The 95242-nt window shown below is 69.9% G+C and carries 82 protein-coding genes (1 of these 82 only partly in view); 52 read left to right on the forward strand and 30 right to left on the reverse strand.

All coding sequences use genetic code 11. The annotated features are described in order from the left end of the window. Positions 1–376: the 5' portion of a TetR/AcrR family transcriptional regulator gene (locus AB0I43_RS10030; RefSeq protein ID WP_357431695.1), read on the reverse strand. The gene continues 227 nt to the left of window position 1, outside the view; the window shows 376 of its 603 coding nt (coding positions 1–376); the start codon lies at positions 374–376; its stop codon lies beyond the left edge, outside the window. Between the two features lie 120 nt (positions 377–496). Between AB0I43_RS10030 and AB0I43_RS10035 the strand changes: the two genes are divergently transcribed. After that, complete coding sequence (locus AB0I43_RS10035; RefSeq protein WP_357431967.1) at positions 497–2071, forward strand: FAD-binding oxidoreductase; 1575 nt, start codon at positions 497–499, stop codon at positions 2069–2071. Then, positions 2071–3018, forward strand: a complete 948-nt coding sequence (locus tag AB0I43_RS10040; protein ID WP_356971068.1) for a YegS/Rv2252/BmrU family lipid kinase — start codon at positions 2071–2073, stop codon at positions 3016–3018. Before AB0I43_RS10035 ends, AB0I43_RS10040 begins: the two co-directional genes overlap by 1 nt. A 106-nt stretch (positions 3019–3124) precedes the next feature. Here AB0I43_RS10040 and AB0I43_RS10045 read toward each other — a convergent pair whose 3' ends face one another. Then, positions 3125–3835 carry an AAA family ATPase gene (locus AB0I43_RS10045; protein ID WP_357431697.1) on the reverse strand — a complete coding sequence of 237 codons (711 nt, stop codon included), beginning with the start codon at positions 3833–3835 and terminating at the stop codon, positions 3125–3127. 129 nt (positions 3836–3964) lie between these two features. Then, the gene (locus AB0I43_RS10050; protein WP_356971064.1) at positions 3965–4558 is read right to left on the reverse strand and encodes an XRE family transcriptional regulator; all 594 of its coding nucleotides are present in this window, start codon (positions 4556–4558) and stop codon (positions 3965–3967) included. A 313-nt stretch (positions 4559–4871) separates the two neighbouring features. Here AB0I43_RS10050 and AB0I43_RS10055 point away from each other — a divergent pair, with 313 nt between their 5' ends. From AB0I43_RS10055 to proB, 9 genes are all read left to right on the forward strand, one after another. Further along, complete coding sequence (locus AB0I43_RS10055; RefSeq protein WP_357431699.1) at positions 4872–7544, forward strand: valine--tRNA ligase; 2673 nt, start codon at positions 4872–4874, stop codon at positions 7542–7544. A 101-nt stretch (positions 7545–7645) separates the two neighbouring features. Further along, complete coding sequence (locus AB0I43_RS10060; protein WP_357431969.1) at positions 7646–9019, forward strand: folylpolyglutamate synthase/dihydrofolate synthase family protein; 1374 nt, start codon at positions 7646–7648, stop codon at positions 9017–9019. A 77-nt stretch (positions 9020–9096) separates the two neighbouring features. Beyond that, positions 9097–9441, forward strand: coding sequence for a DUF4233 domain-containing protein (locus AB0I43_RS10065; RefSeq protein ID WP_356971435.1), 345 nt, complete (start codon positions 9097–9099; stop codon positions 9439–9441). 70 nt (positions 9442–9511) lie between these two features. After that, the gene (gene ndk / locus AB0I43_RS10070; RefSeq protein ID WP_356971060.1) at positions 9512–9928 is read left to right on the forward strand and encodes a nucleoside-diphosphate kinase; all 417 of its coding nucleotides are present in this window, start codon (positions 9512–9514) and stop codon (positions 9926–9928) included. 449 nt (positions 9929–10377) lie between these two features. Further along, positions 10378–13677 carry a translation initiation factor IF-2 N-terminal domain-containing protein gene (locus tag AB0I43_RS10075; protein WP_357431701.1) on the forward strand — a complete coding sequence of 1100 codons (3300 nt, stop codon included), beginning with the start codon at positions 10378–10380 and terminating at the stop codon, positions 13675–13677. 210 nt (positions 13678–13887) lie between these two features. Then, on the forward strand, positions 13888–14199 hold the full coding sequence (gene rplU / locus AB0I43_RS10080; RefSeq protein WP_209897296.1) for a 50S ribosomal protein L21: 312 nt from the start codon (positions 13888–13890) through the stop codon (positions 14197–14199). A gap of 23 nt (positions 14200–14222) precedes the next feature. Further along, positions 14223–14489, forward strand: a complete 267-nt coding sequence (gene rpmA / locus AB0I43_RS10085; RefSeq protein WP_356971056.1) for a 50S ribosomal protein L27 — start codon at positions 14223–14225, stop codon at positions 14487–14489. 158 nt (positions 14490–14647) lie between these two features. Further along, positions 14648–16123 (forward strand): GTPase ObgE, encoded by a 1476-nt coding sequence (gene obgE, locus AB0I43_RS10090; RefSeq protein ID WP_356971054.1) that lies wholly within the window; start codon positions 14648–14650, stop codon positions 16121–16123. Between the two features lie 108 nt (positions 16124–16231). Further along, a complete protein-coding gene (proB, locus tag AB0I43_RS10095) occupies positions 16232–17332 on the forward strand; it encodes a glutamate 5-kinase (RefSeq protein ID WP_356971433.1) in 1101 nt (366 codons plus the stop codon). A 6-nt stretch (positions 17333–17338) separates the two neighbouring features. On the opposite strand, the gene AB0I43_RS10100 is transcribed toward proB, so the two are convergent. From AB0I43_RS10100 to AB0I43_RS10125, 6 genes are all read right to left on the reverse strand, one after another. Next, on the reverse strand, positions 17339–17659 hold the full coding sequence (locus tag AB0I43_RS10100; RefSeq protein ID WP_357431703.1) for a hypothetical protein: 321 nt from the start codon (positions 17657–17659) through the stop codon (positions 17339–17341). Beyond that, complete coding sequence (locus AB0I43_RS10105) at positions 17656–18063, reverse strand: type II toxin-antitoxin system VapC family toxin (RefSeq protein WP_356971050.1); 408 nt, start codon at positions 18061–18063, stop codon at positions 17656–17658. The genes AB0I43_RS10100 and AB0I43_RS10105 overlap by 4 nt, the downstream gene beginning before the upstream one ends. Then, positions 18060–18314, reverse strand: coding sequence for a type II toxin-antitoxin system VapB family antitoxin (locus tag AB0I43_RS10110; protein ID WP_356971048.1), 255 nt, complete (start codon positions 18312–18314; stop codon positions 18060–18062). The genes AB0I43_RS10105 and AB0I43_RS10110 overlap by 4 nt, the downstream gene beginning before the upstream one ends. Before the next feature lie 91 nt (positions 18315–18405). Next, on the reverse strand, positions 18406–19686 hold the full coding sequence (locus tag AB0I43_RS10115; RefSeq protein WP_357431705.1) for a hypothetical protein: 1281 nt from the start codon (positions 19684–19686) through the stop codon (positions 18406–18408). Next, the gene (locus AB0I43_RS10120) at positions 19683–20057 is read right to left on the reverse strand and encodes a hypothetical protein (RefSeq protein ID WP_356971044.1); all 375 of its coding nucleotides are present in this window, start codon (positions 20055–20057) and stop codon (positions 19683–19685) included. Before AB0I43_RS10120 ends, AB0I43_RS10115 begins: the two co-directional genes overlap by 4 nt. Before the next feature lie 70 nt (positions 20058–20127). Then, a complete protein-coding gene (locus AB0I43_RS10125) occupies positions 20128–20838 on the reverse strand; it encodes an ESX secretion-associated protein EspG (protein ID WP_356971042.1) in 711 nt (236 codons plus the stop codon). Positions 20839–21040: 202 nt separating this feature from the next. On the opposite strand from AB0I43_RS10125, the gene AB0I43_RS10130 reads away from it, so the two are divergent. From AB0I43_RS10130 to AB0I43_RS10160, 7 genes are read left to right on the forward strand one after another with little or no spacing between them, the layout of a single operon-like run. Continuing rightward, positions 21041–23800, forward strand: coding sequence for a phosphoenolpyruvate synthase (locus AB0I43_RS10130; protein ID WP_357431707.1), 2760 nt, complete (start codon positions 21041–21043; stop codon positions 23798–23800). Beyond that, entirely contained in the window at positions 23790–25532 is a 1743-nt protein-coding gene (locus AB0I43_RS10135) for a nucleotidyltransferase domain-containing protein (protein WP_357431709.1), read from the forward strand. Before AB0I43_RS10130 ends, AB0I43_RS10135 begins: the two co-directional genes overlap by 11 nt. Beyond that, positions 25529–26578: an SDR family oxidoreductase gene (locus AB0I43_RS10140; protein WP_357431711.1), complete on the forward strand. Its 1050-nt coding sequence runs from the start codon at positions 25529–25531 to the stop codon at positions 26576–26578. Before AB0I43_RS10135 ends, AB0I43_RS10140 begins: the two co-directional genes overlap by 4 nt. Then, positions 26575–27477: a nucleoside-diphosphate kinase gene (locus AB0I43_RS10145; RefSeq protein ID WP_357431713.1), complete on the forward strand. Its 903-nt coding sequence runs from the start codon at positions 26575–26577 to the stop codon at positions 27475–27477. Before AB0I43_RS10140 ends, AB0I43_RS10145 begins: the two co-directional genes overlap by 4 nt. Continuing rightward, positions 27474–28448: a ScbA/BarX family gamma-butyrolactone biosynthesis protein gene (locus tag AB0I43_RS10150; protein WP_357431715.1), complete on the forward strand. Its 975-nt coding sequence runs from the start codon at positions 27474–27476 to the stop codon at positions 28446–28448. Before AB0I43_RS10145 ends, AB0I43_RS10150 begins: the two co-directional genes overlap by 4 nt. Beyond that, complete coding sequence (locus AB0I43_RS10155; protein WP_357431717.1) at positions 28448–29056, forward strand: nitroreductase family protein; 609 nt, start codon at positions 28448–28450, stop codon at positions 29054–29056. The genes AB0I43_RS10150 and AB0I43_RS10155 overlap by 1 nt, the downstream gene beginning before the upstream one ends. Further along, the gene (locus AB0I43_RS10160) at positions 29053–29952 is read left to right on the forward strand and encodes a hypothetical protein (protein ID WP_357431719.1); all 900 of its coding nucleotides are present in this window, start codon (positions 29053–29055) and stop codon (positions 29950–29952) included. The genes AB0I43_RS10155 and AB0I43_RS10160 overlap by 4 nt, the downstream gene beginning before the upstream one ends. Before the next feature lie 17 nt (positions 29953–29969). Here the strand turns inward: AB0I43_RS10160 and AB0I43_RS10165 are convergent, their stop codons facing one another. Then, complete coding sequence (locus AB0I43_RS10165) at positions 29970–32519, reverse strand: cytochrome P450 (protein WP_357431721.1); 2550 nt, start codon at positions 32517–32519, stop codon at positions 29970–29972. Positions 32520–32601: 82 nt separating this feature from the next. Here AB0I43_RS10165 and AB0I43_RS10170 point away from each other — a divergent pair, with 82 nt between their 5' ends. Both AB0I43_RS10170 and AB0I43_RS10175 read left to right on the forward strand, forming a co-directional pair. After that, positions 32602–33885 carry a glycosyltransferase gene (locus AB0I43_RS10170; RefSeq protein WP_357431723.1) on the forward strand — a complete coding sequence of 428 codons (1284 nt, stop codon included), beginning with the start codon at positions 32602–32604 and terminating at the stop codon, positions 33883–33885. Continuing rightward, entirely contained in the window at positions 33882–34625 is a 744-nt protein-coding gene (locus AB0I43_RS10175; RefSeq protein ID WP_357431725.1) for an ABC transporter permease, read from the forward strand. Before AB0I43_RS10170 ends, AB0I43_RS10175 begins: the two co-directional genes overlap by 4 nt. Here the strand turns inward: AB0I43_RS10175 and AB0I43_RS10180 are convergent. From AB0I43_RS10180 to AB0I43_RS10220, 9 genes are all read right to left on the reverse strand, one after another. Further along, positions 34622–35377, reverse strand: coding sequence for a MerR family transcriptional regulator (locus AB0I43_RS10180; RefSeq protein ID WP_356971023.1), 756 nt, complete (start codon positions 35375–35377; stop codon positions 34622–34624). The genes AB0I43_RS10175 and AB0I43_RS10180 overlap by 4 nt on opposite strands. A 159-nt stretch (positions 35378–35536) precedes the next feature. After that, positions 35537–37027 (reverse strand): NAD(P)/FAD-dependent oxidoreductase, encoded by a 1491-nt coding sequence (locus AB0I43_RS10185; protein WP_356971021.1) that lies wholly within the window; start codon positions 37025–37027, stop codon positions 35537–35539. After that, positions 37024–37944, reverse strand: coding sequence for a ferritin-like domain-containing protein (locus AB0I43_RS10190; protein WP_356971431.1), 921 nt, complete (start codon positions 37942–37944; stop codon positions 37024–37026). The genes AB0I43_RS10185 and AB0I43_RS10190 overlap by 4 nt, the downstream gene beginning before the upstream one ends. 7 nt (positions 37945–37951) lie before the next feature. Beyond that, on the reverse strand, positions 37952–38863 hold the full coding sequence (locus tag AB0I43_RS10195; protein WP_357431727.1) for an SDR family NAD(P)-dependent oxidoreductase: 912 nt from the start codon (positions 38861–38863) through the stop codon (positions 37952–37954). A 1-nt stretch (position 38864) separates the two neighbouring features. Next, a complete protein-coding gene (locus tag AB0I43_RS10200; protein ID WP_356971018.1) occupies positions 38865–39845 on the reverse strand; it encodes an alpha/beta hydrolase in 981 nt (326 codons plus the stop codon). Between the two features lie 91 nt (positions 39846–39936). Then, entirely contained in the window at positions 39937–40887 is a 951-nt protein-coding gene (locus AB0I43_RS10205) for a D-isomer specific 2-hydroxyacid dehydrogenase family protein (RefSeq protein ID WP_357431729.1), read from the reverse strand. Between the two features lie 63 nt (positions 40888–40950). Next, positions 40951–41913: a non-homologous end-joining DNA ligase gene (gene ligD, locus AB0I43_RS10210; RefSeq protein WP_356971015.1), complete on the reverse strand. Its 963-nt coding sequence runs from the start codon at positions 41911–41913 to the stop codon at positions 40951–40953. Between the two features lie 59 nt (positions 41914–41972). Beyond that, on the reverse strand, positions 41973–42152 hold the full coding sequence (locus AB0I43_RS10215) for a hypothetical protein (protein WP_356971014.1): 180 nt from the start codon (positions 42150–42152) through the stop codon (positions 41973–41975). 95 nt (positions 42153–42247) lie between these two features. Beyond that, positions 42248–44371: an ATP-dependent DNA helicase RecQ gene (locus tag AB0I43_RS10220; protein ID WP_357431731.1), complete on the reverse strand. Its 2124-nt coding sequence runs from the start codon at positions 44369–44371 to the stop codon at positions 42248–42250. 288 nt (positions 44372–44659) lie between these two features. Here AB0I43_RS10220 and AB0I43_RS10225 point away from each other — a divergent pair, with 288 nt between their 5' ends. After that, positions 44660–45142, forward strand: coding sequence for a hypothetical protein (locus AB0I43_RS10225; protein WP_356971010.1), 483 nt, complete (start codon positions 44660–44662; stop codon positions 45140–45142). Between the two features lies 1 nt (position 45143). Here AB0I43_RS10225 and AB0I43_RS10230 read toward each other — a convergent pair whose 3' ends face one another. From AB0I43_RS10230 to AB0I43_RS10250, 5 genes are all read right to left on the reverse strand, one after another. Continuing rightward, positions 45144–45620 (reverse strand): hypothetical protein, encoded by a 477-nt coding sequence (locus AB0I43_RS10230; RefSeq protein WP_356971008.1) that lies wholly within the window; start codon positions 45618–45620, stop codon positions 45144–45146. Positions 45621–45670: 50 nt separating this feature from the next. After that, positions 45671–46894, reverse strand: coding sequence for an RtcB family protein (locus AB0I43_RS10235; RefSeq protein WP_357431733.1), 1224 nt, complete (start codon positions 46892–46894; stop codon positions 45671–45673). A gap of 77 nt (positions 46895–46971) precedes the next feature. Then, complete coding sequence (locus AB0I43_RS10240; protein ID WP_357431735.1) at positions 46972–48171, reverse strand: glutamate ABC transporter substrate-binding protein; 1200 nt, start codon at positions 48169–48171, stop codon at positions 46972–46974. Then, positions 48168–49409 (reverse strand): alpha-hydroxyketone-type quorum-sensing autoinducer synthase, encoded by a 1242-nt coding sequence (gene cqsA, locus AB0I43_RS10245; protein WP_357431737.1) that lies wholly within the window; start codon positions 49407–49409, stop codon positions 48168–48170. Before cqsA ends, AB0I43_RS10240 begins: the two co-directional genes overlap by 4 nt. 234 nt (positions 49410–49643) lie before the next feature. Then, on the reverse strand, positions 49644–50528 hold the full coding sequence (locus AB0I43_RS10250) for a ribokinase (RefSeq protein ID WP_357431739.1): 885 nt from the start codon (positions 50526–50528) through the stop codon (positions 49644–49646). A gap of 71 nt (positions 50529–50599) precedes the next feature. Between AB0I43_RS10250 and AB0I43_RS10255 the strand changes: the two genes are divergently transcribed. The 16 genes from AB0I43_RS10255 to AB0I43_RS10330 all read left to right on the forward strand — a co-directional run bounded on the left by AB0I43_RS10255 (position 50600) and on the right by AB0I43_RS10330 (position 69551). Next, complete coding sequence (locus AB0I43_RS10255; protein WP_357431741.1) at positions 50600–51865, forward strand: glutamate-5-semialdehyde dehydrogenase; 1266 nt, start codon at positions 50600–50602, stop codon at positions 51863–51865. 78 nt (positions 51866–51943) lie between these two features. Beyond that, the gene (locus AB0I43_RS10260) at positions 51944–52825 is read left to right on the forward strand and encodes a MoxR family ATPase (RefSeq protein ID WP_356970999.1); all 882 of its coding nucleotides are present in this window, start codon (positions 51944–51946) and stop codon (positions 52823–52825) included. 46 nt (positions 52826–52871) lie between these two features. After that, positions 52872–54305: a VWA domain-containing protein gene (locus AB0I43_RS10265; protein ID WP_357431971.1), complete on the forward strand. Its 1434-nt coding sequence runs from the start codon at positions 52872–52874 to the stop codon at positions 54303–54305. Positions 54306–54315: 10 nt separating this feature from the next. After that, on the forward strand, positions 54316–54660 hold the full coding sequence (locus AB0I43_RS10270; protein WP_357431743.1) for an MmcQ/YjbR family DNA-binding protein: 345 nt from the start codon (positions 54316–54318) through the stop codon (positions 54658–54660). Positions 54661–54816: 156 nt separating this feature from the next. Next, positions 54817–55641, forward strand: a complete 825-nt coding sequence (locus tag AB0I43_RS10275) for a hypothetical protein (RefSeq protein ID WP_356970995.1) — start codon at positions 54817–54819, stop codon at positions 55639–55641. Positions 55642–55702: 61 nt separating this feature from the next. After that, positions 55703–56341 carry a nicotinate-nucleotide adenylyltransferase gene (gene nadD, locus AB0I43_RS10280; protein ID WP_356970993.1) on the forward strand — a complete coding sequence of 213 codons (639 nt, stop codon included), beginning with the start codon at positions 55703–55705 and terminating at the stop codon, positions 56339–56341. Further along, positions 56338–56754 carry a ribosome silencing factor gene (gene rsfS, locus AB0I43_RS10285; protein WP_356970991.1) on the forward strand — a complete coding sequence of 139 codons (417 nt, stop codon included), beginning with the start codon at positions 56338–56340 and terminating at the stop codon, positions 56752–56754. Before nadD ends, rsfS begins: the two co-directional genes overlap by 4 nt. 23 nt (positions 56755–56777) lie before the next feature. Next, on the forward strand, positions 56778–57419 hold the full coding sequence (locus AB0I43_RS10290) for a histidine phosphatase family protein (RefSeq protein WP_356970989.1): 642 nt from the start codon (positions 56778–56780) through the stop codon (positions 57417–57419). 1390 nt (positions 57420–58809) lie between these two features. Then, the gene (gene octT, locus AB0I43_RS10295; protein WP_356971428.1) at positions 58810–59505 is read left to right on the forward strand and encodes a diglucosylglycerate octanoyltransferase; all 696 of its coding nucleotides are present in this window, start codon (positions 58810–58812) and stop codon (positions 59503–59505) included. A gap of 3 nt (positions 59506–59508) precedes the next feature. After that, positions 59509–60351 carry a DegV family protein gene (locus AB0I43_RS10300; protein ID WP_357431745.1) on the forward strand — a complete coding sequence of 281 codons (843 nt, stop codon included), beginning with the start codon at positions 59509–59511 and terminating at the stop codon, positions 60349–60351. Positions 60352–60457: 106 nt separating this feature from the next. After that, complete coding sequence (lexA, locus tag AB0I43_RS10305) at positions 60458–61120, forward strand: transcriptional repressor LexA (RefSeq protein WP_357431747.1); 663 nt, start codon at positions 60458–60460, stop codon at positions 61118–61120. Positions 61121–62321: 1201 nt separating this feature from the next. Beyond that, positions 62322–63368 (forward strand): ComEA family DNA-binding protein, encoded by a 1047-nt coding sequence (locus AB0I43_RS10310; protein ID WP_357431749.1) that lies wholly within the window; start codon positions 62322–62324, stop codon positions 63366–63368. Positions 63369–63528: 160 nt separating this feature from the next. Beyond that, positions 63529–66438 (forward strand): ComEC/Rec2 family competence protein, encoded by a 2910-nt coding sequence (locus AB0I43_RS10315; RefSeq protein WP_357431751.1) that lies wholly within the window; start codon positions 63529–63531, stop codon positions 66436–66438. Between the two features lie 51 nt (positions 66439–66489). Continuing rightward, positions 66490–66879: a hypothetical protein gene (locus AB0I43_RS10320; RefSeq protein WP_357431753.1), complete on the forward strand. Its 390-nt coding sequence runs from the start codon at positions 66490–66492 to the stop codon at positions 66877–66879. A gap of 68 nt (positions 66880–66947) precedes the next feature. Next, positions 66948–67919, forward strand: coding sequence for a DNA polymerase III subunit delta (gene holA / locus AB0I43_RS10325; RefSeq protein WP_357431755.1), 972 nt, complete (start codon positions 66948–66950; stop codon positions 67917–67919). Positions 67920–68138: 219 nt separating this feature from the next. After that, a complete protein-coding gene (locus AB0I43_RS10330; protein ID WP_357431757.1) occupies positions 68139–69551 on the forward strand; it encodes an LCP family protein in 1413 nt (470 codons plus the stop codon). A gap of 788 nt (positions 69552–70339) precedes the next feature. Here the strand turns inward: AB0I43_RS10330 and AB0I43_RS10335 are convergent. Further along, entirely contained in the window at positions 70340–70591 is a 252-nt protein-coding gene (locus AB0I43_RS10335) for a hypothetical protein (RefSeq protein WP_356970972.1), read from the reverse strand. Between the two features lie 149 nt (positions 70592–70740). Beyond that, on the reverse strand, positions 70741–71001 hold the full coding sequence (rpsT, locus tag AB0I43_RS10340; RefSeq protein ID WP_356970971.1) for a 30S ribosomal protein S20: 261 nt from the start codon (positions 70999–71001) through the stop codon (positions 70741–70743). Between the two features lie 260 nt (positions 71002–71261). Here rpsT and AB0I43_RS10345 point away from each other — a divergent pair, with 260 nt between their 5' ends. Further along, positions 71262–72101 (forward strand): aquaporin, encoded by an 840-nt coding sequence (locus tag AB0I43_RS10345; RefSeq protein WP_356970969.1) that lies wholly within the window; start codon positions 71262–71264, stop codon positions 72099–72101. A gap of 48 nt (positions 72102–72149) precedes the next feature. On the opposite strand, the gene AB0I43_RS10350 is transcribed toward AB0I43_RS10345, so the two are convergent. After that, positions 72150–72662 carry a type II toxin-antitoxin system PemK/MazF family toxin gene (locus AB0I43_RS10350; RefSeq protein ID WP_357431759.1) on the reverse strand — a complete coding sequence of 171 codons (513 nt, stop codon included), beginning with the start codon at positions 72660–72662 and terminating at the stop codon, positions 72150–72152. Positions 72663–72848: 186 nt separating this feature from the next. Here AB0I43_RS10350 and lepA point away from each other — a divergent pair, with 186 nt between their 5' ends. The 3 genes from lepA (at position 72849) to AB0I43_RS10365 (ending at position 78923) form a co-directional block, all read left to right on the forward strand. Next, a complete protein-coding gene (gene lepA / locus AB0I43_RS10355; protein ID WP_357431761.1) occupies positions 72849–74705 on the forward strand; it encodes a translation elongation factor 4 in 1857 nt (618 codons plus the stop codon). 225 nt (positions 74706–74930) lie between these two features. Continuing rightward, positions 74931–77057, forward strand: coding sequence for a hypothetical protein (locus AB0I43_RS10360; RefSeq protein ID WP_357431763.1), 2127 nt, complete (start codon positions 74931–74933; stop codon positions 77055–77057). A 60-nt stretch (positions 77058–77117) separates the two neighbouring features. After that, positions 77118–78923: a GTP-binding protein gene (locus tag AB0I43_RS10365; RefSeq protein WP_356970965.1), complete on the forward strand. Its 1806-nt coding sequence runs from the start codon at positions 77118–77120 to the stop codon at positions 78921–78923. 5 nt (positions 78924–78928) lie between these two features. Here the strand turns inward: AB0I43_RS10365 and AB0I43_RS10370 are convergent, their stop codons facing one another. Next, complete coding sequence (locus AB0I43_RS10370; RefSeq protein WP_356971426.1) at positions 78929–80845, reverse strand: glycoside hydrolase family 15 protein; 1917 nt, start codon at positions 80843–80845, stop codon at positions 78929–78931. Between the two features lie 166 nt (positions 80846–81011). Here AB0I43_RS10370 and AB0I43_RS10375 point away from each other — a divergent pair, with 166 nt between their 5' ends. Then, on the forward strand, positions 81012–81296 hold the full coding sequence (locus AB0I43_RS10375; protein ID WP_356970964.1) for a hypothetical protein: 285 nt from the start codon (positions 81012–81014) through the stop codon (positions 81294–81296). Positions 81297–81362: 66 nt separating this feature from the next. Here AB0I43_RS10375 and AB0I43_RS10380 read toward each other — a convergent pair whose 3' ends face one another. Then, complete coding sequence (locus tag AB0I43_RS10380; RefSeq protein WP_356970962.1) at positions 81363–82427, reverse strand: M48 family metallopeptidase; 1065 nt, start codon at positions 82425–82427, stop codon at positions 81363–81365. A gap of 65 nt (positions 82428–82492) precedes the next feature. On the opposite strand from AB0I43_RS10380, the gene AB0I43_RS10385 reads away from it, so the two are divergent. From AB0I43_RS10385 to AB0I43_RS10425, 9 genes are all read left to right on the forward strand, one after another. Continuing rightward, entirely contained in the window at positions 82493–82582 is a 90-nt protein-coding gene (locus AB0I43_RS10385; RefSeq protein WP_356970960.1) for an Ms4533A family Cys-rich leader peptide, read from the forward strand. A gap of 199 nt (positions 82583–82781) precedes the next feature. Next, positions 82782–83828 (forward strand): sulfate ABC transporter substrate-binding protein, encoded by a 1047-nt coding sequence (locus AB0I43_RS10390; protein WP_357431765.1) that lies wholly within the window; start codon positions 82782–82784, stop codon positions 83826–83828. A gap of 180 nt (positions 83829–84008) precedes the next feature. Then, positions 84009–84818 carry a sulfate ABC transporter permease subunit CysT gene (cysT, locus tag AB0I43_RS10395; RefSeq protein WP_356971425.1) on the forward strand — a complete coding sequence of 270 codons (810 nt, stop codon included), beginning with the start codon at positions 84009–84011 and terminating at the stop codon, positions 84816–84818. Then, on the forward strand, positions 84815–85621 hold the full coding sequence (gene cysW / locus AB0I43_RS10400; RefSeq protein ID WP_356970957.1) for a sulfate ABC transporter permease subunit CysW: 807 nt from the start codon (positions 84815–84817) through the stop codon (positions 85619–85621). The genes cysT and cysW overlap by 4 nt, the downstream gene beginning before the upstream one ends. Then, entirely contained in the window at positions 85618–86613 is a 996-nt protein-coding gene (locus tag AB0I43_RS10405) for a sulfate ABC transporter ATP-binding protein (RefSeq protein WP_356970956.1), read from the forward strand. The genes cysW and AB0I43_RS10405 overlap by 4 nt, the downstream gene beginning before the upstream one ends. Positions 86614–86898: 285 nt before the next feature. Continuing rightward, entirely contained in the window at positions 86899–87396 is a 498-nt protein-coding gene (locus AB0I43_RS10410; RefSeq protein WP_357431767.1) for a hypothetical protein, read from the forward strand. A 364-nt stretch (positions 87397–87760) separates the two neighbouring features. After that, entirely contained in the window at positions 87761–88933 is a 1173-nt protein-coding gene (locus AB0I43_RS10415) for an Hsp70 family protein (RefSeq protein WP_357431769.1), read from the forward strand. A 140-nt stretch (positions 88934–89073) separates the two neighbouring features. Then, a complete protein-coding gene (locus AB0I43_RS10420; protein ID WP_356971424.1) occupies positions 89074–90078 on the forward strand; it encodes a diiron oxygenase in 1005 nt (334 codons plus the stop codon). A 4-nt stretch (positions 90079–90082) separates the two neighbouring features. After that, on the forward strand, positions 90083–91666 hold the full coding sequence (locus tag AB0I43_RS10425) for an FAD-dependent oxidoreductase (RefSeq protein ID WP_357431771.1): 1584 nt from the start codon (positions 90083–90085) through the stop codon (positions 91664–91666). A 136-nt stretch (positions 91667–91802) separates the two neighbouring features. Here the strand turns inward: AB0I43_RS10425 and AB0I43_RS10430 are convergent, their stop codons facing one another. Beyond that, positions 91803–92579: a glucose 1-dehydrogenase gene (locus AB0I43_RS10430; RefSeq protein ID WP_357431773.1), complete on the reverse strand. Its 777-nt coding sequence runs from the start codon at positions 92577–92579 to the stop codon at positions 91803–91805. A gap of 532 nt (positions 92580–93111) precedes the next feature. Between AB0I43_RS10430 and AB0I43_RS10435 the strand changes: the two genes are divergently transcribed. Further along, the gene (locus tag AB0I43_RS10435; protein ID WP_357431775.1) at positions 93112–95133 is read left to right on the forward strand and encodes an Hsp70 family protein; all 2022 of its coding nucleotides are present in this window, start codon (positions 93112–93114) and stop codon (positions 95131–95133) included. Positions 95134–95242: the final 109 nt, after the last annotated feature.

Consider the following 95242-nt stretch of genomic DNA (forward strand, 5'->3'; position numbering starts at 1 on the left):
GGTTGCGGCCCAGGCGGCCGAAGACGTAGGTGAGCATGAGGTCGGTGTCGGTGCGGAAGATCTTGCCGAACAGCGGGTTCGCGCGGATCTGCGCGGCGCCCGCGACGATGCCCTCGACCAGCCGGGCCCGGCCGGACCCGGCGGTGGGCATGGTGGCGGCGAGGATCGTGCGCAGTTCGCGCACCAGGAGCTCGGCGACCAGCGCGCCGGTGTCGGGCCAGCGCCGGTAGACGGTGGGCCGGCTGACCCCGGCGCGGCGCGCCACCTCGGTGAGGGTGGTGCGGCGGACGCCGAACTCCTCGACGCAGGCGCGGGCCGCCTCGAAGATCGCGAGGTCGATGGCGGACAGCTCGGGTTCGGTGACGGGCTCGGACATGTGTCTCCTCGTTACTGCTTGACACTCTATGTCAAACTGTAACGCATGGTCGATACGCAGCGCACCGAAGCGGAATCCGAGTCCGTCCTGCACCCGGGCGGCACGCCGCGAGCGGCGGATATGGTCTGGGACGCCTGGGGCGTCCCGGCCGGGCAGCAGCCACTGTCCGCGCAGATCCGGGGGCTGCTCGCCCAGGTCTTCGGGGTTTCCGGTGATCCGGTGGCGCGGCGCGCCGAGGGCGAGGTCCCCCTCCGCGAGACAGCGCTGACGCCGGCCCAGCGGAGCGGGCTGGCCGCGGTGGTCGGTGCGGCCAACGTCTCCACCGACCATCATGATCGTCTGCTGCGCGCGGGTGGCAAGAGCACCCCGGATCTGCTCCGCCGCCGGGCCGACGGCCCGCAGGACGCCCCCGACGCGATCGTCTTTCCCGCCGACCACGCGCAGGTGCTCGCGGTGCTGGAATACTGCGCCACCCACGAGATGGCGGTGGTGCCCTTCGGCGGCGGCACCAGCGTGGTCGGCGGCGTCGACCCGGTCCGCGGCCGCTTCGCCACCCTGATCGCGCTGGATCTGCGCCGCCTGACCGCGGTCTCCGAGATCGATCCGGTGAGCGGCACGGCCACCCTCGGCGCCGGCCTCACCGGCCCGCAGGCGGAGGAATCGCTCGCCGCACATGGACTTTCGCTCGGTCACTTCCCGCAGAGTTTCGAGTTCGCCAGCATCGGCGGGTTCGCCGCCACCCGGTCCTCCGGGCAGGCGTCCGCCGGCTACGGCCGCTTCGACGATATGGTCCAGCGCCTGAAAGTCGCTACGCCCATGGGGACGTTGACGCTGGGCCGCGCCCCCGCCTCGGCGGCCGGGCCGGACCTGCGCGAGCTGTTCGTCGGCTCCGAAGGCACGCTCGGCGTCATCACCGAGGTCATGCTGCGCGTGCACCCGAAGCCGGAAACCATTGCCTACCAGGCCTGGTCGTTCCCCGACTTCGCCACCGGCGCCGCCGCGCTGCGCACGGTCGTGCAGGCCGGCGCCGCGCCGACGGTGCTGCGCCTGTCCGACGAGGCCGAGACCGGCCTGAACCTCGCCCGCTCCGGCGACATCGGCGGCCAAGCCGTCACCGGCTGCCTGGCGATCACGACCTTCGAGGGCACGGCGGCGCACGTCGCCGCCCGCTCCGCGGAAGCCTCCGCGCTGCTCAGCGCCGCGGGCGGCACCGCGCTCGGCGAGCCCCCCGCCCAGCAGTGGGAGCACGGCCGCTTCCAGGCCCCCTACCTGCGGGACGCGCTGCTCGACGTCGGCGTGCTGTGCGAAACCCTGGAGACCGCGACCACCTGGTCCAACCTGGCCGGGCTCAAGGCGAAGGTGACTGCGGCACTGACGGATTCGCTCACCGCGCAGGGCACCCCGGCGCTGGTGATGTGCCACATCTCGCACACCTACCCGACCGGGGCCTCGCTGTATTTCACCGTCGTGGCCAAGCAACTCGACGACCCGATCGCGCAGTGGGGCATCGCGAAACAGGCGGTGGGTGACGCGATCATGGCCGCCGGCGGCACCATCACCCATCATCACGCGGTCGGCACCGACCACCGGCAGTGGATCCCGAGCGAAGTCGGCGACCTGGGCGTGCGTGTCCTGCGCGCGGTGAAACAGGAATTGGATCCCGCGGGCATCCTGAACCCTGGAAAACTGATCTGATGACATCGGCGTCACCTCTCTCCTCCGCCCTCGTCGTCACCAACCGGCTCTCCGGTCTCGGCAAGGGCCACGATGTCGCGGCCGCGGCCATCGCGCGGCTCGCCGAACGCGGCGTCGAGGTCACCGAGATCCGCGCGCCCTCGGCGGCGGAATCGGTTCGGCTGGTGCGGGATTCGCTCGCCGCCGCGGACCGCCCCGACGCGGTGATCTGCGTCGGCGGCGACGGGCTGATGAACGTGATGCTGGCGGCCGTCGCGCAGACCGGCGTCCCGCTCGGCCTGATCCCCAGCGGCACCGGCAACGACCTCGCCCGGGCGCTCGGCGTACCCACCGACGACCCCCGGGCCGCCGCGGATCTGGCCGTGGCAGGGCGGACCCGGGTGCTGGATCTCGGGCGCATCGAAGCCGCGGGCGCCGCGCCGATGTGGTTCGCCACCATCACCGGCACCGGGTTCGACGCGCGAGTAACGCTGCGCGCCAACCGGATGCGCTGGCCCAAGGGCCCCTCCCGCTACAGCTTCGCGGCGCTGGCCGAGCTGGCCGGCGGCCTCGCGGTGCCGTACCGGATCGAGCTGACCGGCGTCGCCCCCGGCGCGCTGGACAATCCGGCGGGCGACACCGTCGTCGAGACCGAGGCCGTCATGGTCGCCATCGGCAATACCCGCACCTATGGCGGCGGCATGCTGATCTGCCCCGACGCGGAACCGGACGACGGCCTGCTCGACATCACCGTGGTCCGCGCGGTCTCCCGGCTGGAGATGCTCAAGCTGCTCCCGGCGCTGTCGGCGGGCAAGCGGATCGACCATCCGGCGACCGTCCAATACCGGGTCGCGGCGGTCACACTGGACGCGGAGGGCGCGCCGGCCACGGCGGACGGCGAGCCCGCGGGGAGCCTCCCGGTCACGTTGCGTGCGGTTCCCGGGGCGCTCACGGTGCTGGTGCCCTGAGCGGTCGTGCCTGGGCGGCGACGTCGAGGTCGTCGCCACGCTGGACGCCGATGACTGTGCACGGCGGCGAGCCGCGTCGGGGGATGCCGCCTGGCGAGCCTCGTCGTCAGGCAGCTTCGAAAGTCACGCGGTGCATCCGGTTGACCGTGGTCCGGTCGGCGAGCACCACCGACGCGGAACGCACCGGCGCGCGCGGCTTCTCACCTGCCAGGCGCACCATCATCCGCTGCCAGCGGCGGCAGTGCAGCGAGAAGAAGAACCCGTTGGAGCGGCGGCCGCGGGCGTACTGCCCGGCGCGGGCGACGGTCGGCGGCACGTCGAGCATGACCAGGTGCAGTTCGCGGCCGTAGACCGCCGACCAGCGGGCGATCAGGCGGCGCGCCCAGCCGAAGGTGGCGCAGTCGTGGATGACGACAGGCCCGCGCGCATCGCGCAGCGCCGCCCGGATCCCGGCGTAGTGGGCCACGTGCACCACCGGCCGCCACAGCGGGTAGGGCAGCCAGCCGAGCTTGTGCCGCAACCGATTCCGGGTGTGCTGGGAATCGATCACGATGGATCCGGCCGGGCCCCGCGGCGGCGTCTCCAGCTCGGCGGTGGCGCCGAAGAACATGCGTAGCGCGGTGCTCTTGCCCGCGCCCGGCACGCCCGCGAAGATCAGCGCCGAGGTTGCGGGGTAACGCAATTCGCCGATGGTGGCGCCGCGGAGATCATGGATCGCGTCGGGCGCCACGGTGTGCGCGGAGGCCGTGCGATACCGGGGATCCGGGAAATGCGGCTCCGGCGAATGCACCGGTAGGGCGTCGAGCGGGGGGTTCACCCCTCCTAGCGTTCACCAGAGCGCCACGGTTCGGCAACCGGGAAAACCCTGAACTTGCACCTGATTTCGGGTGGTCACCGGGGTTTTACCCGTCCGACCTGCCGGTTTTGCCCGAATTTGTGGAGGGCATCACGATTGCTGCCGACTCTTCGGCCGGGCCCGCACGTGCATGCGCTCGCCCTGACTGCCGAACAGGCTGAGCAATTCCACCGGTGCGCCGCCGGTGCTGCCGAACCAATGCGGTTGACGGGTATCGAATTCCGCGGTTTCGCCGGGCCCGAGGATCAGGTCGTGCTCGGCCAGGATGAGCCGCAACCGCCCGGACAGCACATAGAGCCACTCGTAGCCCTCGTGCACCCGCGGATCGGGCTCGCTGCGATCCGGCGGAATGATCATCTTGTAGGCCTGCAACGGCCCGGGCTGGCGGGTCAGCGGGAGCACCGTGGTGCCGTTGACCTTGCGAGCGGTTGGGTGCACGCGCGGGTCCGCGATCTTGGGCGCGGCCACCAGTTCGTCGAGGGGCACCTGCAACGCCATCGCGACCGGCAGCAGCAGTTCGAGGCTGGCCTTGCGCTGCCCGGACTCCAGGCGGGACAGGGTGCTCTTGGAGATGCCGGTGGTCTCGGCCAGCGCGGTCAGGGTGATGTCACGGTGGGTGCGCAGCGCCTTGAGCCGGGGGCCGATGCCGGCCAGGGCGCCCGCGATGCCTGGTTCGTTCTGCATCTCTCCAGTGCACCTCGGCTTCCCGCATTTGGCAACTATTGTTGCCGAGATCGCACCATGTGGTGACTCACGCTGGTGAGCGCCGGACGGGTGGTGCTGAACGACGCGCTGGTCGACGGGCACACCCGGCTATCGGTCGGCGCGAGAAGCTGAGAATTGCTTATGGATTCGCGGCCGGACCTCGGATCGCCGGTAAGCTCGGCTGTGGAGGCGAAGTCTTCGGTGTCCCTCATCCACCGAAGACTTCGCCTTCCGTATTTCCCCCGTTCGGGGCGCGGGCGATCGGCCCCGCGCCGACAACTAGAATGCCGGGGTGACCAGCGCAGCCTCTGATAAGCCGAATCGTGCCGACGCCCTGCCCAAGAGCTGGGACCCCAGCCAGGTAGAGAGTGCGATGTACGAGCGCTGGGTAGCCGCTGGATATTTCGCCGCCGACCCGTCCAGCGAGAAGCCGCCCTACTCCATCGTGCTGCCGCCGCCCAACGTCACCGGCAGCCTGCACATGGGCCACGCCCTGGACCACACGCTGATGGACACCCTCTCGCGCCGCAAGCGCATGCAGGGCTACGAGGTGCTGTGGCTGCCGGGCATGGACCACGCGGGCATCGCCACCCAGACCGTGGTGGAGAAGCAGCTCGCGGTCGACGGCAAGACGAAGGAAGATTTCGGCCGCGAGCTGTTCATCGACAAGGTCTGGGACTGGAAGCGCGAATCCGGCGGCCAGATCCAGGGCCAGATGCGCCACCTCGGCGACGGCGTGGACTGGAGCCGGGACCGCTTCACCATGGACGAGGGCCTCTCGCGGGCCGTGCAGACCATCTTCAAGCGCCTCTACGACGCGGGCCTGATCTACCGCGCGGAACGCCTGGTGAACTGGTCGCCGGTGCTGAAGACCGGCATCTCCGACCTCGAGGTGGACTACAAGGACGTCGACGGCGAGCTCGTCTCGCTGCGCTACGGCTCGCTCGACGACGCCGAGCCGCATGTGATCGTGGCCACCACCCGGGTGGAGACCATGCTCGGTGACACCGCGGTCGCGGTGCACCCCGACGACGAGCGCTACCGGAGCCTCGTCGGCAGCACCATGTACCACCCGATCACCGGCCGCCAGATCGTGATCGTGGCCGACGACTACGTCGATCCCGAATTCGGCTCGGGTGCGGTCAAGATCACGCCCGCGCACGACCCCAACGACTTCGAGCTCGGCCTGCGCCACAACCTGCCCATGCCGACGATCATGGACGAGACCGGCAAGATCGCCGGGACCGGAACCGAATTCGACGGCATGGACCGCTTCGAGGCGCGCGAGAAGATCCGCCTGCGGCTGGAAGCCGAGGGGCGCGTCGTCGCCCGCAAGTACCCGTACACGCACAGCGTCGGCCACTCCGAGCGCTCCGGCGAGCCGATCGAGCCGCGCCTGTCCATGCAGTGGTGGGTGAAGGTGGAAACCCTCGCCAAGGCCGCCGGCGACGCCGTGCGCAACGGCGACGTCAAGATCCACCCGGCCAGCCAGGAACCGCGCTGGTTCGAATGGGTCGACAACATGCACGACTGGTGCATCTCGCGGCAGCTGTGGTGGGGCCACCGCATCCCGATCTGGTACGGCCCCGAGGGCGAGATCGTCTGCGTCGGCCCGGACGAGCAGGCGCCCGAGGGCTACGTGCAGGACCCGGACGTGCTCGACACCTGGTTCTCCTCGGGCCTGTGGCCGTTCTCCACCATGGGCTGGCCCGACGCCACCCCGGAGCTGGCCAAGTTCTATCCCACCAGCGTGCTCGTCACCGGCTACGACATTCTGTTCTTCTGGGTGGCGCGGATGATGATGTTCGGCATGTTCGTCACCGACGACCCGGCGCTGGCCGCGGGAAAGACGGACAAGCAGGTGCCGTTCCAGGATGTGTTCCTGCACGGCCTGATCCGCGATCAGCACGGCAAGAAGATGTCCAAGTCGCGCGGCAACGGCATCGACCCGCTGGACTGGATCACCGAATACGGCGCGGACGCGACCCGGTTCACCCTGGCGCGCGGCGCGCAGCCCGGCGGCGACCTCTCGGTCGGCACCCCGCACGTGACGGCCTCGCGCAGCTTCGTCACCAAGCTGTTCAACGCCACCAAGTTCGCGCTGATGAACGGCGCCGAACCGGGCGAGCTGCCCGCGCGCGAGATGCTCACCGACGCCGATCGCTGGATCCTGGACCGCCTGGACGAGGTGATCGCCGACACGGACGCGACGCTGGACCGCTACGAGTTCAACAAGGCGTTCGAGGGCTTGTACCACTTCACGTGGGACGAAATGTGCGACTGGTACCTGGAATTGGCCAAGGTGCAGTTCACCGAGTCCGAGGAACGGGCGGCCGGCACCCGCATCGTGCTCGGCAACGTGCTCGACTCGGTGCTGCGCCTGCTGCATCCGGCGATCCCGTTCGTCACCGAATCCCTGTGGCAGGCGCTGACCGGCGGCGAGTCCATCGTGATCGCGTCCTGGCCCACGGTCTCCGGTGTGCCCGCCGACGCGGTCTCCGATCGCCGGATCGCCGACACCCAGCGCCTGATCACCGAGATCCGCCGCTTCCGCAGCGATCAGGGCCTGGCCGACAAGCAGAAGGTGGCCGCCAAGCTGCTCGGCCTGGACGGCGCGGACCTCGTCGCGCAGCAGGCCGCGGTGGCGAACCTGGCCCGCCTCACCGAACCGGGCGCCGATTTCGCGGCCACCGCGTCGCTGGAGGTGCGCCTGAGCACCGGCACCGTCACCGTCGAACTCGACACCTCCGGTTCCATCGATCTCGACGCCGAACGCCGGCGCCTGGAGAAGGATCTCGCCGCGGCCGAGAAGGAGCTGGCGCAGACCACCGCGAAGCTCGGCAACGAGGCCTTCCTGGCCAAGGCGCCGGAGAACGTCGTCGACAAGATCAAGGGCCGGCGCGATGTCGCCGGCGCCGAAGTCGACCGGATCAAGGCCCGCCTGACCGAGTTGGAGGGCAAGTGAGCGACGGGGAAGACCTGGACTACGACGACAACCCGGAACCCGAGCGCCAGTTCGCCGCGGCGGAACTGAGCTCCGGCCCGTCCCCGGTGGACCTGGCCGAAATGGCGCTGGTGGAAGCCGAACTCGACCGGCGCTGGCCGGAAACCAAGATCGAGCCCTCGCTCACCCGCATCGCCACCCTGATGGATCTGCTGGGTTCGCCGCAGCAGAGCTACCCGGCCATCCACATCGCCGGCACCAACGGCAAGACCTCGGTGACCCGGATGATCGACGCCCTGCTCACCGCGCTGCACCGGCGCACCGGCCGCGTCGTCAGCCCGCACCTGCAGCTGGCGACCGAGCGGATCAGCATCGACGACCAGCCGATCACCCCGGGCAAGTATGTCGAGGTCTTCCGGGAGTTGCAGCCCTACATCGAGATGATCGACAAGCGGTCCGCCGACGCCGGCGGCCCGCAGATGAGCAAGTTCGAGGTGCTCACCGGCATGGCGTTCGCGGCCTTCGCCGAGGCGCCCGTCGACGTCGCCGTGGTCGAGACCGGCCTCGGCGGGACCTGGGACGCCACCAACGTCATCGACGGTCAGGTCGCCGTGATCACCCCGATCGGGCTGGACCACACCGATTACCTGGGCCCGGATCTCACCAGCATCGCGGGGGAGAAGGCGGGCATCATCAAGCGCACGCCGGACGACCTGCTGGTCCCGCGCGACACCGTCGCCGTGATCGCCGAGCAGGAGCCCGAGGCGATGGAGGTGCTGCTGCGCCGGGCGGTCGAGGTGGACGCGGCCGTCGCCCGCGAGGGCGCGGAGTTCCGGGTGCTGGCCCGCCAGATCGCCGTCGGCGGCCAGCAACTCGAATTACAGGGCCTGGGCGGCGTCTACGACGAGATCTTCCTGCCGCTGCACGGCGAGCACCAGGCCCGCAACGCGGTGCTCGCGCTCGCCGCGGTCGAGGCGTTCTTCGGGGCGGGCAAGGACCGCCAGCTCGACCTCGAGGCCGTACGCGCCGGCTTCGCGAGCGTCGCCAGTCCGGGCCGGATGGAACGGATGCGCAGCGCGCCCACCATCTTCATCGACGCCGCGCACAACCCGCACGGCGCGAAAGCGCTCGCGGCCACCCTCACCGCGGAATTCGACTTCCGCAAGCTGATCGGCGTCGTGGCGGTGCTGGCCGACAAGGACGCCGCCGGCATCCTGGAAGCATTGGAGCCGGTGTTCGACGAGATCGTCGTCACCACCAACGGCTCGCCGCGCGCCCTGGACGTCGACAGCCTGGCCAACCTCGCGGTGCAGCGTTTCGGCGACGAACGCGTCGTCACCGCCGACACCCTGCCCGACGCGCTGGAAACCGCCATCGCGCTCGCCGAGGAAGCGGGTGAGGCGGGGGAGATGGTCTCCGGCGCGGGCGTCGTGGTGACCGGTTCGGTCGTCACCGCGGGCGCGGCCCGCTCCCTGTTCGGAAAGAACCCAGCGTAAAGGTGTTGGCTGTGACTGAAGCCGAGGAAACCGTCCCCGCCCCCGCGAACGATCCGTGGAAGGGATTCCGCGGAGTGATGGCGGGCACCCTGATCCTCGAGGCCATCGTGGTGCTGCTGGCCCTGCCGGTACTGGGCAGCGTCGGCGGCGGGGTCACCTGGGTCTCGGGCACCTACTGCGTGGTGCTGGCCCTGGTGATGATCCTGGGCGCCGGACTGCAGGGCCGCCCCTGGGCGTTGCGGTTCAACCTCGGGTTGCAGGTGCTGGTGCTGCTCGGGGTGTTCTTCCACCCCTCGATCGGCGTCATCGGCGTGCTGTTCGCGGTGGTGTGGGGATTCATCGTGATCCTGCGCAACGACGTGCGCCGCCGCATGGAGGCGGGGTTGCTGCCGAGCCAGCGGATGCGGCGCTCCGCGGAGTGAGCCGGACGGTTGCCCGGGAGATGCGGGCAGCGGGAGAACAGCGTTCGACGGCGCCCACTATGCTGTCGCCGTGACTGAGCAGACGTTGGTACTCATCAAGCCGGACGGCGTTGCGCGCGGCTTGACCGGCGAGATCCTCGCCCGGATCGAGCGCAAGGGCCTCAAGGTCGTTGCCCTCGAGCAGAAGAACGTGTCGGACGAGGTGGCCAAGGCCCACTACGCCGAACACGCCGAGAAGCCGTTCTTCGGCTCGCTGATCGAGTTCATCACTTCCGGGCCGGTCGTGGCGGCCATTCTGGAGGGTCCGCGCGCCATCGCGGCCTTCCGTCAGATCGCCGGCGGCACCGATCCGGTGGAAAAGGCCGTGCCCGGCAGCATCCGTGGCGACTTCGGCCTGGAAACCCAGTACAACCTGGTGCACGGCTCCGATTCGCCGGAATCCGCCAAGCGGGAGATCGCCCTCTGGTTCCCGGAATTCCCGGCCTGATCCGGTCCGCGCACCGGGTGCGCTGAACGGTCGCCATCGGCGCATCGAGTCTGCGCCGATGGCGAACGAGCGGTGCCCGGTGTGGGATACTGGCAGTGGTTGCCACGGGCGCCGACTATTCGCGCAGGTACGCGAGTTATCGGTGCCGGGTAACCGGATGACACCGCGGTTCGATGCCGATCATCGCTGCCACGGATGTCCGCGCCCACTTGGGGCGGGGGTGTTCGCGTCGGCATGCTGGATGAACGCTCACCCCGCGGAGTTCAGCCAACAGCCAGGCGCCGCGTGACCAGTGAGCCCGACCGACGAGAACCGTTGGCGGTAACCGGGCACGCGGGGCGAGACCACAGGACCTCGCACCACCGGTGTGAGGTGGACGGACAGTGCCCCCGCGTCGGCCGCGTTACTCCATACCGGGAGGGACGCGCCCGGGGGCCCGAGGAGACTTCGTGGCCGATCAAGAGCCGCTGGAAACAACATCACAGGATGCCGATCAATTGCCGGAGCGAATCCGAGTTCATGCACTTGCCAAGCGGCTGGGAGTGACGAGCAAACGCATCCTGGCCAAACTCACCGAGTTGGGTTCCGACGCGCGGAGCGCGCAGTCGAACGTCGACCGGGCGGTCGCGGAGTCCGTGCGCGACGCGCTCGCCGAACCCGAGACCGAAACCCCCGCTCCCGCCGCGGAGCCCGAGGCCGCGCCCGCGCAGCCGGGGCTGCTCTTCTCCGCGCCCGACCCGGTGCACGGCGTGCCGAACCCGGGCAGCGGTTCCACCGAACCCGCCCACCAGCCCTCGGTGCAGCTGTTCACCCACGTGGACCGGGTGGAACCGCAGACCACCGAAGCGGCCGTGTTCGAGGCCGCGAACGTCGCCGCGCCGCTGTTCCTGCCGCCGGACGCCTCGGCGGTCGAGCAGGTCCGCAAGCAGCGCCGCTCGCGCCGCTCCGAAGAGCGCAAGGTCGAAGAGCCGCCCGCCGAGACCGACGAGGTCGAGGAGGATACGGCCGCCGACGCCGAGGACACCGATCAGAACGAGGACGGCGATCAGCCGCGCCGCCGCCGCCGGGGCCGTCGCGGTCGCGGCCGGGGCCGGGGCGAGCAGCACGCCGAGAACGAGGGCGAGGACGGTGACTCCGACGAGGAGAGCGCCGCCGAGTCCGCCGACACGAGCGAGGGCGCCGACAACTCCGACGCCGACAACGACGCTGACAACGACGACGACGAGTCGAACGCCGAGGGTTCGACCCGGCGCCGGCGGCGTCGCCGCCGCCGCAAGGTCGGCGGCGAGGGTGGCGACAGCGAGTCCGCCGCCGACGACGATCCGCCGAACACGGTCGTGCACGAGCGCGAACCCCGGAACAAGAGCCGCAACCGCGGCAACGTCGACGAGGTCCAGGGCATCACCGGGTCCACCCGGCTCGAAGCCAAGCGGCAGCGCCGGCGCGACGGCCGCGAGGCCGGTCGCCGGCGTCCGCCGATCCTGACCGAGTCGGAGTTCCTGGCCCGCCGCGAAGCGGTGGACCGGGTGATGGTGGTGCGCGAGAAGCACTTCGCCGGCGTCGGCGGGGGCGATCACCCGATCACCACCCAGGTGGCCGTCCTCGAGGACGACATCCTGGTCGAGCACTTCGTCACCAACACCGGTTCCGCGTCGATGGTGGGCAACGTCTACCTCGGCAAGGTGCAGAACGTGCTGCCCTCCATGGAGGCGGCGTTCGTCGACATCGGCCGCGGCCGCAACGGCGTGCTCTACGCCGGTGAGGTGAACTGGGAGGCCGCCGGGCTCGGCGGCAAGGAGCGCAAGATCGAGCAGGCGCTCAAGCCCGGCGATCAGGTGCTGGTGCAGGTGTCCAAGGACCCGGTGGGGCACAAGGGCGCCCGACTGACCACCCAGATCAGCCTGGCCGGTCGCTTCCTGGTGTACGTGCCGGGCGGCACCTCGACCGGGATCAGCCGCAAGCTGCCCGACACCGAGCGCAAGCGGCTCAAGGAGATCCTGCGCGACATCGTGCCCGCCGACGCGGGCGTGATCATCCGCACCGCGTCCGAGGGCGTCGCCGAGGACGAGCTGGCTCGCGACGTGGAGCGGCTGCAAGCCGCGTGGCGGACCATCGAGAAGGCGGCCGCCGACAAGGGCAACAGCCCCAAGACCCTGTACGAGGAGCCCGATCTCCTGGTCAAGGTCGTGCGCGACCTGTTCAACGAGGATTTCTCCAAGCTCGTCATCGAGGGCGAACGCTCCTGGAGCACGGTGGAGAATTACGTCCGCACCGTCGCCCCGGACATGCTCGACCGCGTGCAGCGCCACGAGAACAACGGCGTGGACGTCTTCGAGACGTACCGCATCGACGAGCAGCTGGCCAAGGCTCTGGATCGCAAGGTGTGGCTGCCCTCCGGCGGCACCCTGGTGATCGATCGCACCGAGGCGATGACGGTCGTCGACGTCAACACCGGCAAGTTCACCGGCGCGGGCGGCTCCAACCTGGAGGAGACGGTCACCCGCAACAATCTGGAGGCGGCCGAGGAGATCGTGCGCCAGATGCGGTTGCGCGATATCGGCGGCATGATCGTCGTCGACTTCATCGACATGGTGCTCGAATCCAACCGGGATCTGGTGCTGCGCCGCCTCACCGAGGCGCTGGGCCGCGACCGCACCCGGCACCAGGTGTCGGAGGTGACCTCGCTCGGCCTGGTCCAGATGACGCGCAAGAAGCTGGGCACCGGCCTGGTGGAGGCGTTCTCCACGACCTGTGAGCATTGCCACGGCCGCGGCATCCTGGTGCACAACTACCCGGTGGAGCCGTCGTCGTCGTCCGGTTCGGACGACGGTGCGAACCGCAAGGAGTCGGGTTCGCGCCGGCGTCGCGGGCGGGACAAGAACACCGCGAGCGCCGCACCGGCCGCCGCCCCCGCGACCACCCCGGTCGACGAGGACGCGGAGACCGACGAGCAGATCGCGGTCAAGCGGGCGCACCCCGTGGCGCTGGCCATGGCCGCGCACCACGAACACGACGAGGACGACGCGGTCACGGCCGTGCCCGAGGAGGACGCCGCCGACGAGGTGGTGGCCGTGTCCGAGGAGGCCGTGGCAACGGTCGCCGAGGAGGTCGGGGAGCCCGGGGTCGAGGCGGTCGCGGCGCGGGCGCCCGAGCAGCCGGAAGCCGGGAACGTGCCGGCGCCGGCTGAGCAGGCCCCGGCCGCGGGGGACCGGCAGGCGCCGGCTGAGCAGGCCCCGGCGGAGAGCGGTCGACAGCGCTCGGCGCAGGGTGCCGAGCAGACGTCGGGCAGGGGTCGCCGGCGATCGGCGGCCAGGGCGACCGGGCAGGCGTCGGTTGATACAGCTGCCGAGTCGGCCGCAGCTGCGGCGGCCGCTGTACCGGTCCAGGATGCGGCCGTCGAGTCGGCGAAGGCCGATGAGCCGGTGGCGGACAATTCCACTGCGCCCGCAGCCGGCGCAGCTCCGGAGCCGGTGGCCGACGAAGCAGCCGGCAAGGCCGCGGACCGCGCGGTTGCCAACGGTGTGCCGGAGGCTCCCGAAGCTCGCCCGGCTCGCCGCAGGCGGGTGGCCCGCTCGGCCGCCGCTCCGGCGGCCGACAGCGCGGGCGCGGTGTTCGTGCTGTCCAGCACGGACGAGCCCGCGACGCCGGTGGTCGACTTCGCGGCCGAACCGGTGCCGAGCGAGCTGCTGCAGCGCAAGCCGCGGCGGCGGGCGGTCGGTCGCCCGGCGGGTCCGCCCGTCGACGAGTAAGCCGGGGTTGCCAGATCGGTGCGGGACCCGCGAATTGGGTCCCGCACCCCAGGTCTGGTAGCCTTGGTCGGTCGCTGCCTGGCGATGCGCGCTGTGAAGTACTGACAGATTCCGCGCCCCGTGCAGCAACCAGCCAAGAAAGTGTGTGCGTCGCACCCTGCGACGTGAACAAGCACGAGCAGACATCATTCGAGTGGAGGAAGCCGACCGATGGCAACGTACGCAATCGTCAAGACCGGCGGAAAGCAGTACAAGGTCGCGGTCGGTGACCTGGTGAAGGTCGAGAAGATCGAAGGCAAGCCCGGCTCCGCCGTGGCGCTGTCCCCGGTTCTCGTGGTCGACGGATCCGACCTGACCACCGACGCCGACAAGCTGGCCAAGGTCTCCGTGGCCGCTGAGGTCGTCGAGCACACCAAGGGCCCGAAGATCCGCATCCACAAGTTCAAGAACAAGACCGGCTACCACAAGCGCCAGGGTCACCGTCAGCCGCTGACGGTCATCAAGGTCACCGGCATCAAGTAAGACTTACCGAGGAGAATTCAGCTATGGCACACAAGAAGGGCGCGTCCAGCTCGCGGAACGGGCGCGATTCCAACGCCCAGCGACTCGGCGTCAAGCGTTTCGGCGGCCAGAAGGTCAACGCCGGCGAGATCCTGGTCCGCCAGCGCGGCACCCACTTCCACCCCGGCGTGAACGTCGGCCGTGGCGGCGACGACACCCTGTTCGCGCTTGCCGCGGGCGCGGTCGAGTTCGGCACCAAGCGTGGCCGCAAGACCGTCAACATCGTTACCCCGGAGCCGGCTCAGGCCTGAAGCTCCACTCGTGGGTGAGGGGCTTCGCTCCTGACCTACACAGACGCGACAGCGGGTCAGGGTGTAAGCCCTGGCCCGCTTTGCTGTTCACAAGTTGGTTGTGTCCGCAGTGCCTGTCCCTCAGGGGACGTTGAGCCAGAAGGAGGATGATTCGGCTCATGTCCAAATTCATCGACCGCGTCGTGCTTCATGTGAGCGCAGGCAAGGGCGGACACGGTTGCTCGTCCGTGCGCCGGGAGAAGTTCATGCCGCTCGGCGGCCCGGACGGCGGCAACGGCGGCAACGGCGGGGATGTGATCCTCGAGGTCGACTCCAACGTGCACACGCTGCTGGACTTCCACTTCCACCCGCACGCCAAGGCCGGCAACGGCAAGCCGGGCGAGGGCAGCAACCGCGAGGGCAAGCGCGGCGAACCGCTGGTGCTGAAGGTTCCCGACGGCACCATGGTGCTGGGCCGGGACGGCGAGGTGCTCGCGGACCTGGTCGGCGCGGGCAACCAGTACATCGCCGCGCGCGGTGGCCGCGGCGGTCTGGGCAACGCGGCGCTCGCCTCCAAGGCGCGCAAGGCCCCCGGGTTCGCGCTGCTCGGCGAGGAGGGTGAGGCCGGGGATCTGATCCTCGAACTGAAGTCGCTGGCCGACGTCGGCCTGGTCGGTTTCCCGTCGGCCGGTAAGTCCTCGCTGGTCTCGGTGCTGTCGGCCGCCAAGCCGAAGATCGCGGACTACCCGTTCACCACCCTGGTGCCGAACCTGGGTGTGGTGCAGAGCGGCGACACCACCTTCGTCATCGCCGACGTGCCCGGCCTGATCCCGGGCGCCAGCGAGGGCCGTGGCCTGGGCCTGGACTTCCTGCGCCATCTCGAGCGCTGCGCGGTGCTCGCGCACGTCGTCGACTGCGCCACCCTGGAGCCGGGGCGCGACCCGGTGTCCGACGTGGACGCGCTGGAGGCGGAACTCGCCGCCTACAAATCCGAACTCGCCGTCGATTCCGGTCTCGGTGATCTGGCCGACCGCCCGCGCGTGGTCGTGCTCAACAAGACCGACGTTCCCGACGGCAAAGAGCTGGCCGAAATGGTCACCCCCGAGTTCACGGCGCGCGGCTGGCCGGTCTTCGAGATCTCCGCGGTGACCCGGCAGGGCTTGCGCCCCTTGACCTTCGCGCTCGCCGCCATGGTGCGCGAGTACCGCGAGGCGCACCCGAAGGCCGCGCCCAAGCGCCCGGTGATCCGGCCGATCGCCACCGACGCGCCCGGCTTCACCGTCCTGGTCGATCCCGACGAGGAAGGCGGCTTCATCGTGCGGGGCGTGCAGCCCGAGCGGTGGGTCAAGCAGACCCAGTTCGACAACGACGAGGCCGTGGGCTACCTGGCCGACCGGCTGGCTCGCCTCGGCGTCGAGGAGGCGCTGGTCAAAAAGGGCGCCGAGCCGGGCGCGCCGGTCACCATCGGCGATGTCACCTTCGAGTGGGAGCCGGCGATCTCGGCGGGCGTCGACATGGTGCCCACCGGTCGCGGCACCGATCTGCGGCTGGAGCAGGACGACCGGATCAGCGCCGCCGAACGCAAGCACGCCTCGCGGGTACGGCGCGGTCTGATCGACGAGGACGGCAACGAGATCAAGCGGGACACGAAGTAGTAGTCCGCCGGGTCCGGCGCGCAGCGCCCCGGGGTTCGATCGCGGTAAGGGAGTTCGATTGTGACGCAGGTGAATTCGGAGTTCTCGGCGGCCGTCTCACCGGACGGGCTGAGTGCCGCGCGGCAGGCGATCGCCTCGGCGCGCAGCGTCGTGGTCAAGATCGGTTCCTCGGCGCTGACCAGTCTGCAGGGCGGGCTGGACACCGCGCGCCTGGACCGGCTCGCCGACGCGGTGGAGGCGCGCATGCGCGCGGGCTCCGACGTGGTGGTGGTGTCCTCCGGAGCCATCGGCGCGGGGCTCGCGCCGCTCGGCTTGGCTACTCGCCCCAGGGATCTGGCGACCAAGCAGGCCGCCGCCAGTGTCGGTCAGCTGGCGCTGGCGCACGCCTGGGGCACCTCGTTCGCCCGCTACGGCCGCACCGTCGGCCAGGTGCTGCTGGTCGCCGACGACTTCTCCCGGCGCGAACATCACCGCAACGCGCAGCGCACCCTGGATCGGCTGCGCTCGCTCGGCGCGGTCGCCGTGGTCAACGAGAACGACACCGTCGCCACCGAGGAGATCCGGTTCGGCGACAACGATCGCCTGGCCGCGCTGGTCGCACACCTGGTCGGTGCGGAGGCCCTGGTGCTGCTCTCCGATGTCGAGGGCCTCTACGACGGTGATCCGCGCAAGGGCGGCGCCAACTTCATCCCCGAGGTGCGCGGCAGCGCGGATCTCGACGGTGTGATCGCCGGCAGCGGCGGCGCGCTGGGCACCGGCGGCATGGCCTCCAAGCTCTCCGCCGCCCGCCTCGCCGCCGACGCGGGGGTTCCGGTCCTGCTGGCCGCGGCCGCCGAAGCCGACGTCGCACTGACCTCCGGCACGGTCGGCACCGCGTTCGCCGCCCGGCCGACTCGCCTGTCGGCCCGCAAGTTCTGGGTCCGGCACGCCGCCGACAGTCGCGGTGCGCTGGTCCTGGACGACGGCGCCGTGCAGGCTGTCGCCGAGCGCCGCCGTTCGCTGCTGGCCGCAGGCATCACCGCTGTCCGGGGCCAGTTCTCCGGTGGCGACGTCGTCGATCTGGTCGCCGCGGACGATCGGGTCGTGGCGCGCGGTGTAGTCGAATACGACAGCACCGAGCTATCGACAATGCTCGGCCGTTCCACCACGGACCTTCCGGAAACCATGCGCCGTCCCGTGATTCACGCCGACGACCTCGTCGGAATCTGAGCGCACTCAGGAATCCCCGCGCGCCAGCGGTGCTCGGTACAGCACCTCGACGTACATGATCCGACCGTCCACGACATCGAGAGTGAGCATCCCCGCTGCGGGCGACAGGGCCAAGGTCCGGTGCCCGGCGGGATAGGGCTCGCCCGCGGGATGATCTGCGGTGCGCAGACTTTGGCAGAAATCGTCTTCGCAGCGGCATTCGTCGACGAGCCGTAGATCATGCACGCTGATCGCCAGTTCGGTCTCTCCTTCGGCCGTCAACAGCGTGCTCAATTCCGCCGCGAGATCCGGAAAGACCTCGCGGAGGAGTGGGGCGGATTCGTTCATGCCGCGGGCGGTCGGAGAACCGGGAGGTCTGTTTGAACGAAATCGTTGCCGATGCACAGGATGGGTAGGCCGAGTTCTTCGGCAAGCGCGTAGGTGAAACAGTCACCGAAGTTCAGCGCGGCTTTGTGCCGGCCTTTCCCGTAGCGGAGAAACGCATCGACGGCGCGCTTTGCCAAGGCGTGGTCGAACGGCAGCACGGCGATCTTCGTTTCGCGAAGGAACCTTTCGCTGCTCCCCGGTTTCTGATGTGGCTTCGAATCGATGACGATGCCGAATTCGTGCGCGGTGGGCGCGGCGATCAAACGGCCCGAGGCGTTTTTCAATTGCTGGGCCAGCCAGTCGCAGTCCGGTTCGTCGCGCATGATGGCGACCAAGGCGGAGGTATCGGCGACGAGCGCGCTCATGCGGGCAGGCCGTTCTCGTCGTAGCCGATGATCTCATCGGGCGTTCGAGTATCGGGTTCGCCGACGCTGTTGTATTCGTCGACGAGTCGGCGGATGCGTAGGAGGTAGTCGTCGGGGTTGCGGTAGGAGCGCACCCGATCCAGCCGTTCGCGCAACGCGATCGTGACGGCCTCGGTAATGGTTTCGTGCGTTTCGGCTGCAAGCTCACGCGCCAGCCGATCGGCCTCTTCGGTCTTGATGCTCAACGCCATACTCCAATTCTAGAAGTTTGGGGAGGATCTAGAAACGCTCGAGACCCCAAAGTTACTCGAACTGGTGTTTGGGTCAAGGGCCTTTCGGCCCTTATGGCGTGGGGAAGAGGCCGGGCTGGTTGGCGGTGGGCGTGGGCTGGTTCGGGTCCTCCGGAATCGGCCCGGTCACGCCCGGCTGGCCGCCGGGATCGGGCAGGGCGGGAGCCTGATCGGAGTCCGGAATCTGGTTCGGGGGACCGGGTTCGGGCGCGGGAGCGGCAGGCGGCTGCTCCGCGGTCGGCGCGGGCGTGCTCGGCTCCGGCGCGGCTGGGGGCGGCGCGGGAGTCGTGGGCTCTGGTGTGGCAGGTGGCGGCGCGGGAGTCGTGGGCTCTGGTGTGGCAGGTGGCGGCGCGGGTGTCGTCGGCTCCGGGGTGGCGGGTGGCGGCGCCGGGGTCGTCGGCTCCGGTGTGGCCGGAGGCGCGGGCGTGGTCGGTTCCGGCGTTGCGGGCGGCGTGGTCGGATCCGGTGTGGCAGGGGGTGCGGGCGTGGTCGGATCCGGAGTAGCGGGTGGCGATGGTGTCGTCGGTTCCGGCGTGGTCGGCGGCGCGGGCGTCGTCGGATCCGGCGTCGCCGGAGGCGGTGCCGGTGTGGTCGGCGCGGGGTCGGGCGCGGGCTGCGGATCGGGTGTCGGCTCCGGCGTCGACGGCTCCGGATCAGGCGTGGACGGCGTCGGCTCCGGAGTCTCCGGCACCGGATCCCCCGGATAATCCGGCATCGTGTCCGACGGCGGAAGCTGCTGCGGCGGAGAGTATTCCGGCTCGCTGGGCGGCACCACCGGCTGCTCCCGCAGCCCGGGAATCACCGGCGGCTCCGGCAGCGCGGGCACACCGGACCCGGCCAAGCCGTAGGCCGGCTTGTAGATCATGTTCATCGCCAGCACGGCCTCTTGCCGCATCGCCTCCTGCGCCATCTGCGCGCTGATGACGTTCGCCGCCTCCAGCAGGCGCGCGATGGCGCCGACCGGCCCGGAACTCCCGGGCGGCACGACGGCGATCTTGACCGCCTCCGCGGCCGCGGCGACGCCGCCGAGCCGGGCGCCGACCTGGCCGAGGATGGCGCTGAGCTCGTCGACGGAGGCGGCGAAGCTGCGGGTGCTGGCGTAGGCGGCGTCGGCGGCGGCGCCCTCCCAGGCCATCGAGTTCATGACGCGATCGGTGCTCGCGCGGGTGAGCGGGAAGGAGGTGGCCAGGGTGCCGGCCGCCTCCAGCCAGGTGACCGAGGCGCGCAGGATCTCGGCGGCGTCGATCTGCTGGGTGCCGGCGTAGATCTCCTCGTGGCGCATGGACTCGAAATGTTCCATCGAGGTGATGTAATCCGGATCGTTGCCCGTCATGCCCGCACGCTCGCTTCCAGGGCGCGCATGGCGGCGGCGTTGGCGGCGTCGGCCTCTTCGTAGAGCCCGGCGCTGGTCAGGAAGGCGGCCTGCATCGCGTACGCGGCCTCGATGTAGTTGTCGAGGAGTTCGGCGGCGTCGCGCGCTTTGGCGCCGAACCCGGCCTGCAACTCGCGGGCGGAGCCGAATCCGCCGAAACCTTGCAGGTCGGCTAGGGATTCGAGACGGCGTCGGAGGTGGACGAGCCGATCGGCCTCGTGCTGATACATTTCCGCGCAGCGCCGGGCCGCCGCGGGGTCGAAGTGCACGGAGCCCGCCGCGGCTCGTTCCTGAAACGTGGCGATATCGGCTCGGCTGGTCTCGATCGTCATACGCACCCCTGCTAACTCTCGGTCGGACCAGACTAACCGCAAGTACCGGCGGTTAGCCAAGCATCAGGAATCAGCGGTGCTGGGCCGGAATTCGTTTCTGCAGCTGGCTCGCGAGCTGCTCGGCGGAGGCCGGCACGATGTGCACGGTGTCGCCCGCTTTGATCAGGTAGCGGCCGTCGCCCCGCACGTCGATCCAGGTGTAGTGGATGGGCGGGGTGGGATCGGGCCGGTCCAGCCGGGGCTCGATGCGGATATGGCCCTCGGCGGTATGGGGTTTGAGCAGCAGCCGGCGGATCGGGGTGGCGCCGCGCTGCGGGGTGACCGCCTCGGCGTCGCGCACGGCGTCGGCGGTGGCGGCGCGGGAGGGCTCGCGCCCGGCCGGGGTCTTGGGCAGCAGCGCCGCGATCCGGCTGCCCAGCTTGTCGGCGCGCCCGATCGAGAGCTGCACGCGCCCACCGAAATCCGGCCGATTGCCGGGTTCCTGCACGGCGAGCACCGCGCGGTCGTAGACGACGCACGCGAGCAGGCGTAACTCGCTGCCCGGGGTGTGCGCGCCGCCGATCGACACGATCCGGGTGTGCGGTGCGGCGAGGATGCGCAGGCAGGCCGACAGGTCCGGGTCGCTGCCGTGCGGCAGTCGCTCGGACAGTTCGAGCCGCAGTTTGTGCGCGGCGTCCTCGGTGCGCGGCGTCTCCAGGATGCGCAGCGGGTAGGGGTGCCGGTCGAGTTCGGTTTCCCGCCACAGGTGCGCGAACTCGTCCGGAGTGAATATCCAACCCACGCCCGAATCACTCCTCACAAACCCCACATATTTGGTGGCAGCATAACGGGTACCGGCGGCGAGATCGCGCGCTAACGTCGCGGTCGATTATCGGATATACCAAAACACAACCCCTCGGTTTCGCTCGGCCGTCGTTGAACGCCCGTGTTGTCAGGTCGAGTGCCCTACTCCGCCCCGGTTCGCCGGGGTGACGGGAGACGCTGTGCAGGTATTGGGTCCCTGGAGCGATCAGGCCACGATCACCGCGCTGGCCGGCGGTAAAGCGCGCGGCTTGCACAGCGTGCACAACGGCGGTTTCCGGGTCCCGGAATGGGTGGTGCTGGGCACCGATGTCTTCGAGCGCTTCGCCGCCGACGCCGGGCTGACGCCCGCCGTCGCCGCCTTCGGCGCCCTCGAGGATCTCGACCAGGCGCTGACCGCCGGCGCCGAGCTGCGCGCGCGGCTCGGCTGCGCCGAGCTGTCCGGCCCGGTCCGGGAGCTGATCGCCGACGGCTACCGGCGGCTCGGCGCGGGGTCGATCGCGGTCCGCTCCTCGGTGCTGGCCGAGGACGGCGCCCGGCACTCCTACGCGGGCCAGTTCGACTCGTATCTGAACGTCAACGGCGCCGACGCGGTGCTCGACCGGGTCCGGGACTGCTGGGCCTCGGCGTTCTCCGAGCGGTCCATCCGCTACAGCTTCGCCCAGCGGCAGCCGCGCGCGGGCGCGGCGGCGGTGGTGTTGCAGCGGCTGGTGGCGGCCCGGGCCAGTGGCGTGGTGTGCACGGCGAACCCGATCACCGGCGCGCCGGACGAGGTGGTGGTGAGCGCCGTCTACGGCCTGGGGGAGGGGCTGGTCTCCGGCGCGGTGGACGCCGACTCGGTGATCGTGGAGAAGTCCACGGGCGCGGTGCTGGAGACCGTCCTCGGCGACAAGGAGAGCAGTTTCGCCCCGGCCGCCGATCAGGGCTGCCAAGTGCGGGAGGTGGATCAGGAGGACCGGGAGCGCCCGGTGCTCACCGCCGCCGAGATCGCGGAGCTGACCAAGCTCGCCCGCCGGCTCGAAAGCGACCACGGCGTCCCGCAGGACATCGAGTGGGCGATCGACGACACCGGCATCTGGGTGCTGCAATCGCGGCCCATCACGACGGCGGTGCGCGGCGGCGCGGACGCCCGCTGGGCGGCGGCGGTGATCCAGGGCGCAGGCGAGGCGGTGCCCGAGGGCGAACTGCGGATCTGGGACAACGCCAACATCATCGAGAGTTTCAGCGGTCTCACCTCGCCGCTGACCTACAGCACCGCCGCCGAGATCTACGGCCGGGTGTACCGGGGCTACGCGCGGTCGCTGGGCGTGCGGGGCAGCCAGCTGCGCCAGGCCGAACGGTGGACTTCCGTGCTGCTCGGATCGTTTCACGGCCGGGTGTACTACAACCTGCTGCACTGGTATCGGATGGTCGGCATCGCACCCGGGTACCGGCTCAATCGCAAGGTGCTCGAGGCCGCGCTGGGTGTCGACGAGCCGCTGGCCGACGACATCGCGAAGACGCTGCGCCCCTTCACGTTCCGTACTCCGTTCGGGCGGATCTGGGCGCGCACCGTCACGACCGTGCGCTATCTGCGCCGCCTGTTCGGGATCGATGAGCAGGTCGAGCGATTCCTGGCGGAGTTCTACCGGGTCTACGACGACTACGAGGCGCGCGACTACACCGCGATGACCGGGGAGCAGGCGTATCGGGCCTACCGCGAGGTCGACCGGGATCTGGTGGCGCGCTGGGGCCCGCTGATGGTGCTCGACGCGATCCTGCTGACCTGCACCGGGTTGCTGTTCGGGCTCACCAGGCTGTTCCTGCCGAAGGCGCCGGAGTGGCTGGCGCTGACCGTGGTGGGGCCCGGGGCCGACATCGAATCGGCGGAGCCCGCGCGGGCGATGACGGCGCTGGCCGAGCGGGTCGGCACCGATCCGGCGCTGACCGAACTTCTGAATTCGACACCGCCGCAGGCGCTCTACGCCGAACTCGCCGGCTTTCCGGAGTTCCGGGCCGAGGTCGACGCCTACCTCGAGCACTACGGCTACCGCAGCCTGGACGAGCTGAAGCTGGAAACCCCGGATCTGCGCGAGGATCCGGCGGGCCTGTTCATCATGGTGCGCAGCACGCTCGCGACGTTGCGCCAGCACGGCCGCCCCGGCCCGGACCCGGATCGGCGGGCCGAGGCCGAAGCCTATCTCGACGCTCATCTGCGCGGCCCCCGCCGCCGGATCTATGAACGCTTGCGCGCCAAGGTTTCTCGCTGTGCGGCGCATCGGGAGCGGGTGCGGTTCTGCCGCACCAGAGCGTTCGGAATGGTCAAGCGGATGATCCGGGCGATGGGCCGCGATCTGGTGGCCCGTGACGTGCTGGACGAGTTCGGCGACGTCTTCTACCTGACCGTGCCGGAGTTGCGCGGCTGCTACGAGGGCGCCGACCCGGAGCCGCTGCGCAGGCTGGTCACCGCTCGGAAAGCGCAGCGCGCCAGGGACGCCGAGCTGGTCGCGCCGGCCCGGTTCGTCACCCTCGGCTCCGGTTTCGGCCGGGCCGAGCTGGCCGGGCAGGGCTGGGTACCGCGCACCGACATTCCGGTCGCGACCCCCGGCACGGTGCTGGCGGGTACGCCCTCGGCGGTGGGGGCGGTGACGGGCCGCGCGCTGGTGGCCGACGAGCCCCACGATTTCGCGGGCGCCGATCCGGCGGGCGGATCGAAGGTGCTGGTCGCCTACCGCACCGATCCCGGCTGGGTGGCGGCGTTGCCGTCGGCGGCGGCCCTGGTGATCGAGCGCGGCAGCCCGCTCACCCACGTGGCGATCGTGGCACGCGAGCTGGGTGTGCCGACCGTGGTGCAGATCAAGGACGTGACGAAGAAGGTGCGTACGGGCATGCGGTTGCGCGTCGACGGCTCCGCCGGGACCGTGACCGTGCTGCCCGGGGAAGGTACGGGCGATGGGACCTGAGGACTCGGCGCGGCCGGCTCCGGACTGGGCGCGCAAGCTGCTGGAGCGGACGCTGGAACTCGTGGCGATCCCGGACGATTCGGCGGTCCTGCTGGAGGGGTCGCTGGCCGAGGGCTTCGGCAATTCGGGCTCGGACGTGGATTTCCTGGTCGTCGCGCCGGGCGCCGACGAGCTGCCCACGTTGCCCGCCGTGCTGTTCGTCGAGGGCCGGCGGGTGGAGGTGCGCACCAGGTCGGCGGGCCAACTGCGCGAGCAGCTGTTGCGGCTGGCCGACGGCCCGGACGAGGACCTGCTCAACCGCTGCCAGCGGTTCCTGCGCGCGATCGAGATCCGTTCCGGTGCTGTCGATCTCGTGGACCTGCGCGCGCTGCTGCCGTATTCGCGCTTCACCGGCGTGCTGGCCGACTGGTGGACCGCCCGCGCCGTGCAGGCCCTGCGCTACGCGGTGGCGCTGCGCGCCCTGGGCGCTCGCGCGGAGGCGGGCGGCTGGGCGCGCGACGGGTTGCTCCAGGCCGTCAAGGGCTGGGCGGCGCATCGCGGCGAGACCTACCTGGAAACGAAATGGCTTCCGCACCAGCTCGATCGGCTGCCGCCCGATCCGCTGGTGCAGCGATACCGCGAACTCGCGGATCCCGATTCCTGGCTGCTGGAGGACGCCGAACGCGACTTCGGCGACCTGCGCGGCGCGCTGGGCGACGGCCGGGCCCGGCTGCTCGGTGAGCAGCTGACCTGGGAGCAGGTCTGGGAGCTGGCCGCCGCGTTCGGCGTCACCGGGGTGGCCGACGACCCGCACCAGGTGCTGCTGGCGCGCCTGCCGAAGATCACCACCTGGACCATCGGCGAGCGCGTCCACGTGCTGCGCGCGGACCGCGATGTCTTCGTCTTGTCGGCCCGGGCCGCCCGGGCCTGGCGCTCGGTGGTCTTCCGGCGCTCGATCCGCGAGGTGCTCGACGGCGGGGCTCCGGACAGCCGGGCCGAATTCGCCGCCTTCGTGCGGCTGGGCCTGGTCGGATTGCAGTGGCGCGGAGCCGGTCCCCTCGAACCCGCGCTGGCGATGTGCAAACCGCTGCGGCCGAGTACGCCGGTGCCCGGCGGCCTGACACCCGTGCTCGGCCTGACCGGCGCCGCCCGCGACGACGAGATCGCGACCCTGTGCCCGCTGCCCGCGGACCGGTTCACCGCCTGCGGCATGAACGTGGTGTGGTCGAACATCGTGCTGGAGAACGCCCGCGAGGATCTGGCCGGGGCGGTGGCCGACGAGCAGGGCGCGGTCGCCGACATCGCCGCGCATCGCCTGATCGCCATGGGCGTGCGAATCCTGCTGTCTTCCTTCGGTGTTCATCCGCTGCCGGCCGACGTGGCGCCGCTGGAAACGGTGCGCGCGATGCTGCCCTCCGACGCGCTGCGCCGCACGGATCTGCTCACGGCGCTGGAAGCGGCGCAGCGGGTGCGCTTTTCGCGGATCCTGCGCGCGGGCGCCGATCCGGAGGCCGGGCTGGCGCTGCTCGACGATTTCGCGGGCCTGGTCCGCTGGGTGGCCGGCGGCGGCACCGCGGCCGGGTTCCCGTCCTCGTTCGATTCCCGCGAACAGTGGAGCCGCACCCTGGCGCTCAGTTACGAATGGCTGCGCCTGGCGGCCTACCTCGATACCGAGCTGCCGCTCGACGAAGCCCGCGATCTGCTCACCAGCGGTGGCCGGCAGCCGCACCTACGATCCGGTGGTCCCGCATGAGCACACGAGACACAGTCCTGGTCACCGGGGCGAGCGGCCTGGTCGGCGCCGAGGTCGTCGCCCGGCTGGCCGCGGCGGGGCGGCCGATCACCGCGTTGCTGCACAAGGATTCGAGCATCGTCCGCAACGACGGCACGGTGCTGGAACCCGGCAGCTCGTTCTCGGGGGACATCCGGCTGCCCGGTTTCGGCATGTCCGATCGCGATGCCGTCGACCTGGCCGAGCGCGTGGGGGTCATCGTGCACAGCGCGGCCACGACGGCGTTCAACGCCGCCGCCGCGGACTACGAGGAACTGAACGTCCGCGGCACCGCGCACGCCCTCGACCTGGCCCGGGACTGGGATGTTCCGCTGGTGTACGTGAGCACCGCCTATGTGTGCGGTTCCCGCAACGGCACCATCACCGAGGACGAGCTGGAGGCGGGCCAGAGTTTCGCGAACGGCTACGAGCACAGCAAGTTCCAGGCCGAGCGGCTGGTGCGCGCCGCGGGCCCGGAGGTGGCCTGGGCGATCGTGCGCCCCGGCATCGTGACCGGCGCGCAGGACACCGGCGTGATCCGCGAGTACAAGAACCTCTACTCGGTGGTGAAGCACATCGTCGAGGGCCGGTTGCGGACGCTGCCGGGCCGTTACGACGCGACCCTGGCGCTGGCACCCATCGACCATGTCGCCGACGTGATCGCCGCGGCGGTCCTCGATTTCGATTCGGCGGCCGGGCGGACCCTGCACGCGCTGGGCCGGGACGCGCTCTCGCTGCGCGAGATCTCCGACGTGCTCGCCGAGTACCCGTCCTTCGCGGTGGCCACCTTCGTGCCCGAAACCGCCTTCGCCGAAGCGGAATTGGCCGAGCCGGAGCGCACGGCCTATCACCGGGTCGGATCGCGCTACACCAGTTACTTCCAGCGCCGCCTGGCCTTCGACACCACCCGCGCCGAGATCTTGCTCGGCCGGCCCGCTCCCGCCACCAGTAAGGAGTACCTGCGCGTGCTACTGGACTACTGCCTCGAATCCGGTTATCTCGGTGCGCTGCCCGGAGGCGACCGGTGACCGCGGTGCGGCCGGGGCTGCGGACCCTGCTGGAGCCGCTCACGCCGTCGGCGGCGAAGGCCGAGGTCTACGCCGAGGACACCTACGTGCAGGAGACCGTCGAGCACCTGCGGCGATCGGGCCGGGAACCGGGCGCGTTCGCGCGCGAGCACTCGCTGCTGCTGCTCAAGCCGGACGCCGTCGTGGCGCGGGCGGTCGAGCCGACGCTGGACTGGCTGGCGGCGAACGGCTTCCAGGTCGTCGGCGCGCGGCGCGTCGCGGTGAACCGGCACCTGGTGCGCGCGATCTGGTACTTCGCCTGGAACATCGCCTCGCCGGAGCGGCGGCGGCTGGCCGACCTGCTCGCCGGGATCTCCGACGCGCTCGTCCTGGTCCTGCGTGGCTCCGACGGTGAGCTGCCGGTCCCGGTGCGGTTGACCGAGGCCAAGGGGCCGACCGATCCGCGCCGGCGACAGCCCGGGCACCTGCGCTATGTGCTGGGGCGGCACAACTTCCTGCTGAACCTGGTGCACTCACCGGACGACCCGGCCGACGTGCTGCGCGAGTTCGCGATCCTTTTCGACGAGGACGCCCGGGCGGCGGTGCTGGCGGGCGGTAGCGCGTCGGCGGCCGACCTGGCGGGCGAGCTCTACGCGAGCACGCCGGAGCGCAGTTTCGAGCGCGCCGCGGCGCTGGCGCGGGTGCGGCGGGATCTGCTGGAGGTGGGTGTACCGGTCGCGGCGGAGCTGTCCGACGCCGACTGTGCGCGGTTGTTGCACGAGGCGTGGGACGCCGGTCACGAACTCGACCCGTGGTCGGTGCTCGTGCTCGGGTCCTACGTCCTTCCGATGCGGGCCGGCACCGGGCCGCAGACCCTACCGCCGGTGACGGCGCAGACCTGGTTGGAGGGCCGATCATGACGCAGATCTCGGCCGTGACGGCATCACATCTACGCACCGTGTCGCGGGTGCTGGCGCATCGCTGCGCCGTGTCGGAGGTGCTGGTGACCTCCCTGGATCGAATCGGGCCGGACGATTTCCTGGCCGGCGCGCAGTTGCCGCGCATGCACGCCTACTACGGCGATCACGCCGGGGCGCTCGGCCTGCGCCACGATCCGCTGGTGGTGATGGAGGCGGCGCGGCAGGCCGCGATCGCGGTGACGCACGAATTCTTCGGTGTGCCACTCGAGATGGCGTTCATCGTGCGCACCTTCAACGGGACGGGCAGTGATACCGGCGTCTGGGCGACGGGCATCGCGCCCGCGGATCTGGTGCTGAGCGTGCGGGTCTCGGCGCGGCATCAGCGCGGCGGCGGCCTGCGCGGGCTCGATCTGGTCCTCGACATCGCCTGCGGCGGCGCGCCGATGATGACGGTGGACGGCTCGTTCTCCTGGACCACTCCGCTGCGCTGGGAAGCGCTGCGGCGCGAGTTCCGGGAGAGCCTGGGGCTGGGCGAATTCCGCGGCGCCGCACCGCTGTCCGAGCGGGCACCGGCCGCACTGGTGGGCCGGGCGAACCCGCGCAATGTGGTGGTCGGGCCGCCGCGGACGCGGGGCCGGGTCGCGCGCGCCCCGGTGCTCGCCGACCTCGGGCATCCCTTCCTGTTCGATCATCCGCTCGATCACGTGCCGGGCAGCCTGCTGCTCGAGGCCGCGCGGCAGACCGCGCTCAGCCTGCTGCCCGAGCAGCCCCGGCTGATCGGTGTGGGCAGCACGTTCGAGCGATTCGTGGAACTGGACAGTCCGGTCGAGTGCGTCGCGGAACTGGTCGAGTCCGAGGTCGATCCGATCGTGGTGCGGTGCTCGATCGAGCAGGCCGGGGCGGTGGCGGCCCGCGTCGACCTGGAATTCGGCGCGGACGCGGTGGTGTCCGATCCGGACGGGAAAGCCTGATGGACCTCGACCTGCTGACCACGACGCGGGCGTTCCGCAGGCGGCTGGATCTCACCCGGCCGGTCGCGCGCCGAGAGGTGCTGGACTGCCTGGATATCGCGGTGCACGCCCCGAGCGGGACCAACCGGCAGCCGTGGCGGTTCCTCGTTCTCGACGACCCCGCGACCAAGCAGGCCGTCGCCGAGTACTACCGGAAAGCCTTCGCCGCCTACCTTTCCGCGCGCACGCCGCGCCCGGACCAGCTCCGCGATCTGGGGTCGGGGCAGTACCTGGCCGAGCACCTGCACGAGGTGCCCGCGCTGGTGCTGGTGTGCACGCCCGGCCGGCCGCCGGCGCACCCGCTCCAGCTCGCCAGCTTCTACGGCTCGGTCTATCCGATGGTCTGGAATCTGTTGCTGGCGTTGCACTCTCGCGGGCTCGGCGGCACGCTGACCACCGCGCACCTGGCCTACGAGCGGGATATCGCCGACCTGCTCGGCATCCCGTTCGAGGAGATCAGCCAGGTCGCCCTGCTTCCGGTGGCGTACCTGCGGCCCGGCCCCGCCACACCGGCTGCGCGCACCCCGGCGGCCGAGCTCACCCGGTGGAATCGCTGGGACGGCGCATGACCGGAACCGGCGTCGCGACGGGGCTGTTCACCTCCCTCACCAGGCTGGCCCACTTCACCAGGGTGATGTACAAGCCGCACTACCTGCTCTACGCCATTGTCTGGGTGCTGGCCCTGGAAGCCACGGCCGCCGCTGTGGCGCAACCGGATACGCCCTGGCGCCCGAGCGCCGCGACCGCCGTCCGCATCGCCGTCGTCGCCCTCACTCTGCTCTATCTGCGCATGCTCGACGAGCAGAAGGACCTCGACTACGACCGCGTGCACCACCCCGACCGCCCGCTGGTCACCGGTGCGGTCTCGGCCGCCGAACTACGCGCCGCCATGGCCGTGCTCGCGCTCGCCTGCCTCGCCCTGAGCCTGACCCTCTCCCTCCGCTCGGCCGTCCTGATCGCCGCCGTCCTCGCCTACGGCCTGGCCCTGTGGGCCATGGAGCAGCGCTGGAAACCCCTGCGCACCAGCGTCCTGCTGAACCTCGCCGTCACCTACCCGATCCAATTCCTGGTCATCGCCTACGTGCTGCTCTCCGCCCTCGACACCGGCGACCTCGCCCCGTCCTGGCGGGCCGCCACCGCCGTCACCCTGATCTCCACCGGCGTCTTCCTCAGCTTCGAAATCGCCCGCAAAACCACCCGCACCCCCCACCCCGGCGAACTCCTCTACTCCCACCCCCTCGGCCCCACCGGCAGCGCCCTCACCGCCCTCCTGTGCGCCACCCTGGCCAGCACGGCCTACGCGACCCTCGTAGGCCCAGGCGCCTGGATCCCTTTAGCCCTCTTGGCAATCCCCGCCACCGCCACCTACCAATTCCTCCGCACCCCCCGCCCCGCCCACCCGATCCTCCCCGCCGTCGCCTTCACCCTCCTCCTCTACCTGACTCTCATCGCCCTCGCGATATAGGGACCGCAGGTTCCGAATCACCGGGGCTTGTGGAGGGTGACGGGGAGGTGGTTGGGGGTGGGGACGAAGTCGCGGGTTTTCGGGTGGACGGGTCTGTGGGGGGTGGGGGTCGGTTGCCAGGTGGAGAAGAGGGCGGCGGTGGCGAGGGTGAGGGTCATGAGGGCGAAGGTGTTGCCGGGACAGTGGCGGGGGCCGACGCCGAAGGGGAGGATGGCCTTCTTGTCGATTTCGTCGACGCGGCCGGGGAACCAGCGGTCGGGGTCGAAGGTTTCCGGGGACGGGTAGTAGTGCTCGTCGTGGTGGATCAGGTAGGGGCTGTAGACGAGCATCGCGCCGTCGGGGAGGGTGACGCCGCCGAGGGTGACGGGGCCGTCGGCGGTGTGGGTGCTCACCCACGGGGCCCAGTAGCGCAGGGTTTCCAGGATGATCTGGCGCAGGTAGGGCAGTTCGGCGACGTGCTCGGCGCGGACGGGGCCGGTGCCGACGAAATCGGCCAGCTCCCGGCGCAATTCGGCTTCCACGTCGGGATGCCGCAGGATCTCGTGCCAGACCCAGGCCAGGATGGAGGCGGTGGAGCCGACGCCGGCGGCCAGCATCAGCAGCAGTTCGTCGGTGATCGCGGCGTCGTCCAGCCGGGCCCCGGTTTCGGCGTCGGTGTGCCGGATCAGCGCCGAGAGCACGTCATGGAAGTCCCGGTCGGCGCGCCGATAGGCGGCGATGACCGTGCCGATCTCCGCGCGCAGGCGTGCGGCCTCGGCCGAGAAGCGCCGATCGGCCAGCACCCGCAGGCGGCGCACCGGCGGCGGCAGCGCCGCCCGCACGATGACCTGCTCCAGCAGCCACGGAATGGTTTCGCGCACTTCGCGTTTGGCGGTGCTGGTGAAGTCGGCGGTGAACAGGGTGGCGGAGACGATATCGAGCACCAGCCCGTGCGCTTCGGGGACGAGATCCAGTTCCCGCCCGGTGGGCAGCCGCCCGGCCCAGCCGTTCGCGAGGTCGGCCGCCACCACCGCGTACTCGTTGATCCGGCGCTGCCGCAGCGCCGGAGCGATCATGCGGCGGCGCAGCGCGTGCGGCGCGCCGCTGAGCACGTTGGACGCGGCGCGGATCACCTCGTGCATGGTCTCGCGCAGTTCCTCGCGATGGAACGCGCCCGCCTCCCCGAAGGCGATCTCGCGCACCAGGTCCGGCGTGGTCACCACGTAGGCGGGCCGCGGGCCGAGGTAGACCCGCACGATGGGCCCGAGGGCGGTCAGCGAGGTCACGAAGGGGAGGGCATCGCGTAGCACGGCCACGCTGTGACCGAGCAGCGGCAACCGCCGCGGTGCGGTCGGAATGGTATGGAGCACAGGCGAAGTCGATTCGGTAGACAGCATATCCTGGTACACGGCGAGCAGATCGGTGGTCAGCGCCGACTGGCGGGCGGAATCGGCATGCGCGGCAAGCACTTCGCGCATGGAGGTCAGCTGCGCGGGATCCGCCGCCAGCGAGCCCAGCGCGGCCGCGATCGCGGCGACCGAGGGATCGGCCGTGCACACGCCGCCGCCTTCGGGCACGGTCTCGGCGAGGTTCGGATCGCAGTAGAGCACCGGCAGTTCCATTGCGACCGCCTCCAGCAGCGCCATCCCCTGGGTGTCGAACCCGGCGGAGGGGAACAGCAGCAGGTCGTGCTCGCGCATGGCCGCCAGGCACGCGGCCTGTGTGACGCCGCCGCGCAGCCGCACCCGATCCCGCAGGCCGCCCGCCGTAATGAGCACCCGCGCCGGCTCCGAGAGTTCGCCCGTGCCATAGACATCGAGCGTGCAGCCCGGTGTGCGCCGCACCGCCTCGATCGCCTCCAGCAGGCGCTTCTCCGGCGAGAGCCGGGCGCACCAGAGCACCCGCAGCGGTGCGGCGGCGACCGCGGGCGGGCCGAGGCGCGCCCGTTCGAGCAACTGGTCGTCGACCCCGTTGGACAGCACCGTGAGCCCCCGCTCATAGCCGTGCGCGCGCAAGAGCCGGGCGAAGTGCCGCGAGGGCACGATCACCCGGTCGGCGGCCCGGGCCTGCCCGACCATGGTGTGCCAGGCGTGCCGGGCGGCCCGCGACTCCGCCGACCGGGGCAACCCGCCCCGGTGCGGGACGAAGCGGCCGTGCGCCGCCCGCAGCAGCAGTGCCGAGAGGTACGGCACCGGCGAGGTGTGGGCGAGGAAGACATCGTCCCGGCTGTGCATGGTCTGCACGACCGGGACACCGTGCCGCCGCCCGGCCCGCAGCCCGGCCACGGCGACGCCGTAGGTGGTGTGCAGATGCACCACGTCGATCGGGCCGCGCTCGGCGATGGCCGCGTCGATCGCCCGGGCGTTGGCCCGGGTGGGGCCCACGACCGCGAACCCGTTGACCTGTAGCCCCGCGACCGCCGAAAGAACCACCACACCCGGGTCCGGTTCGGTAGATTCCGGCGTAGGCGCGGTGAACACGGTGACCTGGTGCCCGAGCCGCGCCAGCCCCTCCCGCTGGGCGCGCACCGAGGACTGGATTCCCCCGATCGTCGCGGGATGGAAATCGCTGAACAGTGCGATGTGCACGGGTTCACCGTACGGACCCCGGAGGGTTCATGAGTCAGGATTTGCACAGCCGGCACCGGACCGAGTGGATACGGGGACGATCATGAGAATCGCGATCCCGCTGACCGGCACCCGCGGCGATGTCCAGCCCGCCGTCGCCCTGGGGCTGGAGTTGCGCCGCCGCGGGCACGACGTCTTCGTGGGCGCGCCGCCGAACCTGGTCGATTTCGTCACCCGCGCGGGCCTGCCCGCGGCCGCCTGCGGCCCCGACGTGCAGCAGCTGTACTCCTCGCCGGAGGGGCAGCGCGCGCTGGCCGCGGGCAGCAGTTTCCGGCTGATGCAGCTGGTCGGCAAGCAGATGGCCGGGTACGCGACGCGGATGAACCGCGAGGTGATCGAGGTCTGCGACGGCGCCGACATGATCGTCTCGACCATGCTCACCGAGGACCGGGCGGCGTCGGTGGCCGAGGCGATGCGGGTGCCGATGGTCTCGCTGCACGGGTTCCCGTCCCGGATGAACGGCGCGTACCCCTTTCCCGGCGTGCTGCCGCCGACCGCGCGGCCGCCGGCGCTGGTCAACCGTGCCACCTGGCTGCTGGCGGAGAACCTGCGCCGGGTGGTGTTCCTGAAGTACCTCAATCAGCTGCGCCGCGAGCTCGGCCTGCGCGGGTCGCTGACCAGCCCGGCGGAGATGCTGGCCCGCCGGTCGGTGCCCGAGGTGCAGATCTACGATCCCGCGCTGGTACCCGGCCTGGCCGAGCAGTGGGACGCGCGCCGCCCCCTGGTCGGGTTCCTGCCGCTGGAGCGCTTCACCCGGGAGGCGATCGGCGAACTGGCCGCCGACCACGGTGAGCTGGTGGCCTGGATCGCGCAGGGCGAGCCGCCGGTGTACTTCGGTTTCGGCAGCATGCCGATCCAGGACACGCACGCGGTGCTCTCGATCGTGCGGGACGTGTGCGAGCGCCTGGGCCTGCGCGGCCTGGTGAGCGCGGGCTGGAGCGATCTGGACGTGACGGCGGCCGAGACCGGTCCGGACATCACGGTCACCGGGCCGGTGGCGCACGACATCGTCTTCCCGCTGTGCGCGGCGGCGGTGCACCACGGCGGCATCGGCACCACCTTCGAGAGCCTGCGGGCCGGATTGCCCACGGTGGTGTGCTCGGTGTCCTTCGATCAGCCGATGTGGGGCGGCCAGGTGCAGCGGCTCGGTGTGGGCGCGCACCTGACCTTCCAGCAGCTCGATCGCGAGCATCTGACCGCCGCGCTGCGCACCGCCCTCGGCGAGGAGACCCGGCAGCGCACGAAAACCCTGTCCGCGCAGCTCTATTCGCACGCCGACGCCACCTCCCGGACCGCGGACATCGTCGAATCGACCGCGGCCGGGTGAGCGCGGCCGCCGATTGCGCGGTGATGGTGCGGCGCAGTGCGCGCCGCACCCTGCGCAGTCGCGACACCCTGGTGATCTCGCTGCTGCTGCCGATCTTGATCATGCTGCTGTTCGTGTACGTCTTCGGCGGCGCGATCGAGGTCGACGGCCCGTACCTGGACTACGTGGTCCCGGGGATCGTGCTGCTGTGCACGGGCTTCGGGGCCTCGATCACCGCCACGGCGGTCGCCGCGGACATGACTTCCGGTGCGGTGCAACGGTTCCGGACGCTGCCGATGTTCCGGCAGGCGCTGCTGGCCGGGCACGCGGGGGAGGGGCTGCTGCGCAATCTGGCGGCGATCGCGCTCGTGCTGGCGCTGGCGCTCGGGCTCGGATTCCGGCCGCGGGCGGGCGTGGGCGGCTGGCTCGTCGCGGTCGCGCTGCTGGGGCTGTTCGTGCTGGCGATCACCTGGATCGCGGTCGCGCTGGGCCTGCTGGCCGGCAGTCCGGAGGCGGCGGGCGGGTTCACCTACGCCATCATGTTCATTCCTTACCTGAGCAGTGCTTTCGTGCCGACGGCCGGCATGCCGGGATGGTTACGGGGGTTCGCCGAACAGCAGCCCGCCACCGCGGTCGTGGACAGTCTGCGCGCGCAGTGGAGCGGGCTACCCGACGACGACGTGGTGCGCGCGGTGTTCTGGTGCGCGGGGTTGACGGTGTTCGGCTACCTGGTGGCCGCGCTGCGCTACGAGCGCCGCTAGCTGTCGGGCCGGCTCGGCGTCCGCTCGGCGGCCGTCGCCAGGTAGTCACCGAGTTCGCGCCGCAGCGTCACATCCAGCGAGCGCGCCAGCGTGCTGTGCACCGAGGCCACCGCGACCTCGCGCATCTTGTTGAGCATCGTTGTGGTCTCGGCGATTTCGGCGCTGCTGTCGGGCAGCCACCCCGCGCCGTGCTCGTCCACGATGTGCTGCTTGGCCGCCGTGATCATGATGTGGGTGATGTCGTCGATCCGGTCGGCGACCTTGGCGTAGATCTCGATCAGCATGCGCAGTTCGATGCCGTACTCGTGCAGCTCGGCGAAGGTGGCCAGCAACTGGGTGTCGGTGAAGACGACCGTGTCGCCGTCGAGCCGCACCAGCTTCATCTCGCACAGCCGATCCACCAGTTCGTCGGTGTCGGCCCCGAGGATGGTGCCGATGAGTTCGCGGGAGATCTCGAAGGTCTCCTCGGCGCTCCACGGCGCGGTGACCGCGTGCTGTAGCCCGAGCACCTCGGTGAGGTCTTTGCCGGTTTCCCAGCTGGTGATGAAGTCGGCGATGTGCGCGGTGGTGAAACCGCGTTGCAGCAGCGCGTCGATCAGGCGCAGGCGCTCGAGGTGGGCGGCGCCGTAGAGGCTGGCCCGGCCGTCCTTGCCGAGCGGCGGCGGCAGCAGGCCGCGTTCCTGATAGGCGCGCACGTTGCGGGTGGTGGTGCCCGCCGCGCGAGCGAGATCATCGATCCGGTATTCCGGCATCGATCACACACCTTCCTCGCCCACCATGCGCCTACCGGCGCTCCGACATCCCGCTCGATCGCCCGAGTCTAACGGGCCACGCGGGCCCGCCGACGCCGCCGCGCACGGCCTCGCCGGCCGCGCACCCGGCGGCGCGCGGCGGACGAGACCGTGCGGCCGTCACGACACCGCGGCGATCCGGGAGCGCCGGGCGAGGGCGGGGACGACCTCGTAGTCCGCCAGTTTCAGGGTGCGCAACTGGTTGACGTACTGGGTGGCGAAACCCGGGTACATCGTCGCGTTGAACCCGTCCTCGGTGAGGTACCAGCTGTGGCAGCCCGAATTCCAGGTGGTGGCGGTGAGCCGGCGCTGGATGGCCGCGTTGTAGCGGTCCTGCTTGTCCTGGCGCACGTCGAGCAGGCGCAGATCCTGATCCAGGATCGTCTTGATGGCGCCGGACAGGTAGTCCAGCTGCGCCTCCATGTACACCAGCGCCGAGTTGTGCCCGGGCCCGGAGTTCGGTCCGAAGGTGAAGAACAGATTCGGATACCCCGACACCGCGACGCTCTTGTAGGCGTAGGCCCCGCGCGACCATTCCTCGGCCAGCACCCGGCCGCCGCGCCCCACGATCGGGATCGGTGTGCCCGCCTTGGACACGTCGAACCCGGTGGCGAAGACGATGCAATCCGCCTGGTGCTCGATACCTTCGGCGGTGCGGATGCCGTTCTCGGCGATCCGGGCGATGGGCCAGGTGATCAGCTTGCAGTTCTCACGTTGCAGCGCCGGGTAGTAGTCGTCGGTCATCAGCAGCCGCTTGCAGCCCGCCCGGAAATCCGGGGTGAGCTGGCGGCGCAGCCACGGATCCTTGACCTGGCGGCGCAGCTGCGCCTTGCCGACCAGCTCCACCACCCGGGTCAGCGGCGTGTTCCAGACGACGCCCAGCGCCACCGACTCGTGCCCGTAGAACCAGGCCTGCCGGGCCAGCGACTCGGTCGCGGGCACCTGCCGGTAGAGCTGCTTGAGCAGCGGGCTGGTGCGCCGGTTGACGCGCGGCAGCACCCATCCCGGCGTGCGCTGGAAGACCTTCACCGAGGCCGCGGTCTCGACCAGCTGCGGAATGATCTGCACCGCACTGGCTCCGGTGCCGACCACCGCGACCCGCTTGCCGGTGAAGTCGTAGTCGTGATCCCAGCGGGCGCTGTGGATCTTGTGCCCCGCGTAGTCCTCGATGCCGCGGATGGCGGGGAAGCTGGCGTTGGCCAGCGGCCCCGAGGCCAGCACCACCGAGCGGGCGCGGACCGGCTCGCGGCCTTCGATGGCGATGGTCCAGTGCCCCTCCGCCTCGTCGAACTCCAGCCCGGACACCGTGTGGCCGAACCGGATGCGCTCGTGCAGGCCGTATTCGGTGGCCATCGAGTCGATGTAGCCGAGAATTTCGCGGCTGCCCGAGTAGGTGTGCGACCAATCCGGGTTCTTGGCGAAGCTGTAGGAGTACAGCCGCGACGGGATGTCGCAGGCCGCGCCGGGATAGGTGTTGTCACGCCAGGTCCCGCCGATCCGGGTGCTGCGCTCGAACAGCCAGAAGTCGTGAATGCCCTTCTGCCGCAGCCGGATCGCGGCGCCGATGCCCGCGAACCCGGCGCCGATGATCGCGACGTCGATGGTCTTCATGCGGCCGGCTCGTAGGTGAGTTCCTTCGACCACGTCGGGTCCTTTCGCAACAGCAGCTTGGGTACCCGGGCGGTGACCTTCACCAGCGCGTCGGCCAGCAGGTGATAGGGGTGGCCCCGGTTGATCACCCAGCCGCCGTGCATCTTGACGATCTGGTACATCGGCAGCCGGCGCGCGAATTCGCTGCGCTCGCCGACGTTTCCGTAGCGCTTGAGCGCCGCGTACAGCTTCTCCTCGTCGACGCCCATCGCCACGATGTTGTCGCGCATCTTGTTCAGCAGCGGGACGTAGCTGAGCACGCCGATCAGGAAGGTCGGCTTCACCCAGCCGCCGACCAGTTCGATCAGCAGCTTGCGCATCTCGGCGTGGCCGAGCACGTCCATCACCGCGAAATCGACAGCCAGGTGCCGGGATTCGTCGGCGTTGATCTTTCGGAAGACCTCCTGGCAGACCGGGTCCTCGATCTCGTCCATGATGAACTTGACCAGCGCGCCGTCCAGCGCCACCTCGAGCATCGGGATCACGGTGCCCAGGAACGACAGCGACATGTCGTCGGAGTACTGATCCAGGAAGTCGATCACCAGCTTGACGTTGATGTTCGGCTGCGGGATCTCGTCACCGTCGAGCATGCCCCACCGCTTCATCAGCGCCAGTTCGGCGTTGGCGTGGCGCTGCTCCTCGGCGTGGAAGTACCGGTAGATCTCGCGCAGCGTCTCGGTCGGCGCCTTCTTGGCCATGGCGGCGAAACCGCGGGCGCCCACGTTCTCGATCCACATCAGGTCGGCCATGAACGGCTTGAGCTTGGCGTGCAGCTCCGGCGAGATGGTCTCCACGCCGGGTGCGTCCCAGTCGATATCGGCCAGCGCCCACTGCCGGTCCTTGATCTTGCGGAGCATGTCGTCGAAGTCCATAGCGATGGCCATGTCAGACTCCTGTCTTGTCGGTGACCGTGATCCGGTCGGGGGAAGGCGAAGTGTCCTGCGGCAGCAGACGTTCCAGCAGGCCGAGGGCGAAGGTGTACTGCGCGGGGAAGTAGCGCTTGAGCCGCCAGACGACGTGCGCGTCGATCTGCGGCAGGACGTAGAGCTGACCGCGATCGTGCGCGTCCAGGGTGGTCTTGGCGACCTGCTCGGGCGTGAAACCCGTAAGGCGCATGAGGGTTTCGGCCAGACGGGTGGCCTCGCCGGTGATCCGGCCGTCGCGCGCGACATTGGTCTGCACGAAGGTTGGGCACAGCACCGTCACGCCCACCCCGGAACCGCTGAGCTCGGCGGCCATGGTCTCCGACAGCGACATCACCGCGGCCTTGGCGGTGTTGTAGGCCGCCATCGAGGGCGCGGCGGCGAAGCCGGCGGCGGAGGCGACGTTGATGATGCCGCGCGGGCGTTCGCGCGAGGCGCGCAGCTGCGGAGTGAACACCTCGCAGCCGTGCACCACGCCCCACAGGTTGATGCCGAGCGCCCAGTTCCAATCCTCGAAACCGATGTCGCCCACGTGCTTTCCGCCGATGCCGACCCCGGCGTTGTTGATCACCAGCGAAGCCGGGCCCTCGAAGATCGAGGCGGCGAAGCGGGCCAGGTTCTGTACGTCCTCGCGCTGGGCGACGTCGCAGCGGAAGGCGTGCGCCGCGCCGGGGTGCTCGCGCTCGATCAGGGCGACGGTCTCGTCCGCGCGCGCCTCGTCGATGTCGGAGCAGATGACCTGCCCGCCGCGGGCGGCGATCTCCAGGGCGAAGGCGCGGCCGATACCGCTGCCCGCCCCGGTGACGACCGCGCGCGCTCCGTAGGAGCGGCGGGGGCGCACCGCCAGGGGGATCAGCTTTTCCAGACCGAACATCTCAGCTCACTTTCTCGACGGTGGCGGTCACCATTGCCGCGCACAGGAAATCGGCGGCACGGGCCAGCGCCCGGTCGGCTTCGGGGACCAGCATCGGCAGCGCCTGGAAGACGTGCACCTGGCCGGGCCAGATCTCGAGCGCGCAGTCGCCGCCCGCCGCGCGCACCATCGCGTGCAGCGCGCGGGCGTCGGCGGCGAGCATTTCGGTGCCGCCCGCCTGCACCAGGATCGGCGGCAGCACAGTGCCTTTCGGGATGTTCAGGCGCAGCCGGGGCGCGTCGGCGGGCAGGCCGCGGGTGTACTGCGCCGGCAGTTTGCTCGCGGCGTGCGCGGTGATCAGCGGATCCGGCCGGCGGCGTTCCTGCGCGGCGGCCAAGCCGAAGGTGAGGTCGAGCAGCGGCGAGAACATCGCGACGGCGGCCGGCTGGGGGCGGGAGCGGCGATCGTTTTCCAGCAGCAGGTCCAGGGCGAGGTGACCGCCGGCGGAGTCGCAGCCGATGACCAGGTCGGCGGCAGCGTAACGGCCGAGCAGCCAGGCGTAGCCCGCTTCGATGTCGTCGGCGGCGGCCGGGAAGGGATGCTCGGGGGCGAGCCGGTAGTCGACGACGAACACCGGCAGCCCGGTCTGCTGCGACAGCCGGGCGGCCAGCCCGCGATGCGTGCGCGCCGAGCACAGCACATACCCACTGCCATGTATGTAATAAACCGCCTGCGCACCGAACTCCACGCCGGGCGCCCGCACCCACTCGCCGCGGACCGCGCCGGCCCGGACCTGGGTGACCGTGCTGCCCGCCGGCACCGGGCCGCCGATCGCCATGAGCGTGGCGATGAGCGTCCGGCCGAACCAGATACCAGGGGGATTCATGGGAATGGCGTTGTGCACCGGGCGCAGCGCCAGCGCAGCGGCGGTGGCCGTGACGGTGGCGCGCAGGGAGGGCGCCGCCGGAATGGCGGGGACCGAGGTCCTCGTTGACCTTGTCATGCGTTCAGCATCACCGATTAATGTGCCAGTTGTCAATGGCACATTCGTGACCGAAAAAGCGGGCCTTGTTACCGGCCCGCTGGTTTCGGAGTCAGTACCCGCGTTCCGGCTCGATCGGGGCCAGCAACTCCCGGCCCGCCACGAACCGCTCGACGTTCGCGGCCACATGATCGGCGAAAGCCGCCAGCCGCAACTGCGGCGGGTTCGAATCGTGCGGCGTGATGATCGCGTTCGGCAGCGCCCAGAGCGGATGCCCGTCCGGCAGCGGCTCCGGTTCGGTCACGTCCAGGCCCGCGCCGGCGATCACGCCCGAGGCCAGCGCCGCCACCAGCGCGTCGGTGTCGATCAGGCTGCCGCGCGCGATATTGATCACCCAGGACGAGGGCTTGAGCCGGGCCAGTTCCTCCGCACCGATCAGATGCCGGGTGGCGGCGGTGGCCGGGGCCGCGATCACCACGTGATCGGTGCGCGACCAGACCTTGCCGAGCTGGTCGGCGGCCACCGTCTCCACCGAATCCGGGATACCCGGCCCGGTGACCGGGCGGCCCGACCGGTTGACCGCGATGACCTGGGCCCCCAGCGGCGTCAACAGCGGAATCAGCGCCCGCCCGATACCGCCCGCGCCGACGATGGTGACGGTCTTGCCGCGCAGGGTGCCGACGTGCGGGAAGAAATCCTGCTGCCGCCAGCTCGCCGCGCGCAGATGCTCGGGCAGATAGCGCACACCCGCCAGCAGCAGCATGAGCGCGTGCTCGGCCACACTGTGCGCGAAAGCGCCCGCCGCCGAGGTGAATCGGACCTGAGGATGGCGGGCCAGGATGCCCGCGGTGAACCAATCCTCGACCCCGGCGGCGGGCAGCTGCACCCACTCGACGCTCGCGGGCAGTTCGTCCGGGAACTCGCCGGGCCCACCCGCCCAGATCAGCGCTCGCGCGTCAGCGAGCTCGGACACCGTCGCACCGCCCTCCCCGACGGCCTTGATCAACAGGGTGGGTTCCGGTTTGGCCGGGCCTACGGCGATCGGAACGACTGATTCACTCATCCTGCGGACCTCCCTGGTGAAAGCGCCGGCCGAATGCGGCCCGGAACTACAGTAATCGCGCGGTCAGGGCTGGTCTTCGGGCAGGTCCGCGGCGATGCGATCGCGGTCGGCCCACTCCAGCAGACCCTCGATCCGGAACACCGCGTCATCGATGCCGGCGTGCAGATCGCCGAGCTCGGCGTAGCGGGCGGGCACCGTCTTCATCGTGAAGTCGCGCGGATCGATGTCGGGGATCTCGTCCCAGCGCACCGGCGTGGAGACCGTCGCGTCCGGCACGCCGCGCACCGAGTAGGCGGCGGCGATGGTGTGGTCGCGCGCGTTCTGGTTGTAGTCGACGAACAGCAGCTTCGGATCGCGGTCCTTGCGCCACCAGGTGGTCGTCACATCCTCGGGGGCGCGGCGTTCCACCTCGTGCGCGAAAGCCAGCGCGGCCCGGCGCACCTCGGCGAAACCCCACTCCGGGTCGATCCGGACGTACACGTGCAGTCCGTGACCGCCCGAAGTCTTCGGCCAGCCGACCGCGCCCAGATCGTCGAGCACCTCGTGCACCACGCCCGCCACCCGCTGCACCCGCGACCACGGGCAATCCGGCATCGGATCCAGATCGATCCGCCACTCGTCGGGGCGCTCGGTGTCGGCGCGGCGGGAGTTCCACGGATGGAACTCCACCGTCGACATCTGCACCGCCCAGATCACATCCGCGAGTTCGCTGACGCACAGCTCGTCGGCGGTGCGGCTGTAGCGCGGGAAGAACACGCGCACCGTCGGCACCCACGGCGGGGCGCCCGCCGGCAGCCGCTTCTGGTGGACCTTCGCCCCCGCCAGCCCTTTCGGGAACCGGTGCAGCATGCAGGGCCGATCGCGCAGCGCGTTGACGATGCCGTCGCCGACGCTCAGGTAGTACTGCACCAGGTCGAGCTTCGTCGCACCGGTCTCGGGGAAGTACACGCGATCCGGATTCGAGATCCGGACCGTCCGATCCCCGACATCGAGTTCGATGGCGGGACTCCCAGACTTACTGGCCACCTGTCCGACGATAGCGGGCGCGTGCGTGCCGCGCTGGTCGTCAGGGGACCACACGCCGTTCAGGCCGCGTCGCGCGCACCGTATTCGTGTGCCCACGAGCCGTCGCAGGAGCCGAACGGCAGGCCGTGCCACGCGCGCGGGCACCCCGGGTTCGGGCACCGGCTGTTGGCGGCGGAGTTCGCGGACTGCTCCCGGTCCAGGCGAGCAGCCATCCATTCGTCGAGTTTCTTCGGGTCCATGCCCTGTCAATTCCCGTTCGCGACCCGCGATCCGCGCATTGTTCCCGATTGGTGACTGGACAGCGCGGGATTGTTATCGAGCGGGGGTGGCCCGGCTAGGTGACAGTCGCCAAGGCGAACGGCAGGACGGCCGGAGCGCCCGCCGAGCGCAGCGCGTGCGCGGCGCAGGTCAGCGTCCAGCCGGTGTCGGTGCGCGCGTCGACCAGCAGGATGGGGCCGTCGACGGTGGACAGGTCCGGGATCTCCCACGAGTCGTACAGACCCGCGACGCGGTGCGCCGAATTGGCCGCCGACACCGGGGGATGGCCCGGCCGGATCGGCAGGGTGCCCAGATCGCGCAGCCGGCCCACCTCGGCCAGCCGCGCGGCCAGCGTCGCGGTGAGCACCGGGTAGTCGGGATTCTCCATGGCCATGACGGTGGTCGGGCGGGCGCTCCACTCCCAGCCGCGCAGCACCGCGATACAGGCATCGAAGACATTGTCCGGAATCGGGTCGTCGGGGGCGTCGAGCAGGGCGCGCAGGCGCTGACCCCAGCCCAGATCGGTGAGGCGGCCCAGCGCCCGGCCCGTCTCCGCGCCCTGGGTGATCTTGCCGGACAACGGGATACCGAGCTTCGCCAGACCGGTCGGCCACTGCTTGCGGGGCGCCAGATCCAGGCCGGGGCGGTCCAGGCGGGCTCGGGTCGCGGCCAGATCGGCGGCGTCGACGGTGGTGTCGAGGCGGGTGCCGGTGCAGTTGTCGCAGCGGCCGCACTGCGCGGCATTACCCTCCAGCGCGGCCAGGCCCGGATCGTCGAGCTGGCGGCGCAGGAAGTTCATCCGGCAGGCGGTGGTGGCCTGGTAATCGATCATCGCCTGCTGCTCGACCTCGCGCGCGGCGGCCAGGCGCTCGTAGCGCTCCGTGTCGTAGGTCCACTCCTGGCCGGTGGCCAGCCAGCCGCCGCGCACCCGGCGCACCGCGCCGTCCACATCGAGCACCTTCAGCACCATCTCCAGCCGCGAGCGGTTCAGCTCGACCAGCGGTTCCAGCGCAATCGTCGACATCGGCCGGTCGAAATCCAGCGCGTCCAGCACCGCGCGGACGATGTGCTCGCGCGGGAAGGCGACCGAGGCGAAGTAGCTCCAGATCCGGGTGTCCTCCGGGCCCGGCAGCAGGACGACCTCGGCGCGGTCGGTGCCGCGGCCCGCGCGGCCGACCTGCTGGTAGTAGGCGATGGGGGAGGAGGGCGCGCCCACGTGCACCACGAAACCCAGATCGGGCTTGTCGAAGCCCATGCCGAGCGCGGAGGTCGCGATCAGCGCCTTCACCTCGTTGTTCAGCAGCGCCTGCTCCAGCACCTCGCGCTCGGCGGGATCGGTCTGGCCGGTGTAGGCGGCGACGGTGTGGCCGTGCGTGTTCAGCACGTCGGCCAGATCGTGGGCGGCGGCGACGGTGAGCGTGTAAACGATGCCCGAGCCCTTCAGCTCACCCAGGTGGCGGCTCAGCCAGGCGGTGCGCTCCACGGCGTCGTCGAACCGGACCACCGACAGGTGCAGCGATTCCCGGTCCAGCGTGCCGCGCAGCACCAGCGTCTCGGTGCCGATCTGGGTGGCCACGTCGGTGACCACGCGGTCGTTGGCCGTGGCGGTGGTGGCCAGCACCGGGACATCGGAGCCCAGATCCGCGATGAGCGTGCGGATGCGGCGGTAATCGGGCCGGAAATCGTGGCCCCAGTCCGAGACGCAGTGCGCCTCGTCGATCACCACGAGCCCGGCGTCGGCGGCCAGCCGCGGCAGCACCTGATCCCGGAAATCGGGGTTGTTCAACCGTTCCGGACTGACCAGCAGCACATCGATCGCCCCGGCGGCCACCTGCTCGTGGATCTCGTCCCACTCGGTCATATTGCCGGAATTGATGGTCGCGGCGACGACTCCGGCCCGCTCCGCGGCCGCCACCTGGTTGCGCATCAGCGCCAGCAGCGGCGAGACGATCACCGTCGGCCCCCGCCCGGCTCCGCGCAGCAGCTTCGCCGCGATGAAGTACACCGCCGACTTGCCCCAGCCCGTGCGCTGCACCACCAGCGCGCGCCGCCGCTGCACCACCAGCGCCTCGATCGCGGTCCACTGATCCTCGCGCAGCCGGGCCTGCGGCCCGGCCAGCTCCCGTAGCAGCTGCTCGGCCCGATCCCGCAGGTCGGGCGCCGAAAGGTCGATCGCTGGGGTGCCGGGGGCCGTGGTCATGCGCTCCATCGTGCCCCATCCCACCGACACGCGGCTCCGGTCCGTCTGCCCGCTCGGGCTGGCGGCCGCCACGCCCCGGCATAACGATGACCCCGGCTCGGCGCGAACGAGATACCTGCGACAGCGGGATGCGCGCCGACGCCTCTCCGCCTTCGGGAACCGGGCGAGGCGCGTTCCGGCCCGCGATCTCCGTCCGCGCGAGATCATTCGGGTACCTCCGAGCCGGGCGCGGGCGCGCCGGGCGAGGAACAATGAGAGTGCCGGGTCGTGGAGTGCGGGAGGCGGACTATGTCGTACCAGTACCAGTCGCCTGCGGGGTGGTCGCCGCCCGGCGCCGAATTCCGTACCGGCGGCGGGTTTTCGCGGTTTCTGACCGGGGCGCTGGTGTGCCTGATCGTCACACCGATCGGCATCGGGTTCGCCGCGCACGGGGCGGCCACCGCGCGGCAGTGGGTGATTCTCGGCGATGCCGCGGATCGGGCCGGGTCGACCGCCCAGATCCTGGTCGGCGCGGCGCTGCTGCTCTTGGTGGCGGGGCTGGGCGCGTACTCGCCGGCGGGGCCGATGCTCGCGGGTCTGGTCTGGGGCGTCTTCCCCGGCGTGGTCTATTTCCTGTTCCCCGAGGACACGTTCCGGATGATCGGGGACATCCCGCTGCTGTCGGACGAGACCCGGCTGGCCGTGCACGCCTGGGTGATCAACGGCTGTATCTTCCTCGCCGGGGTGCTGCTGGTCGGCGCCGGTGCGGCCGCGACCTTCCGGCGGCGCTGAGTCAGGTTCGACCCTCGGTCTCCTGCGCCTGCCGCAGCGCCATCGACTCGGCCGCCCAGCGGGCGCGGATCACCCGGAACCCGGCCCGCTCGGCGTCCACGCACACCAGTTCGTCGTCGTCGACCAAGACCCGGATCTCGCGGTCGCGGGCGAGGCGGCGCAGCACCTCCAGCTTCATCTGGCGGGCGGGACGGCGATCGTCGTTGCGTCGCAGGAAGATTCGGTCCGCGGGCAGATCGTGGGCTTCGAGCCAGCGCAGCGTGTCCTTGCGGCAGCGTTCCGGACGGCCGGTCAGATAGGCGATCTCGCAATCCCGCGCGTGCGCGCGCAGCAGGGCCACGCCCGCGTCGAGCGGCGGATCGTGCGGGGCCGCCGCGAAGAACGCGGCCCAGTCGCGCGGTGCGCGTTCCAGGAAGTGCTGACGGTGCTCGGTATCGGCGAGCGTGTTGTCCAGATCGAACACGGCCAAGGGTCTCACGCGCTCACTGTAGGAACCCGGTCCCGGCGGGTCGTCCGCCGGGACCGCGTTCAGCCCTTCACGCACAGCACCTGGCGCAGGGTCGCGACCACGTCCACCAGGTCGCGCTGGGCCTCGATCACCTGATCGATGTCCTTGTAGGCGGCCGGGATCTCGTCGACCACGCCCGCGTCCTTGCGCGACTCCACCCCCTCGGTCTGGGCGATCAGATCCGCCACGGTGAACTGCCGCTTGGCCGCGTTCCGGCTCATCCGCCGCCCGGCGCCGTGCGACGCCGACTGGAACGAGGCCGGATTTCCCTTACCCCGCACCACATACGAACGCGTACCCATCGACCCCGGAATCAGCCCCAGATCGCCCGCGCCCGCCCGGATCGCGCCCTTGCGGGTGACCAGCATCGGCACCCCGTCGATCAACTCCTCCGCCACATAATTGTGGTGACAGGAAATCGGCTCCTCGAAACGCACGGTGCGCTCGGCGAATTCGTCCCGGACGGCCTGGCAGATCAGCGCCAGCATCACCGCGCGATTCCGGGCGGCGAATTCCTGCGCCCAATTCAGGTCCCGCCGGTACGCGTCCATTTCCGGGGTCCCGGAAAGGAATACGGCCAAATCGCGATCCGGCAGATCCGCGTTGTGCGTGAGCTTCCGGGCGACGGCCATATGCCGCTCGGCGAGTTCCTTGCCGATGTTCCGGCTTCCGGAATGCAGCAGGATCCAGACGGAATCGTCGGTGTCCAAGCAGATCTCCACGAAGTGGTTGCCGCCGCCGAGGGATCCCATCTGCTTGTGCGCCTTGGACTCCAGCGCCTGCACACCGGAATGCAGATTGCCGAACGCGCCCCAGAACTGCTGCCAGCCCTGCGCGGTTCGGGCCGCCGCACCGTGCGACGCCGCCACACGGGCACCGAGCTTGCGAACGTCGACCGGATCCTTGTGCGCCTGGAACCCGACCGGCACCGCGGCCTCGATCCGGGCGCGCAGCGAGCGCAGATCATCCGGCAGATCGGCGGCGGTGAGATCCGTCTTCACGCTCTCCATGCCACACCCGATATCGACACCCACCGCGGCCGGAGCGACCGCGTCCCGCATCGCGATCACCGACCCGACCGTCGCCCCTTTACCGAGGTGCACATCCGGCATCACCCGCACTCCGTGCACCCATTCCAATTGCGCGATATTGCGCAACTGCTGCAACGCGGCCTGCTCGACCTCGTGCTCGGGGGCCCACATCAGCGTCTGCGCCTTGGTCCCGCGCAGCTCGACCGGAAACATCTCGTCGATCCTCTCGTGTTGATAGATCATCAACGATAAGGATCGTCTCCGAGCATCGCACTCCAATTTTCGCCAGGTCAGGACTCGGCGAAATCGGCGGAGAGGCCGCACATCCGCCATTGGCCGTCGCGGCGGGTCATGGTGGCGGCGTAGTCGATGTCGGTGAAGTAGCGGCGATATTTGTCGGGGATGTTGGTGAAGGTTTCGCGGGCCAGGAAGGTGGCCGAATCAGGGGTGTGCTGGGCGATTCCGGTGGTGGTGTGCTGATAGTCCGCGTCGCGCAGTTCCGGGCCGAGATGGTTGTCGTACTGCGGGGTGTGCTGCAGGACGAAAGAGCTGACCGCCTGGGCGGCCTCGGGGCACAGCATCGAGTCGAAGGTTTCCCACTGCTGGGTGTTGGCGGCTTCGGTGAGCTCGCGCACCGTCCGCACCAGCGCGGGGTCCAGGGTGGCCGGGTCGGCGGGGCGCACCGGGTCCGCGGTGGCGGCGTAGACCTGGGGCGCGGGCAGCGGGGTGTATCCGGCGGAGGTGATGTGCGCCCGCGCCGCGCGTGCCCAGGCGCCGTCGTCGATCATGGCCTGGATGGCCGCGGTGATCCCGGACTGTAAATCGGTGTCGCCCTTGCGGACACCGACGCCGTAGCGCTCGCGGGTGAACGGGTGCCCGACGACGCGCAGGTCGCCGGGCGCCTGGGCGGCGTACCCGGCGAGCACGACGTCGTCGGCGGTCACCGCGTCCACCGCGTGGGCGCGCAGGTCCGCGACGCAGGCCGCGTGGTCCGGCCGCGTCGTCACTCGCACGTCGGCGGCGAAGTCGCGTTCGATGCGCTCCGCGGCCGTGCCGCCCGCGGCGGTGCACACGGTGCGGCCGCCGAGATCCTCGGGACGGGTGACAGCGGTCTCGTCCGCGCGCACCATCAGGTCCTGGCCCGCGACGAGATACGGTCCGGCGAAGGCGATCTCGCGCAGCCGCTCGGCGGTGATCGCGTAGGCGCCGAGCACGAAGTCGACGTCACCGCCGCGCAGCAGCTCCTCGCGTTCGTCCGGGGGCGCCTCCACCCAGGTGATGTCCTCGGGCGCGGTGCCGAGGTGGGTGGCGATGTAGCCGGCGATCTCGATCTCGAATCCGCGTGGCCGCCCGTCCCGCATGACCGACAATCCGGGCTGGTCGACGGCGATGCCGACCACATACTCGGTCGCGGTGTACTCGGATTCGGACGCGCACGATACCGGCAGCAGGCCGGCCGCGAGGCAGGCCGCGAGGATCGAGCGCTTCATCGAGTCGAATCTCCTGTCTGGACGGGGGTTTGCTTGGGAATGGGCGCGGTGCCGCGCACGGGCGGCGGCGGGGGCGGGATCGCGCCGAAGGCATCGCGCACCTCCTTGCAGGCCAGCAGGATCCGATCGATCTCGAGATCGGTGAGCGCGGCGTGCAGGCAGAAGCGGACCAGGGTGCGGTTGCGCGCGGTCGCGGGCGGGCACAGCACCGTGCCGAAGATGCCGCGCGCTTCCAGGAAGTCGCGGATGGCCATGGCGCGCAGGTCCGGTCCGGCCTGCAGCGACACGATGTGGGCGGCCGCCGCCTCCAGGTCGAAGCCCAGCGCGCCCAGTCCCTGCCGCACCCGCTCGGACACCTGGACGAGGCGCTCGCGCCGCCAGTCGTCGGTGCGCACGGCGGTCAGCGCGGCGCTGATACCCGCGAGGTCGTGCGGCAGCAGCGTGGAGGAGAAGACCGCCGGGAACGACTCCATCCGGAAATAGTCGACGAAATCGACGCCGTTGGCCGCCACGAACCCGGCCCGCCCGGCCAGTGCCCCGGACAGGCTGGCGACCCGGAACGGCACCCGCTCGGTGAGGCCCAGCGCGGCCACCGCGCCCGCGCCCAGCGGCCCGTCGGTGCCCAGGGACCGGGATTCGTCGACGACGAGCAGGCTGCCGGTCTGCTCGGCGACATCGCACAGCTGAGCCAGGGGCGCACGGGAACCGTTGCTGCTGTAGATGGAATCGACGGCGATGATGCCGGGCCCGTAGGTGCGGATCTCCTCGCGCAGATGCCCGGGGAAGTTGTGCCGGAACGGATGCAGCGGCGCCCCGGCGACTTTCGCGCCGTGCCACATCGACATGTGCGCGAAGCTGTCGACGTAGACGGGCGTGCGCGGGTCCGCGATCGCTTGCAGCAGGCCGACATTCGCGTCCCAGCCGGATTGGCAGAGGATTCCGGCGGGGGCCCGCATATGATCAGCTAACGCCCGTTCCACGATGGCCTGCGGATGGCCGTCGTCCACGAACGCCCCCGAGGTGAACCGTGCGCCGCCCGCGGCCAGTGCCGTGCACATCGCTTCGGCGACGCGGTGATCGCCGGCCAGGCCCAGATAGTCGTTGCTGTTGAGCAAGACGGCATCCGGGCTCGGTGGCAGGCCGTGCAGCAGATGCCGCCCACCCCATTCACCGACCACCCTGCCGTAGGAGAAGCGATCGACTCGGCTCTGCACCCGATCGGCGATGGTGGGGATCACAGACGAACTCCCTTCACTGTCCAGGCCCGTCCGTCTGTCGATCACCACCCCGATCGGAGACGCAGCAGGCTGCGGCAAATATGGAGCATCGCGTGTGATTGAACCACCGGTCTCTCGGAACGGAGGACATTCGGCCGAATTCGCGGCCCTCGATTCTTCGCCGAATCGGACAATCGCCGAACTGGACGGTCGACTGCGAAACGGGTGGGACTGAAGGGTTTTCGGTTCAGATACCTATCGGTCGCTTCCGTGGGCGGCGTCACCGAGCAGCCGGGCGATCGCCGCCGCGTCCGGAATCGACGCGCTCGCCCCGAGTTCGGTGGCCGCGAGCGCCCCCGCGGCGCACGCCCACGGCAGGGCCCGCTCCGGGCCGCGATGCCAGGCGGCGGCGAGCGCGCCGGTGAACGCGTCACCCGCGCCGGTCGTGTCCACGACCCGGACCCGCGGCGCCGGGAATTGCGCCACCCCGTCCGGCCCGCGATAGTCCGCCCCGGCACCGCCGCGCGTGGTGATCACATGCGGCACCGCCGCCAGCGCCGCGCCCAGACGCTCGGCCTCGCCCGAATTCACCACGGCCACATCGATATCCCGCCACAGCTCGGCGGGCAACTCGCGCACCGGCGACGGATTCAGCAGCACGAGCGTGCCGTGCGCCCGGGCCCGGCGCGCGGCGGCCGCCACCGTCTCGACCGGAATCTCCAGCTGGCACAGCAGGATGTCGGCGTCGGCGACGACGCGCAGATCGTCCGCGTCGAGCTCGGTGAACCGCGCGTTCGCGCCGGGCGTCACGATGATGGTGTTCTCGCCGCTCCGCTCGACCACGATCGTGGCCACCCCGCTCGACCCCGGCAGCGACCGCAGCCGTGCCCCGCCCACCCCGGCATCGGTCAGCACCTGGCGCAGCTGCGCGGCGAACGGATCCCGGCCGACCGCCCCGAGGAACTCGACCTCCGCGTCGGAACGCCGCGCGGCGATGGCCTGATTCGCGCCCTTGCCACCCGGCACCATGGCGAAGCCGGTGCCCAGGACCGTCTCGCCCGGCTCGGGCCTGCGCTCGGTCGTGCAGACCAGGTCCATATTGATACTGCCGAGCACGGCGACCTTCGGCGGCTGCGTCATGCCGCGACGGTAGTCCCCAGCGTGGATATCCGCCGTGATTTCGGGTGGGCGCGGTCAGTAGGCTGTACCCCATGAGTGCAGGAACGACGACCGAGATCGATACCCGCGAGGTGGTGCACGAGGCCGCGCGAAAGGCTCGCGTCGCGTCCCGGGCACTGGCCCAGCTGACCACCGCGCAGAAGAACGAGGCCTTGCACGCCGCCGCCGACGCGCTGCTCGCGGCCGCCGACACGGTGCTCGCCGCGAACGCCGAGGACATCGCGGTCGCGCAGGCCGCCGGCACTGAGGAGTCGCTGCTGGACCGGCTGCGCCTGACCAAGCCCCGCATCGACGGCATCGCCTCCGGCCTGCGCCAGGTGGCCGGCCTGCCCGATCCGGTCGGCGTGGTGGTGCGCGGGTCCACCCTGCCCAACGGCCTGGAGATCCGGCAGACGCGGGTGCCGCTCGGCGTGGTCGGCATGGTCTACGAGGCGCGGCCGAACGTCACCGTCGACGCGTTCGGGCTGGCGCTGAAATCCGGCAACGCGGCGCTGCTGCGCGGGTCTTCCTCGGCCGCGCACTCCAACGCCGCCCTGGTGCGGGTGCTGCGCGAAGCGCTGACCGCCCAGGGCATTCCGGCCGACGCGGTGCAGTTGCTGCCCAGCCACGATCGCTCCAGCGTGACCCACCTGATCCAGGCCCGCGGCCTGGTCGACGTGGTCATCCCGCGCGGTGGCGCCGGCCTGATCAACGCCGTCGTCCGCGACGCCCAGGTGCCCACCATCGAGACCGGCACCGGCAACTGCCACGTCTACGTGCACGCCGCCGCCGATCTCGAGATGGCCGAGCAGATCCTGATCAACGCCAAGACCCGCCGGCCCAGCGTCTGCAACGCCGCCGAGACGGTGCTGATCGACGAGGCCGTCGCCGCCACCGCGGTGCCCAGGCTGCTCGCGGCGCTGGAGCGGCACGGCGTCACCGTGCACGGCGATCTGCCCGGCCTGGTCCCCGCCGACGACAAGGACTGGGGCGAGGAGTACCTCACCCTCGATATCGCGCTCAAGGTCGTCCCCGATCTGGACGCCGCCGTCGAGCACATCAACACCTGGGGCACCGGGCACACCGAGGCCATCGTCACCGCCGATCTGGCGGCGGCGCGCGAGTTCACCAGCCGGGTGGACGCCGCGGCGGTCATGGTCAACGCGTCGACGGCCTTCACCGACGGCGAGCAGTTCGGGTTCGGCGCCGAAATCGGCATCTCCACCCAGAAGCTGCACGCGCGCGGGCCGATGGCGCTGCCGGAGCTGACCTCCACCAAGTGGATCGTCTGGGGTGACGGGCAGGTCCGCCCGGTCTAGTTCTTCCGTCATCCCGGCGAACGCCGGGATCCAGCCCCACCGTAGCGTGGGAAGCGAGTTTGCAGGGAAGGACATCGCATGGGTTCCGAAGGCACGGTGCAGGAGCCGATCTTCACCTCGGTCGACGACGTGATCGACCGGCTGGCCGGCACGGGCTACCTGGCGGACAAGGCGACGGCGACGTCGGTCTTCCTCGCCGATCGGCTCGGCAAGCCGCTGCTGATCGAGGGCCCCGCCGGTGTGGGCAAGACCGAACTGGCGCGGGCGGTCGCGCAGACCGCGGGCGCCGAGCTGGTCCGCCTGCAGTGCTACGAGGGCGTCGACGAGGCGCGGGCGCTCTACGAGTGGAACCACGCCAAGCAGATCCTGCGCATCCAGGCGTCCAGCGAAAACGACTGGGAAGAAACCAAAGCCGACGTCTTCACCGAGGAGTTCCTGCTCTCGCGGCCGCTGCTGACAGCCATCCGCCGCAGCGACCCGACGGTGCTGCTGATCGACGAGACCGACAAGGCCGACGTCGAGATCGAGGGCCTGCTGCTGGAGGTGCTCAGCGACTTCGCGGTCACCGTGCCGGAGCTGGGCACGATCACCGCGAGCCGCAAGCCGTTCGTGGTGCTCACCTCCAACGCCACCCGGGAGCTGTCCGAGGCGCTCAAGCGGCGTTGCCTCTACCTGCACCTGGATTTCCCGGACGAGGAACTGGAACGCCGCATCCTGGCCAGCCGGGTGCCGGAGCTGTCCGCCGCGGTAGCCGCTCAGCTGGTCCGGATCGTGCACGTGCTGCGCGGGATGCAGTTGAAGAAGCTGCCCTCGGTCGCCGAATCCATCGACTGGGGCCGCACGCTGCTCGCGCTCGGCATGCAGGACATGGACGACGCCACCGTGCGCGCCACGCTCGGCGTAGTGCTCAAGCACCAGGCCGACCACCAGCGCGCGCTGGCCGAACTGAAACTGGCTTAGTTCGCGCCGTGAGCTCAGCGCCCGGAGGAGGTAGCGCAGCGTGACCATCGAGGGCGTCGCGAGCGGCGCGAATTGGCAACAGCAGTCCGGGCTGGAGGCCCCGCACGGGCTGTCCGGTCACCTGGTCGGATTCGTCGAAGCGCTACGGGCGCGCGGGATTCCGGTCGGCCCGTCGGAGACGGTGGACGCGGGCCAGGTGGTGACCGTGCTGGATCTGATGGACCGCGAGGTGCTGCGCGAGGGCCTGGCCTGCGCGCTGCTGCGCCGCACCACGCACCGCGCCACCTTCGACGGCCTGTTCGACCTGTGGTTCCCGGTCGCGATCGGGCAGCGCTCCGCCGTGGCGGATCACGAACTGCCGCGCACGCCCACCGGCGACATCGACATTCCCGCGCTGCGCGAACTGCTCGCGGATCTGCTCGCGCGCGAAGGCACCGAGGAGCAGCTCGAGCAGGTGGCCGCGCAGCTCGTGGAGCAGCTCGGTCAGTATCAATCCGCGCAGGGCCCCTCGTTTTCCGCGTATCAGGCGCTGCGCGAGGTCCAGCCGCAGACGCTGCTCGCGAAGATTCTCGCCGGACTGGCCATCGGGCCCGGCGACTCCGATTTCGACACCGAGATTGCCCGCCGTGCCGCCCGCGGGCGCATCGACGGCTTCCGCGCCTCGGTGGAAGCCGAAACCCGCCGGCGCGTCGCCGAGCGCATCGGCCGCGAACGGGTGGCCGGTTACGGCGTCGCCCGGCAGGCCGAGGACGTCGATTTCCTGCGCGCCTCCGAGCGGGAATTGACCGAACTCAAGCGCAGCACCCAGCGGCTGGCCCGCATCCTGGCCTCGCGGCTCGCGGTGCGCCGCAGGCATTCTCGCCGCGGCGAGATCGATCTGCGCAAGACGCTGCGCCGTTCGATGTCCACCGGCGGCGTGCCGATCGATCTGGTCACCCGCAAGCCGCGCCCCGGGCGACCGGAACTGGTGCTGCTGTGCGATGTCTCGGGTTCGGTGGCCGGGTTCAGCAGTTTCACCCTGCTGCTGGTGAGCGCGCTGCGCGAGCAGTTCTCCCGGGTCCGGATCTTCGCCTTCGTCGATCAGGTCGACGAGGTCACCCGATTCTTCGACCCCCGAACGCCGTTGGACCAGGCGATGACCCGGATCTTCACCGAGGCCGCGGTGGTCGGTATCGATGGGCATTCCGACTACGGCAGTGCCCTGGCCGGTTTCGCTCGCGACTACCCCGACGCCGTCACCAGCCGCAGTTCCCTGCTCATCCTCGGTGACGCCCGCACCAACTACCGCGACCCCGAACTGGAGACGCTGCGCGCCCTGGCCGACACCGCCAAGCACGCGCACTGGCTCAACCCGGAACCCCGGACTCAGTGGGGCTCCGGCGATTCCGCCGCCGAAAAATACGGTCAGGTGCTGGAGATGCACGAATGCCGCTCCGCCCGCCAGCTCACCGAGGTGGTCTCGCGCCTGCTCCCGGTCTGAGGAGACAACCATGGACGACGCACAACTGCTCGAGTACTGCCTGGCCAAACCCGGTGCCCGGCAGGACGAACCGTGGGAGGGCGACATCGTCGCGAAAGTGGGCGACAAGGTGTTCGCCTTCCTCGGCAACGGCGGCTCGGTGGGTCTGAAGTGCGGCCGCGACCGCGACGAGGCCGACGAGCTGATTCGTGTCTACCCCGATGACGTGTCGGCCTCGCCCTACATCGGCCGCTACGGCTCGAACACCATCCGGCTCGGCGGCGCCGTTCCGGCCGATGAGCTGCGCGAACTGGTCGATCAGTCCTATGCCGCCGTCGTCGCCAAGCTGCCCAGGGCCAAGCGGCCGAGCAGCTGAGACTCTCGTTTATCAGTCGTCGTTAAGGGAATTGTTGGCGGCTCGGGTCATGATCCGCACTCATGGTGACGAGAACGCCGGATGTCGGCGGCGTGGCGGGGAACAGATGCTCTGATCTTTCGGGGGCGGGCACGACGTCGACGGGGCAGGTGCGCCGTGCTCGACGGTGAGGGGACCTATGGGGGAGCGTCCGAGGCGGTGCGGCTCGCGGATCTCGCCGCGATCCGGCTGCTGGAGCATCCGGGCGACGCGGAAAAGTATCTACGGCAGGCGATTTCGTGCGGCCACGGGACACTGCCCGCCGAACACCTGGCCCGGCTCCATTCCCAGCTGGTGATGGTGATCGCCGGCCGGCCCGGCCGGGAACTCGAACTCGCCGAGGCCGCGCAGGAGGCGGCCGCGCGCTGGGCCGGGATCTCCGAGGCCGACACCGCGCACCTGAGCTTCGTCGCCGCGCGGGCGCTGCACCGAGCCGGTCGGCACGACGCCGCCGTCACGGCGTTCGCCGCGCCCCTCGACGCCGGCGCGGCCCCCTACCCACCGGCGGAGATGGCGCTCGTCCTCGGTCAGTACGGCCGATCGCTGAAGCTGCTCGGCCGCGACCAGGACGCGGCCCACCAATTCCTGGAGGCCGCGCGCCTGGCCCGGCACGACCCGTCCCACCAGCAACTGCGCGCCGAACTGACCATGTCGGCGGCCGCGGCCCTGGACTCGTGCGGCGAAGACGACCAGGCCCAGCTCCTCTACCTGCGCGCCGCCCGCCTCTGGCAGGAAATCGGCCAGCTCAGCAAACGCTCCCGCTGTGTCCGATCGGCCGCCTGGCTGCAATTCTGGGCCGACCCGGCCGACCCCACCGGCCCAGCCGCCCTCCGCGAACTGCTGACCGAACTGGAACACCTGGAACGCACCGCCCCTTCCGCGGTGGTCCGCATAGAACTCGCCAACACCCGCCGCCAGCTCGCGGACATGGCGGAGCAGTAGCCGTACTGCGCGACCCGCGCGGGCGCGGCGGCGCCACGCGCGGGCGCTAAGCTCAGCAGTCATGCAGAAAACGAGGCGGCGCAAGCTGGGGGTGATGGGCGGGACGTTCGACCCGATCCACCACGGTCACCTGGTCGCCGCCAGCGAGGTCCAGCATCGTTTCGACCTGGACGAAGTGATCTTCGTGCCGACCGGGCAGCCCTGGCAGAAGGCCGACCGCCAGGTCAGCCCGGCCGAGGACAGGTACCTGATGACGGTCATCGCGACCGCCTCCAACCCGCGCTTCTCGGTCAGCCGCGCCGACATCGATCGCGGCAAGGTCACCTACACGGTGGACACGCTGCGGGAGATGCGCGCCCAGCACGCCGACGCCGAGCTGTACTTCATCACCGGTGCGGACGCACTGTCCAACATCCTCACATGGCAGGATTGGGCCGAACTGTTCGAACTGGCCAAGTTCGTCGGGGTGAGCAGGCCGGGGTACGAACTGAACACCGATCATCTGACCGAACATCTGCGGGATCTCCCGGCCGATGCGGTCACCATGATCGAAATTCCCGCACTGGCGATCTCGTCCAGCGAATGCCGCCGCCGCGCCGGCGAGGGCCGGCCCGTGTGGTACCTCGTCCCGGACGGCGTAGTGCAATACATATCGAAGCGGAGCCTCTACGAGCCCGCGGAACGGAAGGTAGCCAAGTGACGGCATCGGTCGAAGCGGTTGAGATGGCGCAGGTCGCCGCACGCGCGGCGGACGAGAAGCTGGCCTCCGACGTGGTGGTGCTCGACGTCTCCGAGCAGCTGGTGATCACCGACTGCTTCGTCATCGCGTCCGCGCCGAACGAACGTCAGGTCAACGCCATCGTCGACAACATCGAGGAGAAGCTGCGCGAGGCCGGGCACAAGCCGGTGCGTCGCGAGGGCACCCGCGAGGGGCGCTGGGCGCTGCTGGATTACGTCGACGTGGTGGTGCACGTCCAGCACAACGACGAGCGCAATTACTATGCGCTGGAACGCCTGTGGAAGGACTGCCCCGTGGTGGCGGTGCCCGGCCTCGGCGAACCCGGCGGCAACGGCGCGGCGACGGCTCCGGAAGCGGCGGACCCGGTCGAGTGAGCCGCGCATGGAGACAAGCCGGTGTGCGCACCCTGATCCTGCTGCGCCACGGGCAGACCGAATGGAACGCCGCCGATCGGATGCAGGGTCAGATCGACACCGACCTGACCGAACTCGGTCGTAGGCAGGCCAAGGAAGCGGCCCGGGAGCTGGTGTCGCGCAACGCGATCGCCATCGTCGCCTCGGATCTGCGCCGCGCCCACGACACCGCGCTGGCGTTGTCCGAGCACACCGACGTCCCGGTGGAGCTGGACCCGCGCTTACGCGAAACCCACCTCGGCGACTGGGAGGGCCTGACCCACCTGGAAGTCGACGCCGACTACCCGGGTGCGCGCGTGGCCTGGCGGCTCGACGCCGCGTACCGGCCGCCGAACGGCGAGAGCAAACTCGAGGTGGGCGCCCGGTCGCTGCCGGTCGTACAGGAATTGTTCTCCGAGCGACAGGACTGGCCCGGCCGGACTATCATCCTGGTGGCGCACGGCGGGCTGATCGCCGCCCTCACGGCCGCGCTGCTCGACTTGCCGCCACAGAACTGGCCCGCCCTCGGCGGGCTGGCCAACACCAGTTGGGTGCAACTGAGCAGCCACGGTCCAGGCATCGAGCAGCCCGGGTGGCGTCTCGATGTGTGGAACGCAGCGGCGAAGGTAGCTCCCGATGTCCTCTGAAGAGCCGATCAAGTCGGTACCGGACGAGTTGTTCAAGAAAGTCACGGCCAAGGCCGAGCGACAACTCCCCGATGCCCTGTTCGGTCCGGCGCCCGCGCCGAAACCGGCGAAGAAATCAGACTCCGAGGAGCCGATCAAGTCGGTTCCCGACGAGCTGTTCAAGCGGGTGACCGCCAAAGCGGAACGGCAGTTGCCGGATGCGCTGTTCGGGCCCGCGCCCGCACCGAAGGCGGCTCCGAAGGATGCCGCGGAGAAAGCCGATCCGGCCGTCGCGGCGGCGGAAGAGCTTTCGGATCCGGCGCAATCCGATCCGGGTTCCGTGGCGGATGCGGCTGCGGACGAGGCCGATCCGGGTGCCGGAGTGGGCAGCGATAGTGCCGGTTCGGCAGGCGACGTGGTCGATTCGGGCGCTGATCTGGATCAGTCCGGGGTGGGTGCCGATGGTGCCGGTAACGCGCCCGATTCCGGCAGTTCCGAGCAGGACCCGGCCCGTTCGGCGGAAGACGCGCCCGACGAGGCCGAGTCGGTCGGCGATGCGGCTGGAGCGGTGCGGAATTCGGCTGATTCGGCGGTCGTGCCCGCTGATCCGGCCGAGGGTTCGGCAACCGGCCAGAACGGTCCGGCCGATGCTGAGCCTGTCGGTTCGGCGGATGCTGCCGCTGCGCCTGCTGGTTCGGCCATCGAGCAGAACGGTTCGACCGGCACAGCCACTGAGCCCGCTGGTGCGGCCGTCGAGCGGAACTGTTCGGCCGATGCAGCCGCTGAGCCCGCTGGTTCGGCAATCGGCCAGAACGGCTCGGCCGATGCTGCCGCTGCGCCTGCTGGTTCGGCAACCGAGCAGAGCGGCTCGGCCGATGCTGCCGCTGCGCCTGCTGGTTCGGCAACCGAGCAGAGCGGCTCGGCCGATGCTGCCGCTGAGCCCGCTGGTTCGGCCGTCGAGCAGAACGGCTCGGCCGATGCTGCCGCTGCGCCTGCTGGTTCGGCAACCGAGCAGAACGGTTCGACCGGCACAGCCACCGAGCCCGCCGGTTCGACCGGAAGTGCCGCGGCCGCTGCCTCGATCGGTGCTCCCGATCCGGCTGGCACCGCCACCGATCCAGCCGTTTCCGCCGCCGCCCTCGGCGCTTCGGCGGCAACCGATTCCGCTGTCGCGCCAGCCGCTGATCTCGATGTCGCCCCCACCAGCGGCGCGAAGTCCGACCAGTCGGCCCCGAGTTCCACGAACCCCTCGGGTCTCGTCGCCCCCGTCGAAACCGACCCGGCGGCAGTCGATCTCGCTGCACCGATCACCGAACTCGCCGCGCCGGGCCGCGAAACGCCAGCGTCTACAGCAGCAGTCACCGCTTCAGCGCCTGACTCCGCCGTCGTCACAGCGCCGACCAAGCGCCCCGTGCTCCTGGTGGTCGCCGACTCCCTGTCCTACTTCGGCCCCGAGGGCGGCCTGCCCGCCGACCACCCCCGCATCTGGCCGAACCTGGTTGCCGCCGAACTGGACTGGGATGTCGAGCTGGTCGGCCGGATCGGCTGGACCTGTCGCGACGCCTACTGGGCGCTGATCGGCGACCCGCGCATCTGGGCCGCGGTGCCGAACGCCGGCGCCGTGGTGTTCGCCGTCGGCGGCATGGACAGTCTGCCCTCGCCGCTGCCGACCGCCCTGCGCGAGCAGATCCGCTACATCCGCCCGCCGAGCCTGCGCCGGATCGTGCGCGCCACCTACAACTGGTGGCAGCCGAAGCTGGCGAAACTCGGTCGCCCCGTGGCGCTTCCGCCGCGCGTCAGCGTCGACTATCTGGAGCAGTCGCGAGAGGCCCTGGCGCACCTGCGCCCGGATCTGCCCTTCATCGGTGTGCTGCCCTCGGTGCACAACTGCGCCGCCTACGGTCGTGTGCATCGCGGCCGTCCGCGCGCGGTGAAGGCGCTGCAGGCGTGGTCTGCGCGCACCTCGGTGCCGCTGGTCGACCTCGGTGAAGCGGTGCGCGAGAACGTCTTCTCCGGCGAGGCGAACCCGGACGGCATCCACTGGGGCTGGGCCGGGCACACCGCGGTCGCCAACGCGATGGTCAAGACCTTGCAGGAGGTTCGGTAGTCCGTGGCCGTCGTGGTCGTCACCGATTCGTCCGCAAGCCTGCCTGCCGACCTCGCCGCCGAGCTGGAGATCGCCGTCGTACCGCTGCATGTCCTGATCGGTGACCGGGCGGTGCGCGAAGGCGTCGACCCCGTCGACATCGATTACAGCGCCGACACCGTCACCACCTCAGCGCCTTCGCCCGGTGAGATGCGCGAGGTGTACGAGCGCGCGCTGGAGCGCAGTGGCGGCGACGGCGTTGTCGCCATACACATTTCGCGTCAACTCTCGGGGACGTGGGAAGCCGGCCGGCAGGCCGTGCGCGACATGGACGCCGCCCACCGGGTCCGCCTGGTCGACTCGCTGGGCGCGGGTTTGGCCACCGGACTGCCGGTGCTCGCCGCCGCGCGGCGCGCCCGCGATGGTGGGGCGCTCGACGTCGTCTACGACACGGCGGTCGCCGCGGCCAGCCGCGCCCGCACCTTCATCCTCGTCAACCGCACCGAGCAGTTGCGCCGCGGCGGCCGGTTGAGCAGCGCGGCGGCCTTTTTCGGCAGCGAACTGGTCACCAAACCGCTGTTGCAGATCGTGGGCGGCAAGCTCGAACTCCGGGAGAAAGTCCGCACCCGCTCCAAGGCTTACGCGAAACTCGTTGCGGCGGCGGTGGACGAGGCCGGTGAGGATGGAGCCGCCGTCGCGGTCCAGCACCTCGGGGCCCCGGACGCCGCCGAAACCCTCGCCACTCAACTCCGCGACACGATCCCCGACATTCGTGAACTGATCATCGCCGAATTCGGCCCGGCCCTGGGAGTTCACCTGGGCGCGGGCGCGGTCGGCGTACTGGTCGTGCCCGGTGGCTGCGGCTGATCGTGCAGCGGTTCCAGCCACCCGTGGCAGCGACTGGTGGCCGGCAACTGGCCGGGCCGGGGTGGGGTGGCGCTGGAATGTGGCCGGGGCGCATTAGGATTCGCGGGTGACCGGATACGACCACTACGACGGGTTCGAGCATCTCGACACTTCGACGCTGCCGCCGCGCCAGCACCAGATTCTCGTCACCATTCGGGACTGGGTGCAGCGCCACGGATACGCGCCGAACACGCGTGAGATCGGCGACGCGGTGGGGTTGCGGTCGGCCTCCTCGGTCTCGAAGCATCTGAAAAGCCTGGAGGACCGCGGCTTTCTGCGTCGCAGCGCCACCATGTCCCGGCCCATCGATGTGCGCATGTTCCTCCAGGGCACACCCGCGCGCGGCGGCTCCGAGGATTCGGTCGCGGTGCCCGTTCTCGGTGATATCGCCGCGGGCACCCCGATCCTGGCCGAGGAACACGCCGACGACACGCTGACATTGCCGCGCGATCTGGTCGGCCGTGGCGCGGTCTTCGGTCTTCGCGTCCGCGGCGACTCCATGATCGACGCCGCGATCTGCGACGGCGATATCGTCGTCATCCGTCAGCTGCACGAAGCCCATTCCGGTGAAATCGTCGCCGCGATGATCGACGGCGAAGCCACCGTCAAGGTGTATCGCCGTCGCAACGGACACGTCTACCTGGAACCGCGCAACCCCGCCTACGACGTCATCGACGGTGACACCGCAGTGGTTCTCGGAAAAGTCGTCTCCGTCATGCGCCGCGTCTGATCATCACGCACCCGTCTCCCGAAACCCACTGCGTAGCCTCGGGTTCGGGCTAGTTATCCACAGCCCGCACTTATCCACAGCCTCCCCGAAAACCCCAGGTCGCTCCGGTTCCGATCGCGTCCCTTCTGCGTACCGTCACGCCCATGCCACGCAACGACGAACGCGAACGGATCCGCCGCCGACTCGGAGCGCTCACCACCCGAGTCCACGCCAGCCGCACCGCAGGTCTGCCTCTCGCCACACCCACCGACCACCCCACCGCCCGATCACCCCGCACCCCGGCCAGCGCCCCCTGCGGCAAACGCTATGTCCGCGAGGCAGGCTCACCGCCTGCGAATTCACCAGCACCCGTGAGGTCACCGGGTTTCCGAGCCCGAGCATCCTTCGGAACGCCCGATTCTCGGAACCCGGCGTTCGCCGAGTCACCGAGCTTCCCGCACCGAGAATCCGTCGAGACAGCAGATCTCCGAGAACGAGCGGCTGTCGAGTCGGTGGGTTGCTGCGATCATGCCGCCGCTGGACCGGACGCTCAGCATCATGGCGCTGCTGGGCCGAACGTTCAGCCCTATGTCGCTGCTGGGCCGGACACTCAGCATCATGCCGCTGCTGGGCCGAACGTTCAGCCCTATGTCGCTGCTGGGCCGAACGCTCGGCAGCATGCCGCCGCTGGGCCGGATTCCACGACCGTGCCGCTACCGGTTCGCCGGGCTGCGAGCCAACCCCCGTCTGGATGCCGGGCTCCACAGACCCTGCCACCACTGGACCGGACCTCCGGAACGCTGCCGCCATTGGAGCGCCGAGTCTCCGAGAGCCCGCGCTGGCCGAGCCGTGCACCACAGACCCTGCCGCCGCTGGACCGGGCCTCCGGAACGCTGCCGCCATTGGAGCGCCGAGTCTTCGAGAGCCCGCGCTGGCCGAGCCGTGCTTCCGAAGCCCAGCGTCCGCCGAGATAAGGGCCTTTCGCGACCCCGCCCACGGTCAGATCGAGATGCGGCCCACGTCGGCACGCCCTGCCTACGGCTGCTGTGCGCAACCAGGACAGCGTGTCGCGCCAGTCACCGGTCGGTGCGGGTGCGCTGAAGCGAGCTCAGGCACAGCCGATCCTGTCGACACGCCCGCCGTATCGGAAGCCTCCCTCCAGGCACGCGGAGCGGGCGAGGCACTTCGCGAGGCGAAACCTGGCGTTTTGGAGCGCAGTTCGATGGCGAGCGTCGCGGACGATTTCGACGATCCGCACCAGGTCCAGCCCAGCGCGCACAATGCCGCCGAGACGAGTCGGCAGTCGACAGCTCGCCCGGTCTCCCAGCAACACCGGAACATCAGCCGCCTCCTCGAGGAAACGAGAGCCGCGAGGAGCGTTGATGATCCGGAGGATTCGGGACTCTGGGATGCGGATGAGCTGCCCGACGACGATCGCCCACTCGATCGATCCGAACCCGATGACGAGATCGGGAAGGTGGTGGCGCCGAGCTGGCTGCGCGAGCCGAGGCGGCAGCACAGTCGCTGGGACGATCTGGTACCGGAGCGTTTCCGTGGCGCGCGCCTGGATCCCGGCCGGCGTGGGGTACTGACGCTGGTGGCGGTCGGAGTGCTGGCGATGATCATCGCGGCCGTCGTCGTGCTGCGCGAACGTCCAGTGACGCAACCGGTCCCACCGCTTGCGGCGCTGCACTCCACGTCCTCCCGTCCTCCGAACGAAAGTTCAGCCGACAAGTCGGCCGCCGAATCCGCCGAGAGCCCGAACACCGGAACGTCCGGCACCCCGGCCCCGGCCGCCGAATTGGTGGTCAGCGTCGTCGGCCTGGTCCACCGCCCCGGCCTGGTCCACCTCCCGACCGGCTCACGTGTCGCCGACGCCATTACCGCCGCGGGCGGCACCACCCCGGAGGCCGACCTCACCGGACTCAACCTCGCCCAGCGCCTCCTCGACGGCGACCAAGTCCTCCTCGGCCCCACCCGCGCCGCCGCCACACCCGGCACACCCCAACTCGGCAGCGGCACTCTCAGCACCGGCAGCCCGAATCCCGCTCCCAACAACCCCGCTGCGTCCCCGACCTCCCGCCTCAACATCAACACCGCCACCGAAGCCGAACTCGACACCCTCCCCGGCATAGGCCCGATCACCGCCCGCGCCATCATCACCTGGCGGACCACCAACGGTCCCTTCACCGACGTCACCCAACTCGGCGAGGTAGACGGCATCGGACCAGCCCGTCTCGCCCGCCTGCGCGACTTGGTCCGCATATGAACCCCCGCAACCCGTCTCGCCCGCATCGCGCCGGACCGCAGATCCCTGCAGGCGAATGGCGTCCCGCGGTCCGCCAACCACACGCGCGGCCCACGGTGGGGTGTCGCAGGGGCGAACAGGGGAAAGCGGCTCGACGCGAACACCTTCGGTCGGTGGTCGTATGAGCGTGCGGGATGGCGGCGATACGGTCCAGGACGCCGACGGGGCGAGCGGTCGAGAGAAGGAGCGCTGCGGGGGAGGGGATGTCGAGGTGACGCTGCCGTCGCAGCATGCCCAGGCACACGCACACGCACACGCACATGCGCAGGCCCAGGCACACGGACACGCGCAGGCGCATGGGCAGGCGCGTACGCATGCAGACTCGCCGACGCCGACGCCGACGCCGACGCCGACGCCGACGCCGACGCCGACGCCGACGCAGGCACAGGCGCAGGCGCATAGGCAGGCGAAGGCACGTGCGCAGGCACAGGCACATGGGCAGGCGAAAACCCAGGCACGTCCCCAGGCCCAGGCCCAAGCTCGGGCGCATGCCCAGGCCCAGGCTCAAGTGCAGGCCCAGGCGCAGGCGCTGGATGCGCGGCTGCTGCCGGCGGCGGTGTGTTGCTGGGGTGCAACGATCGCGGCGTTGGGGATGGGCTGGGTCGGCGGGGTCTTGCTGGCCGGTGGACTAGTGGTGCTGGCGCTGGGTTTGTGGGGGTTGTTGGTGTGGGCGGTGATGCATCGACGGGAGCGGTGGCGCGCGGGTGTGGTGGTGGCGTTGGCGGCTGTGTTGCTGGGAGCCGGTTTCGCGGGGGCGGCGGGATGGCGGGCGGAACGGGTGGAGGCGCATCCGCTGCGGGATGTTGTCGGGCGGTCCGTGCTGGTGGTCATGGTGCCTGCAGATGATCCGAAGGCACTGCGGGTGAACGGTTTCGGTGGGGAACAGCGGTGGATGGTGCGGGGGAGGCTCACGGAGTTCCAGCTGGCAGGCAGGACGGTCCGGGCCGGGGGAGCGGTCGTTGTTCTGGGGACCGGGGCGGAGTGGGGACGGGTGGTGCCAGGGCAGGCACTTCGATTTCGGGCGCGGGTGCAGATGCCGGCGCGCCGGGATCTCACGGTGGTGTCGTTGCGGGCGATGGCGAAGCCGGAAAGAGTTGGAGTGCTGCCCTGGTGGCAGCGAGCGGCCGTGGCGGTGCGTGGTGATCTGGCCGGCGCGGCTGAGCGGGCGTTGAGTGCGGATGCGGCCGGATTGTTGCCTGCACTGGTGGTCGGTGACGTGTCGCGGTTGCCCGATTCGGTGCGAGCCGATTTCGAAGTCGCGGGCCTGCAACACCTTTGCGTGGTGAGCGGCGCGAATTTCACGATCTTGTTGTCGGTGGTGTTGTTCGTGGTGCGGATGCTCACCTTGGGTCCGCGCGTGGCGGCACTCTTGGCGGCCGGGGCGTTGGTCATGTTCGTGGTAATCGCGCGCCCGGATCCCAGTGTTCTGCGTGCCGCCGCGATGGGTGCGATCACGTTGCTGGCATTGGTGACCGGGCGGCGCAAGCAGGCTCTACCCGCACTGTGCGCGGCGGTCATAGGGCTGCTGGCGCTGTGGCCGGAGCTGGCCGTGCAAGCCGGTTTCGCACTGTCGGTGGTCGCGACGGGCGGATTGATTCTGTTGGCGCCCAGCTGGGCCGATTGGCTTCGGGCACGGGGATGGTGGCGGTTGCCGGCCGAAATTCTCGCGGTGTCGGCGGGTGCGTTCGTGGTGACGGTGCCGATCATGATCGCATTGACCGGGCGGATCAGCGTGCTCGCGGTACTCGCGAATGTGCTTGTCGCGCCGGTAATCGCACCGATCACGGTGCTCGGAGCGGTGAGCGCCGTGCTGGCCTGCCTCTGGCCGCCGCTCGCGGAACCGGTGCTGCACTGCGCCGCACCACCGCTGTGGTGGTTGCTCTCGGTAGCCGAACGCGCGGCGGCCCTGCCGGGCGCGACCATCTCGGTCCCGGGCGGCACGATCGGTGGCGTGGTCGCCGCGCTCCTGATCGCGGTCACGGTATGGGCGCTGCGATCCGGAGCGTTCCGGCGCTGCACGGCAGCCGGACTGGTCGGAGCGGCGGCCGTCCTGCTCCCGATCCGGATCTGGCATCCCGGCTGGCCACCCGGCGACTGGGTGATCGCCGCCTGCGATGTCGGCCAGGGCGACGGTCTGGCCCTCTCCCTCGGCAACCGCAGCGCGGTGCTCATCGATGTCGGCCCCGACCCCCGCCCGATCCGAGCCTGTCTGGATCGCCTGCGCGTCAAGCGCATCGAACTCCTCGTGCTGACACACCCACACGCCGACCACATCGGCGGCTTGGCCGGCGCGATACACGGCCGCACAGTGGGGGCGATCGCGGTCGGCCCCTACGAACTGTCCGGACCGCTCGACGACCCACGCTGTGCCAGCGAAACAGCAATCCCCGCATCGAGTCGTGATTGCGCGAGGGCGAAAGCCGCTGAACATGATCCGAGGCAGACAGATACCGAAAAGCACCGCACCGAATCGGCGGCCGCGGTCCCGCCCAGACGCGGACCTGTCACCACTCCCGCACAGATCGCGACCCTCGCCCGCCAATCATCCATCCCGGTCGTCGAACTCTCCGCCGGCCGGACCCTGCCCTTCACCACGGTGCGACTGGAGGTCCTGGCACCCGCCCCGACAACCCAAGCCCCGGACCTCGACCCCGACCACGCCAACGACCGCTCCGTGGTCCTCGCCGCCACCACCCCCGCCGGCCGCATCCTGCTCACCGGCGACATCGAAGCCGAAGCCCAACACCGCCTCATAACCTCCGGCATCAACCTGCGCACCGACATCCTCAAGGTCCCCCACCACGGATCCCGCACCACCACAAAAGAATTCCTGACCGCCACCCGCCCCCGCCTAGCCCTGATCAGCGCCGGCACCCACAACACCTTCGGCCACCCCCACCCAGCCATCCTCGCCGAACTCACCGCCCTCGGAACCACCATCGCCCGCACCGACCAGCACGGCGACATCATCGTCACCGCGAAACCGACCCTGCGAACGGTGACCACCCGCCACCCGAAACCCACCGAGTAGGTCCTGAACCGTCCGATGACCGCGAGAGAAGTCAACTGAATGAGGAGTGCCATGGTGCGAATGTCGAGAACTAAATTCTTTGCGCCTGTTGGTTTCCTGAGAGAAGCCAAGCGGGAGCTGGGTTACACCACCCAGCAGGAAATGCTGTTGGCTCTGGTTCGCGAGGAGTTGGAGTTCACCGGGGAGAACGCGTCGGAAGTGGCGGCAGCCTCGGATCCCTGGGGCGGCACACTCCCGATTCAGTACCCCGACTGGTTCTACCTGCCAGGTGAGCGCAAGCAGACGACGGTCTACGCCCCGGAAGGACTCCTGGAAGACGCCGCCCGTGCCCTCGGTTATCCGGACGAGGAGGAGATGCTCCTGGACCTAGTCCGATTCGCCCTACTCCACGCCCGGCGGCAGAAATCGGCGCCGCGAATCGCTGTCGGTGCGGGACCGTAGGATCTTCGTCGTGAGCCAGCGCAGCGAGCGATCGAGGAAGAGTGGCCCGTTCGGGAGGCGGTGTGACGGTGAGTGAGCGGCCGGCCTCGCTTCAGTTGGTGCTCGGGGATGAGGAGTTGCTCATCGAGCGGGCTATCGCGGAGATCACGCGGGCGGTGCGGGCGGGGGCGCCGGATCCGGAGGCGGTGCCGGTGGATCGGATGCGGGCCGGGGATGCGAGTACGGCGGAGCTGGCCGAGCTGCTGAGTCCGTCGTTGTTCGCCGAGGACCGGGTGATCGTGCTGGAGTCGGCGGCGGAGGCGGGGAAGGACGCAGTGGCGGTGATCACCGAGGCCGCGGCCGATCCGCCGGAGGGCGTGGTTCTGGTGGTGCTGCACTCCGGGGGCGGCCGGGCGAAGGCGCTGGCGCCCGCGTTGCAGAAGGCCGGGGCCGTGGTGCACGACTGCGCCAAGCTGACCAAGGCCGCCGAGCGCGTCGAGTTCGTTCGCGCGGAATTCCGGGCGGCGGGGATCCGGGTGTCCGGCGACGTGGTGCAGGTGATGATCGAGTCCGTCGGCTCGGAGCTGCGGGAGCTGGCCGCGGCCTGCTCGCAGCTGGCCGCCGACACCGGCGGCAAGGTCGACGTGGCCGCGGTGCGCCGCTATTACTCCGGCAAGGCGGAGATCACCGGTTTCGATGTCGCCGAGCTCGCGGTGACGGGTGATCGCCCGGCCGCGATGGAGGCGCTGCGCTGGGCCAACGATCGCGGCGTTCCGCACGTGCTGCTCGCCGACGCGCTCGCCGATTCGGTGCACACCATCGCCCGCGTCGGCTCGGCGGGGCGTGGTGATCCGTTCAAGCTGGCGCAGTCGCTGGGCATGCCGCCGTGGAAGGTGAAGAAGGCGCAGGCGCAGGCCCGGAATTGGACTCCCGCCACGATCGGTTCCGCGCTGCAGGTGGTCGCCACGCTCAATGCCGACGTCAAGGGGGGTGCCGCCGACTCGAGCTACGCGCTCGAACACGCGCTCACCCGCATTCTCGATCTGTACGCAGCGGGCTGACCTGCGAAAATACCCACGAGATCATGATCACGTGGGTAAACGTCCAGCTATCGGGCACTGTGGATAGTGGCTATGGATGAACAAGCGGGACCGAGCTCCAGATTTGATGACTCCGAGCGTGCCGGTAAACGGCACGCTCGACGTCTGTCTGCTCGCGGAAACCGCGGTGCGCATCGGACCCCGTCCCCGGCCCGCCGCCGGGGCCGCATCGCCGCGAAGATGGCAGCGGGCGCGCTGTCGGCGGTAGTGCTCGCGGGCACCGCGGTCGGCTGGGCCACCGAGAGCAGTTTCGACGACGGCTTCGGCCGCTCTGACGCGATCGGCGACGGCCCCCGCTCCCTGGGCGGCGACATGAACATCCTGCTGATCGGCCTGGACTCCCGCAAGGACTTGAACGGCAACGATCTGCCGAAACAGGTGCTGGACAAGTTGCACGCCGGCGACGGCCAAGAGGGCGGCTACAACGCCAACACCCTGATCCTGGTGCACATCCCGGCCGACATGAAGAAGATCACCGCGGTGTCGATTCCCCGCGACGACTACGTCAAGGTGTCCGGAATCCCGGGCTACACCAGCGTCAAGATCAAAGAAGCCTACGGCCTGAAGAAGGCCATCGTGCAGGACCAGCTGGCCGCGCAGGGCGTGACCGATCCCAAGCAACTGGAGTTCGCGGGCCGCGAGGCCGGTCGCGCCTCGGTGGTCAATGCCGTGCGCGATCTGACCGGTGTCCCGATCGACCGTTTCGCCGAGGTGAGCCTGGCCGGTTTCTACCATCTGTCCGAGGCGCTGGGCGGCGTCGAGGTCTGCCTGAAGAATCCGGTGCAGGATCTCGAGTACTCGGGTGCGAACTTCCCGGCGGGCCGGCAGCGCCTGAATCCGGAGCAGTCGCTGGCCTTCGTGCGCCAGCGGCACGGCCTGGAGAACGGCGATCTCGACCGCACCCATCGTCAGCAGGCGTTTCTCACCTCGGTCGCACTGGACCTGCGCAAGTCGGGCACCTTCACCGATATCGGCAAGCTGACGGCCCTGATGGACGTGGCGCACCGCGATGTGGTGCTCTCGCAGGGCTGGAACGTCACCGACTTCCTGCGCACCCTCGGCACCGCGCGCAGCCCGCTGGTGGAATTCCGCACCCTGCCGATCCTGCGCTACGACGTCGTCAACGGCCAGGACGTGAACATCGTCGACCCCGCCGCCATCCGCCGCGAAGTCAAGGCGGCCTTCAGTGCCGAGCCCGCGACCCCGCTGCCCACTCCGAGCGGCACCGTCGACATCGCCAACGCCGGCGCGGAAAGCGGCGCGGCAGCCACGCTGTCCACCTTCTTGACCAGTCGCGGCTACACGAAGGGCACCGTCGGCAACAACACCACGCTGACCCCGACCTCCATGATCTATCACGCCCCCGGCGCGGAATCCGACGCCGAAGCCTTGGCCCTGACCCTCGGACTCCCCCTCGCGGAATCCGCCTCCGTCACCCCCGGCCACCTGAAGGTCGTCCTCGGCACCGATTTCACCACCCCCACCGAACTGGCCGCGAACTCGGAGCCCCAGACTCCCACCAGCGCCGCTCCGGACGTCGGCAAACCCGTCGACACCACGATCGCGGGCGACTCCATCCCCTGCGTGAACTAGATTCCGCCGCCGACCACGTGGTCGACCCGGTTCGGTCTGCGCGTCCCCTCGCTGCATCCCGCCGGGCTGCCGATCGTCGCCGTTTCGCTCGCGGTGGCGGTGGCTCGGCGGCAACGCAAGGGGCGCCGAGCCACCGGCCTCCTGAGCGCCGTCGCGCGGGATGGGGGTGTCAACGAATGCGATCCTCGCCGTCGGCTGGCGCCAAGACGACGCCAGCCCGGTTCGGCGGCACGTGATCCGGATGCAGGAGAAGCCAGCGATCCGCTGCGCACCGAGCCGCCCAACCCAAGCTGTTGCGGGCCGTACAACCCGAGCTGCCGCGCATCCGAGTCGTCGGGGGCCACGCACTTCGAGCGGCCGCACAATCCGAGCCGCTGCGGGCGTAGCACGCCCAACCACAGATGTTCTGGGCGGCTAATGCCCCGGAATTGGTGCTCAACGGCAGTTTGGTCACTGCTTTACGGCAAGCCGGCGCTGCTCCATGGCAGGCCGCTCGGGGGTTCCCAATCGGATTCCGGGGAATCTGCCCCCCACCAGGGCCGCAGCCATGGCGTGAATGTTCGCATTACCGAATGCTGCCCGAGTGGGCCTGCTGTCTGGCCGACTAGCTCCCGGACCCACCCTGGCGAGCTAGGCCGCGAGCCCCCAACTGAACCGCGGCGCGGCCGCGAATGTCGTCGTGATGGCGGCTCAGCGAGCCACCTGAATCCCGGCGAGCACCACGCTCGCACGACCGGCCGAAGCGGATCCAGCCGGGCAGATCAACCCACCCGGCGAGACCAACGGAGCTACTCGCCCGCCGCCGCGGCGAAAACCGGCTCCTCGTCCTCATCGGACTCCTCGTACCGGCCTTCCCACTCCTCATACGCCGGGACATCCTCTTCCCGGGTGACGATCCACTCCAGGGACTGGACGCCATCCTCATCCGGGACCAGCACGTTCTCGATCTTGATGCCGATGCCCAGCACCTCGGCCGCCCGAATCACCTCCGGCAGATCCTCGGCCCTGACCACAGTCTGATTCGCGTACACGGTAACCATGGGCGGAATGGTAGCCGCACCCACCGACAAGCCGGCAACTATCGGGTGAACTGGAAAATCATGCTCTGAGCACGACAAAAGCCGCCGTGGTCATCAAAGCCACGGCGGCTACGTCTCATGCATGGGCGGCAGCGCGCGCTGCCGGGAAATCAGATCTTGTTCAGCGCGAGGGCCAGAGCCGACTTCTTGTTGGCGGCCTGGTTGGCGTGGATGACGCCCTTGGAGGCGGCCTTGTCCAGCTTCTTGCTGGCAGCCTGCAGACGCGCGGTGGCGGCTTCCTTGTCGCCGGAGGCGGCGGCCTCGCGGAAGCTGCGGATCGCGGTGCGCAGTGCGGACTTGACCGACTGGTTGCGCTTGCGAGCGGCTTCGTTGGTACGGATCCGCTTCATCTGGGACTTGATGTTGGCCACGCCTGTTTCCTCGTGTTCCTTCGCTGGGGGTCTGTGCTGGAAAAGTCGTTCGCGTGCGACACACCCGGAGTTTTCCGGTAACGCAACGCCGAAGGTCAAGGGTACCAGTCACCCGTCAGGGCACGAAATCGGTGCTCGATCTCCGCGGATTCGTCCCGTTGCGCCGGTAGGTTCGGCCACAAGGCGTGCCGCGTACCGGCGCGGCGTTCTTCAGCGGTATCTCGTCCCTCCATAGCTCTGAACGGCGGAAGGTGTGGCAGATGTCTGACGCGGAACGGGAAGTTGTGATCGAGGAGGTCGTCGAATCCGACGGCCCCGGCCAGATCTACCCGCAGGTCCCGGAGGGATTTGTGGAGATCCCGGAGAGCAAGAAGTTCGCGGCCGAAGCGCTCGGCACGTTCATCCTGGTGATCGGTGGCGTCGGCACGGCGGTGCTGGCGGGCGAGCGGGTCGGGGCCCTGGGCGTCGCGCTGGCCTTCGGCCTGACGCTGATGTTCCTGGTGTACGCGATCGGGCCGATCTCGGGCTGCCACGTCAACCCGGCCGTCACCCTGGGGCAGTTGCTCATGGGCCGACTACCGGTGCGCACCGCGGTCGGCTACTGGATCTCCCAGGTGGTCGGCGGCCTGCTGGCCGGCCTGGTGCTGTTCGCCCTGGCCAAGAACCTGCCCAGCTACGACCGCAGCATCGACGGCCTGGGCGCCAACGGCTGGGGCCCGCACAGTCCCTCGGCGCAGACCGGTCCGCTGGGCGAGGTCGTCATCCAGAACGGGTACGGCGTGGCCGCGATGATCATCATCGAGGTGATGCTGACCGCGCTGCTGGTCTTCGTGGTCCTGGCCTCGACCGACCAGATCTCCGACGCGCCGCTGGCCGGCCTGTCGATCGGCGTCACGCTGGCGGTCATCCACCTGATCGCGATCCCGGTGGACGGCACCTCGGTGAACCCGGCCCGCAGCCTCGCGGTCGCCTGGTACCAGGACGGCGCACCCGGCCAGGTCTGGGCGTTCGTGCTGTTCCCGCTGATCGGCGGCGTGCTCGGCGCGCTGGTGTACGCGATGATCTTCGGTCGCGGCACCCGCGAGCAGCTGGCCGCCTGAGCTGACAGTCCTCGACCCCGATCCGGCCCGGATCGGGGTCGAGCTGTGTCAGCACCAGTTGTAGTCGATGACCAGCCGGTGTGCGACGAGGTCGAAGCTCTTGCGCGGCACGATCGCCCCTTCGCGGCGGATGCCCGCCTCCGGCACGTCCAGCACCCGGTCCAGCCGGACCCAGCTGGGCCGGCCCTCGTGATCCCAGCTGCCGCTGCCGATACCGATCCAGTTGTCGTCGTGGGCGCGTTCGGCGTTCGAGGAGAGCATGAGGCCGAGCAGGGTGTCGCGGTCGCGCCCGACGACGAGCACGGGGCGGTCCTTGCCGTTGTTCGGGTCCTCCTCGTAGGGCACCCAGGTCCACACGATTTCGCCGGGGTCGGCGCGACCGTCCAGCTGCGGGCTGTAGACGATCTGCCGGGCGCGGTGCGCGGTGGGCACGGGGACGGACGCGGCCGGGCGTCCGGCGAGGTCGGGGCCGCGCCGACCGCGCTTCTTGACGATCTTCGGGCCCTGCGCTTTGGCGATTAAGCCGAGCTGCTTGCCGATCGTGTTCCAAGTTCGGGCCATCCACGCATGGTAACGGCGGGCCGCGTTGTTCTCATCCGCGCGGAATGTGTTGCGCCGTGGGGGGATTGCCGAGGCCGCTGACCAGCGCCGGGTCCAGCGGTCCGGGCTGTGACCTGCGCTACGGCGCACCAGTGGCATTCGGCACCGTGTGCCCATGGGACGATAGGGGCTAGTTTGCCGATACCCATGAGGAGTGGAGTGCCCGCCAGCTTCGCCGACACGACGTTCACCGACCCGTCCCGGATCCGGAACTTCTGCATCATCGCCCATATCGACCACGGCAAGTCGACGCTGGCCGATCGGATGCTGCAGCTCACCGGTGTGGTCGAGGAGCGGGCCATGCGCGCCCAGTACCTGGACCGGATGGATATCGAGCGCGAGCGCGGCATCACCATCAAGGCGCAGAACGTCCGGCTGCCGTGGCAGGTGGACGGCGCCGACTACGTGCTGCACATGATCGACACTCCCGGCCACGTCGACTTCACCTACGAGGTGTCGCGCGCCCTGGAGGCCTGTGAAGGCGCGATCCTGCTGGTGGACGCCGCCCAGGGCATCGAGGCGCAGACGCTGGCCAATCTGTACCTGGCGATGGAACGCGATCTGACGATCATCCCGGTGCTCAACAAGATCGACCTGCCGGCCGCCGACCCGGATCGCTACGCCGCCGAGATCGCCCACATCGTCGGCTGCGAAGCCGATGACGTGCTGCGGGTTTCGGGCAAGACCGGCGTCGGCGTGGCCGAACTGCTGGACCGGGTGATCGAGCAGGTGCCGCCGCCGGTCGGCGCGGCCGACGCGCCCGCGCGCGCCCTGATCTTCGACTCGGTCTACGACACCTACCGCGGCGTGGTCACCTACGTGCGTGTGGTGGACGGCAAGCTGACTCCGCGCCAGAAGATCAAGATGATGTCCACCGGCGCGCAGCACGAACTGCTGGAGATCGGCATCGTCTCGCCCGAGCCCAAGCCCACGCAGGGGCTCGGCGTCGGCGAGGTCGGCTACCTGATCACCGGCGTGAAGGACGTGCGGCAGTCCAAGGTCGGTGACACCGTGACCACCGCCCGCGACGCCGCGCCGCAGCCGCTGGCCGGCTATCAGGAGCCGCGGCCGATGGTCTACTCGGGCCTGTACCCGGTCGACGGCTCGGATTACCCGAATCTGCGTGACGCACTGGACAAGTTGCAGCTCAACGACGCCGCGCTGACCTACGTCCCGGAGACGTCGGTGGCGCTGGGCTTCGGATTCCGGTGCGGCTTCCTCGGTCTGCTGCACATGGAGATCACCCGCGAGCGCCTGGAACGCGAGTTCGGCCTGGACCTGATCTCCACCGCGCCCAACGTGATCTACCGCGTGGAGATGGAAGACGGCAAAGAGCACGTCGTCACCAATCCCTCGTACTGGCCGGAAGGCAAGGTGCGCCAGGCTTTCGAGCCGGTCACCAAGTGCACCGTCATCGCGCCGAGCGAATTCATCGGCACGATCATGGAGTTGTGCCAGGCGCGGCGCGGCGAACTGCTCGGCATGGACTACCTGTCCGAGACCCGGGTCGAGATGCGCTACATGCTGCCGATGGCGGAGATCATCTTCGACTTCTTCGATTCGCTGAAGTCGCGCACCCGCGGCTACGCCAGCCTCGATTACGAAGAGGCCGGCGAGCAGGCTTCGGCGCTGGTGAAGGTGGACATCCTGTTGCAGGGTGAGGCCGTGGACGCGTTCAGTGCGATCGTGCACAAGGACGCGGCCCAGCCCTACGGCAACAAGATGACCACCAAGCTGCGCGAATTGATCCCGCGCCAGCAGTTCGAGGTGCCGATCCAGGCCGCGATCGGTTCCAAGATCATTGCCCGCGAGAACATCCGCGCCATCCGCAAGGACGTGCTCGCCAAGTGCTACGGCGGCGACATCAGCCGTAAGCGCAAGCTGCTGGAGAAGCAGAAGGAAGGCAAGAAGCGGATGAAGACCATCGGCCGCGTCGAGGTGCCGCAGGAAGCGTTCGTCGCCGCGCTGTCCTCCGACGCCGCGTCGGACAAGCCGAAGAAGTAGCGCGGATCCTGCCATCCGGCCTGGTCGCGGTCGGCGGTTGCCCCCGAAGAAGGGGCTTGTCGGTCGGTTTTCCGGATGGCAGGGTTATGGTGCTCGTCACGGTCGCGTCTTCGATCTTCTTGGAGGATGTGACAGTTGGGTTCTGCACAAATATCCTCGTAGTGATCTTCACTCGGTCGGGGCCCGGTGTGGTGAGGATGCTGGAACCTAGATGTGGAGCCTTGCATGACGCGTGACCTGCCCTTCGACGGCACTGACGACACCGAAGTGGACGAGGCTGCGAGCGATACCGCCTATCGCGTGGCGACCGGTGTGGCGCGGGTGGCGCGCGCCGGCGCCTACGTCACCGGCGGCGCCCTGATCGCGTCCAACGGCGGCGGTGTGCCCGCGCGTCCGGGTGACGCGCGCCTGGACAGTTTCAACTCCGGCTGGGCCTACGACAGCGACCCGGATCCGGACCCCGATGTGCCGAGCCCGGTGGTCACCTTTCCGGACCCGGAGCCGAACTGGGACGAGCCCGCGCCCGTCCCGTCGCAGCAGCTACCGCCCGCGCCCGGCCCGCTGGAACAGGCTCCGGCGCAACCGAACTGGATGGACACCGACAGCCGGGCCTCCTGGCAGCCGGGCGATGCCTACACCCCGGGCTGGTACGGCACCGACGTCCCGACCGAGCCGGAGTGGCTGGAGACCGAGACCACGGTCGGCCCCACCGCGCCCAGCGAGCTGGATTGGCTGGAAGGCCCGAGTGAGATGCTCGGCGGCGCGCTGCCCGGACACACGCTGCCCGGGCACGGCAATCCTTTCGCCATTCCGGGCACCCAAGCCTTCGGCGGCGCCAACTTCTTCGACCTGCCCAAGATTCCCACCGCGGGCGACGCCACCGCCGAGACGCCCGATCGCGACGCGGGCAGCGGCTTCGACCCGGGCGTCGGCGACTACTTCGATCCCGGCGGGCTGCTCGACGGCAACCCCTGGGACGTCGGCAGCGGGTTCGGCGACGGCAGTCTGTTCGACGGCGTCGGCGGCGGTTCGGAGTTCGGCGTGTTCCTCGGTATCGATGCCGAGGCGGCGCTGCACACCGAGTTCACCGTCGATTTCGGCATCAACGAGCAGGACGGTCTGTACTTCTACACCAACGCGAAGGTGGAGGCGTCCGCGGAGCTGTCGGTGAAGACGGCCGCGGGCACCAATGTCGGTGATCAGCTCGATCAGCTCTCGGATTGGCTGGATTCCAAGCCCGCCCCGGGCACCGGCTCGGCCCGCACCACCAATGAGCAAGCCGGAACGGCGAATTCGGGTGTCGGCACCGGCGCCGCGCATGGTCCGGCCCCGGTCGCCGCGCAACCGGCCGCGCCCGGCCTGGCGGCTCCCGCCCCGGCTCCGGTGGCTCCGGCCGCCGTGGCTCCCGCTCATGCGCCCGCCGCCCAGCCCGCGCCCGCCCCGGCCGCTCCCGCGCCCATCGCGCCCGCGGCCGTGGCCCCGGTCGCGATGGCGCCCGCCGTCGTCGCACCCGTCGCGGTGCAGCCGGTGGTGGCGACCCCGTTGCAGACCACGATTCAGCCCGAGGCCGCGAGCACGCCGATCGCGAACGTTCTGGTCGGCCCGAACGGCGGTTCCCCGCTGACCGCGCCGGCCGCGGTGGCGCCCACCCTGTTCGATCCGCCGAAGCCCGCGCATCCGGGCAAGCTCGATCCGAAGCTGCCCGACACCGGGCACCCGGGCACCGACCCGGTCACCAAGACGCCGACCACGGTCACCAACACGATCCCGACGCCCAGCACCGGCGCGACGACCGATCCGACCACGGTGAAGACCCCGGATCCGAGCGGCGGGGTCACCAAGATCCCGGGTTCGACGGTGACGCTGCCGGGCACCGACGTGGACGGCACCCCGACCAAGATTCCCGGGGCCACCACGACGCCGACCGCGCCCACGAAACCGGCCCCGAGCACCGATCCGGACGTGACCAAGCCGAGCGTGCCGACCACTCAGCAGCCGACGCAGACCCAGCCGAAGCCCGCGGACCCGACGCACACCCGGCCCACCGCCGATACGCCCACGACCGCGGACGTGCCGACCGTCTCGATGCCCTCGCAGCCGTCGCACAGCGCGCCGACGCCGACCGTCGACATGGATCCGCCGTCGGTGCACGTTCCGACGCAGGCCCCGGTCACGCCCGTGAAGCCGCCGGTGACGGTGAACCCGAAACCGATCAGCGATAACGTCGACTACCAGGTGCAGTACCCCACGCACAGTGATCACCTGCTGTACGCCTCGGGGCTGTCGGGCGGGCTGCTGCCTCATGATCCGGCGCTGCCGCACCACGATGGGACCGACATCACGTTGGTGTAGCCGCCGGGGCGGGTACCAAACGGGTTCAGCTCAACGAAGAGTCGAGAGTAAGGAGCAGGGTTGTCTGCCGCAGCAGGGCTGAAGGCCGCGACGGTGAAACACCCGGACGCGATGGCCCCGCTCATCCGGATTCTGGACGAACTGCGGGAGATGGCCCGAGCCGCGGGCCGCGACGATCTCGGGGGCCGTTTGGGCATGGTGCGCGCGCGGGTCACCGACCCGCGCGTGCGCCTGGTCGTGGTGGGCGAGCCGAAGCACGGAATGAGCACCCTGGTCAACAGCCTGGTCGGGGCGCCGGTCAGCGCCACCGACTCGGCGTTGAGCGTGCCGGTGATCGTCGAATACGGGCCGCAGGCCACCGCGAATCTGGTGAAGTCGCACGGCAACGGCCGGGTGGAACGCCAGCCGGTGGACCCGCTGAACCCCGGCCCGGCGCTCTCGGCGCAGGGTGTGGTGCGGGCGGAGTTCACCGAGCCGAGCCCGTTGCTGGCCGACGGGATCGTGGTGATGGACGCGCCGGGCGCGGCGGGTGACGAGCACACCAAGTGGTCGATGATCGCCGCCGCCGACGCGGTGCTGTACGTGGTGGACGCCAGCCGCGAGCTCGCGCCCCCGCAGCTCGAGCACCTGCAGCGGATCCAGCAGCTGTGCCCGACGGTGATCTGTGTACTCAACAAGATCGACCGGTTCCCGCAGTGGTCGCATGTGCAGCAGCGCAATCGCGACCTGCTGGACGCGGCGAATCTCGGTTTCGCGGTGGCGCCGGTCTCGGCGCTGCTGCACCAGCAGGCCGAGAGCTCCGGCGATTACCAGCGCGATATCGAGTCGGGCATGCCCCAGCTCATCGATCATCTGCGCGATTATGTGGTCTCGCGCGCGGACGCCGTGGCGATCGAGGCCGCCGTGCGCGATATCCGGCTGGTCACCGATCATCTGGCGGTCACGGTGCGTTCCGAGGCGACGGCGCTGCGCGATCCGCGCCGCCGCCAGGAGATCACCGAGCAGCTGCTGGCGGCCCGGGATCTGGCCGAGGATCTGCGCCAGCGCACCGCCAATTGGCAGGTGACCCTGGTCGACGGCAGCACCGAGCTGATGGCCGATATCGAGCACGATCTCAGACATCGGCTGCGCAGCCTGGTCCGCGACGCCGAGGCCGAGATCGCCCAGACCGATCCGGCGCGCGGCTGGAAGGAGTTCGGCACCGAACTCGACGCGCGCATCTGCGAGGCCGTCGAAGAGAACTTCGTGATGGCGCACTATCGGTCGGTGGAGCTGTGCGAGCAGGTCGCCGCGAAGTTCCCGGCCGACAACCGCACCCCGCAGCTGCCGGATCTGCGCCTGGAGAATCCGGGGGAGGTGCTCGAGCCGGTGGCGCCGCTGGACCAGCTCGACAGCGCGAAAGCCAGTGTGACCCAGCAGCTGCTCTCGGGTCTGCGCGGCTCCTACGGCGGCATCCTGATGGTCGGCCTGGCCACCAGCCTGCTCGGCATGTCGCTGGTGAACTGGTATTCGGCCGGCGCGGGCGTGCTGCTGGGCGTGAACGCGCTCTGGGACGACCGCAAGAACCGCAAACTGCGCCGCCGCGCCGAGGCCAAGGTCGCGGTCGCCCGCCTGATGGACGATGTGATCTTCCAGGTGAGCAAGGAATCGCGAAATCGCTTGCGCACCATGCAGCGTGCCCTGCGCGACCACTTCACCGACATCGCCGGCGACACCATGCGCACCGCCGACGAGTCGCTGCGCGCGGCCGAGGAGGCCTTCGGCAAGTACGGCGACCGGCGCGAGGAGCGCATCGCCGAACTCGATACCCGGATGGCCGGGCTGCGCGGCATCCGGGAGCGCGCGGAGGCGCTGGTCCAAGCCTGAGCCGGTCAGCCGGGCTGATTGGCGGGCCGGAAGTTGCCCGCCCCGTGTGACTCCTCGGCGCGGATCACGTGCGTGACCGCGTTGATCAGCGCCAGATGCGTGAAGGCCTGCGGGAAGTTGCCGAGATGGCGGCCGCTGGCGGCATCGATCTCCTCGGCGTAGAGCCGCAGCGGGCTGGCGTAGCCGAGCAGCCGCTGGCACAGCTGCTTGGCCCGGGGCAGCTCGCCGATCTCCACCAGCGCCGACACCAGCCAGAACGAGCAGATGGTGAAAGTGCCTTCCGCGCCGGACAATCCGTCGTCGGTGGTCTCGGTGCGATAGCGCAGCACCAGCCCGTTCTCGGTGAGCCGGTCGGCGATGGCGAGCACGGTGGCGCGCACCCGGTGGTCGTCGGGCGGCAGAAAGCGCAGCAGCACCACCAGCAGCAGGGAGGCGTCGAGGGTGTCGCCGCCGTAGGTCTGGGTGAACACGCCCTGGCTGGTGACGCCGTGCGTGAGCACGTCGGCCTTGATCTCCTCGGCGATGGTGTACCACTCCGCGGCGTGGCGCATCTGCCCGTGCAGCTCGGCCAGTTTCGCGCCGCGGTCCAGCGCCACCCAGGCCATCACCTTCGAGGAGGTGAAGTGCTGGGGTTCGCCGCGCACCTCCCAGATACCGCGGTCGGGTTTCTGCCAGTTGGCGATGGCCGCGTGCACCTGCCGCTCCAGCATCGGCCACAGCGTTTCCGGCACCTGCTGGCGCGATTTCACGTGCAGGTAGACCGCGTCCAGCATGGTGCCCCAGATGTCGTGCTGGTCCTGGTTGTAGGCGCCGTTGCCGATGCGCACCGGCGTGGCGCCGTCGTAGCCGTGCAGGTGGTCCAGGGTGGTCTCGGTGATGACGCGCTCGCCGCCGATGCCGTAGAGCACCTGCAGCGGAACGGGTTTGCCGTCGTCGTCGGTGGTGACGTCGTTGAGGAAGGCGAAGAAATCGTCGGCCTCGCGGTCCAGCCCGAGGGTGTAGAGGCCCCACAGGGCGAAGCTGGAGTCACGCACCCAGCTGTAGCGGTAGTCCCAATTGCGTTCCCCGCCGGGGGTTTCCGGCAGCGAGGTGGTGGCGGCGGCCATCAGCGCGCCGGTCGGGGCGTAGGTCAGGCCCTTGAGGGTGAGCGCGCTGCGTTGCAGGTAGTGGCGCCACGGGTGGTCCGGGAACTTGCCCATGGTGATCCATTGCCGCCAGAACTCCGAGGTCGACCACATCTTCTCCGCGGCCTCGGCGTAGGTGCGCGGTGCGGGCAGCTCCGACCAGGTCAGCGCCACGAATATCTCGTCGCCCTCGGTCATGCGGGTGCGGGCGCGGGCCTCGCGCCCCTCCAGCCCCAGCCGCAGATCGGTGGTGAGCACCAGGTGCGGTCCGGCGCTGGGATCGTCACTGCGGACGGCGGTGGCCTCCTCGTAGACCTTGCCCGTGTACTCCCAGTGCGCGGTGGCCCGGTGGTAGTCGAAGGCCGGCTCGCAGCTCACCTCGAGGTTGACGGTGCCGTTCACGCATTTCACGGTGCGCAGCAGCATGTGCTCGGCGTCCCAGTCCATCGGCGTGCGCCGATGCGTCCGGCTGCGCTGGTCGTTGTTGTGCCAGGGGCCGAGCACCAGGGCGTCGCGCACGATCAGCCAGCCGGTCTCGGTCTGCCAGGTGGTCTCCAGGATCATGCCGCCGGGCAGGTAGCGCCGGGCCGCGGGCACCCGGACGCCGGCCGGCCCGATCCGGAAGTGCCCCGCGCTGCGGTCCAGCGCGGCGCCGAAGATGCTGGGCGCGTCCGGGCGCGGCACGCACATCCACTCGACCGAGCCGTTGGCGGCGATCAGGCAGGTGGTCTCGCAGTCGGAGAGGAACGCGTAGTCGTCGATGGGCGGATAGTTGCCGTGCTGGCCCAGCTGGGTCATCGCCGTCGGCACCGGCAGGTCGGCGGGTTCGTTCTCCTCGGAAGACGCCATACCCTTCATCTTGGGTGCCACCGCGGTGGCCGTCCACTGTGTGCGCGGAATTCGCCATGCACGGCCGAGTCCGCGCCATTGGCGGGCTCTCAGGATCGCCCACTAGGCTGGCGACGTGCAGCGGATCGCAGGATGGTGGGACAGCTTCGAGCTGTGGGTCGCGGGATTGCCGTTCATCCCGCAGTTCCTCGTGGTGCTGGTCGGCATGGTGCCGATCAGTTTCGCCATCGCCTACCTGCTCGATCGCGCGGTGCGCACGGCCATGGCCCTGCTGGGCCGCAACCGCGCCGCCGCCGTCACCCAGGCCGCCGACACCGCCGAACTGCGAATGGCCGGCCCCGAGTTGCGGGTGCCGGCCGATCTCGCCGCGCTCGAGCACGCGCAGAGCGGGGTTCGCTGATGCCACGCTCGCGCGTTCAGCTCGCCCTGGTCGCCCTGCTCGTCCTCGTGGTCATCGCCTGGCTGTTCACGAGGTAGACGGTCCGCCGTTGCGCCAGTCGCTGAGCCGTTTGCCCAGCTTGTTGACGGTGTCGCCGACCTCCTGGCCCACGGTGTTCACCGCGGACCCGACATCCTTGCCGAGGTTGCGCACCGTGCGCACCAGCGGATCCTCGGACTGATCGAAGTTCTGCTTGTAGTTGCGCGCCGCCTCCTTCATCTGGTCGCTGATCCGCGCGTTCTTGTCGGTGTCGCGGTGCGGGTAGTGCCCGCCGACGATCCGGTCGTACTCCCCGGACTGGATCCAGCGCCGCAACTCCGCGGCCCGCAGCACCGAGAACGGATGCGACTGCAATTCCAGGTTGAGCAGCTTGAGCACGCCGTCGCGCAGGTCGCCGGAGCGCTCGTAGTCGTCGGCCTGAGCCAGGAACGCGCCGTGGTTCATCTCCTTGACCCAGGTGCCGCCCGCGGTCTTCATGTGCACGCGGACCGAGGCGTCCACGTCCTGTCCGCACAGCAGCCCGGCCCGGTCGCCGGACAGCTCGGACTTGCGGCTCCATTCCATGAGCGCGGCCACGATCGCGCGTAAAGCCCAGCCGCCCACCGGCATCCAGCCGATGTTGGCCGAGATGCGCAGCAGGTGCATGAGCATGGTGCGGTAGACCGCGTGCCCGGACAGCGCGTGCCCGAGTTCGTGGCCGATCACGAACCGCAGCTCCTCGGTGTCCATCAGATCGATGAGTCCGGTGGTGAGCACGATGAACGGCCGGTCCATGCCGATGGTCAGCGCGTTCACGTGCGGGCTCTGCAGCACGAACATCTCGGGTGTGGTGCGGGCGTCGAGGATCTCGACGCAGTCCTCGCGCAACTGGTGCAGGGAGCGGAACTGGCGTTCGTCGACCCGGACCGCGGTGGCCAGGTAGAGCAGGCGGTGCTGGCGTTCCTGGAGCAGCCCGGACAGGGTGCGCAGGACGGTGTCGAATCCGGCCAGGGAACGCAGCGTCACCAGGGCGGTGCGGTCTGCGGGATGTTCCCAGGCGCGGGTGCTGATGCCGGGCAGCCGGGTACGGATGCGGTCCGGACTGGTGTTCATCGGTTTCAAACCCCCGTGATCATTGAGATTGCAAAGGCGCGGGGCGCCTCTGCTACAGTCTGCCTGTGTCTTCGAGTGTCGTCCCGCAGGTCCGCCATGAACTGGCGTTGATCGCGGTCGGCAATCTCGCGGTCGCGGACATTCTCTGTCGGTGATCGGCGACCGGATCTCGCCGCGCGTCCCTGCCTGTTAGACCGGCGCGCGCCCTCGCGGCCGATCCGAACCCCGACGGCCGCTCGGCCGAAGTCGCGCCACTGCCGCCTCCCCGCGGCAGGTCTACCGATTTCCACGTCTTCTACCGTCATGATTACCCCCGATACCGGGCATGACGGTCCCCAGAAAGGTTCACCGGAGATGTCTCGCAACTCTTGGTTCGGCTCGCGACGCCGTTATGCGGCCGTCGCTCTCACCACGCTCGCGGCTGTAGCGCTGTCGGCGTGCGGTGGCGGAGCCAGCGACACCGTGGGCGGCACCGCCGCCGACGGCAGCGGTGGCACGCTGAACCTGTACGCGTACGCGGTGCCCAAGCCGGGCTTCGACAAGGTCGTGCCCGAGTTCAACAAGACCGAGAAGGGCAAGAACGTCGCGGTCAACGCCTCCTACGGCGCCTCGGGCGATCAGTCCCGCAAGGTCAAGGACGGCGCCGAGGCCGATATCGTCAACTTCTCGGTGGAGCCCGACATCACCCGCCTGGTGGACGCCGGCCTGGTCGACGCGAACTGGAATGCCGACGCCACCAAGGGAATTCCGTTCGGCTCGGTCGTGGCGATCGTGGTCCGCAAGGGCAACCCGAAGGGCATCAAGGACTGGGACGACCTGCTGAAGCCGGGCATCGAGGTGGTCACCCCGAATCCGTTCAGCTCCGGTTCGGCCAAGTGGAACCTGCTCGCGCCGTACGCGGCCAAGTCCGAGGGCGGCAAGAACCCGCAGGCCGGCCTGGACTACCTGAGCCAGCTCATCTCCAAGGAGCACGTGAAGGTGCAGCCGAAGTCCGGCCGCGAAGCGACCGAGACCTTCCTGCAGGGCACCGGTGACGTGCTGCTGAGCTACGAAAACGAGGCGCTGTTCTCCGAGCGCAACGGCGACCCGATCGAGCACGTGATCCCGCCGCAGACCTTCAAGATCGAGAACCCGGTCGCCGTGCTCAAGAACAGCAAGAGCCCGGAGAAGGCCGTCGCCTTCCGTGACTTCCTGTTCACCCCGGCCGGTCAGAAGGCCTGGGCCGAGGCGGGCTTCCGCCCGGTCGACCCGAAGGTCGCCGCCGATTTCGCCAAGGACTTCCCGGCCCCGCAGAAGCTGTGGACCATCGATGACCTCGGCGGCTGGAAGAAGGTCGACAAGGACCTGTTCACGGCCAACACCGGCACCGTCGCGGTGATCTACGACAAGGCCACCAAGTAGCGAGACCGCGGAGGTGGTCCGGCGCACATCCGCGACGGGCCACCTCTTCGCCGCTTCCAGGACACGGGATACTGATCGACTGTGACAGACAGCAAAACCACCGAGGTCGGAGACACCTCCGATGACGGTGGCTCGGTAAAGCTCGACAAACCGGCCCCCGGCCCGGCGCGCCGTCCCCTCTTGTCCTGGCTGCGCGTGACCGGCTCGGTCGGTCCGCTCGGCATCGCGACCGCCGTGCTGTGGCTCAGCGTCATCGTGCTGCTGCCCCTGGCCGCGCTCACCGTGACCTCCTTCGAGGACGGCTGGTCGGGCTTCTGGGACGCGGTGACCGCCCCGGCGGCGCTGGACTCGCTGCGCATCACCGTGTTCGTCTCGGTGATCGTCGCGATCATCAACGTGTTCATGGGCACCCTGATCGCCTGGGTGCTGGTGCGCGACGAGTTCCCCGGCAAGGGCATCGTCAACGCCCTGATCGATCTGCCGTTCGCGCTGCCCACCATCGTGGCCAGCATCGTGCTGCTGTCGCTGTACGGGCCGCAGAGCCCGATCGATATCCACCTCAACGCCACCCAGCCCGGCCTGGTGGTGGCACTGGCCTTCGTGACGCTGCCCTTCGTGGTGCGTTCGGTGCAGCCGGTGCTCATCGAGGCCGATCGCGAGGTCGAGCAGGCCGCGCTCTCGCTGGGCGCGAACAACTGGACCACGTTCCGCCGGATCGTGCTGCCGATCCTCGCGCCCGCCATCATCAGCGGCGGTGGCCTGGCCTTCGCGCGCGCCATCGGCGAGTACGGCTCGGTGGTGCTGATCGGCGGCGCCATCCCGCGCGAGACCGAGATGGCCTCGCAGTACATCCAGAAGCAGATCGAGATCGACCGTCCGGTGAACGCGGCCGCGGTGTCGGTCGCGCTCCTGCTGATCTCCTTCGTCGCGCTGCTCGGCCTGCGGTTGTGGGCCGAGCGCAGCGCCCGGAAAGAGCAGGCCGCGCGATGAATCTGTCCTGGCCCACCAAGATCACGCTGCGCACCGTGGCGCTGGCCTACCTGTTCATCCTGCTCGTGCTGCCGCTGATCATCATTCTCTGGCGCACCTTCGGCGAGGGCCTGGGCGCGTTCATCGATTCGATCAGCACCCCGGCGGCGATCTCGGCGCTGCACCTCTCGCTGATCATCGTGGCGATCGTGGTGCCGGTCAACGTGGTGTTCGGCATCGTGACCGCGCTGGCCCTGGTCCGCGGCCGGTTCCCCGGCCGCACCCTGGTGCAGGGCATCGTCGACCTGCCCTTCGCGGTGTCGCCGGTGGTCGTGGGTGTCGCGCTGATTCTGCTGTGGGGCGCCAACGGCTGGTTCGGCGGCATCGAAAACGCCGGGTTCAAGGTGATTTTCGGCCTGCCCGGCATGGTGATCGCGACCATCTTCGTGACGCTGCCGTTCGTGGTCCGCGAGGTCGAGCCGGTGCTGCACGAGATCGGCGACGATCAGGAGCAGGCCGCCGCGACCCTGGGCGCCTCGGGCTGGCAGACGTTCTGGCGGATCACCCTGCCCGCGATCCGCTGGGGCCTGACCTACGGCGTGGTCCTCACCGTGGCCCGCGCGCTCGGCGAATTCGGCGCGGTGATCATGGTGTCCACGGCGCTGCCCGGCAAGTCGCAGACGCTGACCCTGCTGGTGCACGGCCGATACATCAATGACCACAACACCTTCGGCGCGTATTCCGCGGCGACCCTGCTGATGGGAATCGCTCTCGTGACCCTGCTGTTGATGACCCTCCTCGAACGTAAGCGGGGCGCCAAGTGATCACCGTGACCAACGCGCGCAAGAACTATGGTTCCTTCGCCGCTCTGAACGATGTCAGCATCGAGATCCCGGCGGGCGAGCTGACCGCGCTGCTCGGGCCCTCCGGCTCGGGCAAGTCGACGCTGCTGCGCTCCATCGCGGGCCTGGAGTCCCTGGACGGCGGCATCGTCAGCATCGCGGGCAACGACGTCACCCACGTGCCGCCGCAGAAGCGCGACATCGGTTTCGTCTTCCAGCATTACGCCGCCTTCAAGCACATGACGGTGCGCGACAATGTCGCCTTCGGCCTGAAGATCCGCAAGCGCCCCAAGGCCGAGATCGCCAAGAAGGTCGACGAGTTGCTCGAGATCGTCGGGCTCGACGGTTTCCAGCATCGCTATCCGGCCCAGCTGTCGGGTGGTCAGCGCCAGCGCATGGCCCTGGCGCGGGCGCTCGCGGTGGACCCGCAGGTGCTGCTGCTGGACGAGCCGTTCGGCGCCCTGGACGCGAAAGTGCGCGCGGACCTGCGCAAGTGGCTGCGCCGCCTGCACGAGGAGGTCCATGTGACCACCGTGCTGGTCACCCACGACCAGGAGGAGGCGCTGGACGTGGCCGACCGGATCGCGGTGATGAACGCGGGCCGGATCGAGCAGGTGGGCAGCCCGGAGGACGTGTACGACCGTCCCGCCAACGAATTCGTCATGTCCTTCCTCGGCGATGTGGCCCGGCTCAACGGACATCTGGTGCGCCCGCACGATATTCGGGTGGGCCGGGACCCGAGCATGGCGCTGGCCGCGCACGAGGGCACCGCGGAGTCGGCGGGCGTCACCCGCGCGACCGTGGAGCGCGTGGTGGTGCTGGGCTTCGAAGTGCGCGTGGAACTGCGCAACGCCGCCACCGGAGATCTGTTCGCCGCCCAGGTCACTCGGGGCGATGCCGAGGCGCTGCGGCTGTCCGACGGCGAGACCGTCTACGCCCGGGCCACCCGTATTCCGGAGTTGCCCGCGAGCTGATTCTCCGACAGGCCGCGAGAAATAAGCGGTTCCGGTTATCGACTGTGGTCGAATAAAGTCACAACTGAATACCTTCCAATTCATTCGCCGTAGCCTTTTCGTGTGCGCGGGTAGATGTATGCGGAATGAGGCTCCAGCGCCGGCAAAGAATGCATGGAGACCATGTCGACACGACTACCCGTGTTTGTTTCTACTGCGCTCTGCTGTGCTATCGCCGTTCTCGCGGCAAATTCGGCGACGGTCGTCGCCGCTGCCGCCCGGGCGGGTCTGGAGGTGCCGGCGCCGGTGGCCGTACCCGTGCTCCGCGTCCTCGAAATCGCTTGCCCGGACCGCTATGCCGACCTCACGCTGGCGCAGTTGCTGCCGACCGGCGTGCACGGCAGGCAGCAGCGGTTCGTGCCGAATGCCGAACAATTACACAATGCGCGCCGGATCGTCGATGTGGTGGCGCGGCGCGGCATGCCGCCCTACGCGGCGGTGGTGGCGCTGGCGACCGCATTACAGGAATCGACGCTGCGAAATCTCACCGTGGCGGTGGATTACGACTCGCTCGGGCTGTTCCAACAGCGGCCCTCGGCCGGCTGGGGCACCCCGGAACAATTGATCGATCCGGTGTACGCCACCGAGGCATTTCTGGCGGCCCTGGAGCACAAGGTGCCGAATTATTCGTCGGTGCCGCTCTGGGAGGCGGCGCAGGCGACCCAGGTGTCCGCCTTTCCGGTCGAGTACGCCAAATGGCAGGAGCAGGCCGCGCACCTGACGTTGGCGCTGCTGGCCGAATAGTCGTTCCCGCCGTCGCTTCCGGTCCGGTCGTGCGGACGGCCGGACCGGAAGCGACGGGGGAGCGTTGGGGGACGATCCGGGGCGCGAGAACGTGTATCGCCCGGTTGCTGGGAATCCGCGCGATCCGGCGGCAACCCGGCGGCGATCCGCGCCGAAATCCGGCGCGCCAGAGCAAGATCCACCGACCGCGCGGTATCTGTGCGGCCTTGCGCAGGTCAGGGCCGGTGCAACGGGTTGGCGTGCAACCGGTTTCACTGCGGTGCTCTAGCGGACAATGGGTTGTCCGGTGGTTGGCACCGGGGTCGCGGGGTGGTTGCGTGAAGGGAGTTCGAAGCAACTCGGCTCGGCGATCAGGTGGATTGCGATGGCGGTTGGTCTCGGTTTGAGCATTGGCACGGTCAACACGGTTTCCGCGCTGGCCGACGATCGAGCCGCCAAATCTCCGCCGGGGCGGCGCCGACCAGCCGAGCGGGCCCCGGCCCGCACCCGCCGCACCACCCTCACCTTCGACAGCACCGGCCTGGCCCGCGTCGGCATGATTCCCCGGCACGGGCGCGCCATCACCGACTTCGCCGACATCGGTCAGCGCACCGCCGCGTCGGCGCGCGTGGGCCATCGGCGGCTCACGCCCGCGGATCTCGTTGCCACCGTGGCGGATTGCCTGATCATCGAGGCACGCCGCGATCCCCGGGCGGTGACCGCGGGCATCACGCTGGCCCATCCGGTCGGCTATACCGAGCACCATATCGGGGAGCTGCGTGCCGCACTGGACGCGATCGGGCTCGATCGCGTCGCGCTGGTGGCCGAGCCGGTCGCGGCGGCGGCCTGGCTGGAGGCCGAGCGCGGCCCGCTCATGCCCGGTCTGGCCCTGGTCTACGACCTGGGCGGCTCCGGTCTCGATGTGACGCTGGTCCGGGTCGGCGCGGGCTGCCCGGTGAACCCGGTGGTGGGCGTGCCGGTGCGGTCCGGTGATTTCGGCGGCCGGGCCTTCGGGTCGCTGGTCGCCGCGCGGGCGGGCCACGGCAGCCACGCGGCCTCCCTCTCCGGCGCGGTGCGCGGCGCGACGGCCGACGAACTGCGCACCGATCATGTGCGCGCCTCGCTGGAGCTGGTCTACCGCTGCTTGCGGATGGCGGACGTGACCATGGCCGACGTGGATTGCGTCCTGGTCGTCGGCGGCGCGGCCCGGCCCGGTGAGGTGCCGCGGGTGCTGTCGGGGGAACTCGCCCGGCCGGTGATCGTCGCGCCCGATCCCGAACGCACCATCGCCGACGGCGCGGCGCTCCTCGCGCAGCGGGCGGCGTCGGGGGAGCCGGAGCCGCCGCAGGCGGGCAAACGGGTCGGCGCGCACCGCAGGAGCCCGGCGGCCGAGCCGGAGGGCCGTCGTTCCCGTGCAACCAGGGCGCTGCTGTTCTCCCGGCGCACCCGGCGCAGGCTGACCAGAGCCGCGACCGCGGTGGGTATGTCCGCCGGCGGCGTCGCCCTCGCGTTCGCGCTGCCCGCGGACGCGGTGATCGCGGGCCTCGCGGTCCGCTGATCCGGATGTCCGGCGGCGGCTTCGACCGGCCGTCGCCGGGTATCTCCGGGGAACGCACCACGGCGCAGTTGACGTGACCCGCCGTAGGTGTAACTATGGGATACAGTAAATCGGTCCCATTGAGGAAGGCAGTGACGACGATGTCCGGAGCCGTTACCCCCGCCGTAGATCCCGACCTGGAAAAGGCGCAGGAATACGCAGCGAAGCTCCTGTTGCTGTCCGAAGGTTCGGTCAACAAGCACTTCGACCCGTTCGAGGATATCGATTGGGACAATCCCGACTTCGCCGCCGACGCCGGCGAGGAGCGGTGGATCCTGCCCAAGTCCGGTGACACGCTCGGCCGCCACCCCTGGTACCTGGCCCAGCCCGACGACGTGAAGATCGCCATCGGCAAGTACCGCCAGGCCAACGTCGCCAAGGTCGGCCTGCAGTTCGAGACCATCCTGATCAGCGGCATGGTCACCCACACCTTCGGGCTGCCCAACGGCGATCCCGAGTTCCGCTACTGCTCCCACGAGATGATCGAGGAGCACAACCACACCCTGATGTTCCAGGAGATGGTGAACCGGATCGGCATCGACGTGCCGGGCATGGGCCCGCTGGTGCGCAAGTTCAAGTACATCGGCGCCCCTGTGGCCGCCCTGTTCCCGAACCTGTTCTTCATGGCCGTGCTGGCCGGTGAAGAGCCGATCGACCACATCCAGAAGGCGATCCTGCGCTCCGGCGAGGACGTGCACCCCATCATGCGCGGTGTGATGGCCATCCACGTCGCCGAGGAGGCGCGCCACATCTCCTTCGCGCACGAGTTCCTGAAGATCCACGTGCCCGAGAAGAACGCGCCCACCAAGTTCGTGCTCTCGCTCGCGATGCCGATCATCATGTTCATCCTGGGCCGCTCGATCTACACCCCGCCGCGTTCGTTCTGGCGCGAGTTCGACATTCCGGACTACGTGCGCAAGGAACTGTTCTACGGCACCAAGGAAGCCAAGCAGGAGTTCAGCGACTTCTTCGGCGACGTGCGCACCCTGGCCAAGGACATCGGCCTGATGAACCCGATCGCCAAGCGCGTGTGGAAGCTGCTGCACATCGACGGCCACACCACCCGCTACCGTTCCGAGCCGCTGCGCGTGGTCAAGGCCGGCTGAGTCGATGCCCTACGTCGTCACTCAATCCTGTTGCAGCGACGCGTCCTGCGTCTACGCCTGCCCGGTCAACTGCATCCATCCCACGCCCGACGAGCCGGATTTCCGGACCGCGGAGATGCTGTACGTGGATCCGAAGGCCTGCGTGGACTGCGGCGCGTGCGCCTCGGCCTGCCCGGTCGACGCGATCACCTCGTCGAAGAAGCTGACCGACGCGCAGCTGCCGTTCATCGAGATCAACGCCGACTTCTACCGGGAGGCGCGCCCGCGCCCGCTGCTGGCGCGCCCGGTGCCCGCCCCGGAGATCCGGACCGAGCGCGAGCCGCTGCGGGTCGCGATCATCGGCTCCGGGCCGTCGGCGATGTACGCCGCCGACGAACTGCTGACCCAGCCCGAGGTGTCGGTGAGCGTGTTCGACCGGCTGCCGGTGCCCTACGGCCTGGCCCGGCACGGCGTCGCCCCGGATCACGATCGCACCCGCCAGGTCAGCCGGCTCTTCGATGTGATCTCGGCCCAGCCCGGATTCAGCTCGTACCTGAATGTCGAAGTGGGCAAGCATGTTTCGCACGAGGAACTGCTGGAGCATTTCCACGCGGTGATCTACGCCGTCGGCGCCTCCGCCGACCGGAAGCTGGGCATTCCCGGTGAGGGGCTGCCCGGCAGCACCTCCGCCACCGACTTCGTGGCCTGGTACAACGGGCATCCCGATCACGCCGCCGACAGCATCGATCTCTCGCACCGGCGCGCGGTCATCGTCGGCAACGGCAATGTCGCGCTCGATGTGGCGCGCATCCTCACGGCGGACCCGGAAGCGCTGGCGCACACCGATATCGCGCCGTACGCGCTGCGAGCGTTGCGGGAGAGCAAGATCGAGGAGGTCGTCGTCCTCGGTCGCCGCGGTCCGGCCGAATCCGCTTTCACCGTGCCGGAATTCGTCGGCCTGCTCGGCTCCGACGTCGATATCGTCATCGACGGCGAGCTGCCGCAGCCGGAGGGTGAACTGCCCTTCCATGTCGCGCAGAAGCTGAAGCTGCTCGAGGGTGTCGCGGCGCGCCCCGCCGGCAAGCGCAAGCGCATCGTCTTCCGTTATCTGGCCTCGCCCACCGAGATTCTCGGCGCCGAGCGGGTGACCGGTGTGCGCGTCGCGCGCAACGAGCTGGTCGCCGACGAGGCGGGCGTGCTGCGCGCGGTGGCCACCGGTGCGACCGAGGAGCTGGAAGCGGGTCTGGTGCTGGCTTCCGTCGGCTACCGCGGTGTGCCGCTGACCGGGCTGCCGTTCGACGAGCGCGCCAACGTGATTCCGAACCTGGACGGCCGGGTGCTCGAGCAGGCCGGTGGCACCGTCTTCTCGGGCGCCTATGTCACCGGGTGGATCAAGCGCGGCCCGACCGGCTTCATCGGCACCAACAAGTCGTGTGCGCAGCAGACCGTGCAGCAGCTGGCCGACGACTTCAACGCCGGTCGCCTGCGGCAACCCGCCCGTGGCGCAGTGGAATTCGATCGCCTGATCCGCGCGCGTCAGCCCGCGGCCAAGGTGAGCGGAGTGGTACAGAATCAGGGTGCGTTGCGGCGCTTGCTCGCTCGCACTTGAAGGACACCCGGCCGCGCTTGAACCGCGACCGTCACAACGCCCGGACCGCGGCCGCGGTCCGGGCGTTGTGCGTTTTTCGGGCTGTGCCGTCGCGCCAGGGCTGGATTGCCCTGCGCGACAGTGCTACCCGGGGCGGTCAGCGGGCGGTGAAGCCGCCGTCGATGGACAGCGCCGCGCCGGTGATGAAGCTGGCCTCGTCGCTGAGCAGGTACGCGCAGAACGACGCGATCTCCTCGGGACGGCTGATCCGGCCGATCGGGTGCAGCGCCGCGATGGCGGCCTCGCCCTCCGGCGTCGCGCCCATCGAGGCGCGGAAGGCGGGGGTGTCGATCGCGCCCGAGGCGATCGCGTTCACCCGGATGCCCTGCGCGGCGGTCTCCAGCGCCACCGCCTTGGTCAGGCCAACCACGCCGTGCTTGGCGGCGACGTAGGGCGCCACCGTGCCCATGCCCACCACGCCCAGGTTGGAGGCGTTGTTCAGGATGGCGCCGCCGCCGGCGGCGAGGATGGCCGGAACCTGGTGCCGCATACCGAGGAACACGCTGGTCAGGTTGAGTTCGAGGTCGGCCTGCCAGCCCTGCGCGGTGACGCCGCCCGCGTCGGCCGCGGAGACCGGTCCGGCGGCCATGATCGCGCCCGCGTTGTTGAACGCCGCGTCCAGCCGGCCGTATTCGGTGACCGCCGCCTCGGTGAGCCGGGCGACGTCGGCCTCGACGGTGACGTCGGTGGGCACGAACAGTGCCCGGCCGCCGGACTCGCGGATCTCGGCGGCCACCTGCTCGCCGGCGTCCTTGCCTCGCGCGCCCAGCACGACCGCCGCGCCCTCGGCCGCCACCCGCCGCGCCACCGCGCGACCCACCCCCGAGCTGGCCCCGGTGATGAGTACGACCTTGTCGGCGAAACGTGTCGACATTGGTAATCCCTTCTCGTATCCGCGATTCCGGCTCGGTCGAGCTGGTCGCTGAGATCAGTCAACCGCTCGGCGGGAGGCAGTGCTGGCGGGAAACGGACTCTGCATTTGACGCGTCATGTATCGCTGACGCCCTGGCTCGAGTCCAGAAAGGCTATTGCTCGGTTACCGACTAGTCGGTGCGCGGTGCCCGGGTTGTCGCGGTTGCCGAATTCGGCCACGTTCAAATCCGACCGGCCGCGTTGTTTCGATCGCTGCAGATTTGCGGAAGCTGGTGCGCACCAGGTGTTTTGCGCCGCGTACAGGGGGCTGGATTGTTTTTCCTTGACCGATCTACCTGGACGTATGGTCAAAAGTGGCCGGAACCCGAACGTTTCATACCAATTCGGATTCCGAAACGACGCATCACCAGTTAACCTGTGGGAGCTGTTTGGAAGACGACCGCGGCCACATGGTTCGACTGTGTGCTGGACGTGGTCACGGTGCGTTGACGGGATAGCGAATGACTACAGTGCTGGGTTTCAGCATCGGTTCAGTGAACTCCGTATCCGCCGCGGTCACCGCGGCGCGACCGCGTCCGGTGGTGCGCACGCGGCGCACCGCGGTGACCTTCGACGGCGTCGGTGCGGCCCAGGGCAGTGGTATGCCCCAATTCAGCACGGCCATCAGCGATTTCGCCGACCTCGCGCACGACCCGGAGTCGGTCGTGGTCGGCGGGCGGCTGTTCTCGCCCGCGAACCTGATCGCGGCGGTGGTGAACGGGCTGGTCGCGGGCGCGGACGAGCCGATCGCCGGTGCGGTGGCCACCTATCCCGCCGTCTACTCCGACAAACAGGTGGCGCTGCTGCGCCAAGCCCTCGATCTCGCCGGCGCCCGCGCGGTCATGCTGGTGCCGGAACCGGTCGCGGCCGCGGAATGGCTGGAGAGCGAGCACGGTCCCGTGCAGCCCGGTTTCGTGCTGGTCTACGACCTCGGCGGCAACAGCCTGGACGTGGCCGTGGTCCGGGTCGGCCCGGATTGGGAGAACCATCCGATCATCGGAAAACCGCTGCGCTCCTACGAGTTCGGCGGCCGGCCGCTCGGCGCGCGGATCGCCCGCTGCGCGCGCGGCAGTACCTCCGACGGGCTGGTGTCGTCGATGTCCATGCGCGACGTGGACGGGCTGCGCACCGCGCATATTCGCAAGTCCTTCGATCTGGTCCGGCAGTGTGTGCGCGGCAGTGGCCGCACGCTGTCCGACATCGATCGGATCCTGGTCGTCGGCGGCGCCGCCCGGCCCCGCGAGGTCGCTCGCACGCTGGCCGAATTGGGGCGTCCGGTGGTGGTTTCGGCCGATCCCGGCCAAGTCGTCGCCGCGGGCGCGGCCCAGTTCGCGGTGCGCGTCTTCGCGCCCGCCGAGGGGGCCCATCATCCGCCCAGGGTCGCCGTGTTCTCCAGCGCGGCAGTCGCTTCCGCGCTGGCGCTGTCCGCGGCGACGGTCTTCGGCGGCGGCGTCGATCCGGACCTGTCGCCGCTGCTGGAGTACTTCCCGAACATCGGCCCCTCCAGCGACGTCCTGCTCTACGAGCCCACCGGCGACGTGCTCACCGACCTCAGCCTGGCCACGGGCGTGCCGCGCAGATCCGTGCAGGCCACCCTGGTCGGCTACGCCGCCGGGTTACCCTCCGGATTACCGGTGGCCCACACCGGTAATCCGGCCGCCAGACCCCAGGGCCCGACCCTCGCCGAGTCCACCCGATCGCGCCTGGAACAACAGCAGCACAACGGATTACCCGCCGCGACCGGCGTGCTCTACGCCAATCCGGCCCGCTTCACCAACCCGCTGCCCTTCGTGCGCAGCAAGCCCGCCCCAGCGCCTGCTCCCGCGCCGGCCCCGAATCCCGCTCCTTCGGTTCCGCCCGCCCAGCAGCCCCCCGCGGCCAACCCCATCCCGAGCGTCAGTCTTCCCGCCGACCAGCAGCCCGCGGTCCCCGCCCCGAGCGCTCCCCAGCCCGCCACACCGGGCACCGGCACCACGACTCCTCCGGACACCGGCGTCTCCACGCCCGGCACGGGCACCCCCGGCACCGGCACGCCGGGCACCGGGACGACCCCACCGGGCACCGGCACGAGCACACCTGATCCCGGCACGGCTACTCCCGGCACCGGCACAGGTACGAGCTCGCCGGGCACCGGTACAGGTACGAGTTCGCCGGGCACCGGCACCGGCACAAGTTCACCGGGCACCGGCACCGGCGGAAACAACTCCTCGACCGGCACCGGCACGTCCTCCAGCGGAACCAACTCCGGCACCTCCTCGGGTGGCCTCAACTCCGGCGACTCCACCTCCGGCACCTCCTCGAACAACACCTCCTCGGGCATGAGCAACACCACCTCGGGCACCTCGTCCAACAGCTCGTCCTCGGGCACGTCCTCCAGCAGCTCGTCCTCGGGCACCTCGTCGAACAGCTCGTCTTCCGGCACGTCCTCCTCCGGCACGTCCTCCTCGAGCAGCTCGTCCTCCAGTAACTCCGGCGGCTCGAACAGCTCCGGCGGCGGTAGCGGCTACGAGAAGTAGTCTGCACGCCGGTGTAGTCGGCCGCCGCCGAGCAGAGCCGAGGATTCTCCGCTGCCCGAGAAACGGCCATCGCTCTCGCATCGAGACCTTGTGTCCAGCAGGCATGTCC

This window comes from Nocardia sp. NPDC050435 (assembly GCF_040655395.1).
Classification (GTDB): domain Bacteria; phylum Actinomycetota; class Actinomycetes; order Mycobacteriales; family Mycobacteriaceae; genus Nocardia.

Coding starts and splice junctions, on each gene's coding strand:
- AB0I43_RS10035 (WP_357431967.1), top strand. CDS start 497: ATGGTCTGGGACGCCTGGGGCGTCCCGGCCGGGCAGCAGCCACTGTCC.
- AB0I43_RS10040 (WP_356971068.1), top strand. CDS start 2,071: ATGACATCGGCGTCACCTCTCTCCTCCGCCCTCGTCGTCACCAACCGG.
- AB0I43_RS10050 (WP_356971064.1), bottom strand. CDS start 4,558: ATGCAGAACGAACCAGGCATCGCGGGCGCCCTGGCCGGCATCGGCCCC.
- AB0I43_RS10060 (WP_357431969.1), top strand. CDS start 7,646: ATGGCGCTGGTGGAAGCCGAACTCGACCGGCGCTGGCCGGAAACCAAG.
- AB0I43_RS10065 (WP_356971435.1), top strand. CDS start 9,097: ATGGCGGGCACCCTGATCCTCGAGGCCATCGTGGTGCTGCTGGCCCTG.
- rplU (WP_209897296.1), top strand. CDS start 13,888: ATGGCAACGTACGCAATCGTCAAGACCGGCGGAAAGCAGTACAAGGTC.
- rpmA (WP_356971056.1), top strand. CDS start 14,223: ATGGCACACAAGAAGGGCGCGTCCAGCTCGCGGAACGGGCGCGATTCC.
- obgE (WP_356971054.1), top strand. CDS start 14,648: ATGTCCAAATTCATCGACCGCGTCGTGCTTCATGTGAGCGCAGGCAAG.
- AB0I43_RS10100 (WP_357431703.1), bottom strand. CDS start 17,659: ATGAACGAATCCGCCCCACTCCTCCGCGAGGTCTTTCCGGATCTCGCG.
- AB0I43_RS10105 (WP_356971050.1), bottom strand. CDS start 18,063: ATGAGCGCGCTCGTCGCCGATACCTCCGCCTTGGTCGCCATCATGCGC.
- AB0I43_RS10110 (WP_356971048.1), bottom strand. CDS start 18,314: ATGGCGTTGAGCATCAAGACCGAAGAGGCCGATCGGCTGGCGCGTGAG.
- AB0I43_RS10115 (WP_357431705.1), bottom strand. CDS start 19,686: ATGACGGGCAACGATCCGGATTACATCACCTCGATGGAACATTTCGAG.
- AB0I43_RS10120 (WP_356971044.1), bottom strand. CDS start 20,057: ATGACGATCGAGACCAGCCGAGCCGATATCGCCACGTTTCAGGAACGA.
- AB0I43_RS10135 (WP_357431709.1), top strand. CDS start 23,790: ATGGGACCTGAGGACTCGGCGCGGCCGGCTCCGGACTGGGCGCGCAAG.
- AB0I43_RS10140 (WP_357431711.1), top strand. CDS start 25,529: ATGAGCACACGAGACACAGTCCTGGTCACCGGGGCGAGCGGCCTGGTC.
- AB0I43_RS10150 (WP_357431715.1), top strand. CDS start 27,474: ATGACGCAGATCTCGGCCGTGACGGCATCACATCTACGCACCGTGTCG.
- AB0I43_RS10155 (WP_357431717.1), top strand. CDS start 28,448: ATGGACCTCGACCTGCTGACCACGACGCGGGCGTTCCGCAGGCGGCTG.
- AB0I43_RS10160 (WP_357431719.1), top strand. CDS start 29,053: ATGACCGGAACCGGCGTCGCGACGGGGCTGTTCACCTCCCTCACCAGG.
- AB0I43_RS10170 (WP_357431723.1), top strand. CDS start 32,602: ATGAGAATCGCGATCCCGCTGACCGGCACCCGCGGCGATGTCCAGCCC.
- AB0I43_RS10180 (WP_356971023.1), bottom strand. CDS start 35,377: ATGCCGGAATACCGGATCGATGATCTCGCTCGCGCGGCGGGCACCACC.
- AB0I43_RS10185 (WP_356971021.1), bottom strand. CDS start 37,027: ATGAAGACCATCGACGTCGCGATCATCGGCGCCGGGTTCGCGGGCATC.
- AB0I43_RS10195 (WP_357431727.1), bottom strand. CDS start 38,863: ATGTTCGGTCTGGAAAAGCTGATCCCCCTGGCGGTGCGCCCCCGCCGC.
- AB0I43_RS10200 (WP_356971018.1), bottom strand. CDS start 39,845: ATGACAAGGTCAACGAGGACCTCGGTCCCCGCCATTCCGGCGGCGCCC.
- AB0I43_RS10205 (WP_357431729.1), bottom strand. CDS start 40,887: ATGAGTGAATCAGTCGTTCCGATCGCCGTAGGCCCGGCCAAACCGGAA.
- AB0I43_RS10215 (WP_356971014.1), bottom strand. CDS start 42,152: ATGGACCCGAAGAAACTCGACGAATGGATGGCTGCTCGCCTGGACCGG.
- AB0I43_RS10220 (WP_357431731.1), bottom strand. CDS start 44,371: ATGACCACGGCCCCCGGCACCCCAGCGATCGACCTTTCGGCGCCCGAC.
- AB0I43_RS10225 (WP_356971010.1), top strand. CDS start 44,660: ATGTCGTACCAGTACCAGTCGCCTGCGGGGTGGTCGCCGCCCGGCGCC.
- AB0I43_RS10235 (WP_357431733.1), bottom strand. CDS start 46,894: ATGTTTCCGGTCGAGCTGCGCGGGACCAAGGCGCAGACGCTGATGTGG.
- AB0I43_RS10240 (WP_357431735.1), bottom strand. CDS start 48,171: ATGAAGCGCTCGATCCTCGCGGCCTGCCTCGCGGCCGGCCTGCTGCCG.
- AB0I43_RS10250 (WP_357431739.1), bottom strand. CDS start 50,528: ATGACGCAGCCGCCGAAGGTCGCCGTGCTCGGCAGTATCAATATGGAC.
- AB0I43_RS10255 (WP_357431741.1), top strand. CDS start 50,600: ATGAGTGCAGGAACGACGACCGAGATCGATACCCGCGAGGTGGTGCAC.
- AB0I43_RS10260 (WP_356970999.1), top strand. CDS start 51,944: ATGGGTTCCGAAGGCACGGTGCAGGAGCCGATCTTCACCTCGGTCGAC.
- AB0I43_RS10270 (WP_357431743.1), top strand. CDS start 54,316: ATGGACGACGCACAACTGCTCGAGTACTGCCTGGCCAAACCCGGTGCC.
- nadD (WP_356970993.1), top strand. CDS start 55,703: ATGCAGAAAACGAGGCGGCGCAAGCTGGGGGTGATGGGCGGGACGTTC.
- AB0I43_RS10310 (WP_357431749.1), top strand. CDS start 62,322: ATGGCGAGCGTCGCGGACGATTTCGACGATCCGCACCAGGTCCAGCCC.
- AB0I43_RS10315 (WP_357431751.1), top strand. CDS start 63,529: ATGAGCGTGCGGGATGGCGGCGATACGGTCCAGGACGCCGACGGGGCG.
- AB0I43_RS10320 (WP_357431753.1), top strand. CDS start 66,490: ATGGTGCGAATGTCGAGAACTAAATTCTTTGCGCCTGTTGGTTTCCTG.
- AB0I43_RS10330 (WP_357431757.1), top strand. CDS start 68,139: ATGGCAGCGGGCGCGCTGTCGGCGGTAGTGCTCGCGGGCACCGCGGTC.
- AB0I43_RS10335 (WP_356970972.1), bottom strand. CDS start 70,591: ATGGTTACCGTGTACGCGAATCAGACTGTGGTCAGGGCCGAGGATCTG.
- AB0I43_RS10345 (WP_356970969.1), top strand. CDS start 71,262: ATGTCTGACGCGGAACGGGAAGTTGTGATCGAGGAGGTCGTCGAATCC.
- AB0I43_RS10350 (WP_357431759.1), bottom strand. CDS start 72,662: ATGGCCCGAACTTGGAACACGATCGGCAAGCAGCTCGGCTTAATCGCC.
- lepA (WP_357431761.1), top strand. CDS start 72,849: ATGAGGAGTGGAGTGCCCGCCAGCTTCGCCGACACGACGTTCACCGAC.
- AB0I43_RS10360 (WP_357431763.1), top strand. CDS start 74,931: ATGACGCGTGACCTGCCCTTCGACGGCACTGACGACACCGAAGTGGAC.
- AB0I43_RS10370 (WP_356971426.1), bottom strand. CDS start 80,845: ATGACCCAGCTGGGCCAGCACGGCAACTATCCGCCCATCGACGACTAC.
- AB0I43_RS10380 (WP_356970962.1), bottom strand. CDS start 82,427: ATGAACACCAGTCCGGACCGCATCCGTACCCGGCTGCCCGGCATCAGC.
- AB0I43_RS10390 (WP_357431765.1), top strand. CDS start 82,782: ATGTCTCGCAACTCTTGGTTCGGCTCGCGACGCCGTTATGCGGCCGTC.
- cysW (WP_356970957.1), top strand. CDS start 84,815: ATGAATCTGTCCTGGCCCACCAAGATCACGCTGCGCACCGTGGCGCTG.
- AB0I43_RS10415 (WP_357431769.1), top strand. CDS start 87,761: ATGGCGGTTGGTCTCGGTTTGAGCATTGGCACGGTCAACACGGTTTCC.
- AB0I43_RS10420 (WP_356971424.1), top strand. CDS start 89,074: ATGTCCGGAGCCGTTACCCCCGCCGTAGATCCCGACCTGGAAAAGGCG.
- AB0I43_RS10425 (WP_357431771.1), top strand. CDS start 90,083: ATGCCCTACGTCGTCACTCAATCCTGTTGCAGCGACGCGTCCTGCGTC.
- AB0I43_RS10430 (WP_357431773.1), bottom strand. CDS start 92,579: ATGTCGACACGTTTCGCCGACAAGGTCGTACTCATCACCGGGGCCAGC.